The sequence below is a fragment of the Anaerovibrio sp. RM50 genome, assembly GCF_000622005.1.
In the GTDB taxonomy this organism is placed as follows: Bacteria; Bacillota; Negativicutes; order Selenomonadales; family Selenomonadaceae; genus Anaerovibrio.
Window position 1 is genome coordinate 228531 of record NZ_JHWV01000006.1, and the last position, 104795, is coordinate 333325.

Annotated in this window: 94 protein-coding genes, 2 pseudogenes and 1 riboswitch (1 of these 97 only partly in view); of the genes and pseudogenes, 7 read left to right on the forward strand and 89 right to left on the reverse strand. The window is 46.0% G+C overall.

Annotation, left to right across the window (positions count from 1 at the left end; all coding sequences use genetic code 11):
* From gatB to metK, 30 genes and pseudogenes are all read right to left on the reverse strand, one after another.
* A protein-coding gene (gatB, locus tag T525_RS0104750) for an Asp-tRNA(Asn)/Glu-tRNA(Gln) amidotransferase subunit GatB (protein WP_027406264.1) crosses the window boundary here: on the reverse strand, positions 1 to 987 show its 5' portion. It extends 456 nt beyond the left edge of the window; only the first 987 of its 1443 coding nucleotides appear in the window; the start codon lies at positions 985 to 987; its stop codon lies beyond the left edge, outside the window.
* 2 nt (positions 988 to 989) lie between these two features.
* Positions 990 to 2459: an Asp-tRNA(Asn)/Glu-tRNA(Gln) amidotransferase subunit GatA gene (gene gatA, locus T525_RS0104755; RefSeq protein WP_027406265.1), complete on the reverse strand. Its 1470-nt coding sequence runs from the start codon at positions 2457 to 2459 to the stop codon at positions 990 to 992.
* Positions 2460 to 2474: 15 nt separating this feature from the next.
* A complete protein-coding gene (gatC, locus tag T525_RS0104760; RefSeq protein WP_027397042.1) occupies positions 2475 to 2765 on the reverse strand; it encodes an Asp-tRNA(Asn)/Glu-tRNA(Gln) amidotransferase subunit GatC in 291 nt (96 codons plus the stop codon).
* Positions 2766 to 3038: 273 nt separating this feature from the next.
* Complete coding sequence (locus tag T525_RS0104765; protein ID WP_027406266.1) at positions 3039 to 3929, reverse strand: DUF4392 domain-containing protein; 891 nt, start codon at positions 3927 to 3929, stop codon at positions 3039 to 3041.
* Between the two features lie 52 nt (positions 3930 to 3981).
* A complete protein-coding gene (locus T525_RS0104770; protein WP_198022622.1) occupies positions 3982 to 4791 on the reverse strand; it encodes a putative hydro-lyase in 810 nt (269 codons plus the stop codon).
* Between the two features lie 73 nt (positions 4792 to 4864).
* Entirely contained in the window at positions 4865 to 6001 is a 1137-nt protein-coding gene (locus T525_RS0104775) for a biotin-dependent carboxyltransferase family protein (protein WP_027406268.1), read from the reverse strand.
* A complete protein-coding gene (gene pxpB / locus T525_RS0104780) occupies positions 5991 to 6701 on the reverse strand; it encodes a 5-oxoprolinase subunit PxpB (RefSeq protein ID WP_037325091.1) in 711 nt (236 codons plus the stop codon). Before pxpB ends, T525_RS0104775 begins: the two co-directional genes overlap by 11 nt.
* A 39-nt stretch (positions 6702 to 6740) precedes the next feature.
* Positions 6741 to 7640 carry a LamB/YcsF family protein gene (locus T525_RS0104785; RefSeq protein ID WP_369751936.1) on the reverse strand — a complete coding sequence of 300 codons (900 nt, stop codon included), beginning with the start codon at positions 7638 to 7640 and terminating at the stop codon, positions 6741 to 6743.
* A 5-nt stretch (positions 7641 to 7645) separates the two neighbouring features.
* Positions 7646 to 8506 (reverse strand): aminotransferase class IV, encoded by an 861-nt coding sequence (locus T525_RS0104790; RefSeq protein WP_027406271.1) that lies wholly within the window; start codon positions 8504 to 8506, stop codon positions 7646 to 7648.
* A gap of 261 nt (positions 8507 to 8767) precedes the next feature.
* Positions 8768 to 10222: a beta-Ala-His dipeptidase gene (gene pepD / locus T525_RS0104800; protein ID WP_027406272.1), complete on the reverse strand. Its 1455-nt coding sequence runs from the start codon at positions 10220 to 10222 to the stop codon at positions 8768 to 8770.
* A gap of 115 nt (positions 10223 to 10337) precedes the next feature.
* Positions 10338 to 11078, reverse strand: coding sequence for an NADH-quinone oxidoreductase subunit NuoB (gene nuoB, locus T525_RS0104805; RefSeq protein WP_027406273.1), 741 nt, complete (start codon positions 11076 to 11078; stop codon positions 10338 to 10340).
* 19 nt (positions 11079 to 11097) lie between these two features.
* Positions 11098 to 12600, reverse strand: coding sequence for an NADH-quinone oxidoreductase subunit C (locus T525_RS0104810; protein WP_051533411.1), 1503 nt, complete (start codon positions 12598 to 12600; stop codon positions 11098 to 11100).
* Entirely contained in the window at positions 12600 to 14102 is a 1503-nt protein-coding gene (locus T525_RS0104815) for a proton-conducting transporter membrane subunit (protein WP_027406275.1), read from the reverse strand. Before T525_RS0104815 ends, T525_RS0104810 begins: the two co-directional genes overlap by 1 nt.
* A gap of 2 nt (positions 14103 to 14104) precedes the next feature.
* Positions 14105 to 14734 (reverse strand): hydrogenase, encoded by a 630-nt coding sequence (locus T525_RS0104820; RefSeq protein WP_027406276.1) that lies wholly within the window; start codon positions 14732 to 14734, stop codon positions 14105 to 14107.
* Positions 14735 to 14749: 15 nt separating this feature from the next.
* Entirely contained in the window at positions 14750 to 15634 is an 885-nt protein-coding gene (locus T525_RS0104825) for a respiratory chain complex I subunit 1 family protein (RefSeq protein ID WP_027406277.1), read from the reverse strand.
* The gene (locus T525_RS0104830) at positions 15634 to 17622 is read right to left on the reverse strand and encodes a proton-conducting transporter membrane subunit (RefSeq protein WP_027406278.1); all 1989 of its coding nucleotides are present in this window, start codon (positions 17620 to 17622) and stop codon (positions 15634 to 15636) included. The genes T525_RS0104825 and T525_RS0104830 overlap by 1 nt, the downstream gene beginning before the upstream one ends.
* A gap of 57 nt (positions 17623 to 17679) precedes the next feature.
* Positions 17680 to 19020 carry a D-serine ammonia-lyase gene (locus T525_RS0104835; protein ID WP_027406279.1) on the reverse strand — a complete coding sequence of 447 codons (1341 nt, stop codon included), beginning with the start codon at positions 19018 to 19020 and terminating at the stop codon, positions 17680 to 17682.
* A gap of 249 nt (positions 19021 to 19269) precedes the next feature.
* Positions 19270 to 20409 (reverse strand): HAD family hydrolase, encoded by a 1140-nt coding sequence (locus T525_RS14230; protein WP_051533412.1) that lies wholly within the window; start codon positions 20407 to 20409, stop codon positions 19270 to 19272.
* Positions 20410 to 20619: 210 nt separating this feature from the next.
* A complete protein-coding gene (locus T525_RS0104850; protein WP_027406281.1) occupies positions 20620 to 22242 on the reverse strand; it encodes a dicarboxylate/amino acid:cation symporter in 1623 nt (540 codons plus the stop codon).
* A gap of 165 nt (positions 22243 to 22407) precedes the next feature.
* Positions 22408 to 24294 (reverse strand): fructose-specific PTS transporter subunit EIIC, encoded by a 1887-nt coding sequence (locus tag T525_RS0104855; RefSeq protein WP_027406282.1) that lies wholly within the window; start codon positions 24292 to 24294, stop codon positions 22408 to 22410.
* Between the two features lie 53 nt (positions 24295 to 24347).
* On the reverse strand, positions 24348 to 25256 hold the full coding sequence (gene pfkB, locus T525_RS0104860; protein ID WP_027406283.1) for a 1-phosphofructokinase: 909 nt from the start codon (positions 25254 to 25256) through the stop codon (positions 24348 to 24350).
* A 4-nt stretch (positions 25257 to 25260) separates the two neighbouring features.
* A complete protein-coding gene (locus tag T525_RS0104865; protein ID WP_027406284.1) occupies positions 25261 to 26007 on the reverse strand; it encodes a DeoR/GlpR family DNA-binding transcription regulator in 747 nt (248 codons plus the stop codon).
* Between the two features lie 632 nt (positions 26008 to 26639).
* Positions 26640 to 27353 (reverse strand): annotated as a pseudogene (locus tag T525_RS16600) (amino acid ABC transporter ATP-binding protein); the annotation flags it as partial.
* 5 nt (positions 27354 to 27358) lie between these two features.
* Positions 27359 to 28024: an ABC transporter permease subunit gene (locus T525_RS14235; protein WP_027406286.1), complete on the reverse strand. Its 666-nt coding sequence runs from the start codon at positions 28022 to 28024 to the stop codon at positions 27359 to 27361.
* A gap of 35 nt (positions 28025 to 28059) precedes the next feature.
* Positions 28060 to 29385: pseudogene (locus tag T525_RS14240) on the reverse strand (PTS transporter subunit EIIC); the annotation flags it as partial.
* A 204-nt stretch (positions 29386 to 29589) separates the two neighbouring features.
* Positions 29590 to 31056: a lysine--tRNA ligase gene (gene lysS, locus T525_RS0104885; protein ID WP_156945583.1), complete on the reverse strand. Its 1467-nt coding sequence runs from the start codon at positions 31054 to 31056 to the stop codon at positions 29590 to 29592.
* A gap of 57 nt (positions 31057 to 31113) precedes the next feature.
* Positions 31114 to 31587 (reverse strand): transcription elongation factor GreA, encoded by a 474-nt coding sequence (greA, locus tag T525_RS0104890; protein ID WP_027406288.1) that lies wholly within the window; start codon positions 31585 to 31587, stop codon positions 31114 to 31116.
* A 164-nt stretch (positions 31588 to 31751) separates the two neighbouring features.
* On the reverse strand, positions 31752 to 32225 hold the full coding sequence (locus T525_RS14245; protein ID WP_051533413.1) for a cell division protein SepF: 474 nt from the start codon (positions 32223 to 32225) through the stop codon (positions 31752 to 31754).
* A gap of 208 nt (positions 32226 to 32433) precedes the next feature.
* Positions 32434 to 34257, reverse strand: coding sequence for a translational GTPase TypA (gene typA, locus T525_RS0104900; RefSeq protein ID WP_027406289.1), 1824 nt, complete (start codon positions 34255 to 34257; stop codon positions 32434 to 32436).
* 217 nt (positions 34258 to 34474) lie between these two features.
* Positions 34475 to 35662: a methionine adenosyltransferase gene (gene metK, locus T525_RS0104905; RefSeq protein WP_027406290.1), complete on the reverse strand. Its 1188-nt coding sequence runs from the start codon at positions 35660 to 35662 to the stop codon at positions 34475 to 34477.
* A 117-nt stretch (positions 35663 to 35779) separates the two neighbouring features.
* A riboswitch (SAM riboswitch) is annotated at positions 35780 to 35890 on the reverse strand.
* Between the two features lie 149 nt (positions 35891 to 36039).
* Here metK and T525_RS0104910 point away from each other — a divergent pair.
* The gene (locus T525_RS0104910) at positions 36040 to 36531 is read left to right on the forward strand and encodes a hypothetical protein (protein WP_027406291.1); all 492 of its coding nucleotides are present in this window, start codon (positions 36040 to 36042) and stop codon (positions 36529 to 36531) included.
* Between the two features lie 124 nt (positions 36532 to 36655).
* Here the strand turns inward: T525_RS0104910 and T525_RS0104915 are convergent, their stop codons facing one another.
* From T525_RS0104915 to miaB, 46 genes are all read right to left on the reverse strand, one after another.
* Entirely contained in the window at positions 36656 to 37561 is a 906-nt protein-coding gene (locus tag T525_RS0104915) for a DUF6033 family protein (RefSeq protein ID WP_027406292.1), read from the reverse strand.
* 320 nt (positions 37562 to 37881) lie between these two features.
* Positions 37882 to 39735, reverse strand: a complete 1854-nt coding sequence (locus T525_RS0104920; RefSeq protein WP_027406293.1) for a condensation domain-containing protein — start codon at positions 39733 to 39735, stop codon at positions 37882 to 37884.
* A gap of 36 nt (positions 39736 to 39771) precedes the next feature.
* Positions 39772 to 41979, reverse strand: a complete 2208-nt coding sequence (locus T525_RS15515) for a SpoIIE family protein phosphatase (protein WP_084276897.1) — start codon at positions 41977 to 41979, stop codon at positions 39772 to 39774.
* 62 nt (positions 41980 to 42041) lie between these two features.
* Positions 42042 to 42341, reverse strand: a complete 300-nt coding sequence (locus T525_RS0104930) for an STAS domain-containing protein (protein WP_027406294.1) — start codon at positions 42339 to 42341, stop codon at positions 42042 to 42044.
* An 86-nt stretch (positions 42342 to 42427) separates the two neighbouring features.
* Positions 42428 to 42850, reverse strand: a complete 423-nt coding sequence (locus tag T525_RS0104935) for an ATP-binding protein (RefSeq protein WP_027406295.1) — start codon at positions 42848 to 42850, stop codon at positions 42428 to 42430.
* Positions 42851 to 42916: 66 nt separating this feature from the next.
* The gene (locus T525_RS0104940) at positions 42917 to 44080 is read right to left on the reverse strand and encodes a MalY/PatB family protein (RefSeq protein ID WP_027406296.1); all 1164 of its coding nucleotides are present in this window, start codon (positions 44078 to 44080) and stop codon (positions 42917 to 42919) included.
* Positions 44077 to 45480, reverse strand: coding sequence for an MATE family efflux transporter (locus tag T525_RS0104945; RefSeq protein WP_037325093.1), 1404 nt, complete (start codon positions 45478 to 45480; stop codon positions 44077 to 44079). Before T525_RS0104945 ends, T525_RS0104940 begins: the two co-directional genes overlap by 4 nt.
* Positions 45481 to 45499: 19 nt before the next feature.
* Positions 45500 to 46348, reverse strand: a complete 849-nt coding sequence (locus T525_RS0104950) for a DUF3737 family protein (RefSeq protein WP_027406298.1) — start codon at positions 46346 to 46348, stop codon at positions 45500 to 45502.
* Between the two features lie 203 nt (positions 46349 to 46551).
* Positions 46552 to 47406 (reverse strand): 4Fe-4S binding protein, encoded by an 855-nt coding sequence (locus T525_RS0104955; protein WP_198022624.1) that lies wholly within the window; start codon positions 47404 to 47406, stop codon positions 46552 to 46554.
* Positions 47407 to 47416: 10 nt separating this feature from the next.
* Complete coding sequence (locus tag T525_RS14255) at positions 47417 to 47557, reverse strand: CD1871A family CXXC motif-containing protein (protein WP_037325094.1); 141 nt, start codon at positions 47555 to 47557, stop codon at positions 47417 to 47419.
* Positions 47554 to 48105, reverse strand: coding sequence for a TlpA disulfide reductase family protein (locus tag T525_RS14260; RefSeq protein WP_051533415.1), 552 nt, complete (start codon positions 48103 to 48105; stop codon positions 47554 to 47556). Before T525_RS14260 ends, T525_RS14255 begins: the two co-directional genes overlap by 4 nt.
* Before the next feature lie 152 nt (positions 48106 to 48257).
* The gene (gene pyrR, locus T525_RS0104970; protein WP_027406300.1) at positions 48258 to 48809 is read right to left on the reverse strand and encodes a bifunctional pyr operon transcriptional regulator/uracil phosphoribosyltransferase PyrR; all 552 of its coding nucleotides are present in this window, start codon (positions 48807 to 48809) and stop codon (positions 48258 to 48260) included.
* 109 nt (positions 48810 to 48918) lie between these two features.
* Positions 48919 to 49839 (reverse strand): RluA family pseudouridine synthase, encoded by a 921-nt coding sequence (locus tag T525_RS0104975; RefSeq protein ID WP_027406301.1) that lies wholly within the window; start codon positions 49837 to 49839, stop codon positions 48919 to 48921.
* Entirely contained in the window at positions 49817 to 50302 is a 486-nt protein-coding gene (gene lspA, locus T525_RS0104980) for a signal peptidase II (protein ID WP_037325095.1), read from the reverse strand. The genes T525_RS0104975 and lspA overlap by 23 nt, the downstream gene beginning before the upstream one ends.
* Positions 50295 to 50891, reverse strand: coding sequence for a DivIVA domain-containing protein (locus T525_RS0104985; RefSeq protein ID WP_027406303.1), 597 nt, complete (start codon positions 50889 to 50891; stop codon positions 50295 to 50297). The genes lspA and T525_RS0104985 overlap by 8 nt, the downstream gene beginning before the upstream one ends.
* 136 nt (positions 50892 to 51027) lie before the next feature.
* A complete protein-coding gene (locus tag T525_RS0104990; protein ID WP_027406304.1) occupies positions 51028 to 52626 on the reverse strand; it encodes a DUF4127 family protein in 1599 nt (532 codons plus the stop codon).
* A gap of 69 nt (positions 52627 to 52695) precedes the next feature.
* Positions 52696 to 55482, reverse strand: coding sequence for a hybrid sensor histidine kinase/response regulator (locus T525_RS14265; RefSeq protein ID WP_051533416.1), 2787 nt, complete (start codon positions 55480 to 55482; stop codon positions 52696 to 52698).
* A gap of 20 nt (positions 55483 to 55502) precedes the next feature.
* On the reverse strand, positions 55503 to 57752 hold the full coding sequence (locus T525_RS15835) for an amino acid carrier protein (protein ID WP_072031621.1): 2250 nt from the start codon (positions 57750 to 57752) through the stop codon (positions 55503 to 55505).
* A gap of 74 nt (positions 57753 to 57826) precedes the next feature.
* Positions 57827 to 58627: a methylmalonyl-CoA decarboxylase gene (gene scpB, locus T525_RS0105005; protein WP_037325096.1), complete on the reverse strand. Its 801-nt coding sequence runs from the start codon at positions 58625 to 58627 to the stop codon at positions 57827 to 57829.
* 147 nt (positions 58628 to 58774) lie between these two features.
* Entirely contained in the window at positions 58775 to 59569 is a 795-nt protein-coding gene (locus T525_RS0105010) for an RNA-binding protein (RefSeq protein WP_027406306.1), read from the reverse strand.
* 8 nt (positions 59570 to 59577) lie between these two features.
* Positions 59578 to 60381 (reverse strand): pyrroline-5-carboxylate reductase, encoded by an 804-nt coding sequence (gene proC / locus T525_RS0105015; protein WP_037325097.1) that lies wholly within the window; start codon positions 60379 to 60381, stop codon positions 59578 to 59580.
* A gap of 57 nt (positions 60382 to 60438) precedes the next feature.
* Positions 60439 to 60966 carry a cell division protein SepF gene (locus T525_RS0105020; protein WP_027406308.1) on the reverse strand — a complete coding sequence of 176 codons (528 nt, stop codon included), beginning with the start codon at positions 60964 to 60966 and terminating at the stop codon, positions 60439 to 60441.
* A 35-nt stretch (positions 60967 to 61001) separates the two neighbouring features.
* The gene (locus tag T525_RS0105025; RefSeq protein ID WP_027406309.1) at positions 61002 to 61691 is read right to left on the reverse strand and encodes a YggS family pyridoxal phosphate-dependent enzyme; all 690 of its coding nucleotides are present in this window, start codon (positions 61689 to 61691) and stop codon (positions 61002 to 61004) included.
* 78 nt (positions 61692 to 61769) lie between these two features.
* The gene (pgeF, locus tag T525_RS0105030) at positions 61770 to 62588 is read right to left on the reverse strand and encodes a peptidoglycan editing factor PgeF (protein WP_027406310.1); all 819 of its coding nucleotides are present in this window, start codon (positions 62586 to 62588) and stop codon (positions 61770 to 61772) included.
* A gap of 24 nt (positions 62589 to 62612) precedes the next feature.
* Positions 62613 to 64349, reverse strand: coding sequence for a radical SAM protein (locus T525_RS0105035; RefSeq protein WP_027406311.1), 1737 nt, complete (start codon positions 64347 to 64349; stop codon positions 62613 to 62615).
* A gap of 84 nt (positions 64350 to 64433) precedes the next feature.
* A complete protein-coding gene (gene nrdR, locus T525_RS0105040; protein WP_027406312.1) occupies positions 64434 to 64901 on the reverse strand; it encodes a transcriptional regulator NrdR in 468 nt (155 codons plus the stop codon).
* Positions 64901 to 66832: a YgiQ family radical SAM protein gene (locus tag T525_RS0105045; protein ID WP_027406313.1), complete on the reverse strand. Its 1932-nt coding sequence runs from the start codon at positions 66830 to 66832 to the stop codon at positions 64901 to 64903. Before T525_RS0105045 ends, nrdR begins: the two co-directional genes overlap by 1 nt.
* A 25-nt stretch (positions 66833 to 66857) precedes the next feature.
* Positions 66858 to 67751 carry a helix-turn-helix domain-containing protein gene (locus tag T525_RS14275; protein ID WP_037325098.1) on the reverse strand — a complete coding sequence of 298 codons (894 nt, stop codon included), beginning with the start codon at positions 67749 to 67751 and terminating at the stop codon, positions 66858 to 66860.
* A 147-nt stretch (positions 67752 to 67898) separates the two neighbouring features.
* Complete coding sequence (locus T525_RS0105055) at positions 67899 to 69227, reverse strand: cytidylate kinase family protein (RefSeq protein ID WP_027406314.1); 1329 nt, start codon at positions 69225 to 69227, stop codon at positions 67899 to 67901.
* Positions 69228 to 69293: 66 nt separating this feature from the next.
* Positions 69294 to 71363, reverse strand: coding sequence for a polyribonucleotide nucleotidyltransferase (locus tag T525_RS0105060; protein WP_027406315.1), 2070 nt, complete (start codon positions 71361 to 71363; stop codon positions 69294 to 69296).
* A gap of 150 nt (positions 71364 to 71513) precedes the next feature.
* Positions 71514 to 71780, reverse strand: a complete 267-nt coding sequence (rpsO, locus tag T525_RS0105065) for a 30S ribosomal protein S15 (RefSeq protein WP_027406316.1) — start codon at positions 71778 to 71780, stop codon at positions 71514 to 71516.
* A 147-nt stretch (positions 71781 to 71927) separates the two neighbouring features.
* A complete protein-coding gene (locus T525_RS14280) occupies positions 71928 to 72548 on the reverse strand; it encodes a peptidoglycan recognition family protein (RefSeq protein WP_037325205.1) in 621 nt (206 codons plus the stop codon).
* A 22-nt stretch (positions 72549 to 72570) separates the two neighbouring features.
* The gene (locus T525_RS0105075; protein ID WP_027406317.1) at positions 72571 to 73494 is read right to left on the reverse strand and encodes a bifunctional riboflavin kinase/FAD synthetase; all 924 of its coding nucleotides are present in this window, start codon (positions 73492 to 73494) and stop codon (positions 72571 to 72573) included.
* A 78-nt stretch (positions 73495 to 73572) separates the two neighbouring features.
* Positions 73573 to 76947: an ATP-binding protein gene (locus T525_RS0105080; RefSeq protein ID WP_027406318.1), complete on the reverse strand. Its 3375-nt coding sequence runs from the start codon at positions 76945 to 76947 to the stop codon at positions 73573 to 73575.
* A gap of 26 nt (positions 76948 to 76973) precedes the next feature.
* A complete protein-coding gene (locus tag T525_RS0105085) occupies positions 76974 to 77624 on the reverse strand; it encodes a hypothetical protein (protein ID WP_027406319.1) in 651 nt (216 codons plus the stop codon).
* A gap of 102 nt (positions 77625 to 77726) precedes the next feature.
* Positions 77727 to 77936, reverse strand: coding sequence for a hypothetical protein (locus tag T525_RS0105090; protein WP_027406320.1), 210 nt, complete (start codon positions 77934 to 77936; stop codon positions 77727 to 77729).
* A gap of 12 nt (positions 77937 to 77948) precedes the next feature.
* The gene (locus T525_RS0105095; RefSeq protein ID WP_027406321.1) at positions 77949 to 78392 is read right to left on the reverse strand and encodes a GatB/YqeY domain-containing protein; all 444 of its coding nucleotides are present in this window, start codon (positions 78390 to 78392) and stop codon (positions 77949 to 77951) included.
* A 152-nt stretch (positions 78393 to 78544) separates the two neighbouring features.
* On the reverse strand, positions 78545 to 78826 hold the full coding sequence (locus tag T525_RS0105100) for a hypothetical protein (protein WP_027406322.1): 282 nt from the start codon (positions 78824 to 78826) through the stop codon (positions 78545 to 78547).
* A 142-nt stretch (positions 78827 to 78968) separates the two neighbouring features.
* Positions 78969 to 79394, reverse strand: coding sequence for a response regulator transcription factor (locus T525_RS14285; protein ID WP_051533417.1), 426 nt, complete (start codon positions 79392 to 79394; stop codon positions 78969 to 78971).
* A 72-nt stretch (positions 79395 to 79466) separates the two neighbouring features.
* Positions 79467 to 80000, reverse strand: coding sequence for a DUF6803 family protein (locus T525_RS14290; protein ID WP_051533418.1), 534 nt, complete (start codon positions 79998 to 80000; stop codon positions 79467 to 79469).
* A 170-nt stretch (positions 80001 to 80170) separates the two neighbouring features.
* Positions 80171 to 80785 carry a DUF4194 domain-containing protein gene (locus tag T525_RS0105115; RefSeq protein WP_051533419.1) on the reverse strand — a complete coding sequence of 205 codons (615 nt, stop codon included), beginning with the start codon at positions 80783 to 80785 and terminating at the stop codon, positions 80171 to 80173.
* Positions 80786 to 80788: 3 nt separating this feature from the next.
* Complete coding sequence (locus tag T525_RS0105120) at positions 80789 to 82261, reverse strand: DUF3375 domain-containing protein (RefSeq protein WP_037325099.1); 1473 nt, start codon at positions 82259 to 82261, stop codon at positions 80789 to 80791.
* A gap of 65 nt (positions 82262 to 82326) precedes the next feature.
* Positions 82327 to 83109, reverse strand: a complete 783-nt coding sequence (locus T525_RS0105125) for a class I SAM-dependent methyltransferase (protein ID WP_027406325.1) — start codon at positions 83107 to 83109, stop codon at positions 82327 to 82329.
* Between the two features lie 43 nt (positions 83110 to 83152).
* On the reverse strand, positions 83153 to 85156 hold the full coding sequence (gene mutL / locus T525_RS0105130; RefSeq protein ID WP_027406326.1) for a DNA mismatch repair endonuclease MutL: 2004 nt from the start codon (positions 85154 to 85156) through the stop codon (positions 83153 to 83155).
* Positions 85153 to 87750, reverse strand: coding sequence for a DNA mismatch repair protein MutS (gene mutS, locus T525_RS0105135; RefSeq protein ID WP_027406327.1), 2598 nt, complete (start codon positions 87748 to 87750; stop codon positions 85153 to 85155). The genes mutL and mutS overlap by 4 nt, the downstream gene beginning before the upstream one ends.
* 108 nt (positions 87751 to 87858) lie before the next feature.
* Positions 87859 to 89157, reverse strand: a complete 1299-nt coding sequence (miaB, locus tag T525_RS0105140; protein WP_037325210.1) for a tRNA (N6-isopentenyl adenosine(37)-C2)-methylthiotransferase MiaB — start codon at positions 89155 to 89157, stop codon at positions 87859 to 87861.
* A 204-nt stretch (positions 89158 to 89361) separates the two neighbouring features.
* On the opposite strand from miaB, the gene T525_RS0105145 reads away from it, so the two are divergent.
* Together T525_RS0105145 and T525_RS0105150 are read left to right on the forward strand one after the other, a co-directional pair.
* Positions 89362 to 89628: a type II toxin-antitoxin system RelB/DinJ family antitoxin gene (locus T525_RS0105145; RefSeq protein ID WP_027406329.1), complete on the forward strand. Its 267-nt coding sequence runs from the start codon at positions 89362 to 89364 to the stop codon at positions 89626 to 89628.
* A complete protein-coding gene (locus tag T525_RS0105150; protein ID WP_198022625.1) occupies positions 89610 to 89912 on the forward strand; it encodes a hypothetical protein in 303 nt (100 codons plus the stop codon). The genes T525_RS0105145 and T525_RS0105150 overlap by 19 nt, the downstream gene beginning before the upstream one ends.
* Positions 89913 to 89979: 67 nt before the next feature.
* Here T525_RS0105150 and T525_RS0105155 read toward each other — a convergent pair whose 3' ends face one another.
* From T525_RS0105155 to T525_RS0105205, 11 genes are all read right to left on the reverse strand, one after another.
* Positions 89980 to 90342: a hypothetical protein gene (locus T525_RS0105155; RefSeq protein WP_027406331.1), complete on the reverse strand. Its 363-nt coding sequence runs from the start codon at positions 90340 to 90342 to the stop codon at positions 89980 to 89982.
* 62 nt (positions 90343 to 90404) lie between these two features.
* On the reverse strand, positions 90405 to 91010 hold the full coding sequence (locus tag T525_RS0105160; RefSeq protein ID WP_027406332.1) for a sugar O-acetyltransferase: 606 nt from the start codon (positions 91008 to 91010) through the stop codon (positions 90405 to 90407).
* A gap of 90 nt (positions 91011 to 91100) precedes the next feature.
* Complete coding sequence (locus tag T525_RS0105165; protein WP_027406333.1) at positions 91101 to 92342, reverse strand: ATP-binding protein; 1242 nt, start codon at positions 92340 to 92342, stop codon at positions 91101 to 91103.
* Positions 92343 to 92687: 345 nt separating this feature from the next.
* Positions 92688 to 93095: a hypothetical protein gene (locus tag T525_RS0105170; RefSeq protein ID WP_027406334.1), complete on the reverse strand. Its 408-nt coding sequence runs from the start codon at positions 93093 to 93095 to the stop codon at positions 92688 to 92690.
* A gap of 54 nt (positions 93096 to 93149) precedes the next feature.
* A complete protein-coding gene (locus T525_RS0105175) occupies positions 93150 to 93338 on the reverse strand; it encodes a hypothetical protein (RefSeq protein WP_027406335.1) in 189 nt (62 codons plus the stop codon).
* A gap of 175 nt (positions 93339 to 93513) precedes the next feature.
* On the reverse strand, positions 93514 to 94350 hold the full coding sequence (locus T525_RS0105180) for a hypothetical protein (RefSeq protein ID WP_027406336.1): 837 nt from the start codon (positions 94348 to 94350) through the stop codon (positions 93514 to 93516).
* 13 nt (positions 94351 to 94363) lie between these two features.
* Complete coding sequence (locus tag T525_RS0105185) at positions 94364 to 95101, reverse strand: hypothetical protein (protein WP_027406337.1); 738 nt, start codon at positions 95099 to 95101, stop codon at positions 94364 to 94366.
* A 39-nt stretch (positions 95102 to 95140) separates the two neighbouring features.
* Positions 95141 to 95338: a hypothetical protein gene (locus T525_RS0105190; protein WP_027406338.1), complete on the reverse strand. Its 198-nt coding sequence runs from the start codon at positions 95336 to 95338 to the stop codon at positions 95141 to 95143.
* A gap of 471 nt (positions 95339 to 95809) precedes the next feature.
* A complete protein-coding gene (locus T525_RS0105195) occupies positions 95810 to 96874 on the reverse strand; it encodes a hypothetical protein (RefSeq protein ID WP_084276901.1) in 1065 nt (354 codons plus the stop codon).
* A gap of 94 nt (positions 96875 to 96968) precedes the next feature.
* The gene (locus tag T525_RS0105200; protein ID WP_027406340.1) at positions 96969 to 98369 is read right to left on the reverse strand and encodes an ATP-binding protein; all 1401 of its coding nucleotides are present in this window, start codon (positions 98367 to 98369) and stop codon (positions 96969 to 96971) included.
* 169 nt (positions 98370 to 98538) lie between these two features.
* Positions 98539 to 98940, reverse strand: coding sequence for a hypothetical protein (locus T525_RS0105205; RefSeq protein WP_027406341.1), 402 nt, complete (start codon positions 98938 to 98940; stop codon positions 98539 to 98541).
* Between the two features lie 75 nt (positions 98941 to 99015).
* On the opposite strand from T525_RS0105205, the gene T525_RS0105210 reads away from it, so the two are divergent.
* Positions 99016 to 99270, forward strand: coding sequence for a DUF4160 domain-containing protein (locus T525_RS0105210; RefSeq protein ID WP_027406342.1), 255 nt, complete (start codon positions 99016 to 99018; stop codon positions 99268 to 99270).
* A 12-nt stretch (positions 99271 to 99282) separates the two neighbouring features.
* Complete coding sequence (locus T525_RS0105215; protein WP_027406343.1) at positions 99283 to 99552, forward strand: DUF2442 domain-containing protein; 270 nt, start codon at positions 99283 to 99285, stop codon at positions 99550 to 99552.
* A 230-nt stretch (positions 99553 to 99782) separates the two neighbouring features.
* Here the strand turns inward: T525_RS0105215 and T525_RS0105225 are convergent, their stop codons facing one another.
* Together T525_RS0105225 and T525_RS0105230 are read right to left on the reverse strand one after the other, a co-directional pair.
* Positions 99783 to 100946, reverse strand: coding sequence for an N-6 DNA methylase (locus tag T525_RS0105225; RefSeq protein ID WP_027406344.1), 1164 nt, complete (start codon positions 100944 to 100946; stop codon positions 99783 to 99785).
* Positions 100947 to 101137: 191 nt separating this feature from the next.
* On the reverse strand, positions 101138 to 101431 hold the full coding sequence (locus T525_RS0105230; protein ID WP_027406345.1) for a type II toxin-antitoxin system RelB/DinJ family antitoxin: 294 nt from the start codon (positions 101429 to 101431) through the stop codon (positions 101138 to 101140).
* Positions 101432 to 101590: 159 nt separating this feature from the next.
* Here T525_RS0105230 and T525_RS0105235 point away from each other — a divergent pair, with 159 nt between their 5' ends.
* Together T525_RS0105235 and T525_RS0105240 are read left to right on the forward strand one after the other, a co-directional pair.
* Positions 101591 to 103138, forward strand: coding sequence for an IS3 family transposase (locus T525_RS0105235; protein ID WP_027406346.1), 1548 nt, complete (start codon positions 101591 to 101593; stop codon positions 103136 to 103138).
* 254 nt (positions 103139 to 103392) lie between these two features.
* On the forward strand, positions 103393 to 104598 hold the full coding sequence (locus tag T525_RS0105240; protein ID WP_198022629.1) for an IS256 family transposase: 1206 nt from the start codon (positions 103393 to 103395) through the stop codon (positions 104596 to 104598).
* The last annotated feature ends 197 nt before the right edge of the window (positions 104599 to 104795 follow it).

Below are 104795 nucleotides of genomic sequence, written 5' to 3' on the forward strand. Positions count from 1 at the left end.
ATCACGGGAGCTGGTAATAATCCCTGCATCATAAGCAGAGAGACCAAACTGCTCCTCCAGACGGGCCTTGCGGGCATCCGGAAGCTCCGGCAGGGAATTTCTGAAGGCCTCAATCTCCTCGTCAGTGGTGATAATAGGCACCAGATCAGGCTCCGGCATATAGCGATAGTCATGGGCATTTTCCTTGCTGCGCATGGAAAGAGTAATGCCACGGTCAGGGTCCCAGGTGCGGGTCTCCTGAATGATGTGACCACCGTCCTCAAGAACCTCCTCCTGACGCTCAATCTCGTAGGTCAGGGCTTCTTCCACGGCCTTGAAGGAGTTAATGTTCTTCATTTCAGTACGGGTACCAAGAACATCACTGCCAGCAGGGCGGAGAGAAACATTAAGGTCAGCGCGGAGGTTGCCCTCCTCCATCTTACAGTTGGAAACATCAATGTACTGCAAAATGGACTTAACCTTTTCCATATAGAGACGGGCTTCCTCAGGGGAAGACATATCCGGCTCGGATACAATCTCGATAAGAGGAACACCAGTACGATTGTAGTCCACATTGGAAGTATCGGAGTCCTTAATGGTGTTGCCGGAATGAACCAGCTTACCAGCGTCCTCCTCCATGTGGATACGGGTGATGCGGATACGCTTTGTTTCACCGTTGCTCTTTGTAATATCAACATAACCGTTCTCGCAGATTGGCAAATCATACTGGGAAGTCTGCCAGTTCTTTGGAAGGTCAGGATAATAGTAATTCTTGCGGTCAAACTTGGAGAATTTGTTAATCTCGCAATTCAGTGCCAGACCCGCCTTAATGGCAAATTCCAGAACCCGCTTATTGAGGGTAGGCAATACCCCCGGAAGACCAAGACATACAGGGCACACATGGGTGTTGTGCTCAGCACCGAAGGTAGTGGCACAGCCGCAGAAAATCTTGGTATTAGTTTTTAATTCACTGTGGATCTCAAGTCCAATAACTGCCTCGTAGCTCATGCTTAGTTACCTCCCAACTGGGCACGGTCATTGTGGAATGACTGGCTCTGCTCATAAGTGTAGGCCACACGGAGGATAGTCTCCTCGTCCAGGGCCTTACCAATAATCTGTAAACCGATTGGCATATTGTTGGAGCTGTAACCGCATGGTACAGAAATACCTGGGAGACCAGCGAGATTAAGAGGTACAGTGCATGCATCCTGCAAGTACATTTCCAGCGGATTGGAAATCTTCTCGCCAATCTTGTAGGCTGGGGTTGGTGCAGTAGGACATACAATTACATCCACCTGCTCAAAGGCCTTGTCGAAGTCCTCCTTGATGAGGCGGCGAACCTTCAATGCCTTCAGATAATATGCGTCATAGTAACCGGCACTAAGGGCGTAGTTACCAATCATAATGCGGCGCTTAACCTCCTCGCCCAGATACTGGGTACGGGTCTTGGTCATCATCTCAACAAGATCAGCGGCATCCTCGGCACGCTCACCATAGCTTACGCCGTCATAGCGGGCCAGATTGGTGGCAGCCTCAGCCGGGGAAATCAAGTAATAGGTGGAAATTGCATAATCGGTGTTTGGCAGGGAAATCTCAACGATCTCAGCGCCAAGCTCCTCCAGCTTCTTAACAGCTTCACGGACGGTCTTTTCCACATCCGGATCCATGCCCTTAACGAAGTATTCCTTAGGAATACCCACCTTCAGGCCCTTCACATCCTCCACCAAAGCCTTGGTGAAATCCGGAACCTCCTCATTTACGCTGGTGGAATCCATTTCATCACGGCCGGAGATAATGTTTAAGATATGGGCGCAGTCAGTAACGTCCTTGGTTATTGGCCCAATCTGGTCCAAAGAGGAAGCATAAGCTACCAGACCATAACGGGATACGCGGCCATAAGTAGGCTTCATGCCAACAACACCGCAGAAGGAGGCTGGCTGACGGATGGATCCGCCAGTATCGGAGCCCAGAGCCCATACAGCAGTGCCCGCAGCAACAGCAGCAGCGCTGCCGCCGGAGGAACCACCTGGAACGCAGTCAGTATTCCAAGGATTGCCAGTCTTCTGGAAGGCGGAATTTTCAGTGGAGCCACCCATGGCGAACTCATCCATATTGGCCTTGCCGATAATAACAGGGTTCTGCTCTCTCAGCTTGGTCATAACAGTTGCATCATAAGGTGCAACGAAATTCTGCAGAATCTTGGATGCGCAGGTAGTCTTTACACCCTTGGTGCAGATATTATCCTTAATGGCCCCTGGGATACCCTCCAAGAAGGAAATGGTCTCGCCACGGGCAATTTTCTCATCCACGGCCTTTGCCTGGGCAATGGCCTCATCACGGGTAATGGTGAGATAAGCCTTAACATCACCCTCAACCTCGTCAATACGGGCCAAAACTGCCTCAGTAAGCTCCAGTGAGGTTATTTCTTTATTAACAAGCATGTCATGCAGGACATGTGCTGGCTGTTCAAATAATTTCACAGTGCTGCCTCCTATTTAGTCTTCCAATACCTTTGGAACCTTGAAATAGCCATCTTCCTTCAGTGGTGCATTGGACAGAGCCAAATCACGATCAAGGGATTCCTTCACCACGTCCTCACGGAACACATTGCTGATAGGCAATACGTGGGCCAATGGCTTAATATCGTCGGTATTAACGGCGCTCAGATTGTCAAAATACTCCAGCACATCATTGAGCTGCTGGGTGTACTGAGCCTCCTTGTCAGCAGGAATATCCAGACGGGACAATACTGCTACATTTTCCATATCTTTCTTGGTAACCTTCATTTTATCACCATCCAAATCATATATTTGATATAGATTTCATATAAACACACAGAGGTAATTATATCATAATATCGGGCTAATTTAAACTGCCCAAATAAAATAAGGGCCCATCTCATGACAGGCCCTATAAAATTTATACGAGAATGACCTCACCCGCCCTTCGGGCACCCTCCCCAAAGGGGAGGGCTAAAATTATACGGGTAAAACTTTTAATAATGTGTCGGGTGGCATGGGATAAGGACATTTCCCCCTATCCCATGACAGGCCCCGTATTTAAATATGGAATACCGCAGACATTTCTTCCTTTAGTGCAGTCTGTACCTTCTTTAAAATATCAAGATGCACACTCATAGGCAGTCTGTCCACCGTAGGTCCATTTTGACGGGTACAGCCGTCCACGCTGCCGGCGGCCACAATGGCCTTAATGAGCTTTTTCTCCAATTCCTTGTCCGAAAGAAGATTTTTCCCATGCTTGAGGCTGAGAAGGGCGCATATTCCCCAGCCCCACCAGTTGGAAACCCCTGCCACCAACGGAATCTGGGCGCACTCCGAGGCACAGATTTCCATGCCATGGGGCACCTTGGCCTCAATAACATCCCGCAGGGCTCCCATGCCGATTTCATTGCCCCCGTCCCCAACGGAGATGGTAATCACCCCACGCTTTTTTGCCTCGTCAATAATGCAGGAGCAATCCGTCAGCATATCGTCTATTATCTTGCCTCCCATATTATGATAGTGTCCGTCCCTGGCCTTCCCCGGCCGCTCAAGGGTTATAAGATGGGTGGGCTTGAATTTGTTCAGCATGCGGATAATAAAGGCCTCCGTGTCCTCGTAGGGAATAAGGGTGGGAGGTGTCTTGCAGCCAATGGTTTTAAGTGCCGCCTCAAAGGGCCTGTACCCCTGGCTGTCCGTCATTGGCATAACAGGAATCCCCAGCTTTTCAAAGGCCACCGCTATATTGGCTGTGCCCAGGGGGCCATCCGTTTCCCCTATCCATTTATTTTCCCCCAGACGGGTGGGAAAGCCAGTCAAAAGCATAACCCTTTCCACACTGTCCAGTGCCTTGTCCAATTCCTTTACGGGATTTGGGGGCATGGTGGGAATTAAGCCACGATCCCCCGGGTCTTCCTTCATTATGCTGTCCAGCTTCTCATAAAAAGTCATGACGCTCACTCCTTATAACGCCGCATGTTGAATAACTTGCATTAAAACAATTCTATTTTCCCTTCTTGCTCTCCAAAAAATCGTTTATTTCGCTGTTAAGCTTGTTGGTAATAAACATACACCCAGGGGCGTGGGTTATAACCAGAGGCAGCTTGGCGTGCTCAATTACCGCCTGAGGTGTTACGCCGCAGGCCCAGAATACAGGAATTTCCCTTGGCTTGAAGGTAACGGGATCACCGTAATCCGGCTTGAAAAGGTCCTTTATGCCCAGCTTTTCAGGATGCCCAATATTCACAGGAGCACCGTGAACATTCGGAAATCTTGCGGTGATGGCATCGGCTATCATGGCATTCTGGGGATCCATTGGCCGCATGCTTACCACCAGCTCCCCGGAAAAAATCCCGGCGGGCTCACACATGGTGGTGGTCTTGAACATTGGCACGTTGCAGCCCATGGAAATGTGACGGATATCGATATGGGCCTCCATCAACGCCTCCTCAAAGGAAAAGCTGCAGCCGATAAGGAACACCACGAAATCATCCTGCCAATATGGGGTGGCATCAGTTACTTCCTTGGTGAGAACACCATTTTCAAAAATGCGGTATTGGGGAATATCCGTTAAAATATTGGCTCCCTCGCCCATATCCTTTACGAATTTGCTGCCGTGAATTACCTCCAATAATGGACATGGCTTTGGATTCTTTCTGGCAAATTCCTCAAAATCCCCGGCGTATTTTTCCGGCAATATTACAAGATTGGCCTGGGCGTAGCCATTGGCCATGCCGGAGGTCTGGCCCGTTATTTCCCCGTTTCTAATTTTTATCCATAAGTCCTCAGGACGCATATCTCCATATTCTGACACCTTCAACGCCTCCTTTTCTTTTTCGATAAATTACTTTCACTTATCCTTTGCTTACCTTTTTCCAGCTTCTATTTCACTTTATTTCTTCCACGGACACATGGAAAAGCTGTCCGCCAATTTTCAAATTATAATTTCTAACTCCCGGCCGCCTGTCAGGCCATTCCATTTCTTTCGCATCTTCGGCTTTTACTGCTTCTTCCTCTTCTGTCGCATCTTCTGCTTCCTTATCCATAAGGGCAATCTGCTCCTTCATGGCCAGACGGAATTTCACGTAAATATCCTGGGCTTCCTCCACGGAAATCACCTTGAAGGATATTTTGCTGCCTGGAGAACACTGGGCCAAAAGGGGCAAATCCGCGGAAATAACAGTGGCTACCTTTGGATATCCCCCGGTGGTCTGATGGTCCGCCATCATTATAATGGGCTGGCCGTTGGGGGGCACCTGAATGGAGCCAAATACTATGCCGTCGGTTATCATGTCCCTTTGGGTGGCCCGCTGAATAACCTCCCCCTCAAGGCGGTAGCCCATGCGGTCGGAGTCATTGGATATGGTATAAACAGCTCCATTAAGGGCCCTTATGGCCTCCGGGGTAAAATAATCATCCTGGGGACCCAGCACTATGCGTATTTCATGAATATCCCCCTTGTGATTTTCCCCCCACAGGTGATGGTGGGTCATATATTCATGGTCCGTATGGCGTACATGGGACTTTCCCGCAATAATGGCCTTGGCCAAATCTGTGGGCTTTCCAGTATTGAGCACTTCACCATTATAGAGCTTGGTGCCCTCTGCGCCTCCAATGCCCAGCTTTAAATTGGTGGAATGGCTGCCCATTACAAGGGGCACATCTATACCCCCGTCAACGGCTATATATGCCCGTGTCCCTTCCTCCATGGAGGACACCTTCAAGTGCTGGCCCTTATGAAGTATCAGGGATTCGTAGGCATGGGCGGGCTTATTGTCCACCAAAACCTTTGGCTCCCCGCCAGCTACGGCCACCAGCACATCCTCATCAGCCTCCAGCTCAGGACCCATATATGTACATTCCAGAAGTGGGGCGTCACCTTCATTGCCCACCAGTGCATTGGCGATACTGGCAGAATATCTGTCCATATCCCCGGACACCTGCATGCCGCTGGCCTGATAGCCCATTCGCCCCTTATCCTGTATTGTGGTCATAAGGCCACTGTTAATAACCTTAATGCTCATTTTCCATCGCCCTAAATTCTTCTTTGGCAATTGCCATGAATTCTTCCTTGCTAATCGGCTTAAATTTAATGTACTGGCCCGCCTTTAACAGCACGGGGTCTTTGCAGTTCACGTCATATAGCTTTAATGGGGTGCGGCCAATAATCTGCCAGCCCCCGGGGGATTCCACGGAATAAATTCCCGTCTGTTCCCCAGCTATGCCCACACTGCCCGCCTCAATTTTCAGGCGGGGACTCTCCTTGCGGGGGGTGGAAATGGCCTTGTTCATGCCCCCAAGATAGGGAAATCCTGCCACGAAGCCCAGCATATAAATGGGATATTCGGGCTCACAGTGGAGCCTTATAACCTCTTCCTCGCTGATATTATGGGCTCTGGCCACCTCCCCCAGATCAGGACCGTATTCACCCCCATAGGCCACGGGAATTTCCACCACCTGTTTTGGGGGCATTTCCACATAATCCAAGTTGGTAACCAATTCTTCCAGCTTCTCACATAATGGCCCATAGCGAAGCTCCATGGGGTCATATTGAATCAGCAAGGAGCAATAGGTGGGTACCATTTCCTCAATGCCCCTGATGTGTTCCCCCTCCAGCACGGTTTTCAGGGCCATAACCTTATGATTTATTTCCAGACTGATTTCCTGGCCGAACTCCACGGAGACGGCGCAGTCACCTGCAGTAAGAATTCTCACATTATCCATTATTTCAGGCTCCTAACCATTATTTCAGGCGCCTAACCATTATTTCAGGCTCCTAACCTCTATTCCCGCAGTTTCCAGGGCCTTACGGATATTCTGCACCATCTCTATGGCCTTTTCGTTGTCCCCGTGAACGCAGATACTGTCTGCCTTTATGGCTATTTCCCTGCCATTTATGGAGATAACCTTCCCCTCCTTGGCCATTTTAACTGCCCTTTCAACTGCAGTTTGCATATCGTGAATCACAGCCCCCGGGAGCTTTCTGTTTACAAGGGAGCCGTCATCATTGTAGGCCCTGTCTGCAAATACCTCGCTGGCCGTCCTAAGGCCGCATTTTTCAGCTGCTTCCAGCATTACTGACCCCGCCAGCCCCATAAATATGAGGTTTCTGTCCACAGAGGCAACGGCCTCGCATATTCCCTTTGCCAAGGTTTCATCCTTGGCAGCCATATTATAAAGGGCCCCGTGGGGCTTAACGTGCTGAAGCTCCATGCCCCGTCCTTTGGCAAAGGCCATAAGGGCCCCCAGCTGGTACTTTACATAAGCCCCAGCTTCCTCAGGGGTTACCGTCATGGGGCGGCGGCCAAAGCCCATTAAATCGGGAAATCCGGGATGAGCTCCCACAGCCACACCATGCTTTTTGGCCAAGGCCACTGTCTTTTCCATTATCAATGGGTCTCCGGCGTGCCAGCCACAGGCCACATTTATCGAGGTCACATGGGGAATAACCGCCTCATCCATGCCCAGAGTATAGGCCCCGAAGCTTTCCCCCAAATCACAGTTTAAATCCACACAGCTCATATTTTCCTCCATTTGTAAGGGTTTTTCCTCAAATACAACAACGGGACCCACATCTAAAAAGACGCAGGCCCCTGTTTTCTTAGTGTGCTGAGCCTCATCGCTCACGTATTCAAATCTGTTATCTATAAAATCCGGAATCATTTTAATCAGCCGTTCAGCTTGGTACAGCCAGTATATTCGAAGTATTCCCTTATTAGCTCGTCCTTAATGCGGTTTCTGGTCTTAGGATCCTTGTTCCCCGCCGGCTTCCCGTCCACAGTATCCGCAAAGGTAAGGAAGTTTGAGGAGGAGGTTACAAAAATCTCGTCTGCATCCATAAGCTCCTCAAGGGTGTATTCCCGCTCGTAAACAGGAATCCCCAGGCGATAGCAGGCCTGTATCATGTGGGTCTTGGCAATGCCCCTCAAAATATACTGGTCATTTGGGTGGGAAATCACTGCCCCGTCCTTTAAAATGGACACATTGCTGTGGGCGCATTCAGTAACAATGCCCTTGCGATGGAGAATTGTCTCCGTAACCCCCTTGTGGTGTGCCTCCTGGGAATATAAAACAGCAGGCAGGAGATTCAGGGTCTTCACATTTCCGTATTCAAAGCGCAAATCCTCATGGGTCTGGACCTTTATAGGTTTTTCCATATCACCGATCTTGGAAGGGCGGATATAAACCCACAGCCTTCCCACCATATCCTCACTGTATACGTGGTCCCTGGCAGCCTCTCCTCTGGTTACCTGCCAATATACAAAATGAGTATGGCCCTCCACCTGCTTGGTGAGATGACGCAGGAGCCTGTTCAGCTCATCCTTTTCCATAGGAATCTTAATATCCATAATATTGGCACTGGTGTAAAATCTGTCCAGATGGTCCTCCAGCAAATATGGTACGTGATTTCCCGCAGGGGTAGCCTCGTATACGCCGTCACCAAAGAAATGGGAGCGGTCATTAAATGGAACCATAACCTCCTCAGGGGTGCCAACCTTGCCATCATAGTAAGCTAATTCTTTAAACATATAATCACTCCTATGGTTAAAAAATTAAAAAAAACATTTCCCTGGCTACATTTTATCACTAGAATAAGGGAATTGCCAGACTTTTCAAAAAAATTCCAAACCAAAAATCGAACCAGGTTTGCCAAGCCAATTCTCAAAAAATCGGACTGCATTGGCCAGTCCAATTAAATAAAAAAACAGGCCCCCAAATAAGGGAACCTGTCCTACATATATCTTATGAAATTTCTTCGTATCTATTGAATATCCACGGGAAAGTGAGACTTATTTTGACAGCCTGCCAATGGTTTCCACTATGAGACGGATCTGTGGCGGAATGGTGGCCAGCTCCAGTCTTTCCTTTGGACTGTGGATATCGAAGGTATTAACACCGATGGAAACCACATCCAGCTTTGGATTCTTCATAATATGATAACCGCACTCCAGCCCTGCATGAATGGTTTCCACCTTCATTGGCATGCCGTTCTGCTGCTGAAAAACCTCCAGCATAACCTTGGCCAGCTTGCTGCTGCTGTTTTCCTTCCAGGCCGGGGTCTGTTTGGAAATAACGGCACTGAAGCCCGCCATCTGGGCCAGTATATCTGCCTGCAGTACGAACTCACCTATCTTGGCATCAATGGAAGAACGTGGCATACAGTAAGCACTGATTACCTCCCCATCCATCTTGACCATACCAAGATTGGAGGAGGTCTCCACCAGCCCGGTCACCACCTGAGACATGGCATATACACCGCTATGAAGGGAAATGAAAAGGCGGACAATGCTGTCCCTGTCCTCTTCGCACATTACCCTTGCTGGCATCTGTACTTCACTGAGGACAAATTCAATATTCTTCTCCACATCACCGTATTTATCAAGACAGCTTTCCTTTTCGGCCTCAATTATCTCCTGAATAACATCAGCCTCAGCCACAGTGGAAATTACCACCTCTGCCTCGGCAGGAATGGAATTTCTGGCCTTGCCCCCAGTGAAGCTTGACAGCTCGTAGGAAATCCCCGCCTCATCAAGGGCGTTTAACACCATGGCCATAATGCGGATTGCATTGCCCCGGCCCCTGTTGATTTCCATGCCGGAATGTCCACCCAAAAGGCCCTTAAGGTGTATTTTATAGGCCCTGTCTCCCTTTGGTGCCATAAATTCCAGCTGGCGGTTAAAGTCAATATTTACACTGCCGGCGGAGCCCACAGTGAGCTCATCGTAGTTTTCCGAATCGCAGTTAATAAGATATTTGGCATCCTCCAGATATTTGCTGTCAAGACTAACAGCCCCAGTCATGCCCTGCTCTTCGTCCACGGTTATTATGGCCCTAAGAGGTCCATGGCTTTTCATATTCTTCATAATATAAAGTGCCTCGGCTACGCCGATTCCGTCATCAGCCCCCAGACTGGTGCCATCAGCGGAAAGGAATTTTTCATCCCGCACCAGCTTAATCGGGTCCTTCAATGGGTCATAGTCCACTCCGGGCTCAGCCACACAAACCATGTCCATGTGGCCCTGAATTATAATCAGAGGGGCAGACTCAATGCCGGAGGTTGCGGGCAAATCAGCTATTACATTGTTTACCTCATCCTGATAAACCTTGCAGCCAATATCAGTGAAGGCCTTTACCAGATAATCGCTGACAGCCTTTTCATGGCCGGATTTTCTTGGAATATCCGCCAAAGGGGAAAATTCTGCCAACACTCCATCAATTATTTCTTCATTTGAAAAATCCAACATCGAGTCACGCCCCCTCATGGAACTTTTTTAACTTTTGCCAAATTTATAATGACTTTTTCTCATTTTATCAGTTTTTTGCTGATTTGGCATTTTCCTATTTTCCTACTATGTTAGTCTATTTCATTCTATCCTTCAGCATATCCGCCGCCGCCAACAGAGCCATAATCATGGCAGTTGGTCTTGGGGGACAGCCAGGCACATAGATATCCACCGGCACCAACTTGTCAGCGGCCCCCACCACAGCGTATGTATCGCCATAGGTCTCGCCGCCGGCAGCACAGGCGCCACAGGCCATTACCAGCTTTGGCTCCGGGAGAGCCTCATAGGACATCTTAAGAGCCTGCTCCAAATTACGGGTTACCACGCCAGTAACCATAAGCATATCTGCATGTCTTGGGGAGGCCACGAAGTGAACACCATAGCGGTGGAGATCATAAACGGGATTGCTCATGGCACCCATTTCAAAATCACAGGCGTTGCAGGAGCCCGCATCAAGATGACGCACGTGGAGAGAGCGTCCCAGCTTCTCCTTAAGAACCTCCTGCAAAACCTCCTGACCGCTTTCAATGAGCACTGGCAGAGCGTCCTCATGCTTATGGCGAAGTCTTGCTTCATCAATGGCCTTATTAGCACAGGCCTCCACACAACGGCCGCAGAAAATACATTTTTTATAATCAACGGTGTATTTATCACCAGATACATTAAAGGCCTTTACGGGGCAAACAGCGGCACATTCCTTCAGCACGTCACTATTTGCACTGCCCTCAATGGGGCCCCTGTATCTGTCACTTGCAGACAGAGAGATATTCTCAGTGGCAAGCCTGTCTTTAAAAATTCGTTCCAAAACCTTAAACATAGCTTTTACTCATCTCTCCTTATCTGTCAATGCAGGCATAGCAAAGCTCAAAGCTCTTGTTAATAAGCGGGAAATCCGGAATAATATCACCCTGGACTGCTATAGGCAGGGCCGGCCAGTTGGCATAGGAGGCACTGCGGACGAAAAGTCTGTCAATGCGTCCATCACCATCAAGGGCCACATACTGGAAATTGCTGCCACGGGCTGATTCACTGATGCCCCAGTCAGCACCCTCGGTATATTCCATTTCCACGGAAAGCTCCTGCTCAGTACAATTATTCAAAAGCTCAATAAGCTTGTCCATCATCTCAAAGGAAGCAGAAAGCTCTCCGATGCGCACCAGCAGACGGGCCGCCACATCCCCCATAGACTTTGTATACGGCTTGAAATCAAGCTCATCATATACACCATAGCTGAAATCGCTGCGGCTGTCATGGGCATAGCCGCTGGCCCTGGCACCAACACCCACCATGGCCAGATCAATGGCAGTTTGGTTGCGGACAATACCAGTGGTCTGAACACGGTTCTGGAAATTCTCCTGCTCACGGAACATGGTGGCCATATCCTCAACGCCGTCCGCCACCTCATCCATCACCTGATGGATGTTCTCGCAAAGCTCAAAGGTAATGTCCTTGGCCACGCCCCCCGGAATAATCATGCCCCGGAGGAAGCGGTTCCCCGCCACGGTCTCATTGAGGCGCATAAGCTTTTCCTTAAGGCGGCCCCCAAGGCTGATGGCAGGATTAAAGCCAACTCCTGCTGGAATGTTGCCAATATCCCCAACGTGATTGGTGATACGCTCCAGCTCCATCAAAAGGGTACGGATAATTTCAGCACGTCTTGGAACCTTTACAGCTACAGTCTTTTCCACTGCCTGGCAGAAGCTCCAGGTGTTGGCAATGCTGCAGGCACCGCAAATACGCTCCACAATTGGCAGGGCCTCGTAAGGAATCTTGCCCTCCACAGCCTTTTCTATGCCCCGATGGGTGTAGAAAAGCTTGGCATCCAGCTGAAGCATGGCCTCACCGGCCTGACTGAAACGAAAATGACCCGGCTCAATAATCCCCGCATGGATTGGTCCCACAGGCACCTCAAAGAGGCCCTCACCCTTGGCAGTACGCACCTTGAACTGACGCTCACCACGGACCTTGGCATTAACCTTTACGTTCTTTCTCAGTGGAAAAAAGTCCTCCGGGAATGTCTCATGAAGCACCAAAGGGCGAAGATCAGGGTGTCCCTTTGGCACAAGGCCAAACATATCCTTAATTTCCCGCTCATACCAGGCGGCAGCTGGAACCACATGGGTAATGCTGTCGTATTCAAGGGAACCGTTTGGATTAAATACTACCTTGAAGCCGTCAACAGTCTTCTCCTCGGGAATTTCAAAGTAGCAGTATATTACATAGCCAACCCCTGTGGCAGTTTCATCCCGGCCAAACATGGCTGTGAGGGGATGCTTGCCGCCATCAGACATTTTTTCAGCTGCCATAAGGATAGCCTCAGGCATAATTGTGGTCATCATTATGCGACACCTCCCAGCACAATCTTAGCAGCGTTGTTTATCAAATGATTTAATATGGTAATCTCCCCCAGACCGGCGCTTACAACGAAGCCGAAAATCAGCAGCCCCGCAATCACAAGGGAATCAATGAAGCCAAAAAGCTCCCCAGCGGCCTTGCGCTTAGGGCGGCCCCCCAGCATACGCAAAACGTGGTACAGAATACCGATAAGCATCCCCGCCAGAAGCACCAAAGTCAGAACTCCCAGACAAGGGTGATCGGAAACAAAGAAGCCGTAAAGCATGTAGAACTTGCTGAAGAAAATACCAAATGGCGGCATTCCCAAAAGGGCCACAATGCCCAGCAAAAGGAAGGTGGCACTGCGGGGAACCTGCACCATCATGCCGTGGATACGCATCATATTCTTGGTGCCGTACTCCCCAATAACGGTACCCGCCATATAGAACAGGGAAAATTTAACCAGAGCATGGTTAAATAAATTTAACAACATAGCCTGGGCAGCCACGGGCACAAAGAGACCAAAGGCCGCCATCATAAGGCCATAATTCTCCATGGAGGAATAGGCCAGCATGCGCTTGATATCACGCTGAACCACCACAAATGGCACTGCCACCGCAATGGTAAAGAGACCAAAGAAAAGGCACAGACTGCTTATGAAATCAATGCCAATGGCTGGCATAAGAATAATTATATTTCTGATAAGCACATAAACGGCGCAGCTGCATAAAGAACCAGACAGCAATCCGCTGGTAAGGGCCGGAGCCTCGGAGTAGGCATCTGGAAGCCAGGAGTGCATTGGAGCCAGACCAATCTTGGTGCCATAGCCCACAAAGAGGAAGCACAGGGCAAACTTGGCCATGGCAGGATCCATGAGCTTGCTGTGCTGGGAAAGATACAGCCAGTTCAGGGCATTCTCACTGCCCATGGTGTTAAGCTGAATATAATAAACTATAATGGTACCCAAAAGCGCAAGACAGATACCAACTGTACATACCATTACGTATTTCCACGTAGCCTCCAGGGAGTTACGGGTAAACTTGAAGGCCACCAGCAAAGCAGATACCAGTGTGGTTGCCTCAATGGTAACCCACATAAGGCCAAGATTATTTACCAGCACCACCAGCAGCATAATCCACACAAAGACATGGGAAAGGGCATAAAAACGGCCCTCCAGATAGCCAAAGCGGCGGAGATAACCGTAGCGCTTGTTGGTATCACGGTCAAGATATGCCTTGCTGGTCCAGGCGAAGGCAAAATACAAGGTACCGATTATAATAAGCATCCACATGCTGAGGGCATCCAAATAAATATACTGCCCCGCAAAGGGAATGTCAGAGTCAAAGGTCATAAGCAGCATAACAATGGCTGCCCCAACCCCAGTGGCCACCAGACGGTTAAGCCAATGGAGCACATCCTTGCCCAAAAAGTTTGCCGCCGATATTGCGCTGAAAATAAGTGGCAGGGCAAGTATTATATATATCAATTCTCTTATATCAAAATTCATAATTACCCCTTCAATTTTTTCATTACGCTTGTATCAGTGGTCATAAAGGACAGGCGCATTCTGGAGGTAAGGATAACCAGTACCACCACAGCAATGAGCACGTCAAGGAAAACACCAAGCTCCACCACCAGAGGCAACCCCTCAGTCATAAGAAGGCCCAAAAGGTAGATGCCGTTTTCCAGGGTTATAAGACCGCAAATCTGAATAATGGCACGCTTTCTGAGCACCATCAGGGAAAGGCCCGTCATAATCATCAAAATTGATGAAGCCACAATGTCACGGCCCGCAGCTCCCGGCATAAGGCGCTCCACCAGTGCATAGCCCATTACCAAAAAGAGAGCCGCCGCCATGGTGGAATAATTTACATTACTTGCAGAGACGATTTCCCGCTCGTTTTTCAGCTTCTGTACCAGACGATACACAGCCCCCGGAATAAAGATAACCTTTACGATAAGGGTCAGAACTCCCGGCATTACGGCGTGAATGTCGTTGCCGTGGGAAAAGCCGATAACAAAGCAGGCAATGGCTATAATCACGGACTGGCTGGCAAGGCAGACAACAGCCCGCTTTAAATCAGTAACTCTTGTTTGGAGGAAGACCACAAGAACCAAGAATACTACCAAATAATCCATATTTCTGTGACCTCCTTATTCTGCAATAATTGCCAAAAGCAAAAGAACTATTGCGGCACCAAGATATACGCGAACCTTAAAGAGGCGCATCTTGTTATTGAGGGTTTCCACAATGCCTATTAGCACAGCCCCCAACAGCACCTTCAGGGCCAGAGGAATTTCCACTGGCACGTAAAGGGCCCCAAAGAGAGCCAGAAAAACCACAATCTTAAGATAGCTGCCCAGATGAATAAGGGACAGGAGCTTACCGGAATACTCCAGGGTCATGCACTCGTGGATCATGGTAAGCTCCAGATGGGTGTCCGGATTGTCCACCGGCAGGCGGCTGTTTTCTGCCAGCATTACCAAAAAGAAGGCAACACAGGCCAGCACCGCAGACACTGTGAAGAAAGCCTCATTGTAGTCAATAACCATGGCAGAAAGGGTTGTGGAATGATAGCGTATGCTGTTAATGAGAATGGCCAGCATAACCGCAGGCTCCACCAGCACGGAAATGTAGATTTCACGGGAGCCACCCATGCCGCCAAAGGAGGTAGCAGCATCCATGGAGGAAAGAGTCATAAAGAAACGGCCCAAAGCCAGAATATATACGAAAATAAAGGCATCACCCATGCTGAACTGGCCCGTCAAAAAGCCCGGAACCATGGTAGCTGCCATAAATGAAGTCATAAAATAAACCACAGGAGCCAGCACAAAGATAACCCCGGTGTATGGAGTCAAAATTGTGGCCTTTTTCCACCACTTGCAGATATCAAAATACTCCTGAAAAATGCTGGCACCCTGACGCTTCTGGAGACGGGCCTTAACCTTGTTGATAATGCCCGCCACCAATGGGGCGATAAGAAGCAGCACAAATCCCTGTACCAAGCTGAGGCCGATACTTGTCATTATATATTCCATTACAACAGTACCCCCCAAATCAATACAACAATCATGGCCACCATGGTGTAGCCAATGTAAATACTAACACTGCCCTCCTGAATTCTGTGGAAGGAGGAGGAGGAATTAATCAGCATCTGCTGAAGTGGCTTGTAAAGCTTGTCATTAAAGAGATCCGGAATGGACAGCTCATAATGAAGCTTGCGGCCAAAATAAGCGTGCTCCTTGCGGAGATATGTGGTGCGGCGCTTTGGATTCAAAATGCCGTCAAAGGCACGGCGCAACGGCTTGCTGAAGCCCGTGGCAGAATACTGCTGACGGGAGGTTGGCACTGTACCGCAGTTCCATGTAACCTCCTTTGCCTGGAAGGTGGCGGAGCCATAAATGGAAGCCACCACAAAAACGCCAATAAGAGCAAAGACAATAAAAATCAGGGCAGGACTGTAGAGGGCGTAATAGCCGCTTCCCCCCCACATAATCCCCAGAGGATTGCCCATTGGGGTGATGCCGGTGCCGGAAACCACCTTCTGCATGAGATTTACCAGCAAATCAGGCATTACACCTACCAATACGATAAGCACCGCTTCCAGACCAAGGCCTGCAAGCATGAAAAACGGCATTTCGTGGGCCTTCTCCACAATATGGGTACGGGCACGGCCCAAAAAGGCAATACCATACATGCGCACAAAGCAGCCCAATGCTGTGGCCCCTGTGAGACCAAGCATAATAAAGGCAAAAACAACCAACAGACGCATTTCAGGAGATCCCGCCTGCTGGGCCAGAGTAATAAAGCTCTGCAATGTAAGCCACTCCCCTACCAGACCGCTGGTAAATGGCATGGAGGAAAGGGCCATGCAGCCAATCAACGTAAACAGGGCGGTATATGGCATTTTCTTGGCCAGGCCACCCATGTGCTCAATATTCTTGCTGCCAGTGGCGTGCATTACGCAGCCAGCACTCATGAAGAGCAGTCCCTTCATAAGGCTGTGGCTAAAGGCGTGAACAAGGGCCGCCGTAAAGGCAACCACGGAAAGCATAGGAAAATTCATGGAATAAAGCACCATGCCGCAGCCAAAGGCGGAGAAAATAATGCCCATATTCTCAACAGAGGAATAGGCCAAAATCCGCTTCATATCCACCTCCATGGTGGCATAGAGAACACCGAGGAAGGCGGAAACAAGGCCCATAATCATAACGATAAGGCCATACCAGAATACATCCATGCCAATGAACTGGAAAGCAAAACGGCCAAAGCCATAGAGAGCCACTTTAAGCATAACGCCGCTCATAAGGGCAGATACATGGCTTGGTGCCGCCGGATGGGCATTTGGAAGCCAGATATGGAGAGGCATAAGGCCGGATTTCAGGGCAAAGCCAGCAAAGGCAAAGACAAAGGCCGCATTTCTCATATAGCCGTAAAGGCTGTTTCGGGCCATATCCGCAAAGGAGAAGCTGTCAGCACTGCTGCCCACCAGATAAAAGGCCACCATAATGGCCGCAGTACCAATATGGGTCATAACCATGTACTGATATGCCGCACTGAGGGTCTTTTTCTTTTCCGACTCGTGATTAACAAGCATAAAGGATACAAGGGCCATTATTTCCCAGGACACAATGAAGGTGAAGGCATCCCCGGAAATAAGCACCAAAACAATTGACAGCAGGAACAAATTCCAGAGCCCGCCCAAAGCCCTGATCCTGCTGCCAAGGTAGCCCTTGCCATAATCAAGGGCATAAATACTGATAATCACACCGGCTACACCAGTGAGCAAAAGAAAAGCTCCACTCCAGCCATCCGCCTGCAGGGAGTATTGCCCCCAAGACAGGTCTATAAGCCATCTGCTGCCAGATGACAGAAGGTAATTCAATGAAGAAAATACCACCATGCCGCTGGCAACAATGGAGCAAAGCATACCAAAATAATGTGCCCCCAGTTCAGCCTTTTTCGGCCAAACCAAAGTCACTGTTCCCAACAGATAAACCAGAAGGGACATTTCCATAAAATCCATTTTTTCAGCTCCAAATCAAACTTTAACTCTTTACTTCTTTAACGTATTAACTACCTATCACACTTTTTTCACCAGAAGCTCCTGACGGATATCCTCAGGCACAAGACCGCCACCGGTAGCCCAAATAATATGGGTTGCGTTTTCAAGATAGCGGTTCAGATTATTATCCTCCAGATAGTCCTCCATCTCCCTGGAATGGCTCCAGCACACAGTACCATGAATGGCTGCACAGGAGCTTGGCTCTATGAAGATTTTCTCGGACTCCCACAGAAGACGCAGATACTCAAACAATCTCTTGTCCTTAATGGTAATAATTCCGGAAAGGAATGGCTTTATAAAATCCCCGATGACCGCCGAAGGCCTGCCCACTGCCAGACCATCAGCATGGGTTTTCCCGGAAAGACCCACGTCCTGAACTGTAATATTATTGTAAAGGCCCGTTACCATGCCCAAAAGCATGCAAGGTGCCTGGGTTGGCTCCACAAAGAAGCAGTGTACGTTGTCCCCCAAAAACTGTCTGAGACCGAAGGTAATTCCCCCAGGGGCACCACCCACACCGCATGGAATATATACGAACAAAGGATGTTCATTGTCCACTGTTATGCCCTGCTGTCTCAGCTGCTTTTTAAGCCTCTTCCCCGCAACGGCATAGCCCAAAAACATCTCCTTGGAATCCTCATCATCCACAAAATGGGCGTTATCATCCACCGCAGACTCTGCCCTGGCCTTGGTAATGGCCTCGCTGTAATCCCCATCGTATACCTTGACGATTACTCCCCTGCTGCGAAGCATTTCCTTTTTCCACTCTGCAGCATCACAGGACATGTGAACGATAACCTCATAGCCAAGGGCATTTCCCACAAGGCCCACACTGAGGCCCAAATTACCCGTGGAGCCCACATGAAGCCTTTTGGTGCCAAAAAATGCCTTGGCGGCAGGACTGGCCAGCTTGCAGTAATCATCCTCATAGCTTTCCAGTACACCATTTTCAACAGCCAAGGTCTCGGTATATTTCAGCACCTCATAGATGCCCCCTCTGGCCTTCACGGAACCTCCCACAGGAAGCTGGCTGTCCATTTTCATATAAAGCTTTCCCGCCAGATTGGCACCAATCTTTTCCCTGTTAAGGGCCTTTCTCAGCTCCGGCACCTCCACCAATGGGGATTCAATTATACCCTTGGCATCAACTGTCTCCGGAAAAAGCATCTTAATCAGGGGCGCAAAGCGTCTCAGTCTTGCCTCTGCAGAATCAATATCTGACAGATTAAGCACAGAACGGATAATTGCATCATTGTTAGGCAGCTTGGAATGATTTACCCAATTGACCTCAATGGCATTTTTTATATCAGTAAACAAAATCTCACGTTTTTCAAGTGAAGAAAGGCTGTCAAGTTCCATGATTATATCTTCCTTTCCATTTGGCAAAATAGCCTGTTAACAGTAATTTTGCGCACACAAAAAATGTGGCGCAAAAAACCACATTAGTATTATACATATTTGCCCCTATCAGTTCAATAAGCAAGAGGAAAATCTGCCAATAAAATCCCACAAAAACAGCCCATAAAAAAACTGCCTGCCAGATGAAATCAATCACCTGACAGGCAGCCTATGTGTTTAATGTTGGGTTCTAAATTTTATCAAGAAAGATTATTTAGTGAAGCCCTTGTCAGTGAAGAAGGTCTGGGAACCCTTCTTCTCTACATTATAGCCATAAATAGTCTTCCAGTCCTTAGCCATGGAGATTGGAGTAATACCATACTTCTCGCAGAAAGCCTTGAACTTGTCGCCCTTAGCCTGAGTACCCCAGTCACGGTCGCTGTCGTCGCAGCATACGCCCATAGCGAAGCTCTTATACTTAGGGTTAGCAAGTGTATAGTTCAGCATGGAACCATCGGAAGTGGAGTTACCAAGAGCGATAACTGGATGGATACCGATTTCCTTAGCGATGTTCTGAACCTTACCAGCCTTGTTATCAGTGAACTGGAATGGACCACGCATTACTTTGTCCTTAGCGCCATCCTCGTTGAAGAGGAAGTACTGGGAACCAGCCCAACCCTGACGCTCGATAACTGGCAAGCTGTCAGTACCGATTACATGATCAGGAAGAATGGAAGGAATTGGAGCCTTCAGAGCCTGGCGAACCAGCTGACGGTCAGTACCGGTTACAACATAGAAGTTGAAGCCGTTGTTCTGGAGATAAGTGATAACCTCTACCATTGGCAGATAATAAGCCTCTGCGAAGGTGCAGTTGGTAAGGCCCTCAAGTGGAGCGTTGGAGAAGAAGTTATCTACATACTTATTGAACTCGTCAATGGTCATGCCCTCGAAAGCATAAGACTGAGCGCGGTCTTCGCCTTCATCCTGGTCAGCGGAGATCTTCTGAGCCTTTGCAGCCTTCAGCAGTTCTTCAGCGTAAGCCTTCTCAGTAGCGGTTGGATGATAAGTAGGATCGTTGAAGATACGATGGAAATACAGGTACCACTCGGAATAAGTAGGTGCCAGCTCGCCGTAGAAAGTACCATCCATATCAGATACGCATACACGGTCCTCTACAGGAATGTAGTTAGGGCTGGTAGGATTGGTAACATCCTCAACATAAGCCTTCAGAGCCTTGAAGGATGCAGAATCCTCATTCCAATACTGGAAGTTGGAGCCAGACTTGTGAACGTTGATCTGAGCGATTTCCTGTACGGAAGCTGCCTCAGTAGTAGCCATGTCTGCGCCTACAGCACCAAATGCCAGACCAAGAGCGATTAATGCGGATGCCATTTTCTTGCTAGTTTTCATAAATAAATTTACCCCTTTCGTTTTCACATGCGCACCCCTCAGTGCACAGCATTAAACTTTTAATCCGTCCAGTTCATTCTGAACACGCTTATATATTTCTACAGTTTGTTTTAAAATCCTGCATAGATTAAAAAAAAATTAGGAAATTATGTAAACCACGACATTTTACCTATGTGCAGAAGGAATAAAGTCGTATGTTTTAGGCTCCAATTAACCCTTATTGTATATATTCCTGTCCACCTTATCCTCCAGACGGGCCATGAGAAAGGCAGAAGAAATATTCCCCGCCACATTTCCCGCAGTACGGAGACAGTCCAGAATAGGATCAATACCAATAAAGAGCATTACCATAGAGGTGGGAACCCCGGCCAAGCCAAAGACGGAGGCCATAACCACCAGGGTGGCACCGGGTATACTGGGATAAGTAAAGGTCAGCAACAGTGTAGCCACAAAAAATGAAACAAGAAAGTCCATATCCACAGGCAGGCCACAAGTTATCCGCATAATTAAGGCCAGCATCATAACGTATGGCCCGCTGCCCATCATATTAAACTGTGCCCCAACGGGAATGGCAAAGAGGGTGAGCTTTTCATCAATTCCCAGCTTTTCACGACAAAATTTCATGGTCTCCGGCATACAGGCACTGCTATTACAGATGGAAAACGGAAGAGCCAAATATGGCAGTATCTTTTTTACAAAAGGTATTGGTGATACCCTCCCCACCAATGCCACAAATATAGTAATAATCAGCATAATCAAAGGGAAGGACAAATACACTGCCAGAATTATCTTGCCATAAGCCACCAAAGAGGAAAACTCCGTATGCAGCATCATCTTTGTCATGGACACCGCCACCACAAAGGGCATAAATGGCATTAATACGCCCATGGCATCCATGGTGAACCGGTTTAAAAACTCCACTGCCTCCCTGGCACTGGCAGCCCTGTCCCCTGCCTTGGCCAGAAGAACGCCAAAAAATAAAGCCATGAACAGAACCTGCAGCATGTTATTGGTGGCAAAGGGGGTAGCCGCATTATTTGGTATTATTCCCACAATCAGCTCCACCAGTGAAATAGTTTTTGGCTCTGCCACTGTTCCGTGCTGCATCATTTCCGTAATTTCCGGTATAGCCCCAACCCCCAGTCCGAGAGCTGCCCCCAAAAGCAGGGCAAAGGCCAGCTTAAACACGGAAACCGCCATAAGCTTGCCACCCATTTTGCCTATATCAGCGGCGTTGGACATGCCCGTAATTCCCGCCATAATGGAGAAGAAAATAAGGGGGGACACCAGCATCATGAGGGCCTGTATGAACAAACTCTGTATAGGAGTGAGAACGGTTGCCTCAAACCGCTCTATGGTCACTGCATCCAAAACATTTTTCAGTAAGACACCCAATATAACACCGGTCACCAGTCCTGCCATTATCTGAAGGGCTTTTTTACTGCTGGAGGAATGAACCCGGATGGAAATTACATTTTCCCCCCGGCTGCGGTTATAGCTCAGAGCCTCCTTGTTGGCCTTTAAAATGGCAAAGGCGTACATTTCCTCATCATCTTCAGTGGTTGCTGCCAGCTCCACCAGAGGATTATATGATTCACCCCTGGCAGAAAGGCGGATACTTATATCACCAAACCTTTTTCTGATGGCAATGCTGCCCTCAAAAGCATTTGGATCAGGAGCTGCCTCAGCCAAGCGGCAGAAGGTTTCCTCCAAAAGAAGCTCACCTTTAAGAATCTCCCTTTTTGAAGCCTTCATATCACTAAGATTATTCTCCAGCCATTCAATTACTTCATTATAATTGGCCTTTGAAATGGTATGCGACCTAACACTCATAGCCTTTCTCCCGTTGTAATCCTAAAAATCAGCAAAAGCTTTACATTTAACTTTTTTCGACAAATATTCCCTATTTCCTTTTAGATGGCACAAAAAAGAACCCATCTCATTTACAGGAGATGGGTTCACTGTATCTTTTGCCTGTGATTGTTCTCAGGCCTTCATTTAGTCTTTAAGTGGCTTTTTCAGCACTGACATAATAATGCATCCTACCACAGAACCAATGAGAATGGCGGCAATGTACATACCTGCATTACCGATGGTCGGTATTACGAAGACACCACCATGAGGTGCCTGCAAGGTGCAGTTAAAGGCCATGGACAGGGCCCCGGCAGTAGCAGCTCCGATACACACAGAAGGAATTACACGCAGGGGATCACTGGCTGCGAAAGGAATGGCACCTTCAGTAATGAAGGACATGCCCATAACATAGTTGGTGATACCGGCCTTTCTTTCGCTTTCAGTAAAGCGGTTGGAGAAAAGGGTAGTGCAAAGAGCAATGGCAAGAGGGGGAACCATACCGCCGGCCATAACCGCAGCCATAACATGATATTCCCCGGAGGCCAACAGCCCGGTACCAGTTACATAAGCGGCCTTGTTGATAGGACCGCCCATGTCGATGGCCATCATACCGCCCATAACAATACCCAGAAGAATACGGGCATTTGGATCCATATTTTTCAGTGTATCCACCAGCCAGGTGTTAATGGCACTTACCGGCGGTGCAATAATAAACATGCTGATAACACCGATAAGGAGAATACCAAAGAACGGATACAGGAGAACTGGTTTAATACCCTCAAGGGATTCAGGCAAAGCAGCGAATACCTTCTTCAAAAAGTTTACACTGTAACCAGCCACAAAGCCTGCCAAAAGTGCACCAAGGAAGCCGGAACCAGTGGTGCCCGCAAGTGCGCCCCCCACAAAGCCTACGGCCAGACCCGGACGATCTGCAATGGACATGGCGATGAAGCCCGAAAGGATTGGGAGCATAAAGCCGAAGGAAGCTCCGCCAATATCCATAAGGAATTTCGCCAGTGGCGTATTGGAACCGAATTTGCTTGGATCTATGGAATAATCATCAAAGAGGAAGGCCAGAGCGATGAGAATACCGCCGCCAACAACAAATGGGAGCATGTGGCTGACGCCGTTCATCAAATGCTTGTAAATCTGACGGCCAATGCTTTCTCCCTCCACATTGGCTGCCCCCTCAGTGCCTTCAGCACCGCTGGCGTGGTAAATTGGCGTATTGCCTGACAGAGCACGGTCAATGAGCTGATCCGCCTTGTTGATACCATCGGCAACTTTGGCAATAATAACAGGCTTTCCGTCGAAACGGGCCATGGATACATTCTTGTCAGCTGCCACGATAACGGCATCGGCCTTTCTTATTTCCTCTGCTGTCAGCACATTCTTGGCACCGCTGGAGCCATTGGTCTCCACCTTTATGGTGATGCCACGCTTCTTGGCGTGCTGTTCCAGACTTTCCGCTGCCATAAAGGTATGGGCAATACCGGTAGGGCAGGCTGTTACTGCCAAAATCTGGGTGTAGTTTGCTGTAGGAGCCACTTCCCCACCAGAAGCCCCTACAAACTTGCCATCTTCCTTTTCGTCAATGATACGCAAAAAATCCTCTTTGGTTTTTGCAGCCACCAGGGCTTCCTTGAAATCTGAATCCATAAGCATGGTGGCCAGTTTGGACAAAATATCCAGATGTTCATCATAGGCCGAATCAGGAGCGGCAATCATGAAGAACAGGCGGCTTGGCTCTCCGTCCTCGGAGTCAAAGTCCATTCCTTCCGGCACCGTCATGGCAGCAAGACCAGCGGCTTTTACGCCTTTACTCTTGGCATGAGGAGTAGCAATGCCGTCCCCCAGTCCAGTGGAGCTGGAAGCCTCACGGGCCAGCACATCCTTCACATACTGGGCCTTGTCGGACAAATTGCCCCCAGCCTCCATAAGATCAGCCAACTGATTGATGGCGGCATTTTTATCCGCCGGCTGTGTTCCCAAGACAATGCTATCATTCTTGAGCAAATCGGTAATACGCATAATTAATTTCCTCTCCTTTTTATAAAAATTCTATGAATAATGCCTGATGGCGTTTACGCAATACTTTTCAGCAGTTCTTCCACTTCCGGACGTGTGGCGAGATTTTCGCTGAAGGCCGAAGCCGATCCGGTGGCTACACCCATGTGGAAGGCCCGTTCAAAGTCGCCCCCTGATTCCATGAAACCAGTTATAAACCCGGCCACCATTGAATCTCCTGCCCCCACTGAATTAACGAGGGTCCCCTTTGGAGCCGGACACTTATAAGATATTCCATCTGCTGTCAGGAGAATAGCTCCATCCCCTGCCATGGATACAAGAACATTTTGTGCTCCCTTTGCCTGCAGCTTCTTCGCGTGGTTAATAATTTCCTCATGACTGGTAAGCTTAACACCGAACATATCCCCAAGTTCGTGATTGTTGGGCTTGATGAGGAATGGACGATACTGCAGAACATTCAGAAGAAGGTTCTTTTCCGCATCCACCACCATACGAATGTCTTTGTCCTTCAACTTCGCCATAATGCGCTGATAAATATCATCCGGCAAGGTTTTTGGAATAGAACCCGCCAATACCAGGGTATCTCCTGCCGTCAGTTTATCCAGTTTGGCAAAAAGCTCCTCCTGTTTGGCCTCGCAGATATCCGGCCCCTGTCCGTTTATTTCAGTTTCCTTGTCGGCCTTAACCTTCACATTGATGCGGCTAAAGCCCTGCTCCAGCTGGACAAAATCATTTTGTACCCCAAACTCACCCAGCTGTCTTTTTATTTCGTCACCAGTAAAGCCGGCCACAAAGCCCAGGGCTGTACTGTCATGACCGAGATTTTTCAGCACAATAGACACATTTATTCCCTTGCCGCCGCCTAAAACCTGCTCATAATTTACCCGGTTGATTTCCCCGGCTGTAAAATGATCAAGCCGCAAAATATAATCCAGTGACGGATTAAAGGTTACAGTATAAATCACACTCTCACTCCCCTTCCAGAACGGTTGTATAATCAAGATATTTTTTATCTTCCAGCCGTCCCGTAATGATTGTGGCACTGGAAATATCAGCAAAGGTAATTGGGGCAATCTTATTGAACTTTGATCTGTCAGCTACCACAAAGGCATTCTTGCATCGGGCCAGAGCCGCGGATTTTACGGCCCCCTCCTCTGCATCCGGGGTGGAAAAGCCGGACTTGGTGCTTATTCCGTTTGTGCCGAAAAAGCCCTTGGTAAAGTTGTAACACTGGAGGCTTTGCAATGCTTCTGTCCCCACCACAGCCTCTGTGATGGCTTTTACTGCCCCGCCGATGATGAACACCTTGAAGCCCCTGGCTGACAGACGGGCTGCATGCTGCATGCCGTTAGTCACGAAAGCCGCTCCATTTTCCTTCAAAAAATCGATAATGTGCAGCGTAGTGGAACCTGCATCGATATAAACAAAATCGTCACGTTCGATAAGCTCTGCAGCTTTGCGGCCGATGGCAACCTTCTCCTCAGGATACAAATCCCGCTTGGTCTGCATGTCCTCCTCGTCCTTTGAGTAGTTGTTATCAATGGTAGTGGCACCGCCATAAACCTTGTAAAGACGGCCGCTGCGATGCAGGGCGGTCAAATCACGGCGCACTGTGGACTCTGAAATTTGCAATGCCTTGGTCAACTCAAGAACCGTCACCGCCTTTTTTTCCGCCAGAATCCCCAAGATGGCAGCGTACCTCTCCTCGGTCAGCACGGCTATCACTCTCCTCAAATCTGATTTCTGCATTTATAATACAGCCAAAATCCGTCAAAGTCAACCAAAATCAGTCAAAAATAATCAAGATTAATCAAAATTAATCATGAATAAGAAAGAAAAATGATAATATAATACAATAAACAAAAAAGCGCTAATACACCAAAAAATCTTTGCCATCAAGATTTTTCAGGTATTAACGCTTTTTCTTATATCAACTTCTATGCTTTTCCCGTCAATTCCACGTGCATCCTGTTCTTTCCTCCCTCAAAGGAATAAGAAATATTGGAAGCCCGTTTTTTCAGCAGGGTAATTCCCATGTGCTCCATATCACCGGAATCATCATTGGCCTCCGCCTGAACAGGGTCGTATGCCCTGCCGCCGCTAATAATTTCCAAAACAATGCAATCCATGGCCTGGGCATAGGTAACGTCCAGTCTGAGGTCCATTTCCTCGCCGTCATCAAAGCTGCCCCGGAAAAATTCGTATAATAGCTCCTCGCTGAAAAGCTGAAGCTGGTACGCCCTTTTATTATCAATACCATATTTCTCAGAAAAATGCCAGATGCCACCCTGAAGCTTCATCAAGTCAAAATCCGACCGTCTGGTAATCTCATAACTGAAAAATGTATGTTTACGTATAAACGCAATGGTCTTTTCCCTCTTTGGTGAATCAAAAATCTCCTCCGGAGTGCCCTCCTCGTATATGCCATGATCGGCAAAGAACAATATGCGGTCCGCCACTTCCCTGGCAAATTTCATTTCATGGGTAACAATAAGCATGGTCAGTCCCTGCTTGGCCAGCATACGAATAACTGCCAGCACCTCTCCCACCATGGTCGGGTCAAGGGCACTTGTGGGCTCATCCAAAAGAAGAACCTTTGGCTCCATCATAAGAGCACGACAGATAGCAATACGCTGCTGCTGGCCACCAGAAAGAACCGACGGATATACTTTGGCCTTGGCTGCCAGACCCACCTGATTCAAAAGCTCCATGGCTTTTTCTTCAGCCTTGCTGCGTTCCATGCCCAACAGCTGGGTAGGGGCAAGACAGAGATTGTCCAGCACATTATAGTGGGAAAATAGATGGAATTTCTGAAATACCATGCCCATCTGGCGGCGAATAATGTCCACATCTGCCCCCTTGGCTGTGATTTCCTGTTCCCCGATGATGACGCTGCCGCTATCGGGAACCTCCAAAAGATTCAAACAGCGCAGAAAAACGCTCTTGCCGCAGCCGGAACCTCCAATGATTGCAATGGTCTCCCCCTCCTTAACCTCCAGATTAACATTGGTGAGTACCTGCAAATCGCCAAAGGCCTTGGAAAGTCCTTTTACTTCAAGAATGCCCATTACTCCTGCACCTCCTTTTTCTCCCGCCATTCAAGGAGGGCAAATACACCATATACGCAATAGGACATGGCAATGTAAATTATCATGCCGCCAATTATGGTAATCATTGGCTGCATGGTACGGGAGGCCGTATTATAAATCACCCTTGTAAGATCTGTTATTGTTACATAGCCCACCACACTGGTCCACTGAATCAGATTTACAATGGTGGACTGATAAACAGGGCGGGCAATCTGCATCATCTGGGGAAGGGTCACCAGCCGGAAGGCCTGAATTTTGGAAAAGCCAAGGGTTCTGGCCGCTTCCACCTGGCCATAATCCGTGGCCAGAATAGCGGAACGCAAAAGCTCTGCCACATGGGCTGCCGTATGAAGGGTAAAGGCCAGAAAGGCCACTGTCAACGGAGACAGGCTGCTGTCGGCCAGCAGTCCGTAAAAGAGCAGCATTAACAGCATAAGCACAGGGCACCCCCGCACCAATGCAATATATGCCACAGAAAAAATACGCATAAAACTGTTTTTCCCCATGCGGAAATAGCAGAGCACAGCTCCAAGCAGTGTTCCGCCCAAAAGGGCCACCAGAGAAATCTCCAGGGTGACGCCAATGCCTTTTGCAAAAGTATTCAGGGCTCCATCAGCAATAAAGATTTTATATATCAGTTCCATAAGTTGCCGTCCCTCCATCAGGCTTCATTACAATCTTTGTTGTAAAGCTTGGTCTCTTCATCATCATCCTCACGGCCCGGAGTCTTAAAATCAAACTTCCTGATAAGGAAGCTGAAGGAAAAGTAATAAAGGAAAAAGTAAATAATACCAACTGGGATAATCAGCATCCAGCTGGTCTTGTCATTGCCCTGCATAATACCAAATATCAGCAGTTCCAGAAATCCCCCGGAGAAGGTAAGTCCCACTGCGATATTCAGCATGTGGGCAATCATGTAGGCTGCACCGGCCAGAATAACCTGTACACCGAAGAGCAATGGAGCTGCAAAAAGGAAGGAGAACTCAATTGGTTCTGTGATACCGGTCAACATGGAAGTCAGGGCTGCAGAAAGCAGGAGACCGCCCACAACCCTCTTCTTTTCAGGACGGGCGCAACGATACATGGCCAAAGCGGCGCCTGGAAGACCAAAAATCATAAAAATAAACTCCCCGGAAAAATAACGGGTAGCATCAGAACTGAAATGTTCCACATTAGGGGAAGCCACCTGGGCAAAGAAAATGTTCTGCCCCCCTTGGATAAGCTGGCCATCCACCATCATGGTACCTCCCACGCCGGTCTGCCAGAAGGGCAAATAAAACACGTGATGCAGGCCAAAGGGAATCAACGCACGTTTTACGATACCGAAAATCAGGGTACCGATATAACCTGTACCCGTAACCACATTGCCAAGGCCAAAGATGATATCCTGGGCAAAGGGCCAGATAAAGGTCATTATAATACCTACGAAAAGGAACACAATTGTGGATATAATCGGAATAAATCTGGAGCCCCCAAAGAAGGACAGAGCATCCGGCAAAACGATTTTATAATAGCGGTTGTGCAGCACGGAAACGCCGATACCAACGATGATACCGCCGAATACCCCCATCTGCAGTGACATAATGCCACAACTTGGGGCAATGGTTCCCTCCAGCACCCCGGGGGCAATGGATCCGTCAGCCAGAATCCTGCCCGTAATCTGAAGCATCGCGTTACATGAAACATGCATAACGAAGAAGGAAATCATGGCTGCCAGGGCCGCCACTTCCTTTTCGGCCTTTGCCAGACCAATGGCCACGCCTACGGCGAAGATAATAGGCAAGTTGCCGAAAATAGCTCCCCCTGCAGCACTCATAACCATCAACAGCGAATGCAGCACCGTGCCATCACCAAATATGGATTCAAGTCCATAGCTCCTGATGGTGGTCTGATTTGTAAAGGAAGCACCAATACCCAACAAAATACCCGCAATTGGCAAAACAGCAACGGGCAGCATGAAACTTCGCCCAACCCGTTGCAATATGCTAAGAATTTTATTTTTCAATTCACACACACTTTCATAATATAAGAATAATATATATCTGTTTCCTATTGTATCATAGCTTAATCATATATAACAGATATCAACATACAGTATCATCTCTTCGTAATATTTTACAAATGGCATTAAAAAGGAGCTGTCTCCACAGGGAAACAGCTCCGAAAAATCAAATGGTCCAATAATAAATGGTCCAAAAATAATTTTAAATTATTCAGCCAGTGGCTTCATGGTTGGGAACAGCAGAACATCACGGATGGATGCGCTGTCAGTGAGGAACATTACCAGACGGTCCACGCCGATACCCAGACCACCTGTTGGTGGCAAACCGTATTCAAGGGCTGTGATGAAGTCGCGGTCCATCATGTGGGCCTCATCATCACCGTCTTCACGGGCCTTCAGCTGATCCATGAAGCGGCCCTCCTGATCGATAGGGTCGTTGAGCTCAGTAAAGCCATTGGCCAGCTCACGGCCATATACGAAGCACTCAAAACGGTCAGTAATACGTGGGTCCTCAGGATTACGCTTTGCCAGCGGAGAAATCTCAGTTGGATGGCCAGTGATGAAGGTAGGCTGAATCAAGGTCTCCTCCACCTTCTCCTCAAAGGCTGCATTGAGAATACCACCAATACCAAAACGCTTCTCGTAAGGAACGCCGATTTCGTCAGCCATGGCACGGGCCTCCTCCACAGTTTCACAGCTGAGGAAATCCTTGCCGGTTGCTTCCTTCACCGCATCATTCATGCTGATGCGCTTGAAGCTGGAATAATCAATGGTAGTGCCCTGATAATCCACCTGGAGGCTGCCGCATACTGCCATGGCAGCATCACGGACAATGCCCTCAGTAACGTCCATGAGATCATTGTAATCAGCATAGGCCTGATAAATCTCAATGGAGGTAAACTCAGGATTATGGCGTACATCCATGCCCTCGTTGCGGAATACGCGGCCGATTTCATATACGCGCTCCATACCGCCCACAACAAGACGCTTCAGATTCAGCTCTGTGGCAATGCGAAGGTACATATCCAGATCAAGGGTATTGTGGTGGGTAATGAACGGACGGGCTGCGGCACCGCCGGCAATTGTGCCCAATACAGGGGTCTCCACCTCAAGGAAGTCGCGGGAATCCAGATAATTACGGATGGACTTGATAATATTTGTACGGGCCACAAAGGTATTCATAACCTCAGGGTTCATAATAAGATCCACATAACGCTGACGATAGCGGATTTCAGTATCGGTGAGACCGTGGAACTTCTCAGGAAGAGGACGGAGGGACTTGGAAAGAAGGTCAAAGTCGTCTACCCGGACAGTAAGCTCACCACGGCGGGTGCGGAATACATGACCCTTTACGCCGATAATATCACCGATGTCAAGAAGCTTAAACTGCTTGTACTTCTCCTCCCCCAGTACATCCAGCTTGAAGTAAATCTGGATACGGCTGGTGCGGTCCATAATAACGGAGAAGCTGGCCTTGCCATGGCCGCGGATAGCCATGAGACGGCCGGCAATGGATACTTCCTCCTCGCTTTCATCTTCGCCTTCAAGATTTGCATACTGCTCCAAAATAGCAGCATTATGATGAGAAACCTCAAAACGATGGCCGAAAGGAGCTACACCCATTTCACGGAAGGCTGCCAGCTTGTCACGGCGGACCTTCAACAATTCATTCATATCCTGCTGAACAGGAGCATTTTCCTTATTTTCTGCCACTTTACATTCTCCTATTACTTAGTGCTTAATTTCAACAATTTCGTAGTTGATGATGTTCTCACCAACGTGAACCTCTACGACCTCACCTACGGTCTTGCCAATAATAGCCGCACCTACAGGGGACTCATTGGAAATCTTGCCCTCGTCAGGGTCTGCCTCGGTGGAGCCTACCAGCTGATACTCATCGGTCTCCTCAAATTCCAGATCCTTCAGTACAATCTTGGAACCCATGGAAACTACATTGCTGTCAGCACTGTCCTCAATAATCTTGGCGTGGCGGATCTTCTCCTCCAGCTCAGCGATTTCGCCTTCCAGGAAAGCCTGCTCGTTCTTGGCATCATCATACTCGGAGTTCTCGGAAAGGTCGCCCAGGGCAATGGCAGCTTTCAGACGATCAGCTACCTCAAGTCTTTTTACACTTTTTAAATAATCAAGTTTCTCCTGTAGTTTTTTCAAACCATCTGCGGTAAGAAGTACGCTCTTGTCAGCCATTACTAAAAACTCCTTTGCTCAATAAATAATGAGTGCCGTTTGGGGCACTCACATAAAATACAAAATTTACTATAATATTATAAGTAATAACCTGCTTTTTGTCAATTAAAACAGCAAGCTAAAAGAGACTGTTACCTCAGCAACAGCCTCTATAAAATCATTTATTACAATGTAGCAGCTACAGACTTCATCTCGTTGATCTCAACCCCATTTGGTGCATAGAGAACCATAGTGTTGGAAACACGATGAACAAAGCCGTCCTGAATGTAGCAAACACCATTCAGAAAATCGCAGATACGCTGCTGCTCAGGAAGCTCCACACGCTCATAATTTACAATGGCCGAGCTTCTGGCCTTCAAAGCGTCAGCAACCTCACGAACATCATCAAAACGCTGAGGCATAAAGATCTTAATCTTCATTTCAGCAGGCCTAGGAGCATTGTTGGTATACAATGTAAGATTAGGCTTCTGCATAGGTACAACAGATGGCTTGGCAGGCTTAACAGCCTTAACAGTGCTGGCGCCCCCTACTACTTTACGCTCAACCTGTCCATCTATTACCTCTTCTTCATCCAAATACAGTTCGTCTTCAACCTCAACCGGCGCGAAGAAGTCTTCCAGTTTTTTTAGAATACTCACAACGTCCACCCTCCATTAATATAAGTCCAAAATCATTAAAATAAAATTGAATGGAAAAATTTAAAAAATAAGTTCTTAATATTTAACCCATACGGGGCTACTTCATATTATATCCGCAAACAGCAGGTTTTGTCCTGCTGTTTTTGCGAATTTTCTTTATTTTTAAAAAAATGAGACTATAGACCTATATCTTTTTGATGAACACCTATCAGCTTTCCTTACGGGCATTCTTGCTTGCTCTGCCGCGAACCACCTTGTCAAGAATGGTCTTGCGGAGGCGGATGCTGTCAGGAGTTACCTCCACCAGCTCGTCATCATTAATGTACTCAAGGGCCTGCTCCAGACTCAGAATACGAGGCGGAGTCAGTCTGATGGCTTCATCAGATGCAGAAGTACGCATGTTGGATACGTGCTTTGCCTTGCATGGATTAATATCCATATCAATATCACGGGTATTCTCACCAACGATCATGCCCTCATATACGGCCTGGCCAGGGGAGATGAACATAGTACCGCGATCCTGAAGATTATAAATACCATAACCGGTGGTCTCACCCTGCTCGAAGGCTACGAGGGAACCACGGGTACGGCCTGGAATATCCCCCTTATAAGGCACATAACCGGAGAATACATGGTTCATGATACCATTACCCTTTGTATTGGTGAGAAGCTCGCTGCGGAAGCCGATAAGGCCACGGGCTGGAATGAGGAATTCCATGCGCATGTAGCCGGAAACCTCAGTCATGTTGGCCAGCTCAGCCTTGCGGGTACCAAGGGATTCCATAACGGTACCCATATATTCCTGAGGAACCTCGATGGTGAGGTTCTCCATAGGCTCACACTTCTGGCCGTTGATCATCTTGTATACTACCTCAGGCTTGCCCACCTGCAGCTCATAGCCCTCGCGGCGCATGGTCTCGATAAGTATGGAAAGATGGAGCTCACCGCGGCCGCTTACCTTAAATACATCAGCGGAATCAGTTTCCTCAACACGGAGGGAAACATTTGTCTCCACTTCCTTGAAAAGGCGGTCACGGAGGTGACGGGAGGTAACGAACTGACCCTCACGGCCTGCAAATGGGCTGGTGTTAACACCAAAGGTCATGGAAAGGGTTGGCTCGTCAATATTAATAGTAGGCAATGCCTCAGGATTTTCGGCATCTGCCACGGTGTATCCAATGCTTACGTTGCCAAGACCAGTGAGACAAACGATTTCACCCATTGTGGCTTCCTCAACCTCTACGCGGTTCAGGCCCTGGTATGTGTATACCTTGCCAATCTTGGCCTTGGTCTGGGAATCTCCGTCCATCAGCACAACAGCCTGGTTTGGCTTTACGCTGCCGCGGATAATACGGCCTACTGCCAGCTTGCCAACGTATTCGTCAGACTCAAGGGTAGTAACCATCATCTGGAGAGGACCATCTGCATCACCCTGTGGGCAAGGAATTTCCTTCACGATGGTCTCCATGAGAGGCTTCAGATTGTCGTAGTCGTCCTCCATGCTGTACTTGGCAATACCATCACGGGCAGTGGCATAAATGCAAGGGAAATCAAGCTGGTCATCGTCAGCATCCAGCTCCATGAACAGCTCAAGAACTTCATCATATACATCGTCCACACGCTGGTCCGGACGGTCAATCTTGTTGATTACAACGATTGGCTTAAGGCCCTGCTCCAGTGCCTTGCGGAGAACGTACTTGGTCTGTGGCATTGGGCCCTCGAAGGCATCTACCAGCAGAACTACGCCGTCCACCATGTTCAGTACGCGCTGTACCTCGCCGCCGAAGTCAGCATGGCCCGGGGTGTCAACGATATTAATCTTGGTCCCCTCGTACATAACTGCAGTATTCTTGGAAAGAATTGTAATACCACGCTCGCGCTCCAGATCACCGGAGTCCATTACGCGCTCTGCAACCTGCTCATTTTCACGGAAAATGTGGCTCTGCTGCAGCATTGCATCTACCAGTGTGGTCTTACCATGGTCAACGTGAGCAATAATCGCGATATTTCTCAAATTTTCATTTTTACTCATAGTATTAAAATTCCTCCCATACATAGAAAAAGGAGTCCTACGCTCCTTCTACAATAACAACATCTTAAATTTCAGCATACTAATATTATTATAGACGCTATCTGTTGTCAATTACTTTTTATTATAGGAAACCTTTGCAGGCAATAAAAAAATGAGGCACAATTTCTTGTGCCCCACTTAATAACAAATCAGTATTTAAAATATATCCGATAATCTATCATACACCAGCCTGAGCCTTCAGAGCATCAGCCTTGTCGGTGTGCTCCCAAGGAAGATCCACATCAGTACGGCCGAAGTGGCCATAAGCTGCAGTCTGGGCATAGATTGGACGACGGAGATTCAGCATCTTGATAATGCCAGCCGGACGGAGATCGAAGTTCTTCTGAACCAGCTCCTCCAGAGTGCGGTCATCCACCTTGCCAGTGCCAAAGGTATCAACCATGATGGAAACAGGCTTGGCCACGCCGATGGCATAAGCCAGCTGAACCTCAGCCTTTTCAGCCAGACCGGCTGCCACGATGTTCTTTGCCACGTAACGGGCTGCATAAGCACCAGAGCGGTCAACCTTTGTTGGATCCTTGCCGGAGAATGCGCCGCCGCCATGACGTGCCATGCCGCCATAGGTATCAACGATAATCTTACGGCCAGTAAGACCGCAGTCACCCTGTGGGCCGCCGATAACGAACTTGCCAGTTGGATTGATGAAATACTTGGTATCGTCGCTGAGAAGCTCTGCAGGAATAACAGGCTTTACAACGTGCTCGATAAGATCCTTGCGAATCTGCTCCAGACTAACCTTTTCGTCATGCTGGGTGGAAATTACAATGGTATCAATGGCTACTGGCTTGCCGTTCTCATAAGCAACGGTAACCTGGGTCTTGCCGTCCGGACGGAGATATGGCAAAGTGCCGTTCTTGCGAACCTCAGTGAGACGACGGGAAAGACGATGAGCCAAAGCGATAGGAGTTGGCATAAACTCAGGGGTCTCGTTGCATGCATAACCGAACATCATGCCCTGGTCCCCGGCGCCGGTTGCTTCCTCTTCGCTCATTTCACCCTCGCGGGCCTCCAAAGCCTTGTCAACGCCCTGGGCAATATCAGGGGACTGCTCATCAAGGGAAATGAGAATACCGCAGGTGTCAGCATCAAAGCCGTACTTGGCACGGGTGTAGCCAATTTTTCTGATAGTCTCACGGACAATCTTGGAAATATCAACATAGCAGCTGGTGGAAATCTCACCGGCAATGTGAGCCTGACCGGTGGTAACCATGGTCTCGCAGGCAACACGGCCCATTGGGTCCTGCTCAAGAATAGCATCAAGGATGCTGTCGGAAATCTGGTCTGCAATTTTATCAGGATGGCCCTCAGTAACAGACTCAGAAGTGAACAATAAACGTTTAGCCATTAAAACGCCTCCTAAAAGTAAAGAATACATTCCCTGAAATATGAAAACACCGAGTATAACTTTTAAAAGAATTAAGTAATAAAAAAACTCTCTTCAAAGAGAGAGCTCATATAAAATCTCTCATCTTAAGGCCAACAGCCTTCAGGAATTAGCACCGTTTCGGTATAAGATATACCAATGGTTGCCGCAGCTTCAAAGGGCCAGTCCCTCCACTGCTCTTGATGAGTCCATATTCAGTTTACTTTATCATGATATTCTATCCCCATAAAAAAGTCAAGGTGTTATGGGGTTATTCACTAAATGACCACATAAACTATATTATTGACGAAGATTCTGCTATAATATTAAAGGATAAGTTTAATTTAAGGAGATTCTCAATGGAGATTGTAAATGCTTTTGCCGTTTTTTGGATCCTGTTTAACGGATATACATTATATAAGATTCTTCTGAGCTCCAGTGATGAAGAACGGGATGATATTCATAACGAGCTGGTGGATATGTGCCGCACCATGACCCCCTCCGCCGTGGGCAAAACCATGGTGACCCTTTTTCTGGCAGTAATGGTATTGGACATCATAGGGTTCTATCTCACCTATACCTACGCCTATACCCTGGAGGAAAACTTCTACACCAGAATTCTTCTCTTTTTGGCCTTTGTGCTGGTATTTTTTATTGACCAGATCGTTTCCTTCAGACAGACAATGAAAATTGCGGCGGCTCTCAGGATACCAAATATAAGGGACGATGTGCTGAAGCGTTTTATGCGTATGACGGAAAGGGATATGGATTTTATCAACACCATATCCGCAGTGGCCAAGTTTGTGGCAGCATTCCAGCTGGTACTTTATACCATTCTCACAAAATCATAATATTAGCGCTATAACACACAAACAGGCTGTGACAGGCAGGTGGATAACTCCCCCGCCTATCACAGCCTTTTAATTTTATCCTTGGCAGCTAATGCCAGGCCACTTGGGCCGGATTAATGATTATTCATTCAAACTGGGTTATTGGTTGTTCATCCCAATTGATGTTTTTAATTAACTCCATAAGCTCCTCAATTGATGAGGCCTCAAGGCGGACCGTCTTAACTGGCGGCAAGGCCTGCCCCTCTTCCTCCTGGGCCTTCTCAGGCTTAAGGAGATTCAGCACATTTTCCGGTGCATAGGCACCATGATCTGCCTTTTCCTTTATGGCTTCCATAAGCTCCTCATGGGTAGGAATATCAGGGCGCTGTGGCGGCGCCTTGGCGTGGTCACGGGCCTCCTTCTTTTCCTCAGCCCGCTTGTCCATGGCCTTCTGGCGGATTTCCTCCTGCTTGTCGCTAATCTTTTCCAGCTCAGCGAACAGCTTCATATTGCCCTCATCATCAAAGGATATGCCAAGACGGCTGAACTGCACACCTTCACCCAGCTCACCGTTTTCCATAAGGTCATTTAAGGTGCTGATGCCGGAATCCACCTTGCCCATAACCTCATTGGCGTATTCCTCGTCCTCTGCCATGCGCTCAATTTCCTCGGTGGAGAACATAACAAAATAACTCTTGTCACTAGGGCCGGCAATATCCAAAGGATTGTCCACCCCATCGGCAATGAGGAATTCATAATCACCATATTTTTCACGAAGCTTTGCCAAAAACTCCTGGGCCTTTGGAGAGAGCTTTTCCTCCTCAGGGGTTACATTCCATTTCTTTTCAGTTACATCCTGAACAGAGGCATCCTTCTTCTGATTTGCTTCCTGGGCCGCATATTGCTTGGCCCCATTGGTAAGGAGAACATCAAAATCCTTGCCCACCTTCCCGGAAAGGTCCATGCCCTTTCCCTTTGCCTTTTGTTTGCCCATATCCCCAATATTTTTAAGAGGGGAAAATCCTGTAGTCTGATTAATCATATTTGACATTGCCATTTCCTCCTTTGACCGGCGCGAAATCCTTTTCTCATGGGAATACTCATCTTACATCTATTATCGTCACACTTTTCATCATACTTAATAAATAATATCTTTGAATTATGCAATATAACGAGCTTTAAGATGTCCCCCACCTCTTTAGGTGGGGGAAAACAAACTACAACAGCTGGCGAGCATATCTCCCAGCTCGTTGAAACGCTAATTGGAAGATTTTTCTTCTAAAGAAGAAAAATTTGAACAATGGCGTTATAATGGCAGGAGCTATGGCTGTAGCATCGCTAATTGCTACAAACATAGCCCCTGCCTTTTTATTACGACTGTATCCAAAGTCTCTGGTATTTTTCCAGCTGCCGCATGGTATGGAAAATGATATTCTTGGCCAAAAGTGGCGACTTTTTGAGGGTAGACATCATGTTTACCAACGGCACCACCAATATGGTGGCCTGCTCTGTAATCACCTCGGCGGAAATCTTTACCTTATGCTTTGGCAGCATTGCATTTTCATTTATCCAGCTGTTTTCCTTTAGTATATCCAAAGTGTTATACCAGCCATCACCGCATTCTATACTGCGGGCCACTTTTCCCGAAATAACGAATACCAGCTGATTTTCAACATCATGCTCGGAAATACGGTCCCCTTCAAACTTGGTGTAAATCTTGGAACCAAGAATAAACAGCTGTATAATTCCCTGCTCGCACTCCTGGAACAGGGCAATTCTGGACAGGGCATCCTGAATAATGGAACGGGAATCCTCCTGGGAAACCTCCATTTCTGCAAATTTGGCTTCCCAATGCTTTTCCAGACGTTCCATAAAGCTTTCCACTGGCTCATCCCAGTCCGTCAGCATCTGCTGCAGTACCAGCATGTAATGCTTCGCCAGTACAGCTATATCATTTTGCAGATAGGCCTCACCATTGTAATGGAAGGAAATTATAACCTGATTTTCCTCGTTGCGGAAGGACACATCCAAAATCACATCCCGCACATCCCAATGCTTCTGGCTGACTATGGTGCCCTCCCCGGTGCCCTGAACCTGGGAATATGGCTTTGATTCAGCCAAAAAATCATAGAAGTTCAGAAAATGGTCAAAGGGCTCGCTCTGCCTTCCCATAAGGTTAATTATGTCCTCCCGCCCAAGGGAAGCGTATGGCTGGGAAACCATAAACTGCTTAAAGGAATCCTTTATTAATGTCTTTACTGTTGGATTATCCTCTGCCTTCAGCAGGAAAGGCACCAGACTCTGGGCTCCCGGAACAGTTTTTTTCTTTTGGGGAACCAAAAGGCAGTAGCTGACATTTCTGGCACTGTTGCTGTGCTGCAGCAATAATCCCCAGGCAGTCTGCAGTATTGAAAGGAGCAATAATTTATTTGATTCAGCCCTATTACGCAAGTCCGACAAAATATCACGGGGCACGTGAACCAAATAGGCATCTTCGCTGTATTTCCCCTTGGAGTCCTGTGGAATCAGATGAGGAATTTTCGGCGATGCCGGCAAATCGCTGAGCATCTTTTCCCAGTAGTTTTTCACAGGGGTAGTCATAAGGCTGTTTCCCCCAACCACTACTTCCAAAATTTTGGAAATATCCTCTGGCTCCGGAAGCTTCAATGCCGCCCTGAAGATTTTGTGAAAATCCAGTCTGAAGGCCACAGCCTCCAAAGTAGTAACTATTATTGCATATTCATCTTCTCCCGTGTTGAAAACGGAAAAACGTATCAACTGTCCTCTGGTAAGATCAAAGCCCAGACGCTTTTCTGCCTCCATGTGCTTCCGCAGCTCCACATCCAGCTCGTCACTGTCCACATCCTTCAGATTGTGATAAGCAATTTCCAGGGGAGGATTACGCTTTTTCATAACCACGGCCATAATCATGTTATTAAGGAGAACATAATTGGTCCGCAATATATCTTCCTGTACAAAGGCCCGGTCCACCGCCACATTAAAATGGAGGGGTACCAGCTTGCCGCTGATTTTATATATTATTTGCAGCACCGAACCAATAGGAGCAGAGCCGCCCTTAGTACTGAACACCCCTTTTTCCTCAGCTGAAAGCTCACGAATATAATCAATATTGTGGGCCAGCACATTTTCCTGCTGGTTGTACATTTCAGCCAAAGAAGCTTTATATTCCGCGGGCAGGCTAGGAAATAACATTTTTTCTTCCATAAAATCCCCCATCCCCATTATAGTGCACTGACTAAATTACGCTTTTGTCTTTCCGTCGAAGACCAGTGCCAACATAGTCATATCGTCAGACTGTTCCGCATCACCAACATAGTCGTTTAAAACCTTCTTTAATTCCAAAAGCAGCTCCTGGGCATCCTTTTCCCCGGCATTGATATTGTTCAGTGCTTCCAGCAGCCGTTTTTCCCCAAAGAGCTCCTTGGCTTCATTCAATGCCTCCGTAACTCCGTCAGTGTAAAGCACCAGCCTGTCACCTTCACCCAGAGTCAGCTCCTGTCCCTTGTAATCAATGCCATCCATACCGCCCATTACAAAGTTCCGCTCCACTTCTATGAACTCAAAGTGTTTTTCTCCGGCCCGATAAATCACCGGCGGATTATGGCCCGCATTGACATAGGTGAATTTGCCATTGGTGAGGTTCAAAATACCCATGAATGCAGTTACAAACATCATGGCGTCATTATTCTGGCAAAGCTGGTCGTTGGTCCTTGCCATTACCTTGGCCAGATCCTTCTCGCTGGCCATGGATATAACGGAGTTTTTCAGCATGGTCTTGGCGATAACCATAAATAACGCCGCCGGAACTCCCTTGCCGGAAACGTCCGCAATGGTAACAAGCAGATGTTCATCATCCACCATGTAAAAATCATAGAAATCGCCGCCAACCTCCTTGGCCGCCTGCATGGTGGCATAAATATCAAACTCCTCATGCTCAGGGGCAAATGGGAAAATATGAGGCAGCATACTCTCCTGAATATTGGTGGCTACTGCCAGCTCCGTGGCAATATGCTCCTTTTCCATGGTTACCTTGGTAAGATGCTCCATATAATTCTGCAGCTTATCCGTCATGTTATTGAAGGCATCAGCCAAGGATTCCAGCTCGTCCCCAGTCTTAACGTTTACTTTCTTTTCCAAATGACCATCGGCAATTTCCTTAACGCCAACGATTAGTTTCTTAATAGGCCCTACAAACATATTTGTTAGCCAGTTGGACATATGATAAAGCAGTACCAGAGCTGACCACAGACAGAAAATCGTCACCAGAACAATATTCACCAAATGGGATTTCATAACATCCCTAAAGCTGTTGACCTGGGACACAATAGTTTCTCTGGCCATCACCACAGGGCTCATAACCTCATTTTTGGACACCATTGTTCCAAAGCTCCAGTTAATCTGAGGCATAGGAGCAAAGGCCAGAAAGTATTCCTCTCCGTCCAGCTCCACTATTTGCCAGCCCTTTTCTCCCGCTATCATTTTTACTGCCGTATTGGAAAGGCTTACATTATCATTATGAAGCAGATTTGTCCCCTCCACATCGGACAATGGCCCTTCGTGGCTAGTGGACAGCATAATATTGCCCTTATTGTTCATAACGAAGCTGATACCGGAATCACCTAAAAGAGAGTCGTTCATTATATCGGAAATGGATTTTACGGAGCAGGCAATGGCCACTACACCCGCAAAGCCATCATTGTCTTCATAGGGAGCAGAGCAGGTGAAGCTAGGGTATCCGTCAGCTCCCACGTAAATATCGTGGAAGGTTATGGTGCCATGATCCTGGGTATTTTTATACCAGCCTCTCTCCGTGGGCTCATAGGTCTGCAGAAATTCCTCTGTCATGTGGATATATTCCTTGCCCGGTGCGTTATCCGCTGCAATGATATATCCGTGCTTTGAACCGAGAAACAGGGATGATTCATATTGACGATACTTGCGGGCCATAGGCTCAATATAAGCTGCCGCCTGGGAAACAAGACTAATTTCCCGCTGTAACTCCGGAGTCACACCCACAGCTTGAAGCCGTGCCCCCTCATGAAGATACACCTCACCGCTCTTTATGGGCTGAAACCGTGGATCCGGCAGCTGACGCCCCGCATAATATTCCGGGTGCTGAAGAATGTTTTCCACGCCGCTGACCAGATAATTTGTATCGTTGGTAATCGTCCACAGCTCCGTTTCAATTGAATCGGCCCTGGTATGGGCCACATCCGTAAGGCGGTCGGCAATCTGCTGGCTGGTTACCTTTTCGATATAGTTGGCCGTAGTACCACTGAGCACTTCACTCTGACTCGTAAAAACATTATTCATGGTAAAAAGTCCGTACACAACTACAGCCCCCACCACCACAAACATGGTCAGGCTTCCCAGCAATATCAGACGAAAAATTCGGGTGCGTATACTTTTCTTTTTCATAAAGAACCATGAATAAATTAGTTCTTTCATAAAATCACCCTTAGCGTTTTTACAAAATTAAATCCAGCATGTCAATTCAAGCCAATTTCCCATTAATTTTCAATATCAAGAAAATTGGAGAAGCCGGTCATTTCCAAAACGTCCATTACATCCTCGTTGACGTGATAAATTTTCATGGTGCCCTGCTTGTTCATGCGCTTCTGGGCTACCAGCAATACGCGGAGGCCGGCTGATGCCACAAAATCCAGCTCGGCAAAATCAAAGGTCAACTCCTCAATGCCATTTACATCATTTTGAATGACCTTGTCCAAATCCCCGGCTGACACAGCATCCAGACGTCCCACCAAGGATATTTTTAATTTATTGCCATCTAATTCCTTTTTGATTTCCATAGTAATTTACCCCTTTCACACTATACCCTTTTAGTATTCGTTCTATAATTGCGTTTTTCCTGCTGTAATGTGGTTTTTCCTACCATTTATATAGATTTTACAATGGTAAGAATATTTTGCCCGTCCTCATGCTGATATGTAATATCATCCACATTTTTCTTTACCAAAAATATCCCCAGGCCCCCAATAGGCCTGTCCTCCAGCTCCATGTTTACATCCGGGTCTGGCTGCTTCAAAGGATTATAAGGTGATCCGTGGTCCATAAATTTTAATCTGAATTTGGCAGCATCGTCCTCAAGGCAGCCCTCAATAGTCACCTTTCCCGTATCATCGCCATAGGCATAGTTGGCAATATTGGAGAAAATCTCCTCCACCACAAGCTCCAGCTGCATTCTGATTTTTGGGGAGCAATCCTTTTCTTTAAGGAACTCCTCCACAAACTCATTTACCTTGGTTAAATTTTCCAGCTCAGCATCAAGGACAATTTTCTTGCTTTCCTGTGAGTCCATAGAACCCCCTCCGAAAATATCATTTCACCAAACTTATTCGTCAACAATATTTCGTATTTACTATTTTTAATCAATGTATGCCTTTATGCTCTTTTCCAGTCTTTCCAGACCGTCCATCAATACTGACCTTGGACAGGCAATATTCATCCGCAAAAATTGTCTGCCCGCTTCGCCAAATTCTGCTCCCTCAGATAAAAACAGACCGCTGTCCTTACGTATGAACTCCATGAGCTCCACGGAATCTTTACAGAAGCCTGAGCAATCCAGCCACAAAAGATATGTGGCATCGGAAGGAACCATATATACACCAGGTATATTTTTCTCCATATACTCCTGACATACCTTCTTATTTTCATAAATATATTCACGAAGCTGGTCAAGCCACTCCGCCCCATGATTAAATGCCGCTATGGTGGCCTCCATGGCTATGATATTTGGCTCAGCCACCTCGTCCGTATTCAGCCGGCGCCACATCTTATGACGGAGGAAATCGTTTGGCACCATTACTGCCGCAGAGTTTACACCCGCCATATTAAAGGTCTTGGTGGGAGCCAAACATGTTACGCTGATGTCCCTGCAGGTATCTGATACAGAGGCAAAGGGAACGTACTCCTTCCCCGGATCAGTGAGATCGCAATGGATTTCATCGGCTATTACCGTCACGTTATACTTGGCACAAAGCTCCCCCACCTTAAATAGCTCATAGCTGCTCCACAAATGCCCCGAAGGATTCTGTGGATTGCAAAGAATCATGAGACTCACCTGGGGATCGGATAAATCCTCCTCCAGGCGCTCAAAATCCATGGAATAGTTTTTGCCGTCGTATTTCAGGGGGCTTTCCACCACAAAACGGCCATTATTTTCAATGGAATTAAAGAAATTATTATATACAGGAGTCTGTATCAGCACCTTCTCCGCGGGGCTGGTAAGCTTTCTCACCGCCGATGAAATAGCCGGGAGCACCCCTGTGGTAAATACCAGCCATTCCGGCTCAATCCGGAAATTATGACGCTCTCTCCACCAGATGACATAGGCTTCACTCCAGGCCTCCGGGATTATAGAATAGCCCAGAGCCCCCACCTTCAGTTTCTCCTGAATCGCCTCCATAATGGGAGCTGCCACGGGAAAATCCATATCCGCCACCCACATGGGCAGTTCATTTTCCCCCACATCCCATTTCAGAGAATTAGTGTTACGCCGGTTAATCACCTTGTCAAAATCATACTTCACTCCATTGACCCCCTATTTTCCCATTTTTGTTTATAGATTCTAACCAGGAAAAGTAAACCCCTAAAACATATTTCAAGACACATGGCGGTCCATACCCCACGCAGTCCGTAAATACCAACCAGATATAACGCCAAAGGCATGCGTACTCCCCACATGCTGGCAAGATTCATAATGCTGGAGAACATGGTATCCCGTACCCCCCGCAGAGCCCCTGCTCCCACTATGGAAAGTGCGAAAAGGGGTTCAGCCAGCAGCTGAATACGAAGTACCTCAACACCCAGGTCCTGCACTGTCCTGACAGGTGTAAGGAAGGCAAATACAGCTGGTGCCGCCACGTACATAATGGCAGCCAAAGCCCCCATGGTAAACATGCCAGTTCCCAGTGAAAACCAGGCAAATCCCTTGGCAAAGGCGGGCTTTTTTGCCCCAACACTCTGTCCCACCAGGGTGGTTGCCGCAATGGCAATACCGGAGCCCGGCATATAGCAAAAGGATTCCGCCGTAATGGCAAAGGAGTTTGCAGCAATGGCCACAGTACCCAATGGGGCCACAATAACCATCATGACAATCATGGCTCCCGTGAGAACCCCCTGCTCAAGGGCTATAGGGCAGCTGATTTTCAGGGCATCTACCACACAATCCTTGGTAATATGCCACTTCATACCCTCCTTCTGGCGGGTATATTTTCTCCTGAGCATTGCCAGATAAAGCAATATGCAGGCAGTAACTCCCTCAGCAGCAACGGTGCCAAGGGCTGCCCCCCTGACTCCAAGGCCAATGCCCGGCCACCACAGATCTATCCCCAGCAGGGCAATATACCCCGCAGGAAAGATAAACAGGGCATTAAAGCCAATATCCATCACGCACATAATGCTGTTGAAGAAGCTGGCAGATTTCATACTGCCGGAGCTCTGCAACATGGCGGTGGCCAAAATCCGCAGCATAACAATAGGCATGCCAAACATATACACCTGAAAATAATCATAGGCTCCCACATAAATCTCAGGAGTGGCTCCCAGCCACCCTGGAAGATATGGGCTTATAAAAACACCAATTGCTGATATGCACAATGCAAAGGCCGTGACACATATTAGTCCCTGTCTGAAGGTATCACGGGAATATTGGAGCTTTTTGGCCCCAATAAACTGGGCCACCTGAACGGAAAAGCCCTGAACTGCAGCCATTCCTACGCCATATACAAACCACAGCACAGGCGCCACCAGACCTATGGAGGCAGAGGCCGCCGCCCCCAGACTGCCCACCATGGCAGCATCTATGTATTCCATAACAATATAGGTCATCTGGGCCAGCATGGCCGGGATACTCAGGCTCCATACGCATTTTAGCATTTGCCGCCAATGCAGTTCTTTTTCATTATGGATTACACTTATGATATTCATTCAAACATTCCTTGGTATATTATTTATTATCTGTAAAAACCAGTTCAGTGGCATTCCTGTCAATGGCAGGATCATCAAAAATAAGCTCCTCAACTCCCACAGCCTTAATGCGCCCGGAAATCGGGTTCTTTATGCTGACTACCTTTGTGGTAATCTCTGCATCAATATCAGACACGTATTCAAAGGCCAAATCTGTATTTAAAAGACGGCCGTTTTTCAGGGTAACATTCTTCATGTAGCATAACCCCTGATTGCTCTCTATAGTACAGTTTACAAAGGTAACATTTTCGGAGTTCCAGCCAATGTATTCACCGCAGATATAGCTGTCATAAACAGTTACATTTTTGCAGTTCCAAAAGGCATCCTTGGAAATCATCTTGGCATTATGTACCTCCACATTTTCACAGCCGTCAAAGGAATAATTCCCCGCCAGATTGAATCCATCAATCTTTATGTTTTTGCTGTCCATGGCAAAGTAGTTGCCCTTGGCGGAAACATTATTCATTTCAATATTATTGCAATGCCACAGGGTTTCATCGGCATTTAAGAAATTCACGTGATTAAGCTTAATGCCATCACAGCGTCTGAAGCCCTTTGGTGCCTCAAAGAGCACATCCTCAAAAACAACATTGTCCGTGTACCAGATTCCCGCCCGGCCCATTTCAAAAACAGAACTGTTCCTCACGGTAATGTCCTTGCTGTACCACAGGGGATACTTCCACTGGAAGCTGGTATTTTCAATGGTAATATTTCTGCTTTCCTTTAAAGGGGACTCCCCATCGGCAAAGATGCAGTTCTTTATCTCCAAATCCTTACCCATGAACAAGGCCCTCTCACCGGTAAGTCTCTGCTCATTAATTACTTTCATTGTCTTTCCTCCATTCACATTCACATATACATGAATACCTATTGTGAATTCCATTCTATTTTAATTCTGAGTAAAACACTCCGCTATATGTAATCAAATTTCAATGAAAACAAAATGAAAAACTCCACCTATCACACTTTCTACATAAGATGGCAAAATTCCTTTATTTTTCACAATTTAAAAGGCCGACTCCCTGAGACGGCCTAAACATTGTATATATCCGATTTTTCTTTGCCTTCTCTCCCCAAATACAGGGCCTGATGTGGGCAAGCCTCCACGCACTTTCCGCACATGATGCATTCAGCAGAGGAAGGCTTGGCGGCAGGATTTATATCCATTGGACATATTTCCCGGCATGTACCACAGGATGTACAACGATTCTCCGCAAATCGCAGACCATATAGACTGATGGAATTAAGCAAACCATACATTGCCCCAAGGGGGCAGATGGCTTTACAGAAAAACCGATACACCACCATACAGCCGATCACCACTATTATTAACAGCAGAAATTTCCAGGCAAAGAGCAATCCCACAGCCTGCCGAAATTCCGGATGGGTCAGCAATAACGGAACAGTCCCCTCCAATGTCCCTGCGGGACAAATATATTGGCAAAAAGCCGGCAATCCTGTACTGCCAAAGCTTGCGCCCCATAATGGCACCAGCAGCACAAATACCACCAGCACAATATATTTTCCATATATAAGGGGCGGAAACAATTTCTTCTTTGGCACAGGAAGCTTATGGATTAATTCCTGAAACAAGCCAAATGGGCACAAAAATCCACAGACAAACCGTCCCATCAGCACCCCCAGCAGAAGTATGAAGCCACTGACGTAAAAGCTGATGCCATAGCCAGATGTTCCCCCTATGGTCTGCAAAGCTCCTACAGGACATGACATGGTGGCCGCGGGACATGAATAGCAGTTCAAGCCCGGAGCACAGAAATTTTTCCCCGGACCCTTGTATATTTTTCCCGTGAAGAGATTGGTTATTTCCCAATTGGTGAGGCAGGCTGACATAAGCTGCACAAATTTGCGGCGCAGTTCGTAACTCAAGTGCATAAGCTCACCCCAGTCCTATACATTCCATGCAGACACGAATTGCCTTCTGGAATACCATTGCGGCTTCGCCCCGCCATACGCCACAAAAAATAAAGCACAAAGCCACCAGAAACAGCAGCAGCCGTTTTTTCCCGCTCCCTGTCACTTCAGATACCTCTTTAACAGCTCCTTATATTTTGGCACATTTGCCCCGACTACCATCTCGCCAATAATTTCTCCCTTGGAATTCACGAAGATAGTGGTAGGAACTGCCTCCACCTGTTCCAGATACCTCATAATGTCCCCATTTGGGATAATGTTAACAAATTTTGCGTTGGCCTCTGCTGTAATTATTCGTGCCTCATTGATCGTATCTTTATCGTTCTTGTCACTTACATCACAGACAAGGCCAATAATCTGTGCGTCAGCCGGCATTTCCCGGGCCCACTGCCCTAATTCAGGCATCTCCCCAATACATGGCGGGCAAAAGGTTCCCCAAATATTTATCACAGTTACCTTTTTATCCTTGAAAATGTCCTGTGTAACACTGTTTCCTTCTATATCCACAGTTGTAAAATCCGGAAACCTGTTTGCATCAGCCACTGCTTCACTGGTGGTTGTGGAAGCATTTTTTTCCGCAAAACACCCGGCAGATAAAAACAACATTGCCACCACTACCATTATCAGACTTGTCAGCTTAATAAAATTTTGCATTTTTTAGCCCCCCTGTTCTCATTTTACAATATTATAACACGCCTCACTCGTACCGTCTAAGACTGATTTCATCCTCCTTGGGTGCAAATGAAACTCACCGTTATACAAAAAGCCGCCCATCTGGACGGCTCAACACATTTCTATTCTTATTTTTATTCTTTTTCCTGTCTCAGTACCACCTGGTCGGTGTCGTCAATCTCCACTACCTTTACATTCACAGACTCCTTGGAGGAAGTAGGGACGTTCTTGCCCACATAGTCAGCTCTTATAGGCAGCTCACGATGACCACGGTCGATAAGGACTGCCAGCTGAATGGACTTTGGACGGCCCATGTCAATTACCGCATTAAGGGCAGAGCGGATGGTGCGGCCGGTATACAGCACATCATCCACAAGGACAATAATCTTGTTGTCAATATCCACCGGCATAGTGGTAGGACGGACGATAGGCTGATAAGAGAGAATGGACAAATCATCCCGATAAAGGGTAATATCCAGCACCCCAACAGGTGGACGCTTCCCCTCAATATTCTCAATGGCAGCAGCCACCCTTTCAGCCAAAGGCACACCACGGGAACGAATACCAACCAGCACGATATCATCTACCCCCTTATTCTTTTCAAGAATTTCGTGGGCAATACGGACCAGGGCACGATGCATGGCCTGCTCATCCAGCAGAACTGTCTTATCAATAAAAGTAGTCATAGTATTCATCCCCTCTTTATTTTTCCATCTCTTTGTTGCTTTATCACTTTATCGTTTTAAAACAATATATTAATCTATAAATATATCAGCGTATCAATATATCAACAAATTAATGATTCCGCAGCTTTTTCAATATCTTCTCCATATCCTCCGGCAGTGGGGAAGTAAAGGTCATGCGCTCCCCTGTGGTTGGATGGGTAAGCTCCAGACTTATGGAGTGAAGTGCCTGTCCCTGAATGGAAAAATTTCCCTTCACCTTGCCGTGACGGGTGGCACCATATTTAGGATCTCCCACCACGGGATGACCGATATGGGTCATGTGAACCCTTATCTGATGGGTACGACCTGTTTCCAGACGGCACTCGATAAAGGTACAGTCCCCAAACCGCTCCAGCACCTTGAAATGGGTAGTTGCAGGCTTGCCATTTTCCTGCACAATGGCCATTTTTTTGCGGTCAGTAGGATGACGGCCAATATCCCCACGGATAATACCCGCCTCTTCCTTGATATTGCCCCAGACAATGGCATTATATACGCGATGGGCTGTCTTTTCCTGAATCTGCTCCGCCAGACTTATATGGGCCTTGTCATTTTTGGCAGCCACCATAACGCCGGAGGTATCCTTGTCCAGACGATGCACAATGCCGGGACGGATTTCCCCGTTTATTCCCGAAAGATCCTTGCAATGATACATCAGGGCATTTACAAGGGTTCCGGAATTTATTCCCGCAGCAGGATGCACCACCATGCCCCGGGCTTTATTGATTACGATAATATCATTATCCTCGTAAAGGATATCCAGGGGAATATCCTCCGGAAGAATCTCCACTGATTCCGCCTCAGGAACTGACAGCTCCACCTCATCATCCAGATGAAGGCGATAATTTCCCTTCTTAACCTTGCCGTTTACAGCCGCACAGCCATCTGCCGCCAGTTTCTGCACATGGGAACGGGAAAAATCAGGCTGCATTCTGGTGAGAAAAACATCCAGACGTTCATTTTCTGTATCAGCCTTGAAGGTCAGTGTCATTCTCGTTCCTCCTGCGGAAAATATCCATAACAATCAGGGCAGCTCCCACGCAGATGGCAATATCTGCGATGTTAAAAACAGGCCACACCCTGAAATCGAAAAAGTCCACCACTAAGCCGCTTTGCAGACGGTCGTAAAGATTTCCCACTGCACCGCCGGCCAGCATGCTGACACCGTATTTCATCATCATGGATTCCTTGGCCAGCTGCTTGCGGAAATAAAAAACCACAGCACAGAGAATAACTGCCACCACAATAAACATCACCCGCTGGTTGGCAAACATGCCAAAGGCGGCTCCCGGATTAAGAACATAAGTGATGTAAAAATAATCCTTGATAACCGGAATCGACTGTCCCAGCTCCATGGAAGCAGTGACATAGCTCTTTACAAGCTGATCTATAATAAAAATAATTAATCCTAAACCTACAGGTACCAACCTAGCCTCCCAAAAACTCTTACTCATTTTCCTCAGAAGCCACCTCTGCAGCTGCTTCATTATCATAATTATCCTCAGGCTTCGTGCCGATTTCGATATTCACATCCTGCAACACCTGGGAATTCTGCTTGTCAGGGAACTGCTGCTCCATATCCTCAAGAAGTGACAGTTCAGTTTTTAGTGTATTGCGTATCTTGGCAATAAACTGACGCTTTTCACTGACAATGCGCTCATATTCAGTAACGGCCTCACGTACCTTCTGGGCAGCATCCTCAAGACGGCGCTTTGCCTCGAGCTCAGCCGCACGAATAATATTTTCGCTGGCCTGCTTTGCCGTTGCCCTGACTTCCTCAGCACGGGTATTGGCAGTATTGGTAACCTCATCAGCAGTGCGCTGGGCCACCAGCAGGGTATCCTGCAAATTTTTCTCCAGCTGGTGATACTGGCCGAGAGCCTTTTCATTCAGCTCGATTTCCTTTTTCAGCTGGCTGTTTTCACGGAAAAGCTTCTCATAGTCATTTACCACCTGATCGAGAAAATCATCAATTTCATCTCTGTCATAGCCGCGAAAGCTGATTTTAAAATCCTGATTATGTATATCTACTGGTGTAAGCATTGTTGTCCCCCTAAAATTAATATTTCATAATTAAACCACGGTATATTTTAGCATATTTTTTTGCATTAAAATAGGGGCATCTTTCCAAAATGCCCCTAAATTTTACATCAAATTTTTAATTAATCTTGATTAACCTTCAAAAATCTATATCGCACTCAAAGAGGCGGTTCCATGGATGTGAAATGCGCAGGTTTTTGAGGGAAATATCCCCAGGAAGATTAATATTCTTCTTGGCAAATTCCTTCATTAACTCAGTACCCTGCTGAGAGGCAAAATCACGGGCACCATCCAAATTGCCCGTACTCTGGCTGTAGCCCGGGTGAATCCACACAGCAGCCCCCAGCTGCTGGCGGATATTGGACTGATAGCCCCACTCATCAAGATAACGGGTAAGCATAAGCTCTTCCCGGGCCTGTTTGTCCATCCATTTGGTAAGAAGCCCTGTGCCAATAAGGAATCCAGTGGTATTGGTGGCAGTATTCCAGCCACCATAGGCCTGCAGCTTAAACTGCAAATCCTCCTTGTGGAGTTCATTCATCATGGCATTATCTGCACCATTGCCGTAGGCGATATCAGCCACAGCAACGGGATAGCCCTTATTCACCAGTTCCTTTACCATATTAACGAAGTACATGGTCCCCTTCCGAGGCTTGATGGTGTTGTCTGGGCCGTTGGCATCCATGGTTTTGCCATCGAAATTAGTGTTGACAGCCATAACCAGCTCAGCCCGCTCAGGAGCAGGCACCAGCATGCCCCCTGCAGCCACTATGGTATTGTCCACATCAATGCCGATTTCCTCGTTGCAATACTTTGGAATGGTGGTACGGCCCTTGCCCTCATTGTAAGCGGTGTAAACAAAAGGAATATCCCTCTTGTCATCACAGATGGCACGGCACATCATAACCATGCCCAGCTCGTCAGCACCGGAGGTTATCTGCAATTTAGTCTTGCCGATATTTTTCCCGTATTCCTTTAAATGACGGGTTTCATAGTGGGTCTGGGAATAAAGGGCAGAGTCATCGCCCCCCAAAAAGAGAAAAGTGAACACTCCCTGTCCCGTTAAATCAATCAGTGCCTTGTTGGCATTGAAATTTAAGCCGTGGCGGTGGGTCCAGTCCTCCATGGCCGCGGGGAGAATTTCCTTTTGAAGTCTGTCCAGCTCCTGCTTTTCTTTCTTGGAGGCCAGTCCCATTTCCTCTTTATCCCGAAGTACGCTGTAATCACGAAGCATTACAGCATTTTGCTGATAAATAGCCGGCTCCATGCCATTTCCGGAATGGGTAGCAGACAGCAGTGTGCGTAAAATAGTGCCAAAGCCGTATACTGGCAGACCAGGGTGACTTTCGCGGAAGGTGCGGAACCTTTCCAGCCGTTGGTTGATGGTATTTTCAGTTAATTCGTGATTTCTGGAGGCCACCAGGCTGCCATAGAGCATGGCATCAGTGGATACCACAGCAGCCTTTGCCCCCGGAGCATTATCATTCAGCCACTGCCAAAGGCCATCCGGATCCCCGGGCTGCTCTCTTGTACCAAGCAAAGTATCTGGGGGAACAACCACGTCGTACCCCAGCTTTTCCGCCACCTGACGGGTTTCCTTGTCAGTGATGGGGCGGTTATCCAGAGGCACAAACAAAATTTTGCCGCTGTCAGAAGCCCTTGCGGCCTCTGCCGCTGTAATGCTGAAAGCTATTGGCAGGCATATAGCCAGTGCCAACAGCATAATAATTTTTTTCAATTCTCTTTACCTCCTTATTAAAAAAATATACAAATCATCAGAAGCAAGAATGCAATTCCATATCCTATTTTACTTCAGGATATTGGCAATATCATCATATTTTTGCTCACTCACTGCCATCTTCAGTTGCTCCCAGCGTTGCTGCTCACCCTCTGGCATGGCGTATTCTTCCATCTCAGTAAAAATAGCCTCCAGGGTTTCAGCATCATGCTCCTCCGCTGCTGAGCAGATTTCCTCATAGACGCTTTCAAGAAAATCCATATCCGCCTCCGGCTTTTCTTCCTCCTGAGAAACAAATACCATTGCCAGAGGCTCCTTGAAGCTTCTGTAGTTTTCCATAAATGTCTCATTATGGGACTGAATATAATCCAAATCATTAGCTTTTCCCGCATTCTCCAGCCTTTGGGCCTCTTCCCCAAACTCCATGGCACCAATAAGGCGGGCCGAGCTCTTTAATGCATGTACCTTGGTGGTGTAATCCTTAATATTCCCGGCTTCATAGAAGCCCTCAATCTCTTCTGCCCTTTCCTCCATCGACTCGTAGAAAATTTGCAGCAGCGGCAGATAGGCCTCAATATCACCACTATTTTTGATTCCAGTGTGCACATCAATCCAGTCCTGGCCCTGAAGGGGGTTCAGCATCTCCGGAAGCTCTGTCATATTTTCCGTCTCAGCCCTTGGCTCCTCCACCATGGCTTTCTCAATTTTTTCTTTTGGCAAATACTTTATGAGCATATCCTCCAGCTTTCCGGAGTCTATTGGCTTGGAAAGATAATCATTAAAGCCGGCCTCAATGTATTTCTCCCTTGCACCGGAAATGGCATTGGCCGTGAGACAAACAGTCGGAGTCTGCCGATTTATATTGCGGCGTTGCTGCTTCAGCTCATGAAGGGTTTCAATACCATCCTTCCCCGGCATCATGTGGTCAAGGAATATAATATCATATTTTTTATCCTTGGTAAGCAGAAGACACTCATTACCGTCATTGGCCATATCAATCTGCATACGGGTTTGCTTCAGCAGACTCTTAAATACCATAAGATTCATTGGATTATCGTCCACAACCAGCACATGGGCTTCCGGAGCGGTAAACTTTTCATGGTATTTCTTTTGATTCTTGAGGGACTCTGCATAGGAAGCTTTATAATCCCCCAAAGGTTCCCACTTCACAACTTTCTGCTCAAGGCGGAAGGAGAAGGTGGAGCCTTCGCCGTAAACGCTGGCCACTTCCAGCTTGGAATCCATATTGTCCAGCAGCATCTTGGTGATTGTCATGCCAAGGCCAGTGCCCTCAATGTTACGGTTGCGCTCTTCTTCAATACGCTCGAATTTTGAAAACAGCTTCCCCATATCTTCAGCCTTGATGCCAATGCCAGTATCCGTGATTGCCACGGTAATCACAACCTTGTCTTCTGCGCCCTCAATACGCTCAAAGCCCAGGGAGAAGGTTACGCCCCCCCGCTCCGTATACTTCACTGCATTGGTGAGAATATTGGCAATGATTTGCTTAATGCGGACTTCATCCCCATAGAGAAGTCTCGGGGTTTCGGTGTCAAAATCCAGGTTTATGGACAAATTCTTTTTTTCAGCCCTTGCTTTCACCATGATAACCAAATCATTAAGCAGAGAAGACAAGTCATACTCCACCGGGATAATATCAATTTTGCCCGCTTCTATTTTGGAAAAATCCAAAATGCTGTTAATCAGGCTCAGCAATGTGTTTCCCGCTGTCTTTATATTCTCCGAATATCCCAGAATGTTCCTTTCCTCACATTCCCGCAAAATCATTTCATTCATGCCCAGAATGGCGTTAATAGGCGTGCGAATTTCATGGGACATATTTGACAAAAATGATGACTTGGCTTCAGTTGCTGCAGCCGCTGCCTCCGCTTTTCTGTTGTACTCTTGGGCCAGACGGGTCTCCTCTTCGAAACGGTTCATGATGAACAGCAATATGGAAATAACCAGCAAAGACACAAAGAGGGTCATAAGAAATGTTCTTCTGAGCTGGGCAAAGGTGGCAGTAGCATCAAATACAGACAGGCATATCCAGCTGTCCGCCACGGGCATAGTATAAACAATGTACTCCGCGTCCCCAAACCGTAAGGAGAAATATTTCTCATTGGAGGAACGCAGCTTATCCACCAGCGCCCTGCCAAAAGTGTCTTCCTCCGCAATATATCTTTTCCCCACTTCTCCCCGATCCGAGTGGGCCAAGACCCGATATTTGCGGTCCATAACAATCTCAATTTCCGAATCACCATTTGCCGCCAGCTCCTCCGTCATTTTCTGCAGAGGCTCCAGTGATAAATCCATGGCTGCCACGCTTTTTACATCAGCCAGGGACTTGGCCAGGGTAATCATCATGGTATTGGTTTTCGCATCAATATAGGGATCCACAACGGCAACATGACCGATGTTGGCCATGGCGTCCCCATACCAGGGGCGCTCCTTTGGAACATAATCCCCATCGGGCACCCAGCCGGCTCCGGAGAAAAATACATCCTCCACCACAGCGTACATGCCCGTAGTTTTTCCATCGGTTATATGCTCAGCCACATCAGTCTGACTCTCCAGATAGTCCTGAATTTTCGCCGGGGAGCTCCCCTCACGAATCATGCCATCCAGAGTGCAGGTGGTAATATTAATGATATCAATGCCCCTGGAGAGGTATTCATTAATCTGATCAGCTGATTTGGTGGCCACAAGCTCCTGACTTATAATAACCTTCTGCTTCATCTCAGACTGAAGCGAGGTGTAATAGGCCATGACCACACCCAGGAAAAACAGAATAAGAATGGTGGTCATATCCACTCTCTTCAGGAGAGAACCGGCTTTTCTTTTTTTAACATCCATTTTCTTCCTCCTGACAGAGATTATCTGACAATTATAATATCGCTTCCAAACCACTCTTGTGAGATTTTTCCGAGAGTTCCATCAGCCCTCATATCGCTGATGATTTTTTGCACCCTGTCCCGAAGCTCCTTATCCTCTATTCTGAAAGCCAGGGCCAGTTCCTCTTCTCCAAGGCTGTCATTAAGGATAAAATACCGCTCACTGCTTGAACGAATGAAGTAAAATGCGGTCAGGGAATCCACCAGTCCCACATCCACCTTACCTTCCTTCAGCTGACGGAGAACTGCCATATTGTCCTCAAGGGGAATCATCGTAACCTCCCCACTTATATCCATTTCATTAAGGGCATCAAAGGTGGTGGAACCTGCCTGCACGCCAATCCTCTTTCCCTTAAGGTCATGCATCCACATAATACTGCTGTCCCCGCGAATAACGAATACCATGTTGTCTATTATATAGGATTCTGACAGAAGCATATCCGTCGGGGCACTTTTAGGCACCGACATACTGCAGATACAATCTATATGTCTGTTATGGAGTTCATTTTCCTTATTTTCCCATAGAATTGGCAGAGGCACAAAATCCACCCCCAAACGGGAGCAAATCTCACGGCTCATATCAAGATCAAACCCCACCACTCTCCCCTTGTCATCGGTAAAGCTCATAGGTGGGAAGTCCTCATCATAGCCGAAAACCAAACGTCCGCTGTCAAGGGTACTTTGCAGAGGGATATTCTTTTGCGGCGCATTATTATGTACGCCACCCCCATGGAGGATTATTGCCAAGGGTATCAGTGCAGCACAAACAGACACTACAAGCAGCTTCTGCATTTCACTTGAACGGGGCCCATTCTCCGGCGTCATATCAGCCCTCAGGGCATCGTAATCCTTCACAATCCTCTTGAGCATCAGTGAAAGAAGGAGCAATCCAATCAGATTTGGCAAGGCCATAAGACCGTTTAAGGTATCTGAAATACTCCATATATTGTTCAAATATTCATTGCCGGAGGCATCAAATAACTGGGCGCCAGCGGCACCAAGGATAATCATCACAATAAACAGCAGCTTCAGGATAGGCTTAAAACGCACACCAAACAAGTAGGTTGATGCTGTCTCAGCGTACCAATACCATCCCAATATGGTGGTAACTGCAAAGAGCATGAGCCCTGTGGAGAGGATGTATTTGCCGGAGGACCCCAAAGCAAGCTCAAAGGACTGGAGAGCCAGCTGGGCCCCCGTCAATTCAGGGAAATAGGTCATGGAGCCAGTAACAAGAATGGCCAGCCCCGTAATGGTGCATATAACAAAGGTATCAAGAAAAACCTCAAAAATGCCATAGAACCCCATCTGAACAGGGTGAGAGCTTTCCGCCGTGGCATAGGCCATTGGTGCAGAACCCATACCAGCCTCATTGGAAAATACGCCCCTGGCGATTCCCCTCTGAACTGCTTCCATAACCACCCAGCCTGCCACTCCCCCGGCAATCACCGAAGTATCCGGACTGAAGGCCATACGGAAGGCTTCAGCCACAGCCCCTGGGATTTGCCCTGCGTGGCCCACCAAAATTATGCTGACGCTGACCAAATAAAAAATTATCATAAATGGAACCACGATAACCGTTACACGGGTAAGGCTCACCAGACCGCCGATTATAACCAGCCCCACTGCAACAGCCATTATTACACCGCTGGACAGAGGATCCACATCCCAGCCCATAAACAGCACCTCAGCTGCGGAATTGGCCTGGACCGCCGCACCGATGCCCAGTGAGCACACTGAAGACAAAAGGGCGAACAAAACAGCCAGGATTTTTCCCATGTGTTTCCAAATTCCGCCCCACATTCCCAGACCATGCTCCAGAATATACATTGGGCCGCCGCGCCAGTCACCATGGGCATCCTTTTGGCGAAAGTGAATGGCCAGAGTGACCTCGGCAAATTTGGTACTCATGCCAAAGAAAGCCGAAATGAGCATCCATACCAGTGCTCCCGGCCCACCCAAATGAAGTGCCGTTGCTACTCCCGCCACGTTTCCCGTGCCCACAGTGGCGGCCATGGCTGCAGTCATTGCCGCAAAGGAGGATATGGAATTGTCCTCTTTGCTATTTTCCCGGAAGCTGAAAACTTCGGCCAAGGCGGGGAAAAAATAACGGATCTGTGGCAGCCCAAGCAGAAATGTCAGATATACACCTGTCCCCACCAGCAATGTAAGGCCGGGAGGGCCCCAGACAAAGTTATTTAAAACTTCATTGACTTGCATTATTGTATCCATTAATTCCCCTGTTCCTTCTCAAAAAGCCCATGCCAATCCGGCATATATTTAAAACCTTTTTCAAAACCTTTTTCTTAATCCAAATCCGATGCCTTGCCCTTATACTGAGGTGACCGTTTTTCCAGGAAGGAATTGATGCCTTCCTTGTAGTCATCACTTCTGTAAACCCTCTGGCGGTAAGAGTTAATCCGTTCAAAGTTTTCTGCACTGATTACAGTTGCTGCCCGTGACAGAATACGGAACTGACGCTTAATGGCGCTGACGGAAAGGACACTGTTGCGGCGCAGGGGTGCCAAAAAATGCTCCTCCAACAGCTTATCCAATGCCTCTGCATCCTCTGCCACGTGATTTATAAGGCCCACGTTCAAAGCGTCCTCTGCCTCTATTGGAGTCCCAAGGAAAAACATTTCACGGGCCTTGTTAATGCCAAGCTGATTAATAAAGTGAACAAGTCCGGATGCGTTATAAGGAATACCAATCTTGGCGGGGGTAATGGCAAAGGTGGAAGCCTTGGAGCTGACAATCATATCGCAGGAAAGGCACAAATCACAGGCTCCTCCCCACACTGTACCATCTACACAGGCAATAACCGGGATTGGCACATCCTGCACTACTCTCAAAAGCTCCTCCATAGGCACATTAAAGGCCAGGGGATCACTGCCGTCCACTGGCAGCTCCTTAATATCATGGCCTGCACTCCACACGTTACGATTCACCTCGGCTTTAATGACAATGCCCACGCATTCCATGGCATAGCTGTTCTTTATGGCCTCAATTAATTCCAGGCACATATCCTCGCTGAGGCAATTATAGTGCTTGCCATTTTCCATTGTAATATACGCAATGCGGTCCTTAATTTCCTTGCTTACCAGCATATCTATTCCACCTTTCAAAATATATTATTAAATTGGACATAATTCATTTTGTTTTATTTCGTCAAAAAAATGTTAAACTCCTGCAAACTACAAATAAACTAAGCAAAACAAAATAAAAAAGCCACCCGAAGGTGGCTATAAAAAATATCAAATATATCGTTTTAACAGTACGCCAATACGGCCTTTTTTGGTGGTTCCACGAACCTCAACCACCTCAAGACGGCCACGGCCACGCATGGAGAGAACATCTCCCTCCTTGACAGACTGGGAAGCGTTTTTGACCTGCTGCCAATTAAGCTTCAGCTTATCTGCCGCAATATCAGATGCGGCACGGCTGCGGGATGAGCCATAGCCTGCTGCGGCAATGGAATCCACCCTAAGAGAAGCAACTGTGGCCCGAATTTCCTTACAGCTTTCTTCCTTTGGTGTAATATTGGCCAGATCATCTTCAACACAGGATACTCCGGTGCGACCAATCTGAGTAAGGTTATCTATGAGATAAGCCCCCATGGTTTTGTCTGCCAAAATACGGGCTGTGGAACCACCCATGAGAATATCACCGATACGGTCACGCTCAATGCCCTGGCCCATAATGGCGCCCAAAACATCCCGATGGCCGATGTGCTCATATTCCCCGTTCCAGGTGGCCTTGACCACCACAATATCGAAGCCCGGGCTTCCCCCGAAGGTTTCGTCTATAAACATGGCCCGCTGACGCTCAGCCCCCTGGTATCCGCCGTTGAATTCAAGTCTGATACCCGGATAGTTGGCCACAACAGTCTCAGCAATCTCCTGTCCATAAAGGTCAAGAAAACCGCTTATACGGAATTTCTGACTGCGCATTACCTGCTCCGCCATATCTACCAGCTTTATGGCAGTATCAGCGCCTTCAGTTCCCTTATAATATCTAATAATCTTTTCTTTTTGTTCAGAACCTGCCATACCTTAAATTATTTCCCCAATTCCTTTGAGCGCTCAGTAGCTGCCAAAACAGCATCAATAAGGGCACCGCGTACCCCCTGCTGTTCCATTACTCGAACACCCGCAATAGTAGTACCAGCCGGGCTGGTAACCTGGTCACGCAGCACATCAGGATGCTTGCCGGTTTCCACCACCATCTTTGCTGCACCCAATAGTGTCTGAGCAGCCAACAAAATAGCTGTCTGACGTGGAAGGCCCGCTGCCACGCCACCATCTGCCATAGCATCAATCATTAAGAAGCCATAGGCTGGGCCACTGCCGGAAAGACCAGTAACTGCATCCATCATGTGTTCCTTAACCTCTACAGCCTGACCACAGGAATAAAGAATATCTCTGAGGGCCTTAACTGTTGCCTTGCCGTGAGCATGCTCATTGCGGGCGTATGCAGACATACCTTCCCCTACAGCCAATGGCGTATTAGGCATAATCCGCACGATAGGATTGGTCGGGAAATATTTCTCCAAGGTCTTAATAGGAAGCCCCGCTACGATGGAGCCCAGCAAAATATCCTCGGGCACCTTGCCCTTCAATGACTCCATAACATCAGTAACCACCTGTGGCTTAACCGCCAGAATAAGTATATCAAGACCCGCAGTTTTAACGAAATCATTGTCAGTCACCGCATTTACACCATGCTTGTCCTTAAGCTCCTGACATCTGTCTTCCCTGATTTCAGAAACAAATACATCCTTTGGAGCCACCGAACCATTTGACAATACTCCGGACAGGAGAGCTTCTCCCATTGCTCCGCCACCAATAAATCCAATCTTCATGTCAGACACCAGCCCTTCTTTAATTGAAATTTATTTTAATGCATATTATTTATCGTTTTATTTGTTGTTGTTCGGCTCCCATGGCATGTTGCCCAGGCCGTGACTCTGCTGGCTAACAGCAATATTTACATTCTTTGGGGCAAACAGCCATACATTGCGGCTGATTTTATTTACAGCACCATCAATGGCATAAATCGTACCACTGATAAAGTCAATAATGCGGACAGCTGTTGGCTCCTCCACATTTTCCAGATTGATTACAACAGGCCGCTTCTCCTTTAAGCAGTTGGCAATCTGCTGACAATCATCAATATTTTTTGGATTAATTACAACCACCTTCATCATGGCATTTGCCATGGCGGCAGCCCCACCACCCTCACGGATGGATACAGAATCAGATCCCATATTTATCACCTTTCTATCATGCAGACTTCGGCGGGGAGAGCTATAGCTCACTGGCTCAGCAGGCTTTGCCTTTGGTGCCACCGGTCTGTCCACATCTTCCTCTAAAGTATCTAAGAGCACTTCGTCCACTTCTGTGTCCTTAATGCCAATTTTTTCCAAAAAAGAATCTATTTTTCCCACGGGATGTTCCTCCTCAGCTAAATATCACGGTTACATTAATACTGCCTTGGGCCAAAAATTCCCGTTCCTACACGGACCATATTTGACCCTTCTTCAACTGCAATCTGATAATCATGAGTCATACCCATTGACAAATATAATATATTCGCTGTCTGGAAGGTCATTTCCTTCACGCGATTAAAAATTTTGTACATTTCTGCAAATAAAGGACGACATTCCTCCACATCCTCATAATTTGGAGCTATACACATCAAACCCATAAGCTGAAGATTTGGCATTTCATCCACCTTATGGAGAAGCTCCTCCATATCCTCGGCATAGATCCCCGATTTGGAATCCTCCTTGGCCAAATTCACCTGAACCAGAACCTTTTGGACCTTTCCTATATTGGCTGCGGCATTGTTTACAGCCTCCGCCAAATGAAGTGAGTCTATAGAGTGAATTATATCAAAAATTTTCACTGCCTGCTTGGCCTTATTTGTCTGCAAATGTCCAATGAGATGCCATGTCACATCCCTGTCCAGTGTCTCAAACTTTTCCTTGGCCTCCTGAATGCGGTTTTCACCAATATCAGTAACCCCTGCATCTATGGCTTCGCGCATGGCGTGAATATCGTGATTTTTGGTAACGGCTATAAGAAGCACATCCTGCTGTTTGTCGGGGCTTCTTCTGGCCTTGGCAGAGACAATATTCTCCTGAACCTCTTTTAGTCTTTCCTTTATCATCAAATCACCCTTTGTAATGCAAATCATCCACCGCCCAAACGAAGTAAGCGGTCTCCTTTACCCTCAAGGGGAAGGCAATTACTTTATGGACAAAACAGCGGCTATTCTCCCCGTTTTGCCCTTATCTGCCCGATAGGAGAAGAACTGACGATGATTGCAGGCAGTACATACCCCGGCTACATCTATATTTTCCGGTCTGAGCCCCGCCTTGACAAGCTGAAGTTCATTGGCCTTCCAAAGGTTCAGCCGGGTTCTGCCATTTTCATCAATGACTATTTTATCATAAAATTCAGGAAAAGCATCCTTAAATTGTCGTGAAACCTCTTCTCCCACCTCATAACAGCAGGGACCAATGGCGGGACCAACAGCTCCCAGAAGGTCTTCCGGTCTTGAGCCGTATTCCTTCACCATCAGCTCCACGGTTTTGGCTCCTATGGAAGCCGCAGTTCCCCGCCAGCCACCATGGGCCACCCCAATGGCTTTTTTAACGGGATCAGCAATGAGGATAGGGGTACAGTCCGCAAAGAAAAGCATAAGGGGAATGCCTGGCTCATCTGTAATAAGAGCATCTGCATCACTGATGGATTCCTCAAAATTATACATACCACTGCCCGCCTGGGCTTTGGTGATTTTTACAACCTTACTGCCATGGACCTGCTGGCAGGTGGTACCCTGTCCCTTGGGAAGCTCCAGCCCCTCAAAGAATATATCACGATTTTGTCTTACTGCTTCAAGGTCATCCTCCACGTGAAGGCCCAGATTAAGGCTGTCAAAGGCCCCCTTGCTGACGCCCCCATGCCTTGTGGATATGCCATGAACAAACATATCCTCCGGAATAATGGAGAATTTTCCAATCCACAGATTTTTTCTGTTTCCGGATACAAGTGAAAAACTCATATTAATCTCACATCACTTTAACATCTATTTACAAACGCCACAACGCTTACAGCCATCAAAGCACTGAATTGTGTGCATTGGCATCTCCTGTTGTGACTCCATTAATTCCTTTTTTAGATAATCCTTGGTAAAGCCCATATCCAGCATATCCCATGGCAGTACATTATCAAGGGAGACTGGACGGCTCACCAGGTCCTCCATGGACAGCTTGTGGCTTTTCAGCACGGACTTCATGGCCTTGCTGCCGCCATTTTCATAGGCTTCCAAGAGATATTGCCCCGTCTTGCGGCTGCCCCTGGCCAATACGGCCTGAACGTAGGCATCCCGTGGTGATTCGGCAATCACTTCAATGTTATGACGCTTTCTCAGGGCATTTGTAATGTACTTTAAAGCCCCCTGAATATATTTTATTGGGGCCATGGGAGACCACTGAAATGGGGTAAAGGGCTTGGGTATAAAGGGATTTATACTCAGTGTAAGACGGCCTGTGTCCCCCTTTTCCTCCATAAAATCCTTCAGCTTCAGGGCCATATCTATGATGCCCTGTATATCCGAGGGCTCTTCCCCCGGAAGGCCAATCATAATATATAGGCGAAAATTTCTTATCCCAGCTTTTATACCCATTTCCATGGCATTCAGGAGATGCTCCTCCTCAATGCCCTTGTTTATAACAGCCCTCATGCGGGTACTCCCCGCCTCAGGGGCCATGGTGAGGGTTTTCAGCCCGCTGGCGGCCAAGGAATCCACCAGCTCCTGGGTAACGGAATCAGCCCTGAAGGAAGCCACGGACATACTGAGACCATCCCCAAGTATTTCCCGGCAAAGCTGGTCTATTTCCGGATAATCGGAAATTGCGGCCCCCATAAGGCCCACCCGGCGGCCCTTCTCTTTGGCGGCCACCAGCATTTTCTCAATGGCCTCAAGGGAACGGTTGCGGGGTCTTCTGAAGCAATAGCCCGCCATACAGAATCTGCAATGACGGCCACAGCCTCTGGCTATTTCCACCAGATGAAGGTTAAACTCCGTATTCTCCGTATAAATTGCCGTCTCCCCGGGATATTCGTCAAGATTTTCCTGCCATTGACGGCATATCCGGGCTGGAGCCCTCTCAAGTGGCTTTATATGGGTGGAAAAAATGTCCTCATTATCATAGGACACATCATAGCAGGAGGGCACGTATACCCCGGGAATTTGGGCCAGAATTGAAAGTATCTCTTTTCTGGATTTCCCCTCTGCCCTGGCCCTGTTGTATTCCTCCATGAAGGAAGGCATAATGGCCTCTCCCTCGCCGATAATAAAGGCATCCACAAAGGGGCTCATGGGCTCAGGATTGAAGGTAGCACAGGGACCTCCGGCTATTACCAGTGGATCCATTTCGCTGCGCTCCGCAGCAAAAGCCTTTATTTTCCCCAGCTCCAGCATCCTTAAAATGTTGAAATAGTCCATTTCAAAGGACATAATGAAGGCCACAATATCAAAGGAAGATATAGCACTCTGGGTTTCCATGGTCATAAGCTGGACCTTGTGCTTTACGTACTCCTCCTGCTGGCGTTTTTCCGGCAGAAAGCAACGCTCACAGGCTGTATCATTCCGATGGTTCAGCAGTCTGTATACGATATGAAGGCCCAGGTTTGACATGCCCACAAAATAAGAATTTGGATACAACAAAGCCACCCTGGTTCTGCCACCAGCGTGATAAATGTAGTATCCAGATTCCTCTGCCAGCATATTTTTAAGCTGTTCCTTCAATTTCCAGGACAAGTATTTTCCTCCATCTAAATGGGTAAGCCAATCATTTTAATCAAAAAACCAGTTAATTTTGCCAAGCAACCAGTTTTTTGCCAATCAGTCATTTTTTTCATCATCTGCCAAAAGCACATCAAGCTCATGGCGGAAGCTGTTAATATCCGAGAACTTTCTATATACGGAAGCAAATCTGATATAAGCCACCTGATCAAAATTCTTTAAGTGCTTAAGGGTCATTTCACCAATAGCCTTGGAGGGTACCTCCTGCTCATATTCCCGATGAATGTCCTGCTCGATATCATGGGCCAGAATCATTACGCTCTCCAAGGATTTATCCCGCTTGTCGCAGGAGCGGATAAGACCGTTCAACAGCTTGTTGCGGTCAAAGACCTGGCGGCTGCCGTCGTGCTTTACCACCATAAGGGGCAGCTGCTCCACTGTTTCGAAGGTAGTAAATCTTTTGCCGCAGTGAGGGCATCCCCGACGTCTTCTTATGGCACGGCCATCATCCACCGCCCTGGAATCTATTACCCTGCTATCCTCTTTGTTACAAAATGGGCAAAGCATTACTGCACCTTCCTTCTGCTCTTACGATTATTACCCGTTCTATTGTTAGTTTTGTTACTTACTTTATTATTCTTTCTGTCTTTACTTTCTTTGTGGCTCCCGCCTTTACGCGGTGCTTCATTGCGGGACATGTTGCTTCCGCCCTTTTCAGGACGAATAAGGCAGTCCGGGCCATAACCAATAAGGTCAAACCGTTTTGCCTTTTCCAATGCCTTCTTTACAAGCTCATAATTGCGTGGAAGCCAATACTGCATCAGGGCCCTTTGCATGGCCTTGTCCTCAGGGGTCTTGGCACTATACACCTTTTCCCCGGTCATCGGATTTATGCCGCTGTACCACATACAGGTGGAAAGAGTCCCGGGAGTTGGAATAAAGTCCTGAACCTGCTCAGGGTGATATCCCATTTCCTTGATGAACACAGCCAGCTCAATGGCATCCTCCAGAGTACAGCCAGGGTGGCTGGACATAAAATAAGGCACCAAAAACTGCTTCTTCCCCAGCTTTTTGTTCATGCGGCTGAACCGCTCCACAAACCGCACATACACGCTGCGATTTGATTTGCCCATAATGCGGGTAACCCTGTCAGATATATGCTCAGGGGCAATTTTCAGCTGACCGCTTATATGATTCTCACAAAGCTCCTGCAAAAATTCATCCTTGGCCAGCATCAAATAGTCAAAGCGTATACCCGAGCGGATAAATACCTTCTTGATACCCGGAATAGCCCGAACTTTCCGAAGGAGCTCCAAATACCCGCTGTGATCCACAATGAGATTGCGGCACACATCAGGGGAAAGACATTGTTTGCCGTGGCAAGTGCCCCGCTCCAGCTGCATATCACAGGAGGTTCGGTGGAAATTTGCGGTAGGGCCGCCCAAATCGTGAATATAGCCCTTAAAATCCGGCAGCTTGCTGAGAATTTTAGCCTCACGGATAATGGACTCATCACTGCGTCGCTGGATAATCCTCCCCTGGTGGGAAATAATGGCACAGAAGTTGCAGCCCCCAAAGCAGCCCCTATGGGCCGTGATGCTGAATTTCACCTCAGCGTAGGCCGGCACTCCCCCAGCCTTGTCGTATATAGGGTGCCATCTGCGCTCGTATGGCAAATCGTAAATCTCGTCCATTTCCTCCACGGAAAGGGGCATGGCTGGCGGGTTTTGTACGATGCACCAATCGCCGTTTTGCTGGGCCAGCTTTTTGCCTCTGAAGGCATCCTGCTCCAAATACTCGGTTTTAAAGGCCTCAGCAAACTTTTCCCTGCTGGCATTCACCTCGTCATAGGAGGGAATGGCCGTATAATCCCATATATAGTCAAAATTAGGCACCCTGAAGCAGGTACCCTGAACGTCCTGAATATTCTGTATTTCCACGCCCTGATGAAGCTGGGCAGCTATATCTATAAGCTGTTTTTCCCCCATGCCATAAATCAGAATATCTGCTCCGCTTTCCGCCAAAATTGATTGGCGAATTTTATTTCCCCAATAATCGTAATGGGCAAATCTTCTGAGACTGGCCTCTATGCCGCCAATAATAATGGGTACTTCACTTCCCCAGCACTTTCTCAGCATCTGGGTATACACCACCACGGCCCGTTCCGGACGGTGACCAGCCTTGCCACCCGGGGAATAGGCATCCTGATGGCGAAGCTTCTTCGCCGCCGTAAATCTGTTTAGCTGTGAATCAAGGTTCCCACTTGAAACAAGAAAGCCCAGCCTAGGTTTCCCCAGGCGGGCAAAATCTTTGGTATTATGCCAGTCAGGCTGGGGAATGATCCCCACCTTGTAGCCATGCTTTTCCAAAAGACGGCACAATATGGCGGGGCCAAAGCTGGGATCATCCACATAGGCATCACCGGACACAAATATGAAATCCAGCTGCTGCCAACCCCGAAGCTCCATATCCTCTTTTGAGATTGGTAAAAAGCTCATGAAATCACACCATCATCAACATGGACTACTTGCCTTTTTTTTCGGACTTATTATCAGACTTGGCTTTTTCAGCTTTCTTGTCAGAGGTATCAGCAGGCTTGGAGCCGTCACTTTCCTTGGTCATAAGGCGTTCCACAACCTGTCCCTTATTTCCCAGAACCCCCAGATTCTTTCCATTCCAGGTAAGTTCAATAGCACCGGCGTTTCCAGCAACAAGCTCAACTTTTTCGTTTCCCTTCCAAGACATATCCTTACCACTGTCCACAGTGCCCTCAAATACTTCCTTGCCGTCAGCCTTTACTGAAATCCAGCATGGACCCGTAAACTTGGCAGCCACCTCAACAGCGTCGAAATTTTTTTCAGCAACAGGAGTTCCCTCCTTTTTGTCATTCACGACCTTCTCAGTCTTCACAGTCGGCTTTGCCTTTCCCTTATCCTGAGCCGGATCATCACTGAAGGCATAATAAACGCCCCCCAGGAACACCACCATAACAGCCAGAAGAATCATGAACATTCTGGAACCGCTCTTTTCCTCGGTACGCTCACGATAGTCATCGCCGGAGGAAAAGAGACTTCCCCCCTCACTGCCAGATGAAGAATAAGAAGAGGATTTTACAGTAATGGTGCGCTGTGGCACATCATCATAGTAATTTTCCTTTGCCCGCTGGTCAACAGGCTGAACAGGAACATCTATATTTCTCTCGGAATTAAATTCCTGCAGCAATGGTGCACTGTCCAGATTAAGAGCCTTGGCATAATTGCGGATAAAGCCCTTGGTATACACATCACTTGGCAGATGATCATAATCGCCCTTCTCAATTGCTTCTATATATAAAGACCGTATACTGGTCTCGTTCTCTATATCTTTAATCGTTAGTCCTTGCTTTTCTCGTTCTCTCCTCAGGGTATCTCCCAGCATGTTCTAACCTCCTACATACAAACTCTATCTTATTATACATGGTTAAGTTTTTATACTCAATAGGAACAATTTCATTTTTTGCAAAAAAATAAAAAAATAGACCCGTACTTAAAATACGGATCCATAAATTAATTATCTTAAGCTTCCTTAAAACTGGATAAGCCTGAATTCCTTTATCAGCTGCAGCAAAATGGCGGCTGTTCTGTCAACACCATATTTGCTGGACTTAATTGTAATATCATAGCTGGCGCCAATGCCATATTGGGCATCTGAGAATTTGCGGCAATGCTCCATTCTCAGTCTGGCGTGCTTTTTAATCAGCTCCGCTGCAGTCTGCTGGTCAATCTTTTCCTTGCGCATAACCCGTTTGATGCGGTCCAGCTCGTCGGCGGTAATAAATATGTGCAGGGAATTTTTATGGTTCTGCAGCACATAATTGGCCAAACGTCCCACTATAACGCAGGAATCCTTGGCCGCAATTTCCTGAATCACCTGTGCCTCTATCTTGTAAACCTGCTCCTGGGTAAGCTCCTCATCCTTGTCATAGGCGGAGGTATACCACTCGTACAGGCTGTAAAGGGCATTGGAGGTAACCTTGTCACCATGCTCCTCAAGATATTTGTAGGCAAATTCGCTGTCCTCTGCCGCCATCTGGATAATATCGCTGTCATAATATGGCAAATTCAGCTCGTGGGCAATACGTCTGGCAATGGAATGTCCCCCGCTGCCATATTCATGGGATACAGTCAAAACAAAATGCTGCTCTGTAATATCATCATCAATAACCGAGGAAATATCGTCCACCTGATTTTCCGGCAACAGAATATAGGTAAACCAACGCATATACTTCATAAGCATCTTTAGTATAACGCCAGTGAATACTGCCACAATAATAGTGCCTTCCCGGACACCCCCAAGGCTTCCCAGAAATGCCAGCCCCAAAACAGCAGAGGCCAGTGTCAGGGCTATATCAGCAGTCCATCTCACGGTGGAGAACTTCTTATGATAAATTGCCCCCAAAAGTCTCAGCAGCGAATCCACAGGCAACAGAGCCACGCTGGATATGACGCAACAGTACAAACTGGTGGCCATCAGCACACTGCTTATGAAACAGGTAACAGCCCTGCCGGAATGTGACATGGGATTAAAGCCCACCAATGAATTCAGGGCCATATCAGTAAACAGACCCAGGCCCAATGCTGTAATAATCTGCATCAGCACTGCCTGATTCTTTATGCGGCCCCGACGGATAATAATCTGCCCCAGAAGACCGGCAAAATTAAACAGGCCAATCCAGGCGCCTACAGTAAATGAATCTGCAATGAGCCATATTGTATAAGGCAGGGTAACCATAGGGGCTACCCCCATTTCCGCCTTAATCAGAACTGCTATACCACAGGCCATAAGAATAATGCCCAGGGCATAAAGCAGATATCTTCGCAGCAGCTCAGAAACTGTCTTTTTTCTTTCTCTCATATCTTAAACCCCAAAGAATAAGATAATGCCCGCCTCACCAAAAGCAAAGCGGGCATAAATAGTTTTTTACAGAAGAACCTTATGGGATACGTTTACACGGCCCTTCTGGTCAATCTCAGTTACCTTAACTTCCAGCTCGTCGCCTACGTTGACAACATCTTCAACCTTCTCAACACGCTTCTTGTCCAGCTGGGAAATGTGGCAAAGACCCTCACGGCCTGGCAGCAGCTCAACGAAGGCACCAAAGTTCATAATGCGGGTAACCTTACCCTTATAAACCTCGCCAACCTCTACTTCCTTGACAATTTCGTTGATGCAGGCAATAGCTGCCTCAGAAGCCTCAACGCTGGTAGCGGAGATGCGAACAGTACCGTCATCATCAATATCAATCTGAACGCCGCACTCATCGATAATCTTCTTGATTACCTTTCCGCCAGGTCCAATAACCTCACGAATCTTGTCTGGCTTAATCTGCATGGTGGTTACGCGTGGAGCGTACTTGCTCAGCTCCTTGTTAGGCTCAGCAATGCACTCCAGCATCTTGCCGAGGATAAAGGCACGGCCGCGCTTGGCCTGGGCAAGAGCTGCAGAAAGGATTTCACGGGAGATACCCTTAATCTTAATATCCATCTGAATAGCAGTTACGCCCTCAGTGGTACCGGCAACCTTGAAGTCCATATCGCCCAGGGCATCTTCCATACCCTGAATATCAGTGAGAATGGTGTAATCATCCCCGTCCTTAACAAGACCCATAGCAACACCGGATACTGGGCGCTTAATAGGAACACCTGCGTGCATCAGAGAAAGGGTGCTGCCGCAAACGGAACCCATGGAGCTGGAGCCGTTGGACTCAAGAATCTCGGATACCATACGAATGGTATATGGGAATTCCTCAATGGAAGGAATAACTGGAACCAAAGCTCTCTCGGCAAGGGCACCATGACCGATTTCACGGCGTCCAGGACCGCGTACAGGGCGGGCCTCACCTACGGAGTAGCCAGGGAAATTGTACTGATGAATGTAGTGCTTGGAAGTCTCAACGCCGAGGCCGTCAAGAACCTGCTCATCACCAAGGGAGCCCAGGGTGGTAACAGTGAGAACCTGGGTCTGACCACGGGTAAAGAGTCCGGAGCCATGTGGACGAGGCAGAATGCCAACCTCACAGCTTACTGGACGAACCTCCTCAACCTCACGGCCGTCAGGACGAATCTTCTCCTTGGTAATCATACGGCGTACGATTTCCTTCACAATCTTGTGAAGCATATATGGAATTTCCTTGATGGCATCTGGATAGAGCTCAATGAAATGCTCCATGGCCTCAGCCTTAACATTGGAAATGTCCTCATCACGGGCAAGCTTATCAGGATTGCGTACAGCCTTATCCAGCTTGTCAGTAGCATACTCGCGGATAGCCTTCTCCAGCTCCTCCGGAACAGCGAAGAGCTTAACCTCGCGCTTTTCCTTGCCACAGGACTTCTGAATCTCGTCCTGGAAAGCAACAATCTTCTTGATTTCCTCGTGACCAAAGAGAATAGCCTCCAAAATAACTTCCTCCGGAAGCTCGTTGGCACCAGCCTCAACCATCATTACCGCATCACGGGAACCGGCAATAGTCAGATTGAGATCGGAAACCTCACGCTGCTCAACAGTAGGATTGATGATGAACTGGCCATCAACACGGCCTACGCGAACACCGGCTATTGGGCCGAGGAAAGGAATATCGGAAACAGTCAGAGCGCAGGATGCACCAATCATAGCGGCAATCTCCGGAGCGTTGTCATGCTCTACGGACATAACAGTAGCTACAATCTGAACATCATTACGATAACCCTCTGGGAACAGAGGACGGATAGGGCGGTCAATGAGACGGCTGCACAAAATGGCAGACTCCCCAGGACGACCCTCTCTCTTTATAAAACCGCCTGGAATCTTACCAACGGCGTACATCTTCTCTTCATAATCTACAGTCAGAGGGAAGAAATCAACACCCTCTCTTGGCTCATCAGAAGCCGTAGCTGTAACCAAAACAACAGTCTCACCATAGCGAACCAAAACAGCACCATTTGCCTGCTTAGCCATCTTGCCGGTCTCAACAGTAAATGTGCGGCCGCCTAACTGCATCTCAAAACTCTGCATTAAGTTTTTCCTCCTAAAATCTTCTTTATACCTTTCAACCTTGATAGTATACCATATTGTTTAAGAAAATAGCTACTTAATTTTTTGTGATTTACATAAGCAAAAAGGGACCCCAAAATGGAGTCCCTTAAGTCCGAAACTAATATTAAATTACTTACGGAGACCAAGCTTGGATACGATTGCACGATAACGGGCAATGTCCTTCTTGTTCAGGTATGCCAGCAGGCGACGACGATGACCAACCATCTTCAGAAGGCCGCGACGGGAATGATGATCCTTCTTGTGCTCCTTGAGATGCTCGGTGAGGTAAGAAATACGAGCGGTGAGAACAGCAATCTGAACCTCTGGGGATCCGGTGTCGCCCTCATGAACTGCATACTTCTGCATGATTTCCTGCTTTGCTTCGTTAGTTAACATTGAAAATTCCTCCTATTGTTTTAAAAGTTCCACAAGCTGAGGCAAGGTCGGAGTCGTCCATGTCTTAGCAAGGGATAATATTATGTCCTTTGGCGGACACTTTTAGAATTATACTATAGGCCAACTGCTTTGTAAAGGATAATTTATTTATTCATCCTCCGGCAAATCCAGCCCCATATTCTTCATTACACGCTTACGCACCTGTGGCAGCATGGCGTAAAGCATATCCCCCGGGCAGGAGGTGGAATTAACATCCCTGTGGCCGATTACACCCATCTCATCGGGAATAAGGTTATAAACACCGCAAAGGGTTGTCAAAAGATTGGTAAGGGATTTTATCTGGGCATCAGTTGGTGAGCCCACATTGAAATTTCCCGCCACACAGATACCAACGGAGTCACTGTTGTTGCCGCTGGCATGGGCCCCCATCATATTCCAGCCACGGCCCCTTTCAATGGTGCCGTTTTTTCTGATAACGTAATGATAGCCTATGCCCGCCCAGCCAAAGCTGTCCCGATGGAGACGATGAATTTCTGCCGCCGACATATCCCGGTCCTGGGAGGTGCCTGTATGATGCACGATTATTCTGTTGGTTTGTCTTCTTCTGGAAGGCTCCTCAGCAAACCAAAAATCATTTTCCTTTATGCGAAAACGGGTCTTTCCCCACTTGGTGGCAGCCTCAGCCTTTGACGCCAATCCAGGAAGGGACAGGAGACTAAGTCCCAGCACCAGACCCACTGACTTTTTTATAAAACTACGTCTGTCCATTATTTGTAAAAGCACTACCTTTTTAAAGAATCTGTCTTGCCTTTTCTTCATCGGCACGAAGCTGTTTTACCAAGGCCTCAATGCCACTGAATTTTTTCTCATCCCGCAGCTTTTTCACAAACTGCACTGTGAGAGGCTTGTTGTATAAATCCCCCTTGAAATCCAGCACATGTACCTCCAGACGGCGGTTGCACCCCTCAAAGGTTGGGTTGTTGCCCACATTGGCAATTCCCTTGTGCTTCTCCCCGTTCATCAGAACGTACACACCGTATGCTCCATTTGGAAGCATGGCCCGCTTGTCGGGAATGGCAAGATTGGCTGTGGGAAAACCAATGGTGCGCCCCCGCTGGTCACCGTGAATAACACGGCCCCCGAAGCTGAATGGTCTGCCCAGATATTCATTGGTGAGTTCCAGTTCCCCATCTTCAATAAGGCCACGAATTCGGGTGGAGCTGACCATACGGCCATTAAGCTGTACTGCCTCCCCAATCTCCGCCTTAAATCCATAGGAACCGGCCACACGACCCAGCATACGGGCATTCCCCTTCCCCTTGTAGCCAAAGGTAAAGTTCGGACCCGTAACCACGAATTTGGCATTGCAGCAATCCTTCAGACGCTCCAAAAACTCCTCGGGAGTCTGCTTGGAAAGCTTCTCGGAAAAGGCCACGTTAAGCAGCAAATCCACGCCCATTTCCTCAAGAAATGCGGCCTTGGAGATATTATCGCCTATCTGCACCGGCACCCTTTCAGGAGCCACCACGGACAAGGGGTGATTACTGAAGGTAAACACCACACTGAGAAGCCCGTGCTTCTTTGCAAGCCCCATGGCCTGGCGAATAATACTCTGGTGTCCGATATGAACCCCGTCAAAGGTCCCAAGGGCAATAGCTGTCCTCTGCCCCTTCAGAAAGGCCTTTATATCACTGAATTTATTGAAAATCTGCATTAAAAAAATCACCTAAATCAAATTACTCAACAGACCTATTATACATTTTGGAGCCTGCAAAGGCAAATTTATGCAAATTTAGCTTTTGGCGTATTCCGCCCGCTCTGCCTGGAGCTGCCTTATGGACAGATTTCTTAAAAATGATTTATGCTTCTGATCGTCCTGGTACACAAATCCCACATGGGACACATAAGGCTCGATGGTGCCAATCTTCAAAAGAGGCGTTACCACCAGAAGCTGCAAATCCATTTTCTGGAAAAGCTCCAGACCAAATCTGGCGGATTCGTCAGAGCTCTTCAGGAAGGCCTCGTCGATTACCACGAAGCGGAAGCTGTTTATCTTTTTGTGCTTGCTTTCAAGGCCAAAGTTGTACACAAGGCTGGCGGCCAATATGGTGTAGGCCAGCTTTTCCTTCTGACCGCCGGACTTGCCGCCGGAATCGGTATAGTGCTCGTATTCCTCACCAGTATCACGCCAGCGTTCGGAGGCGGCAAAGCTGAACCAGTTCCGCACGTCCGTAACCCTGGCAGTCCACCGCTTATCTGCCTCGGCGCACTCTGGGCGGCCCCTGAAGCGTTCAATAATCTTTTCCACCTGGCGGAATTTTTCCTCGGAGTAGGCTTCATTATCCTCCCCCTCAGTATAGCCGCTGACACAGGAGCGAAGCTGATTGCGGAAATCCTTTATATCATTGTCCGCCACGTTGTCACATTCAATCTGAATATATCTGCCCTCGCTGTAATCAATCTCAGCCAGTGAGCGGTTTATCATCTCAATACGTTCCTTAATAACATCGCACACATTATTAAGCTTCTCCCTAAAAAGGGCAATTCGGTTAATTGTATTTTCCCTAAGAAGCTCACGGAATTTATCCTCAAACCGTGGCAAAGCATCAGTCTGAAGCTTGGTAAGAAGCTGACGATAGTCATTAAGCCCCTCTGTGGCCGCTGCCAGCTCATCCCCAAATTCAGGGAAAGCTGCCTTGAACCGCTGCATCATAACCACCAGCTGCTGGCCCTTTTCCTCCTTGGAGCGCACTGACATTTCCCGCTCAGCCCGGAGATTTTCTGCCAGCATTTCCTTCAGCTCACCTTGATTATTAAGGGAAAGATGCTTTTCCCCAAACACCTGGGCCGCCCTTTCGGAAATACGTGGGAATACCCGCTGCTGCTCCTCCTCACTGATGGTTTCCAGACGGGTCTCATCTGCCTCAATGGCCTGCTTGTTGCTCTTAATGCCGTAATTTATGTTATTCAGGGAAACAACTATCCGCTGCAGCTGAAGATCAATATTCTTCCGTTCAGTTTTAAGGTCCGAAAGCTGCTTTTCCAGCTTCATGTAAACGGCATTTTCCTCCTGAAGCTCAGATAAAAGCTGCTTTTTCTCAGCCACATCCCCTTCAAGGGTTGCCCTGTCCAAAAGGGTGAAATCTCTAAACAACTGAAGATTATTGATATAAAGCTGCTTTTTACGGCATTCACCATTCTGACGCTTCAGACGGCCTTCAGTGCGCTTTGCTTCCTTCACAGCCTCCTGCAAATCCTCCAGCTCAGATTCCAGGGCCTGAATTTTCTTCAGATTGGAAAAGCCCAGCACAAAACGGCGACGATCATTTAAGTCGTAGCGGTCATCCTTTTCGTGACGCCGCCCCTGGGTCTTTATCTGCCCCTTTATTGTAATGGCAAATTTTTCCTGCTGAAATTCCTTGAAGGTTTCACAGCAAGTATGGCTGTACCGCTGATAAAGCTCCCGCATAAGCCAGTTTTTAAATGGGGAATCCTGACGGATATCCAGCTTGGCACAGGCCGCATCCTCGGACAAATCATCAAAATTAACAGGATCCACATATTCCTCGCAGCAGTAATAAACAACCCGCTGCTTAACCTTATGCTTCTCCATCCACTGAACTATTTCCCCATAATGGAATTTTGGCACCAAAAGGGACATGCCAAAGCCGTGGAGAAGACGCTCAATGGCCCCCTCCCACTGCTCCTCTCCCTCAGCCACCTGCATAAGCTCCCCCGCAAAGGGCAGCTCGCTTTCTGCCAAATCAAGATCCTGGCAGATCTGCTGACGAAGGTCGATATATTCCGCAGAAATACTGGATTTACGGGAACGGAGGGAAGTCAGCTCATTTTCCACCATGTCAATGGAATTATTGAGTGCCTTAATCTCGCTGTCATTGTCGCTTTGGGCCTCGGCAATATCCAGCTCCCGCTGTTTTTCGTCTTTATCCAGCTCTGTAAGCTTTTCAAGATTATCATTGAAAACCGCCAAAGTATCCGGAACCTCCAGAGACAGTCCCTTTGCGTTTTCCTCATACTGCTGGCACTGCTTAAGACAGGCCTCCAAGGCCTTGTTGGTGTTATCCAGTTTTTCCTCAATAACGGAAACCTTGTCTCCGCCGTTTTGGTAAAGCTGACGCTGAACATCCTCAATGGATTCCTCATTTGCCTGCTTCTGTTCCATAATGGATTCATGGTCCTTTTTAATCTGCACCAGATTGCCTTCCAGACCTTCCAAAGCCTTTTCCCTAAGCATCTTGTCCTCCTTGGCAAACCAAGCTGACAGCGCCCCTTCCATCTGTTCAATAACCACCTGGCGGCTATGAACATCAAAATAGCTCTCCCCAAGGGCAGTAAGGGGCAGCAGCATTTCCTCCTGCTTTCTGGCCCTTACCACCGCACTATGGGCAGTATCAAGATCGTGGAAATGCTCCAAAAGGTGCTGAACATCGTCCTCGGTACCAGGCTGCTCCAGCATGTTCTGGCGTACAAAGCTGGTGAGGGAATCCACCTTCTTCATGGAAATGGTCTGCTGGAAAAGATCCATGGCCTGCAATGAGCTGATACCGAAGCGGCGGCGGAAATCCTCAGCATACTTTGGATAATCGTCATAAATATGAATGTAAACATCATTGCTGAGGCGCTTTCTCAGACTTCTTATATCACTGCCAAAATTGCTGAAATGATTTTCAATGGTAAGAGTTTTTTCTCCCAACGCAAAAAACCTTTCAGGATTTCCCGTTTCATCCTTGTACCAGAAAACCTGGGCCAATGTAACTCTGGCTCCCAAATTTTCGTCACCAAAAACAGCCAGTACAACGCTGTACTGGTTTCTGTCACGAAGGGCCTCCGGCTGGCCAATGCCGTCCTGGGACCGCTTCTGGGCATAATAGCCCCTTATATATGAATTAAGACTACGCTCTCTGGCGCTGGCGTCCGCCGCCTTGTTGTAGGTAACCTTCTTGGGTGGCACCAGCAGGGTAATCAGGGCATCCACAAGAGTAGACTTGCCGGAGCCCACGTCACCTGTCAAAAGTGATGTCTCCCCATCAAGATCCATAGCCCAAATCTTCCCGTCAAATGTACCCCAGTTATATACTTCCAGCCGAACCAGCCGAAACCCCATCTTCACATCCTTAGGGTCATGCTCAAAATCAAATAAATCCATAATAATCCCTTTTTATATTAATTTAATCAACTACTCAATTTTCTATACGCCATAGCAGGGTTAGATTTCAAAAGCGCCAATATTTCAAAAAACTTCTTATGGTCGCTTAAATATACCAAGGCAGAACTGTAAGGCCAATTAGCAGATGCATATTCCTGCCACAAGCTTTTTCGGTGCTGGGCCACCATTTCATAATCGCCATCTGCATTGCTTTCCAACCAGGAATACGCAAAATAATCTGCCACCGACTCCGTCAGCTGGTGCTTTCTTTCCATAGATATTCCCGTTCTGGGGCTGGCATCCTGCAAAAAGGCCCTTTCATCCCATATTCGGTGCAGGGAATGAAAAAATTCATGGGCAAGCACCATGCTTAAAACACTTTCATATTCATTCTCCAAATGAAATATGCAGCAATATTCCTTCACTGCCTCATGGTATATGAATACACTGTAGCCCTTTTTAATGGATTTTCCCAACTGCTTATCAAAGGGGCCATTCCCTTTAGGAATAACTATCACTTCATCTGAAATATATACAGGTGGCAGCCATTCCTTGCGCTCCCTCAGCATTTTACAAAAAGACTTATCTGTAAAACCAGCCATGAAATCATAGAAGAATTCCCTTATTTGCACCAGCTCTTTTTCCAAAAATGAATCAACATTATATGTAAACATCATAAATCCAGTATATTTCCCTTAACAAACACAAAACAGGCCAGAAACCGCAAAAGCTATGTGGAACTGACCTGATCTGTTTTTACCCGTTAATATCGGATGAAACTACATTTTCAAGAGCATCGCCACATTTTCCGGGCAGTATTCTATCTGCTCTGACCAGCGGCGTATGGCTTCAGACAAATCACCCGTAATGGCTGCTGCTATAAAAATATATTCCGTGGATATATCTGTATAAATCAGCAAATCATCCAGGCTGTAATCACTGGCTATACAGGAAAAATCCTTATAAAATGACGGATAAACTGTATTCATCCCATCACCTGCTTAATTCAGGGCTTCCTTCACTAATGTATTGACCATCTTTCCATCAGCACGGCCTTTAACCTTTGGCATAAGTGCCCCCATTACCTTGCCCATATCCTTTGGTGATGAAGCACCAGTCTGCTCCACAGCCTCTTTCACCAAGGCACGTACCTCATCCTCAGATAACTGCTGTGGCAAATATGGCATCAGAAAAGCAATCTCGGCTTCATTCTGAGCTACCAAATCAGCCCGTCCGCCTTTTTCGAAATCTGCGATAGAGTCCTTACGCATCTTAACTTCCTTGCTAATAACGGCTATTACAGCATCATCATCCAGCTCTACCTTGTTGTCAATTTCCTGCTGCTTAATGGCACCTCTAACCATGCGAATAACTGCCAAGCGCTCCTTTTCCTTGCCCTTCATTGCTTCCTTCATATCATTTGCCAACTGTTCTTTAAGTGACATATTATGCACCTCCAAAAAATTAAAGACTTTAACCACATATAAATATAGCGATTAAAGTCTTTAAAATCAATATTTTAGTATTCAGCACTTCCTTTTTTAATGAGAACTGCCAGGTAATACTGTTTCAATAAGCTCCGTAATTATGAAAATTATCACAGTTGAAATCCGCACGCTTTTATAGGAAGTACATTTCCCTCCAGTATAGTGAGTGCCTGTTCCTTATACTTAATTGGTACTTCAATACGGAAAATATACTGTTTTTTTGTCCCCCATATATTCCCCGGATTGAGATTACTACAGCATCCAGCAATTGGTGCTTCCTCAGACTCAAAGGATGTATATTCTATTCCGTTTGACTCCAACAGATTTCTGGCTTTCGCCCAATCATCCTTGTCCCTTGAACGATATACCACGATTTTTCGCCAATTAAACATATCCATCCCTCCAATAACCAGTACCATTATACAATTTAATAAAAATAAATGTTTTCAAAATATTAATCAGACACAATATTCACTGGATTTCCGGCAAAGACTACAAAATCACTAACCACTTATTTATCCACAATAGGTAGCTTTATGACCAATACAATTCACCGATTTCCAGCAGAGAAGAATGGACTGTTGATAGTGAACCATAGGCACGGCGTAATAAAGCCCGCACACGGGCTACCAGCTCCCGGGTACTAAAGGGCTTAGTAATATAATCATCAGCCCCGATTTCCAACCCACTTAGCTGGTCAGCTTCTGCATCCAATGCCGTCAACATTATGATGGGCACCGAGCTGTTTTCACGAATTCGCCGGCATACCTCATAGCCATCCATTCCAGGTAACATAATATCCAGCAAAATGATATCCGGCTGATGCTCGGTCACTTCAATTAGTGCACTTGGACCACTCATAGCGGTATAAACCTTGAAGTTTTCCTTGGCAAAATATTCTGTTAGTAGCTCGATTAGTTTATTATCATCATCGGCAATAAGAATTGAGTATGAATTCACATTAAACCGCCTTTCTCTTTCATAAAGGGAAAATACCCAACGGCAAGCTGCTGTTGGGTATTCGGGGTAAATTTATTCGTGGGAATGGCCTGCATGACCAGAGCCATCGGAATGGTCATGAGAATGCATAGGCATTTCCTGCTGTGCCACTGGCCTTAAATCATTAATAGTCGGATCAACCATACCGAAAATCATCGCTACATGACTGACAATTAAAAAGCCAATCAACAGCATAAAATGAGATTTGGTGCGCTCCTTTGATGAAGCATTTCTTTTAACTATACCAAATTCCAATAAGGTAATACCCAGCAGAGGGACTATACCGCACAGATATGCGCCTACAGCTACCACATCAACCCAACCACGCCATTCAATATTTGGAACCACATACGTAATCAGATAGATGAATACACCGGTAAAATAAATACCAGTTATTTTACCTAACCATGTATTAATACTCTTCCATGAATTTTCACCTGTATCCTTTAGATACAGCGTATAAAATTCCGTTGCCACCAAAAATTCCGCTAACCCAACTGGTATAACCATGAATAATATTAAATTCCATGGCTGATTCGTCATTAAAAGCTCCATATAATTTGTCATAATCTGCACTCCTTAAAACTTAATTTTGCTTGCAGATTTATTGTAGCAAGCAAATGTGCAGATGATATGGAGGGAATATGAAGAAACTGTGAAGATTAATGTATTAGCACTTCTTTAAACGATAAAACGAAGACCAGAAGCTATCAGCAGCTATGAAAGTAGGCAGCTTTTTAACCTATCAGTACATCATCATCAGACTGGTCACTATCCTTTGCCCCATAATTTATATAGTCCTGCAACCGCTCATTGAACTTCTGGAGCCAGTCTGCGGTGACGAAGCTCCTTATAAGCTCCCTAACTTCATAGGTATCCGTTTGGCCGTAGACCTCTGACAAAAAGCCCATTTCCACTGCCTTTTTAATGTGGCGGTTCACTTCATTATCAAACTTGGTTTCATTGGTGGCGGCGGGATAAAATGGCTTCAGTCTAAGCTTAATATCCTCAAGGGAAAGAACAAGAATGCTGTCACCGTTGGAGGCATCAAAATCCCCCAGACTTTTACGAAGCTGCACCAAAAGAATACTCAAACCATAACTTAACTGATGGCGTGGCACCAGCCGCGGCAAATTCTCATCCTCATTTTGCTTTACATAGGCATAGCCCGCATTATCGTCCACATAAAGGAGCAGGCCAATCTGGGCCACATATTCCTCCATGCGGGGCTGATTTTCCTTAATAATGTTCCATATATCCGGCTGGGTGCGCTTATCGACCACGCCCTTTAAAATCGTAATCAGGGCGCGGGAATAGTCCATATCCTTTTCCTCAATCAACATATCTTCCATTCCTTACCCCTCTTTTTTGTAAAAAATAATCTTATCCATATCCACCTGAATATCCACGGCGTTAACATTTTCCATATCCAGCTGCTGACGCTCACCCTCCACGAAGCTGCGGCTGTCACTGCTGGCAATTACCAAATAGTTAAGAAGCTCTGTAAGTCCCTTGGTAAGGGGGTGCTTTGCCAAAATCTCGCTCAAGGAGACCTTTTCCCTGTCTCCAAGGACCTGGGCAATATTTTCCTCCAGCACCTTTCGGTCCACGTAAACCTGTTTAAACAGGGCCTCCACGGAACCCTGATGATTTCCCTTTTCAAGGGCACTGCTTTCGATAATAGGCTTTTTCGGCGGCACAAAAAGAGGCCTGTCCATAACAAAATCAAAGAATGGGGCCGACTGATCCATCTGGGCAAATTCAGCATCTCTCGGGATATTGTTCTTTATGGAAAGGGACTTATCCTCCACCTGCTTAATAAGCTCATAAATGTAACGCTCCTGCTCCAGATAGCCCTCATCCACATATTGGCGGATCTGACGGGACAAATTGCTGACGGTGTCCATAACCTGTCTTGCCGCCTCAGACCACTGACGGCGGATATGACGCATATCGTACTGCTTCTCCACCTCATCAATGCCCTCAATTTTCAGGATTCTTCCCAGGGCCTCGTCCATTTCCTCACGGGAGGACTGGTTCATGAGATAATCCCAAAAGGCCCCAAAGCTCCTGCCCTGCTCCGAGTGCTGTATATAATCCCTGTCCTGAAAGAACTTTTCCAAAAGCTCTCCCTTGCCCTTTTTCCAGGTGACTATCTGCTCCATAAGGCTCCGCTCCAGCTGACGGAAATTTTCCTCCACCTCACGAAAATCCGCCAGTATACTTCTGGCGGTTTCAGCGGCGTGAATATATCTGTCCTTTATCTGAACTTCATTTAAAATTTTAGGTGTGCCTCCATTTTTAAGGTAGGCAATCTCCTTTTCAATGGCTTCCTTTTCCTCCTGCAGCCGGGCAATGCGGCTTTCAGCACTAACATTGCTTTCCTCATCAATTTCCCTTATAAGGTTAAACACCAGGCGAACCCTTGACTCAGTGCCAATAAAGCTCTGCTTTTTCAGGCCTGCCAGCCACTCAATGCCCCGCTGGGCATCTGCCGTCAAATCATAGCAGGGCTCGTTCTTCTTAACGAAAAATTTTCGGAGCCATGAGTGCTGACCGTCAGTCCACGATGTCAAATAATCCTTGGCAGGACGGATAATCCCCTGGGCCTCGGCATTATCGTGAAGGTCATATATAAAATTATTAAGATCCTCCAGCAGTCTGTCCTCCGGCACGGCCCTTTGATTATTAACCATAAACTCCTTATAAAGAAAGGCCGCCACGAAGCTGCACTGCTCAGAGGCCAACAGCCGCCAGGCAGGGTGCTCATTTCTCAGCTTCACCAAAAAGCTGTACTGCATATTGTCAGGTATATTATCATTCATCATTCTATCAATAACACCTACAGTTTAATAATGCCTATGTTTCAATAACAACTATACTTTAATAATGTTTAAAGCTTAATAACGCCATAATGGACCTTGGAATGCTTGCCCCCCACAATGGTATCAAATCCAAGACGGGCGAATTCAAGACTGCGGCTGTTTTCCTTCATAACCACCCTATGTCTTGCCACCCTCTTTGCCTCATTAACCGCCTCTATTGACAAGGGGCGGTGGTCCGCCACGGCGCGGATAGGATTAATATTATGGCTGTCCTTTAATGGGTGGCGGAACATAGGATCAAAGTAAATAACGTCCACGGACTTATCAGGCAGAGTCTTTAAATACTCATTATAATCAGCATTTATGACATTCACCCGCTTAATGGCACTGTGAAGCTCATAATTGGTGGCGAGAAAATGCTTCATGCCCTCACCGGTTACAAAGGCAATAAGAGGACTGGCCTCAAGACCCGTTACACTTCCCGATTCCCCTGTCACAAAGCTGGCCACTATGGCATCAGCCCCAAAGCCCAGGGTACAGTCCAGCACGCTCATGCCTTCCTTTAAATCCATGGCTGTTGCCATGTGATCCTCATCACCCATGCGGATATTTTTAATGCGCAGCTGGGACATATTGGGGTGGAAAAACAGCTCCCCGTCACGGGTATCCAACACAAAGCTGCCCTTTTTGGCCACCAGAATATTGTCTACCCCGTATTCCTCACGCATTTCAGGCAAAGCCGCACGATTACGCTTAACATTTTTTATGCCCAGCTTCTCCGCCGCATAGGCCGCCAGCTCAATACTTTCCCTATGATTTTTTCTGTCCGTTGTGACAATGGTATTTAGCATTAATTCTCCTAAATATATATTGCAGCAATATCGTGTGGGCAGCTTAAAAGCCGGTGCGCTTAAACATCTTGGCCAGCTCATCGCTGCTGAATTTCAAAATTGTTGGTCTGCCATGAGGGCAGGTGTATGGCATGGCTGTTTTATTAAGCTCGTCCAAAATAATCTCCATCTGACGGAAATTGAGCTCAAAGCCCGCCTTTATGGCCGCCTTGCAGGCCGTCATGGCAAGACACTCATGGCGAATCTCCGCCGCACTGAGCTGATGCATATCCTCCAGGGAAACCAAAATCTCCCGAATAGTGCTTTCTGCCTCAGCCACGGGAATATCCGCCGGAATCTCCATGAGTCGGTACTGATCCGGCCCGCTTGCTTCAAGGCCAAAGCCCAGACTATGGAACATTTCCAGATTGCTTTCGATAAGCTGTGCTTCCCTTTCGCTGAAATCCAAAATGAGATGCACCAAAAGCTGCTGGGAAGGTATACGCTCTGTCATGGCCGCAAAACGGTCGTACAAAATGCGCTCATGGGCCGCATGCTGGTCAATAATATAAAGCCCGTTTGCATCCTGGGCAATAATATAAGTGTTGTCCACCTGACCGATGGGAACCATAGGCGTTGCGCTGATACCTGCGGAAGCAGCCCCCCTAGTCTTATCCTCTATTATTTCCCCGGTTTCAGTATTAACAAGTACATCATTTTCCATGACAGTTTTTTCTGTCTCATTTGCGGCTGTATATGTACTATTTACTGTTGCCCCCTCCGAAGGGACCAGACTATCTCTTTTCATCTGGGACAATTCCGCCTGGGCCTCATGAAGAGTTTTCGCCTGCTGCTCCACCCTATACTGATATGCGGAAGAAGGAATACCAGAAGGGGTATAGCTGCCATGACTTACGGAGCTGGCAACACTGTTAACCATTGGCTGTGACGCCGGCACAAAGTGCATATCCTCAATAAGAGGTGCCATAACGGGCTTTGCCTCCTTCATGGAGGCAGGAGCTCCCGTAAAATGTCTCTCCGGACGCTCCACCTGAGCGGCAATATTTCCAAGGGCTTCCCCATGTGGACGCACTGCATCCAGCACAGCCTTATATACTGCCTTAAAAATTCTCCCCTCGTCCTCAAATTTAATCTCACTTTTTTGAGGGTGAACATTTACATCAATGGAATTTGGCGCCACCTCCATAATGAGAGCCACCATTGGATAGCCGGATTTTGGAATCAATGAGGAATAGGCATTATCCACAGCCTTTGACATGGCCCTGTTGGATATAATGCGGCCATTAACAATAAAGGTCTGCCAATTTCTGTTGCTTCTGATGGTGGAAGGCTTGGAAATATAGCCCTTGATGGTAATATCATCATCGGCAAAATCCATGCCCAGCAGGGCATCCCCCACAGAGCCCCCATAAATACTGCGGAGAGTATCATGGAGATTGCCGTTTCCCGGGGTAACCACGGAGGTTTTATTGTTATTGATAAATTTAAATGCAATATCTGGGCGGGAAATAGCCAGCTTAATAATAAACTCGTTTATCTTGCTGGCCTCGGTGTTGTTTGTCTTCATAAACTTTTTACGGGCCGGGGTATTGAAAAACAAATCCTCCACCCGAATAGTGGTGCCCAGACTGCAGCCGGTCTCACCGATTTCCGGCTCCCTGCCCCCAATAATCTTAACCTCAGTTCCCAGCTCTGCCCCCGCCTGACGGGTCTGCAAGGTAAATCGGGATACAGAGGAAATACTTGGCAGGGCCTCACCACGAAAGCCCAAAGTGTCTATATCCATAAGGTCCTCAACCTTAAAGATTTTCGATGTGGCATGACGGCGGATAGCCATTTTCGCATCTTCCATGCTCATGCCGATACCATTATCCGATACCCGCATAAAGCTGGTACCCCCAGCCATGATTTCCACTTCAATGCGGTCAGCCTTGGCATCCATGGCATTTTCGATTAATTCCTTTATAACTGAAGCAGGTCTTTCTACTACTTCACCTGCCGCTATCTTATTGATAGTGCTATCGTCAAGAACATGAACGAAACTCATCCTCGTCCCGCCTCCTCTTTGGCCTGCTGCTGCAAGCGATACAGGGTATTCATTGCTTCTATTGGGGTCATGGTCATTACATCCAGCCCCAGAAGCTCATCACTGATGGAATTACCGAAAAGTGATGCCATCATATCATTGGATTCAGCCACGGCCTTGGCCTTCTCCTGCTTTTTGGTCAACGGTATATCCTCAACCTTTGAGCCCTCTGCCTCCAGTGCCTCCAGTATCTTCTCCGCCCGCTGGGTTACTGCCTTTGGGAGGCCCGCCAGACGGGCAACGTGTATACCATAAGATTTATCTGCAGAGCCCGGAACAATGCGGCGCAAAAAGCTAATATCTCTTCCCTTTTCCTTAACGGCAATGCAGTAATTCTTTATTAAATCGTCCTCAAGGTCAGTAACCTCATGGTAATGGGTGGCAAAAAGGGTCTTGGCGTGAATATGCTCACGAATATGCTCAATTACCGCCCGGGCAATGCTCATGCCGTCAAATGTGCTGGTACCACGGCCGATTTCGTCCAAAATAACCAGACTGTCGCGGGTGGCGTATTTGAGAATCTGGGCCACCTCATTCATTTCCACCATAAAGGTACTCTGCCCGCTTACCAGATCATCACTGGCACCAATACGGGTAAATATTCTGTCCACAGGGGAGATGGTGGCCTCCCTTGCAGGAATAAAGCTGCCCACCTGGGCCATAAGGGTCAGCAGTGCTGTCTGGCGCATATAGGTGGATTTACCCGCCATATTAGGGCCGGTAATCAGCATAATTTCACATTCCGTATGGTTAAGACGGGTATCATTTGGCACAAACAAATCCCGTGTCAAAATACGCTCCACCAATGGGTGACGGCCGTCCTTAATATCAATCTGGCCGTTGTTTATGAGCTGTGGACGCACGTAATTATAGGCACTGGCCGCCTCAGCAAGGCCCGTAAGCACGTCAAGAACCGCAATATGCTTGGCAGTCTCCTGAATATCCCCCAGCTTGGCCTTAATGATGTCACGGATTTCCATAAAGAGATTGTACTCAATGTTTACAATCTTCTCCTCCGCCCCCAAAATCTTGGTTTCAAATTCCTTAAGCTCCTGGGTAATATAGCGCTCCGCATTGGCCAGAGTCTGCTTGCGGACATAGTGATCCGGCACAAGCTCAGCTCCACTGTGGCGCACCTCAATATAATAGCCAAAAACCTTGTTGTAGCCAATTTTCAGGGCACGGATACCAGTAACTTCCTTTTCCTTTTCCTCCATCTCCTGCAACAGCTGCTTGCTGTCACGGGAAATCTTGCGGTATTCGTCAAGCTCCTCATTGTAGCCCTCCTTGATAATCCCCCCATCACGGATGGTAAGGCCTGGAGCATCCACAATAGCCCTGTTTAAAAGATCCACAAAATCCTCATAAAGATGAATCCCCTCATGGCATTTCTGCAAAAGCTGGGATTTTCTGCCCTCAAGGAGCGTCTTAATAGAAGGAAGTGCCATAAAAGAGGTTCTAAGAGCCACCATATCACGGGCATTCACCGAACCCACCTCAATACGGGTAAGCAAACGCTCAAAATCATATATGGACTTGGTGGAGGTCTTCAGCTCCCCACGAAGGATAAAATCATTGGCCAGCTCCTCCACAGCATCAAGACGCTGATTAATCTGCCCAATATTAATAAGAGGGTATTCCAGCCATTTCTTTAAGAGGCGGGTACCCATGGCAGTATCGGTAAAATCAAGAACATCAAGAAGGGTATCCTTCTTGCCCCCATCACGGAGATTGCGGGTAATTTCCAGATTTCTCAGGGTATAGGTGTCAATCACAAGATTATTGGCAAAATCCAGCTTTGTAAGCTGGGACAAATGGGAAAGATCCGTTCTCACCGTATCGTGAAGATAACCCAGCATGGTAGCCACTGCTTCACTGGCGGCACGTCCGGCAGGGCGATTGTTCACATCAAAATGCTGAATAATCAGATCATCCACATTTTTTACAGGTTCATCAATGCGGGTGAAGGCACAGGCCGCCATGCGCATATCAATAAAGGCCTTTAAATCACCTAAAAAAGTAAGGTCACCTAAAATAATAAGCTCTGGCATCATAATACGATACAGCTCATCATAAAGGGCCTGTAAACGGTCATCCCCGGTATAAACGCCATAGAAGCACTCCCCTGTGGAAATATCCGCCCCGGAGAGCACCACTTCCTCCTCAGTTTCATAAACCAGAGCAATATAATTATTGTTGGCAGACTGGAGGGCACTTTCCTCAAGAATTGTTCCGGGAGTAATAACCTTAATAACCTCGCGCTTGGTAAGGCCCTTTGCCTTTGGATCACCAATCTGCTCCGCAATAGCCACCTTGTAGCCCTTGTTTACAATTTTTGTAATATAGCTTTCAGCAGCATGATAAGGGATACCGCACATGGGATTCTTATCCACATCGCCACTGCGGCTGGTAAGGGTCAGCCCCAGTTCACGGGAGGCTGTCACCGCATCATCAAGAAACATCTCATAGAAATCTCCCATTCGGAAGAACAGGATTTCATCGGGATGCTGTTCCTTTATGGCCATATATTGCTGCATCATTGGTGTTAATTCCATGAAAATACCATTCCTTCTGTCCAACTAACGTTATCTATGAGGGGCTTACGCCAGCAATCTATACTTACGCTGGCAATCAGTGCTTACATCAACAACCTATGCGAAAGCTTACGCCAGCTCCCCCTTCAGCACCCACGTCTGGGGCTGACAAATCTTTACTTCAACCAAATCCCCGGGCTTTTCATTGCCCTGATATGGCCACAGCACCAGCTTGTTGCCGGAGGTACGGCCGGACCAAACCTTGTCATCATTGGAGCTTGGCCCCTCCACCATAACTTTCACAACCTTGTCCTGAAGCTGCTGGTTCTTCTCCAGACTGATCTCATTCTGAAGCTCCATAAGACGGTTCAGACGGTCATGCTTCACACCTTCATCCACCTGTTCCTCCATCTCCGCCGCCGGAGTACCCGAGCGCTTGGAATAAATGAAGGTATATGCCTGGTCATAGCGAACCCAGGCCATCAGATCCAGAAGCTGCTGGAAATCATCCTCAGTTTCACCAGGGAAGCCCACAATAATATCTGTAGTAATGGTGGCATCTGGCACGGCACTGCGAATCTTGGTGATAAGCTCCTTGTAGGCATCCACAGTATAAACACGGTTCATGGCCTTCAATATTCTGTTGGAGCCATGCTGAACAGGCAGGTGGAAATGGGTGCAGATATGCTGGCTGTTTTTAATAACCTCAATTACTGCATCACTTAAATCCTTTGGATGGGAAGTCATGTAGCGCACCCGCTCGATTCCCTCCACCTTGTCCACCATGGAAAGAAGCTCTGCGAAGGTGGCCTTCTTGTGGTCCTTGCCGTAGGAATTTACATTCTGGCCAAGAAGGGTAACCTCCTTATAGCCCTGCTTCACAGCCTCCTGAACCTCGGAAACAATATCCTCCGGCATACGGCTCCGCTCCCGTCCCCTTACATAAGGAACAATACAATAGGTGCAGAAATTGTTGCAGCCGTACATAATTGGCACCCAGGCAGACAGGGCCGTCTTTCTGTGAATGGATATATCCTCAGGCATATCATTTTCATTGATTTCCGTGTCAACAACATGCTTCACCTGGGCCTGCTCCAGCTTGGAAACAGTGGAAACAACCTCCTGAATCTTGTTGGTACCCAGCACAAAATCAATATGGGGAGCACGCTTTATCAGCTTCTCCCCTTCTTTCTGCGCCATACAGCCAGTGATACCAAAAATAAGGTCAGGATTCTTCCGCTTGAGATTCTTTATCTCACCGATTTTGCCGTAGACCTTGTCCTCAGCATTTTCACGCACCGCGCAGGTATTTATCATAATAAGGTCAGCCTGTTCCATATCCTCTATGGACTCATAGCCCAGCTTGGCCAGCTCCCCCTCCATGCGCTCCGCATCACTGAAGTTCATCTGACAGCCGTATGTCAGCATTTTTAAGTATTTATTCTCTTTATTTAAAGTCAAATTGATACATCCTCTCAAAAACAAACAATCGTACAGAACATTATACCATAAGTGGTGATTTTTGGACAAAATGAAATCAATTAAAAAGCCGGGATCCCCTCCCGGCTTCATAAGATATTTTATTGACTACTCAATGCAAACTCATTACAATTACATTAAGAGGTGATTGATATGGCAACATCAAATTTACAAGTTCGAATTGATGCCGATTTAAAAAACGAAACAGAAAAAACTCTTAAAAGTATGGGACTCTCCATGTCCACTGCAATTCATCTATTTTGCCGTCAGGTTGTCAATCAAAGACGCATCCCCTTTGAAATCGTCGCACCACCAAAATATAACGAAGAAACTCTCCGCTCCATGGATGATACTCTTGAGGGCAGAAATCTCAGCCGTAAATTCTCCACTGTCGATGAAATGTGGGAGGATTTAACGTAGTCCTTGATTTTATGAAGGGACTTCCAGTTAATGACAACTTTGTAGACGAAATCAGAAACCTTATTACTGATATAAAACACCAAGAAAAGGAAAGGGTGAGCTATATGACCTATGAGATGAAAATGCAGGAAGCCCGTAATGACGGAAAAGAAGAGGGTCTTATTGAAAGCAGTACCCAAACTGCCCTTGATATGCTTCGAGACAATGAACCCATTGAGAAAATTATCAAATATTCCAGACTTCCATTAGAACGTATACAGGAGCTGGCCAAGGAAATTAAATGAGTAAAAAAATACCAAGTGGAGCATATAAGTTCCACTTGGCATTTTTCATTTTGGCGCGAACTACACTCTATGGGACACCCTTTGCTGCAAGTTGTTGCCCGGCAAATGCCATTCTTTTATATTTACGTGATGAAAATGCCGCCTCCCCTACGCATGCATCTTCCATCGTAGTTTTCATACCTAAGGGAAGTTCAATGCTTTGTTCCTCGTCAAAGAAATCCTCCGCAAGTACATCTTCCCCAGTCAACGCCTCCGCAGCTGCATCCTCGCATGGGAAATAATCACCATCGTCACTTTCCTCAGATATACTTTCCACATATACTTCATCAATATATTTTTGCACATCATCCAGCAAGCTGCGGGATATTTTGATAGACTCCCTATCTAATGACGTTTTCGAAATATCGCTTCCGGCATTTTCCAACGGCATAACAGTTCAGCTCCTGTCAAAATTTTACTTAAACCAATTTAAGTTAATTCGATTTGAGTGACTCAAATATTCCCAATTCGATCATCATCTGTAATCTGGCGTAATACCCTGCATGGGTTCCCAACAGCCAAAGAATTGGCCGGAATGTCCCTGGTAACTACGCTGCCGCCACCGATAATTGACCCCTTGCCGATTTTTACCCCCGGCATAATGGTAACATTGCCGCCCACCCAGACATCTTCCTCCAAAATGATTTTCTCAACCTTTTCCGGAAAATAAGCCCCGTATTGGTTAAAATGCTTGCTACGCTCATCCGCAACCATTGGATGGGAAGGCGTGGCAAAGAGCACCCCGGGACCAATCAGGCATCTGTCGCCAATATGTATTTCATTGCCATCAAGAAATACGACATTAAAGTTAATATATACATCATCCCCGATATAGATATTGCAGCCATAATCAAACTGCACCCCATTGGCGATAAAGGAATTTTCCCCAATATGCCCCAGAAGGTCTTTCAGCAGCTTCTGTCTTTTCTCCTTCTCTTCCACCATGGTCTGATTATATATGGTAGAAGTATTCCCGGCCAACGCCCGTTGCTTCACCATCCAGGGCTCATTGTCCTGAAACCATTCCCCATTAAGCATTTTCTCTTTTTCTGACTGCATTCAAATCCCCCTCTTTATACACACCGATACTATATTTCCCCAGCAAGCAAGATGAAATCATACGGGGTTTCATCAGCCCTTACTCAAAGTCTAAAGTTCATTTTCATCTTTCAGATTTGATTCACTAAAATTTCCTAGTAAAAAATCCCGAATATTTTGGTGTTTTATCCCATCCCGGCTCATATCAAATTCATCCATGGACAGTACATATTTTGGATAATTGTCCTTAATATTCTCATATACACCAAATTCACGCTCTATTGTTTCCGGCGAAGCCAATAAGTAACATACCTGTACATAAATCAAGCCTTGTGGTGTTTTGGCAATAAAGTCGACTTCCTTGTTATTAATCTTTCCCACAGTAACCTCGTAGCCTCGCCGAATCAATTCCAAAAATACTATATTTTCCAGTACCAGAGCTATATCTTGAGTATTGGAGCCTAAGACTGCCTGCCTTATACCATGATCAGCCAAATAGTATTTTTCCTGAACGCTAAGCAGCTTTTTGCCTGCCAAGTCCTGACGTTTTACCGAATAAAACAAAAACGCATCCATGCAGGCATGAATATAATTTAAAATGGTTTCAGCTGAAACATTTCGTCCTTCGCTTTTGAAATACTTTGAAATAGAAGAAGCTGAAAATGTGTTGCCTATATTGGCCATAACATAAACCATTATTCGCTCCAACAAGTCTATATCACGGATTTTATTTCGCTTCACGATGTCCTTTAATTCCACGGAATTATACAAATCCTGCAAATATTGAATTGAAGGAGTATCCTGATAATCCAATTCTCCCAAATATGGCATACCACCATATTGAATATATTTTTTAAAAGCATTTCCCTCTGTAATTTGTGGATACTTTGGTCGGTACATCTGCATAAATTCTTTAAAGGAAAATGGATATATGGCAAACTCCACGTAGCGGCCAGCCAAATAAGTAGCCAGTTCACCAGATAAAAGTTTGGCATTGGAACCGGTAATATAAATATCACAGTCAAAATCCACCCTACAAGAATTTATTACCTTCTCCCAATCCGTAACTTCCTGTATTTCATCAAAAAAAAGATACACTTTGCTATCTATATTTTTTATCCTATCATTCAATTCTGAATATAACGCCTGCGGGGTACATAGATGGGCATTGGCCATTGATTCAAAATTATAGGAGAAAATATTGTTGGCTGATACGCCCTGCTCCAGCAATTCACCTTTTATCAATTCCAGCATAATAGATTTTCCGGAGCGGCGAATACCAGTAATTACCTTAATCAGTTCCTTATTAATAAAAGGCCGTATCCGATTCATATATAAATCACGCTTAATCATGTTTATCACCCCAATCATAACTGATAAATGCATTCTATAGACGATTTTATCAGTTATAACCGTCAAAATCAACAATTTTGGCATTTTTATAAGTTATAACCGTTAAAATTAGAATTTCTGAAATTTCATCAGTTATAACCGTTAAAAATAGTTTTTTACCTTTTTTATCAGTTATAACCGTCAAAATCAACATTTTTGGCATTTTTATCAGTTATAACTGATAATTTACCAACCAAAAAGGCCTTAGGTTCACGCATTCCAATATCAATTAGAATACAGCTACCAAAGGCCCGTTAAGCTTATTCTTTTATTTTAATCAGTTGAAATTCCACCCTTCTAAAAATCTTACTGCACAAAAATTGTCAGTTCTTTACCAAGGATTGAATAAGGGCGTAAATCATCTTTATCCTGCATATTCCTTTTGAATACTTGGAGCACAGCAATTTCTTTGTCAACAATATACCCTTTATAAGAATCTGCCAATTTATAAACTGCAGCTTCTGCTTCCTCTTTGGTATCAAATACTCCAACCTCAGTCTTGGTATGATTGTAATAATTGTCCTTCTCATCCACCACATACTTAATTTCTGCTCCAATAGATTTCAGCAAATCCATTTTCTCTTTGTACTTTTTCAGTAAGGCCTGCAGTTTTTTCAGGTCCCCGTTCTTAATCCCCTCTTTCATCAGCTCATCAACTATCTCCCGGCGTTGTTTTACAGTCAAACGATACAAAAAATCATACGTGCAAGCCATAAACCTTCACCTCGTCAATACATGCTATTTTTGCAACATTTAACACTCCTGCTATCACATCACCTTGTGAAAACCACAACCATCAAAGGGAGCCCTTTCAATCTGTGCTGCCTGTGGACACCGGCACTTGCCGTTTTCCTGCTCATACTCAATCATAGTCTCATAGGAATCAATATATTGATGATCCCCGCCCCAGTACCTGCAGCTTGCACAAACCGCTGTTTCTTTGCCAATTGTAGCCATATAAATTCTCCTCTCAAATAAGTTTTTATTTTATCTTTCATCATTATTTTACAACCAATGTGCAGAATCTCATTAAACCGCCAGTTGAAAAAGCAGATAATATGACATTTATCTATAAAAAATGGCGTACCCTTCGCGGATACGCCATTTCACTGCAATCATTATCATTATTTCATTATTTGAGCTGGACATTGGTAAAATTATAACGATTGCTATATAACTTGTAGTCACACCAAGTGCAGACATTCTGTTTCATTTCATCAATAAAGAGACGATAACGTGATTCAATACCATCTATCATCATTCCAATGGTACCTGTATTCGCATATACATTGCTCCATGCCTGGTGGACAATCTGTTTTCCATTTCTGTCATATTCACCGTCAACATAGACCGCAGCCAGAAAAGACCCCTTATACATATCAAACAAAATACCGTGAATACCTACATCCCTACCGTTTGGGTCAACAAGTTCAAGATCGTCCCTTTTTAAAATACGGACATTATTCTTTAAATAAGTTCCGCAACCATAGTGAATGGCCTCCCCTGTTGCCGGGTCACGGTCGTATTTGGTCTGTTCCTCTGTACGTTCTGCCCGAAGCCGGTTAGCGTCCATTTTAGCCTGTTCGTCAGCTTCTATATGACTATAACCATAGGTGACAATTTCCAAACGACGTGTGGATTCGTCAAACTTTTTCTTCTGGATTATTGCTTCTGCCTCATCCCTGCGGGCACTCTCGTCCTTGTAGTGTTCCATAACGGTGTCGTATACCATAGTCCGTACAACCTTCTGATATACCTCACCGAACTCAAAAATGCCGGTAATAATATTGAACGGAAACGGGGCATGGCTCTGATACTTGTCGTACAGCTCCTCCATCTTATAACGGTCTTCATCAGTGCCCTGGAGGAAAATCTTGTGGTACATATATATCCAATACAAATAACCGAAAAACGGCTCCTGATACTGGTCATAATCTTCCATCCACTCATAATTAGGATTTCTGAACATACTTGGCACCCCCTTAAATATTTTTTGAGTTTACAATCTCCGCAAAAGCTTGCTCCACCTGCTCACGGGTTAAACTCCTCACATCATGGTTCTTTGAATGTGCGTTGTCCATAGCCGTATCAATGGAAAGTATCGCATATTCCAACAGCTTTAAATTCCTGGATGTAAAAATTATATCTTCGACGTTGGATTTCACATGCAGGATATAATCCATATTGTTTTTGTATATATTCATTGTCATATCCATATTCGCAGCCTTGCTGACCATTTTGAGCCCTGCCAGATCAGCTGCCGTAAAATTGCTGCCTGCATTTTCGCAGGTGTTTTTTAAGTGACTCCTGCTGATTTTCTTCTCGACTTCCTTTGCTCTTGCTATGGTTCCGCAGGTAAACTCCTGAACATATTCATCCAGCAAAGACTTATCCGCATTGGGATATACCGCTTCAAATTCAGCAATTTTCTCAGCAACTGCGTCCCTGATCATTTTATTATGCTTTTCTTCCTTCTCCCTTTGCTTATCCAATTCACGGGTTTCCTCCGCAAGCTGTTCAGCGGCTTTTTTATCCTCCATATACTGGGCATATTCGCCAGAAATTTGGCTTTGGGTAAATGCATGGAAAAGCATATTTATAAAATTCCGGATACCCAGGATAATTGCAGCGCCAACTACACAAAATGCCTCTGCAAAGAATCCAAATACTGCTGTTAATACAAGTATTATGCCGATAAACATTAATACTGTGCCCAACATAACAATTACCCCTTTTCGCCCTGTTTAATCACCAATGCATCACCGGGAAGAATTTGCGTCCTCTTTATCAGCGTCATCAAATATGGATTTGATGCTCACAAATTGGGTATCGTTCTTCTTCCTCTTTTCCGCAATTCCTTTGAAATAATCACTTCCCAGAATAGGCTTTATCCCCCTTGCAACATGTACATCTTCCACACTTGCAAACACATCCAATGCCTTGTCCTTTTTTTCCATTCTTCACCAGTCCTTTATCATTTGTATATAAAAAAACTTTCATCTTTCATCAGTATTTTACAAACATAATGTAGAATCCCATTAAACTGCCAGTTAAAAAATGACATAAAAGCATCATTTCAAACTGGTCTTTTTTTTGCCCAGTAAATCATTGTCAAAAATAGCAAAATTGCTATAATTTAATCAATAAATAATTTGGCAGACCTCAAATTTTCAACTTCATTGTTTGTTGGCATGATCGTGTTATTCATGTTTCCATGGTTGAAGTCCCCTTTATTGTTACCTCTTTATTTAACTCTACTATTTGAGGCTTGTGCCAGGAGGATAATCCATCGATTATCCTCTTTTTTTGCGCTTATTCTGCATCTCAAAAGGCTCCGGCGGTTATTATCCTGCCGAAGCCTTAAGTTTATATACACCTTTGAACTAAGATTATATATGCCTTTTAACCATAATCATATTATTTATATACTAATATCCTAATCTATACACCTCCGGATAATGTACTTTGTAGTAAGCAAGGCGATAAGCCATCATCGCACTGGATAATGCATGAGCCCTGGAACAGAGATACCTGATTTTATTGCAGGATTCAATAAACCATTCCGGTACGCCCTTTGATTTGAGCAGCTCTGCCACTTCCTTTTTAATGCCCTTTCCTTTGCGCACATATTCCATTACCTTAACAGAAAGCTCCAGATCAACACCCTTTTGCTCCAGATATGCCAGGATGTCTTCACGGACAGATATAGCATCATCCAAGCCACATTTACCATCACGTATCAAAAGCTCCATGTTGTCTTTCCATACACCCGCTCCATGGCAGAAACCGAACAGCTTCACAATATCGGCAAACTTTTTAGGCTTAAACAGCTTAAAAACATCTTTTGAAACATCTGAATCATCAAATTCTCCCCCATACTGGAACCCGGACAAGGTCTTCGAATCATCCAACGGAATCTGCCTGTAACTAACATTTGTCAGTTCTTCCAATTTCTTAAGCAATGTCATTCCATAGTTGTTCAAGATTACTGGATGATACCTTTCTGAAACCTCGATTTTTATATCCGGAAACTTGTTTCCATCTCGACCAAGTAATACCACAGATGGAATATTATGACCATCCTTTATCAGTGGCTCCCCACATTTTGGACAATTATTATCTTGCAAATATAAACCCACTTCACAGGAGCCATCTGTTATAAATTTACTGTAATGGCATTTAGGGCAACGCCAATGCGGTGGAAGCGGATTTATTTCCGTAATTCCTAACATATTTGCCACTAAGGAAGCTCCAACCAAACCATGGGTATATACCGGTTCTCCATCCTCATTTGCCCTTTTCACTAGATTGTATGACAAAAGATATAGATCCGAAAAATCATTTTTAGTAATCGAAGTCAATTCCTGATCCAGTCTAGTCTGGACAATATCCGGAAGCCTCTCCCCATATAGCTCCTGCGCTCTTTTGTATGAAAGTTGACTGATAATTTCATTTGTTTTTTCGCACTTTTTCGATTGATTCAAGTTTCTCACTCCTCAGGAATATTGAAATATCATCTTTCATAAGCATTTTACAAATCTGGTAAGGAAAGCTATTAAACTTACAGTTTAAACATGATAAAGAGAATTAAAACATATCATTTAATTGAACAAGGGTTACTTCCCCATTACTGGCAGCAGTTTGCAATCCCTTCGTAAAACCGCACTTGGAAAAAATCATATAATAGCATTTTTGCCCGTGTGAAAACACTGAAGCATAATGCTTAAGCAGCTCAAGTTCATCCCGCCCTATTACTGTATTTCTGTATTTACAGGATACCGCCAGATAAGCCTTTTCACCAGATGTTTTTTCAATTACCTCTCCAACTATATCTATTTCAATCTCCTTTTTCTCAGTGGGATCATTTCCCCACCATCTGCCTATAGATAAAACTTCAAAAGGTAATTCATTGGCATAATAAAGCAGATAATCCTTGCACATCCGCTCAAATACCTGTCCCATAAAATCATTCAAATACGGTTTGATGACCTTATCATAAAGCTGGCTTATCCGACCGGACTGAATAAGAGCAATATTATCAGGCACAAAGCGATACCAAAATCGGAAAAAGCTATCATCAATGGAATAAATAGTTTTCCGTGAATTTGCGTTAGAAAATGGAAACTCACGCTTGACCACCCCTAATTCCATCAATGAATTCAGATATTTTGAACAAGCCCCCGTATCCATTTTGCACTGGCTGGCTATCTCGTTCATTTTCGAGGCACCGCCTGCAATGGCAGCCAAAATATCACTGTATTGTGAAGGCTCCCTCAGCTCTTGTTTCAGGAGATTTTCCGGTTCCTCGTATAGATAACTTGATCTATCAAACATATTATCCAGCAATGCACCATCCACATCATCCCCTATATTCAACTTGTTAATATAGTGAGGAACGCCACCAGTTATGCCATAAATCAGAGCATTTTCCTGGAATGAACATTCCGGTGAAAACAGGGCAGTTTCCTTATAAGTAAGAGGTTCTATCTTAAATTGACCTGTTCTTCGCCCATAGAGGGGGCTTTCATGGCCTAAAACCTGCTTTTCCATAAAACTCATTGAGGATCCACACAATATTAAATATATCTTTGAATCAGCCCACTTGTGATCAATAATGTGCTGCAATAAAGATGAAAATGCCATGTCTGATTTCGCAAGATATGGATATTCATCAATTACAAAAACCAGTCTTTCTTGCTGCCCCAAATGTGTTATTTCAGATAATGCATCTTCAAATGTCCTATACTCTGGAGCACTTGCTGAACCCGCATCCTTAAATAGTTGAATTGCCTCAGAAAGATGTCGAAGATTTCTATGCGCCGGTGCGTTAAGGGCAGAAAAATATATAGTTGGTTTATCCTTGCAAAACTCATTTATAAGCGCAGTTTTACCTACTCTACGGCGGCCATATATAATAATGCACTCAAAAGCATTGTTAGTATAGCGATTATTTAACTTCATCAGCTCTTTTTCTCTGCAATAAAACATTCTACACCTCCGTATAACTGTATTTTAGTAACTTATAATCTACTAACTTACGATTTACTAGTTTAAGATTATACTATGAAAAATACAGGTATTTGTCAATATTAAAGTCACAAGGCGTACCCGCAGGTACGCCTTGTGACTAATTTTTGCTATAAGCACAAAGAATATTTTATCCATGAATTGTAAGTATCTTTTCAAGGATTGAATGATGGCGTAAGTAATCTTTATCTTTCATATCCTTTTTGAATACTTTTAACACTTCAATTTTCTTATCAATCAGAAACCCATTATAAGAATCCGCCAAATTATCGGCTGCAGCTTCTGCTTCCTCTTTGGTATTAAATACTCCTACCTCTGTACTAAAACCATAGTCAGTGTTCTTCTCAATCACTACATACTTGACTTCTGCTCCAAGAGATTTCAGTAATTCCATTTTTTCTTGGTACTTTTTCATTAATGCTTTTAATTCTTTCATGTTCCCATTCTTGGGAAACAACTTCATTATCTCATCAACTATCTCCCGGCGTTGCTTTTTAGTCAAACGATACATAAATTCATTTGTGCAAGCCATAAGCATTCACCTCTTCTCTATATGCACTTTTGCAATCTCATGTTATAATTTATTTGACGCAAAGGAGTTTTCTTCATGCCAGAAATAACGCGTTTTTACGGTATCGTTATTAAAATGTTCTTCAAACCTAAAGAACATGAGCCTAGTCACATTCATGCTTTATATGGTGAATATATGGGAGAATTTAACATCTCCACCTTTGATATGATTCAGGGTGATCTGCCTCCCAAAGCACAAGAACTGGTAAGGGAATGGCTTCAACTATACAAAGATGAACTACAAATTATGTGGCAATCTCAAACAATCCATAAATTACCGCCACTAAAATAGGAGGTGCCAACAATGATTCCTCGCATAAAACACATAGAGCCTCGTGAAAATTTCACCTTATATATTATCTTTGATGATGATAAAAGCGTTATTTATGATGTAAAGGATGACATTAATACCCTCCCATCATACCATACGCTCATGACAGAACAGGGACTTTTTAAAAATGTCCAGTTGGATGAAAGCCGTACCTGTGTGTTTTGGAACGATGACATTGACCTTCCTAGTGATATTCTATATGAGTACGGTACTCCATACTTAACACCAAGCCCAGAATCATAATGGATGTAGAATTTGCCATGCTCCGTGACAAAAAGCCGATTGAAGAAATCATAAAATATACCGGCCTTAATAAAGATCAGATTCAGAAGCTGGCCGAGGAATTTTAACATCTTGTTGCTCTTTTTTTACCCACTCAATTAGTGTCAAAAATGCAAAGTTGCTATAATGTAATCAAAAAAGAGAGGATAATCCACCGATTATCCTCTCTTTTTTGCGTTTCCCCCCTCCTTCTAATCCTCATACTTACTAATTCCAGCAATAATTTTCTTTTCGCGAACAATATCAACTATGCGTTTTACATCCTGCATTGATAAGTCCATTTCTCCACTTTCTTCTGTAACCAACCTGGTACCATCAATGGAAAGCATCCGATTCCCCTCCGCCTTGCTCAACAATAATATACTTTGATTATCAGGCAGGGAAATAACAGCCTCAGCATAACCTGGCTTTAAGAGCATTTCTTTACACTGCTCACTGATGTTTTTCCCGTCATACAAAGCATCAGTATCCAAAATAACAACCGCTTTACCAGTATCTTCCAACATATGCAGTGCATAGGCAATTTCATCCAGATTATGCTTTGAAGACTTTGTACTGGAGGCAGCTGATAAAATGCCTTCACTCTGTATCACATCCGTCCTAACAGTCATTTCGGGAGTCACTTGTAACAAAACTTTATCAAAGGTTACATTCTCACCATTATTGTTATTATCTACGATGTTTCCTAATATATCTGTAAACAATATCTGTGGTTTTTTACCACTTAAATATTCAAGAGTGCGCCAGATCCATTGCCACTCCAGATTATAATTTACACAACATGTTACATAGGCCGGAGTAGGTCTCAGCATATTGATATTTGTTCCTACCACATAAAGAGCATCTTCATCGGAGATATTAAGTAATTCTGTCCCCAAGGCTTCCACAGATTCCGAAAGGATATTTTCTTCCTTATCATATATTTTATTTTCAAGTTTAATAAGATCCCTGTATATTTTTGCAATTTGCTCCTTATCTGTAACCTCGCCCCATTTATTACAGAAATATGCTACCAACTTTTTTGGGTACACTGACATATCGCAGAAGTTATTATCCCTTGTAACCTCTTTAACCCCCGGAATGACCTTTACAGGCTTATTGGACGGAACACCTTTTCTTATATAAGGCTTATTCCATATCTTATAGATATCTCCCAATAATGTTAATTCAAAGCCCAACGAATCCAAATGCAAGTTTTCCTCTGTTTTCTCGTCCCAAGTAAAACCGGACAAATTCTTATTTAATGTCAGATATCTTGCCACTGCCAACAATCCAACCAATATGAGTCCGCCATGCTTTTTCCCACTGGAACGATTAAGTTCTTCTAAAATCTCGGATGTAGTTTTCTCTTCCATATCTGTAATCCTCCTTTTAAATAGTTATAAATAATGAAATTTCATCTTTCATTAGCATTTTACAAATCCGGTGCAGGATACTATTAAACTTCCAGTTTAAAATAAAAAATGGCATATCCTTCGCGGACACGCCATTTTACAGTTTGCGCATTCTTTTTAAATCTTTGCGGAATTTATTGGTGGTAACTAGCTCAAGCATCTTTTTCCTCCGAATCAACATCAGCCATTAATTCAGCAAATGACGAATAACGCTTGGCTTGAGTTTTACCACTCATAATATCACGAGCCTCTTGAATAGCTGCTAAGGTCTCTTGATTGTATCTAGGTTGCTTTGGCTGAAACGGAAATCCTCCTTCCATAATGGAAGCATGGAGAAACACATTGATAGCATCGGTAACAGATATACCAAAATTCGAATAAACTGCTTCAGCCTTGGCTTTAATGTCTGGCTCAATACGCAGATTAATGTTAGCGGTTTTTGCCATAAGAATCCCTCCTTTGAATAAATTGTATTATAGAAGTTTAACATTTGCAATACATTATTATATTGCCACTACCATCCCATAAGTATAAATGCTAATCTAAATGTGAGCCACTGAGGGTGCGGACAAAATCCTGGACTTTAAAAAGGAGTTATCTGCACCATGTACACCTTAGAGCAAAAACAATTAGCTGTTGATACATACATTAAAATGAGAAGTCTTAGGAAGACAATCCAGTGTCTTGGGTATCCGGGATCTAGGGCTACCTTGCAGCAGTGGATTGACAACTATTACATGTTTGGTTATGTTATTGACTCAAAACGGAAAAAACCGGAGCCACGGTACTCAGAAGAACAAATCACGAAAGCTGTGGAATACTGGTTAGCAAATGGTATGAATATAACCAAAACATGTGATGCGTTAGGTTATCCTTGTCGCTCGGTTCTATCAAAATGGCTTGATGAATATTTTCCTAATAGAAGTAATAAATCCAAATTAAAGGGTTCCACCCTGAAAAAATATTCGTATAATGATAAGGTAATTGCTTCCATTGAACTCACTTGCAGAGAAGGAACTGCAGAAAAAATAGTACAAGAATCACAGATAAGCAGAACCTCTCTTTACAAATGGAAAAGACAATTAATTCCACATGGAGAGGGCTTTAAAATGATTGATGAAAATGACAGTGAAGCAAAACTAATATCAGAAATAGCAGATTTAAAACAACAAACCGTTTTATTACAAAAACAAGTTCATAGGCTTCAATTAGAAAAAGACGCATTAGAAAAAGCTACTGAATTAATAAAAAAAGCAAAGGGCATCAATCTACAAAAGTTACCAAACTACGAAAAGGCAATAATCATTGATGCCCTGCGAGAAAAATATTGCCTAAAAGAATTACTAAATCTTTTTGAAATATCAAAAAGCAGTTATTTTTACCAGCACAATATAATAAATCAACCTGACAAATATAAAGATCTCAGAAAAGAAATCGTAACTGTTTTTACTGAATCGGGCGATACATACGGTTACAGAAGGATTCACGCTATGTTAAAGCGTAAATCAATTACTTTGTCCGAAAAGGTTATCAGGCGTATCATGAAAGAAGAAAAGCTGATTATTAAGAAGGTAAGAATTCGTAAATATTCTTCATATATGGGTGAGATATCTGATGCTGTGCCTAATCTAATAAACCGTGATTTTAAAGCAGTCAGCCCTAATCAAAAATGGCTTACAGACATAACTGAGTTCCAAATACCATCCGGCAAAGTATATCTATCTCCTATAATAGATTGCTTTGATGGGCTTCCTGTAGCTTGGACTATAGGTACAGCTCCAAATGCTGAATTAGTTAATACCATGTTAGATACTGCTATTAAAAATCTACCAGAAGGTGCTCATCCAATAATTCATTCTGATCGCGGAGCGCATTATAGATGGCCAGGCTGGGTTAATCGAATGGAAAAGGCAGGCCTAAAACGTTCGATGTCAAAAAAAGGATGCTCTCCTGATAATGCTGCATGTGAAGCATTTTTTGGACGACTAAAAAACGAAATGTTTTATAATCATTTATGGACGAATATATCTATTGATGAATTTATAGAAATATTAGATACCTATATCAGGTGGTATTCAACAAGTAGAATAAAAATGTCACTCGGAGCCATGAGCCCGATGGAGTATAGACGTAGCCTTGGATTAATTGTTTAGTCCAAGAAAATGTCCGCACCCTCAATGGCTCAAATTATGATTGACGTTTATACCATAAGGCTGGTCTTGAAGAAGGGCAAAATCAGATGACCACCATTATAGTCAAGAATATGCTCCGTAAAAATGAGAGTGTGAAAGTTTTTCTGTAAATAATAACAACAGTAACAGTTAAGGTCTTCTATGGTAAAATATAAAATCATAGGAGGCCTTTTCTTATGGCAAAGAAAGCAAAGAAACCCATTCACCATGTTCAGATGACAGACGGTAAGCGACAGATCATTCAGCAGCTATTGTCTGAATATGAGATTGAAACCGCGGAAGACATTCAGAATGCTTTGAAAGATTTACTGGGCGGAACCATCAAAGAGATGATGGAAGCTGAAATGGACAGCCATCTTGGCTACCAGAAATCTGAGCGTTCAGACAACGAGGATAGTCGTAACGGCTACAAGACTAAAACAGTCAACAGCAGTTATGGCAGTTTTCAGATTGATGTACCTCAGGACAGACAGTCCACCTTTGAACCACAAGTCGTTAAAAAGCGTCAGAAGGACATTTCGGATATTGACAAGAAAATTATATCCATGTATGCCAAGGGCATGACCACCAGACAGATTTCGGATACCATCGAGGACATCTATGGCTTCGATGTTTCTGAAGGCTTTATTTCTGATGTTACGGATAAATTATTGCCTGAAATACAGGACTGGCAAAATAGAGCCTTATCCAGCATATATCCGGTGGTATTTGTTGATGCAATTCATTACTCTGTAAAGGATAACGGCATCATCCGGAAAATGGCAGCTTACGTAATTCTGGGAATAAATAGAGACGGAATAAAAGAGGTATTGGGCATCTACATTGGCGAAAATGAGAGTGCCAAGTATTGGCTCAACCTGTTCAATGAACTTAAAAACCGTGGTCTTAGGGATATTTTAATTATCTGTGCCGATGGCCTGACCGGCATGAAGGAAGCTGTTGTAGCTGCCTTCCCAAAAGCTGAATACCAGCGCTGTATTGTTCATCAGGTGCGCAATACCTTAAAATATGTGGCAGATAAAGACCGCAAGGAATTTGCAACTGACTTAAAGAGCATTTACCACGCAGTTACTGAGGAACAGGGCCGCAAAAACCGCGATGCTGTTACCGAAAAGTGGAAAGAAAAATATCCTAACGCCATGAAGAGCTGGAAGACAAATTGGGATGTAATAACGCCAATTTTCAAGTTTTCGTCGGAGGTTAGGAAGGTTATTTATACTACCAACGCTATTGAAAGCCTCAATTCCAGTTACAGGCGCCTTAACCGCCAGCGCAGTGTTTTCCCTGATTCACAGGCCTTGATGAAGGCACTGTATCTTGCTACTCTGGAAGCCACTAAAAAATGGACTATGCCGATTCGTAATTGGGGCCGTGTATACGGCGAATTAAGCATTATGTACGAAGATCGGCTTGAATATTAGGCTATTTCTTGTTACAGCTTTATTAAAATTGAGGCCTGGAGCCAGTCCTCAGTTTGTTGAGTTGTCTAAAATTAAAGCTAAGAAAAATGCTGGAACCGGTTTCAACCAATTCCAGCAAAATTATGAAATATATAGTTTTTTATTGCCATAGAAGACTCTATTTACAGAGTTTTTTTCACAGGCTCTATTAAGGGAGC

Excerpts from the sequence above, each read along its gene's own strand:
- T525_RS0105235 (WP_027406346.1), top strand. The coding sequence starts at position 101,591 with ATGTACACCTTAGAGCAAAAACAATTAGCTGTTGATACATACATTAAA.
- T525_RS0104835 (WP_027406279.1), bottom strand. The coding sequence starts at position 19,020 with ATGGAACTTGACAGCCTTTCTTCACTTGAAAAACGTGAGATTTTGTTT.
- lspA (WP_037325095.1), bottom strand. The coding sequence starts at position 50,302 with ATGAGTAAGAGTTTTTGGGAGGCTAGGTTGGTACCTGTAGGTTTAGGA.
- T525_RS0104920 (WP_027406293.1), bottom strand. The coding sequence starts at position 39,735 with ATGGAAGAAAAAATGTTATTTCCTAGCCTGCCCGCGGAATATAAAGCT.
- T525_RS0105230 (WP_027406345.1), bottom strand. The coding sequence starts at position 101,431 with ATGGCAAAAACCGCTAACATTAATCTGCGTATTGAGCCAGACATTAAA.
- T525_RS14280 (WP_037325205.1), bottom strand. The coding sequence starts at position 72,548 with ATGGACAGACGTAGTTTTATAAAAAAGTCAGTGGGTCTGGTGCTGGGA.
- T525_RS0104810 (WP_051533411.1), bottom strand. The coding sequence starts at position 12,600 with ATGATGACCACAATTATGCCTGAGGCTATCCTTATGGCAGCTGAAAAA.
- T525_RS0105115 (WP_051533419.1), bottom strand. The coding sequence starts at position 80,785 with ATGGAAGATATGTTGATTGAGGAAAAGGATATGGACTATTCCCGCGCC.
- T525_RS0105045 (WP_027406313.1), bottom strand. The coding sequence starts at position 66,832 with ATGAGCTTTTTACCAATCTCAAAAGAGGATATGGAGCTTCGGGGTTGG.
- greA (WP_027406288.1), bottom strand. The coding sequence starts at position 31,587 with ATGGCTGACAAGAGCGTACTTCTTACCGCAGATGGTTTGAAAAAACTA.
- T525_RS0104935 (WP_027406295.1), bottom strand. The coding sequence starts at position 42,850 with ATGGACTCACAGGAAAGCAAGAAAATTGTCCTTGATGCTGAGCTGGAA.
- scpB (WP_037325096.1), bottom strand. The coding sequence starts at position 58,627 with ATGCTGGTAAGCAAGGAAATTAAGGACCGCATTGCGTATATTACAATG.
- T525_RS0105205 (WP_027406341.1), bottom strand. The coding sequence starts at position 98,940 with ATGGCTTGCACAAATGAATTTATGTATCGTTTGACTAAAAAGCAACGC.
- T525_RS0104815 (WP_027406275.1), bottom strand. The coding sequence starts at position 14,102 with ATGAATTTTGATATAAGAGAATTGATATATATAATACTTGCCCTGCCA.
- T525_RS0104850 (WP_027406281.1), bottom strand. The coding sequence starts at position 22,242 with ATGAGTGTTAGGTCGCATACCATTTCAAAGGCCAATTATAATGAAGTA.
- T525_RS0105125 (WP_027406325.1), bottom strand. The coding sequence starts at position 83,109 with ATGCTAAATACCATTGTCACAACGGACAGAAAAAATCATAGGGAAAGT.
- T525_RS0104950 (WP_027406298.1), bottom strand. The coding sequence starts at position 46,348 with ATGAAAGTAATTAATGAGCAGAGACTTACCGGTGAGAGGGCCTTGTTC.
- T525_RS0105225 (WP_027406344.1), bottom strand. The coding sequence starts at position 100,946 with ATGGAAGAGAAAACTACATCCGAGATTTTAGAAGAACTTAATCGTTCC.
- T525_RS0104915 (WP_027406292.1), bottom strand. The coding sequence starts at position 37,561 with ATGTCAAATATGATTAATCAGACTACAGGATTTTCCCCTCTTAAAAAT.
- T525_RS0105075 (WP_027406317.1), bottom strand. The coding sequence starts at position 73,494 with ATGCAGATTTTCAATAAATTCAGTGATATAAAGGCCTTTCTGAAGGGG.
- mutS (WP_027406327.1), bottom strand. The coding sequence starts at position 87,750 with ATGGAATTAACACCAATGATGCAGCAATATATGGCCATAAAGGAACAG.
- miaB (WP_037325210.1), bottom strand. The coding sequence starts at position 89,157 with ATGCTGACATACGGCTGTCAGATGAACTTCAGTGATGCGGAGCGCATG.
- T525_RS0105090 (WP_027406320.1), bottom strand. The coding sequence starts at position 77,936 with ATGAATACAGTTTATCCGTCATTTTATAAGGATTTTTCCTGTATAGCC.
- T525_RS0105185 (WP_027406337.1), bottom strand. The coding sequence starts at position 95,101 with ATGTTGGGCACAGTATTAATGTTTATCGGCATAATACTTGTATTAACA.
- T525_RS0104855 (WP_027406282.1), bottom strand. The coding sequence starts at position 24,294 with ATGCGTATTACCGATTTGCTCAAGAATGATAGCATTGTCTTGGGAACA.
- nuoB (WP_027406273.1), bottom strand. The coding sequence starts at position 11,078 with ATGTTTAAGGTTTTGGAACGAATTTTTAAAGACAGGCTTGCCACTGAG.
- T525_RS14260 (WP_051533415.1), bottom strand. The coding sequence starts at position 48,105 with ATGCAAAATTTTATTAAGCTGACAAGTCTGATAATGGTAGTGGTGGCA.
- T525_RS0105025 (WP_027406309.1), bottom strand. The coding sequence starts at position 61,691 with ATGATAAAGGAAAGACTAAAAGAGGTTCAGGAGAATATTGTCTCTGCC.
- T525_RS0105165 (WP_027406333.1), bottom strand. The coding sequence starts at position 92,342 with ATGATTAAGCGTGATTTATATATGAATCGGATACGGCCTTTTATTAAT.
- T525_RS0105095 (WP_027406321.1), bottom strand. The coding sequence starts at position 78,392 with ATGTCACTTAAAGAACAGTTGGCAAATGATATGAAGGAAGCAATGAAG.
- T525_RS0105120 (WP_037325099.1), bottom strand. The coding sequence starts at position 82,261 with ATGATGAATGATAATATACCTGACAATATGCAGTACAGCTTTTTGGTG.
- pepD (WP_027406272.1), bottom strand. The coding sequence starts at position 10,222 with ATGTTGGATTTTTCAAATGAAGAAATAATTGATGGAGTGTTGGCAGAA.
- T525_RS0105085 (WP_027406319.1), bottom strand. The coding sequence starts at position 77,624 with ATGATGTTTACATATAATGTTGATTCATTTTTGGAAAAAGAGCTGGTG.
- T525_RS0104975 (WP_027406301.1), bottom strand. The coding sequence starts at position 49,839 with ATGACACTGACCTTCAAGGCTGATACAGAAAATGAACGTCTGGATGTT.
- T525_RS0104945 (WP_037325093.1), bottom strand. The coding sequence starts at position 45,480 with ATGAATATCATAAGTGTAATCCATAATGAAAAAGAACTGCATTGGCGG.
- T525_RS0104930 (WP_027406294.1), bottom strand. The coding sequence starts at position 42,341 with ATGGAAATCAAAAAGGAATTAGATGGCAATAAATTAAAAATATCCTTG.
- T525_RS0104785 (WP_369751936.1), bottom strand. The coding sequence starts at position 7,640 with ATGATTCCGGATTTTATAGATAACAGATTTGAATACGTGAGCGATGAG.
- gatC (WP_027397042.1), bottom strand. The coding sequence starts at position 2,765 with ATGAAGGTTACCAAGAAAGATATGGAAAATGTAGCAGTATTGTCCCGT.
- T525_RS0105170 (WP_027406334.1), bottom strand. The coding sequence starts at position 93,095 with ATGGCTTGCACGTATGATTTTTTGTATCGTTTGACTGTAAAACAACGC.
- proC (WP_037325097.1), bottom strand. The coding sequence starts at position 60,381 with ATGAAGATTGGATTTATTGGTGGCGGAGCAATGGGAGAAGCTCTCCTG.
- lysS (WP_156945583.1), bottom strand. The coding sequence starts at position 31,056 with ATGAATGAATTGTTGAAGGTCCGCCGTGACAAGCTGGCAGCCTTCCGT.
- T525_RS0104830 (WP_027406278.1), bottom strand. The coding sequence starts at position 17,622 with ATGGATTTTATGGAAATGTCCCTTCTGGTTTATCTGTTGGGAACAGTG.
- T525_RS14230 (WP_051533412.1), bottom strand. The coding sequence starts at position 20,409 with ATGAAAACTAGCAAGAAAATGGCATCCGCATTAATCGCTCTTGGTCTG.
- T525_RS0105210 (WP_027406342.1), top strand. The coding sequence starts at position 99,016 with ATGCCAGAAATAACGCGTTTTTACGGTATCGTTATTAAAATGTTCTTC.
- T525_RS0104820 (WP_027406276.1), bottom strand. The coding sequence starts at position 14,734 with ATGGATTATTTGGTAGTATTCTTGGTTCTTGTGGTCTTCCTCCAAACA.
- T525_RS0105060 (WP_027406315.1), bottom strand. The coding sequence starts at position 71,363 with ATGCAGAGTTTTGAGATGCAGTTAGGCGGCCGCACATTTACTGTTGAG.
- T525_RS0105010 (WP_027406306.1), bottom strand. The coding sequence starts at position 59,569 with ATGGCAGGTTCTGAACAAAAAGAAAAGATTATTAGATATTATAAGGGA.
- T525_RS0105160 (WP_027406332.1), bottom strand. The coding sequence starts at position 91,010 with ATGCAGTCAGAAAAAGAGAAAATGCTTAATGGGGAATGGTTTCAGGAC.
- T525_RS14235 (WP_027406286.1), bottom strand. The coding sequence starts at position 28,024 with ATGGAACTGATATATAAAATCTTTATTGCTGATGGAGCCCTGAATACT.
- T525_RS0104910 (WP_027406291.1), top strand. The coding sequence starts at position 36,040 with ATGGAGATTGTAAATGCTTTTGCCGTTTTTTGGATCCTGTTTAACGGA.
- T525_RS14275 (WP_037325098.1), bottom strand. The coding sequence starts at position 67,751 with ATGCTGGGAGATACCCTGAGGAGAGAACGAGAAAAGCAAGGACTAACG.
- T525_RS15835 (WP_072031621.1), bottom strand. The coding sequence starts at position 57,752 with ATGGATACAATAATGCAAGTCAATGAAGTTTTAAATAACTTTGTCTGG.
- metK (WP_027406290.1), bottom strand. The coding sequence starts at position 35,662 with ATGGCTAAACGTTTATTGTTCACTTCTGAGTCTGTTACTGAGGGCCAT.
- T525_RS14265 (WP_051533416.1), bottom strand. The coding sequence starts at position 55,482 with ATGGATGTTAAAAAAAGAAAAGCCGGTTCTCTCCTGAAGAGAGTGGAT.
- T525_RS0105240 (WP_198022629.1), top strand. The coding sequence starts at position 103,393 with ATGACAGACGGTAAGCGACAGATCATTCAGCAGCTATTGTCTGAATAT.
- mutL (WP_027406326.1), bottom strand. The coding sequence starts at position 85,156 with ATGAGTTTCGTTCATGTTCTTGACGATAGCACTATCAATAAGATAGCG.
- T525_RS14290 (WP_051533418.1), bottom strand. The coding sequence starts at position 80,000 with ATGACAAATTATATGGAGCTTTTAATGACGAATCAGCCATGGAATTTA.
- T525_RS0105145 (WP_027406329.1), top strand. The coding sequence starts at position 89,362 with ATGGCAACATCAAATTTACAAGTTCGAATTGATGCCGATTTAAAAAAC.
- T525_RS0105175 (WP_027406335.1), bottom strand. The coding sequence starts at position 93,338 with ATGGCTACAATTGGCAAAGAAACAGCGGTTTGTGCAAGCTGCAGGTAC.
- T525_RS0104825 (WP_027406277.1), bottom strand. The coding sequence starts at position 15,634 with ATGGAATATATAATGACAAGTATCGGCCTCAGCTTGGTACAGGGATTT.
- pgeF (WP_027406310.1), bottom strand. The coding sequence starts at position 62,588 with ATGAGTTTTTCACTTGTATCCGGAAACAGAAAAAATCTGTGGATTGGA.
- T525_RS0104985 (WP_027406303.1), bottom strand. The coding sequence starts at position 50,891 with ATGCTTACACCAGTAGATATACATAATCAGGATTTTAAAATCAGCTTT.
- T525_RS15515 (WP_084276897.1), bottom strand. The coding sequence starts at position 41,979 with ATGAAAGAACTAATTTATTCATGGTTCTTTATGAAAAAGAAAAGTATA.
- T525_RS0105190 (WP_027406338.1), bottom strand. The coding sequence starts at position 95,338 with ATGGAAAAAAAGGACAAGGCATTGGATGTGTTTGCAAGTGTGGAAGAT.
- T525_RS0105180 (WP_027406336.1), bottom strand. The coding sequence starts at position 94,350 with ATGTTCAGAAATCCTAATTATGAGTGGATGGAAGATTATGACCAGTAT.
- rpsO (WP_027406316.1), bottom strand. The coding sequence starts at position 71,780 with ATGTTAACTAACGAAGCAAAGCAGGAAATCATGCAGAAGTATGCAGTT.
- T525_RS0105155 (WP_027406331.1), bottom strand. The coding sequence starts at position 90,342 with ATGCCGTTGGAAAATGCCGGAAGCGATATTTCGAAAACGTCATTAGAT.
- T525_RS0105215 (WP_027406343.1), top strand. The coding sequence starts at position 99,283 with ATGATTCCTCGCATAAAACACATAGAGCCTCGTGAAAATTTCACCTTA.
- T525_RS0104775 (WP_027406268.1), bottom strand. The coding sequence starts at position 6,001 with ATGAGCATTAAGGTTATTAACAGTGGCCTTATGACCACAATACAGGAT.
- nrdR (WP_027406312.1), bottom strand. The coding sequence starts at position 64,901 with ATGCTTTGCCCATTTTGTAACAAAGAGGATAGCAGGGTAATAGATTCC.
- T525_RS0104790 (WP_027406271.1), bottom strand. The coding sequence starts at position 8,506 with ATGTTTAAAGAATTAGCTTACTATGATGGCAAGGTTGGCACCCCTGAG.
- T525_RS0104765 (WP_027406266.1), bottom strand. The coding sequence starts at position 3,929 with ATGACTTTTTATGAGAAGCTGGACAGCATAATGAAGGAAGACCCGGGG.
- T525_RS0105200 (WP_027406340.1), bottom strand. The coding sequence starts at position 98,369 with ATGTTTTATTGCAGAGAAAAAGAGCTGATGAAGTTAAATAATCGCTAT.
- pyrR (WP_027406300.1), bottom strand. The coding sequence starts at position 48,809 with ATGACTACTTTTATTGATAAGACAGTTCTGCTGGATGAGCAGGCCATG.
- T525_RS0105055 (WP_027406314.1), bottom strand. The coding sequence starts at position 69,227 with ATGAGAGAAAGAAAAAAGACAGTTTCTGAGCTGCTGCGAAGATATCTG.
- T525_RS0105100 (WP_027406322.1), bottom strand. The coding sequence starts at position 78,826 with ATGTTTAATTGGCGAAAAATCGTGGTATATCGTTCAAGGGACAAGGAT.
- pxpB (WP_037325091.1), bottom strand. The coding sequence starts at position 6,701 with ATGGATAATGTGAGAATTCTTACTGCAGGTGACTGCGCCGTCTCCGTG.
- typA (WP_027406289.1), bottom strand. The coding sequence starts at position 34,257 with ATGAGTAAAAATGAAAATTTGAGAAATATCGCGATTATTGCTCACGTT.
- T525_RS0105080 (WP_027406318.1), bottom strand. The coding sequence starts at position 76,947 with ATGGATTTATTTGATTTTGAGCATGACCCTAAGGATGTGAAGATGGGG.